The 81,963-nt window shown below is 64.6% G+C and carries 68 protein-coding genes and 3 pseudogenes; 30 read left to right on the plus strand and 41 right to left on the minus strand.

Features of this window, described 5'->3' with window-relative positions:
- Nucleotides 1–48: 48 nt before the first annotated feature.
- The 12 genes from GA0116996_RS13505 to GA0116996_RS13560 form a co-directional block, all read right to left on the minus strand.
- Complete coding sequence (locus tag GA0116996_RS13505; RefSeq protein WP_092312070.1) at nucleotides 49–777, minus strand: hypothetical protein; 729 nt, start codon at nucleotides 775–777, stop codon at nucleotides 49–51.
- A gap of 14 nt (nucleotides 778–791) precedes the next feature.
- Complete coding sequence (locus GA0116996_RS13510) at nucleotides 792–1,412, minus strand: c-type cytochrome (RefSeq protein WP_167355505.1); 621 nt, start codon at nucleotides 1,410–1,412, stop codon at nucleotides 792–794.
- A gap of 59 nt (nucleotides 1,413–1,471) precedes the next feature.
- Nucleotides 1,472–2,968 carry a flavin monoamine oxidase family protein gene (locus tag GA0116996_RS13515; RefSeq protein WP_092312076.1) on the minus strand — a complete coding sequence of 499 codons (1,497 nt, stop codon included), beginning with the start codon at nucleotides 2,966–2,968 and terminating at the stop codon, nucleotides 1,472–1,474.
- Nucleotides 2,969–3,002: 34 nt separating this feature from the next.
- Nucleotides 3,003–3,683: a c-type cytochrome gene (locus GA0116996_RS13520; RefSeq protein ID WP_092312079.1), complete on the minus strand. Its 681-nt coding sequence runs from the start codon at nucleotides 3,681–3,683 to the stop codon at nucleotides 3,003–3,005.
- A complete protein-coding gene (locus GA0116996_RS13525) occupies nucleotides 3,680–5,176 on the minus strand; it encodes an NAD(P)/FAD-dependent oxidoreductase (protein ID WP_092312082.1) in 1,497 nt (498 codons plus the stop codon). Before GA0116996_RS13525 ends, GA0116996_RS13520 begins: the two co-directional genes overlap by 4 nt.
- A gap of 86 nt (nucleotides 5,177–5,262) precedes the next feature.
- A complete protein-coding gene (locus GA0116996_RS13530; RefSeq protein ID WP_092312085.1) occupies nucleotides 5,263–6,141 on the minus strand; it encodes a phytanoyl-CoA dioxygenase family protein in 879 nt (292 codons plus the stop codon).
- Between the two features lie 72 nt (nucleotides 6,142–6,213).
- Nucleotides 6,214–6,990, minus strand: a complete 777-nt coding sequence (locus GA0116996_RS13535; protein WP_092312088.1) for an SDR family NAD(P)-dependent oxidoreductase — start codon at nucleotides 6,988–6,990, stop codon at nucleotides 6,214–6,216.
- A gap of 81 nt (nucleotides 6,991–7,071) precedes the next feature.
- Nucleotides 7,072–8,361 carry an acyl-CoA dehydrogenase family protein gene (locus tag GA0116996_RS13540; RefSeq protein ID WP_092312091.1) on the minus strand — a complete coding sequence of 430 codons (1,290 nt, stop codon included), beginning with the start codon at nucleotides 8,359–8,361 and terminating at the stop codon, nucleotides 7,072–7,074.
- A gap of 37 nt (nucleotides 8,362–8,398) precedes the next feature.
- Nucleotides 8,399–9,757: an NAD(P)/FAD-dependent oxidoreductase gene (locus tag GA0116996_RS13545; protein WP_244159857.1), complete on the minus strand. Its 1,359-nt coding sequence runs from the start codon at nucleotides 9,755–9,757 to the stop codon at nucleotides 8,399–8,401.
- Nucleotides 9,758–9,900: 143 nt separating this feature from the next.
- Nucleotides 9,901–11,142: a thiolase family protein gene (locus tag GA0116996_RS13550; RefSeq protein ID WP_092312097.1), complete on the minus strand. Its 1,242-nt coding sequence runs from the start codon at nucleotides 11,140–11,142 to the stop codon at nucleotides 9,901–9,903.
- A 14-nt stretch (nucleotides 11,143–11,156) separates the two neighbouring features.
- Nucleotides 11,157–12,710 (minus strand): class I adenylate-forming enzyme family protein, encoded by a 1,554-nt coding sequence (locus GA0116996_RS13555; protein ID WP_092312100.1) that lies wholly within the window; start codon nucleotides 12,708–12,710, stop codon nucleotides 11,157–11,159.
- Between the two features lie 147 nt (nucleotides 12,711–12,857).
- On the minus strand, nucleotides 12,858–13,991 hold the full coding sequence (locus tag GA0116996_RS13560; RefSeq protein WP_092312103.1) for a saccharopine dehydrogenase family protein: 1,134 nt from the start codon (nucleotides 13,989–13,991) through the stop codon (nucleotides 12,858–12,860).
- A 548-nt stretch (nucleotides 13,992–14,539) separates the two neighbouring features.
- Between GA0116996_RS13560 and GA0116996_RS13565 the strand changes: the two genes are divergently transcribed.
- Nucleotides 14,540–15,973, plus strand: coding sequence for a TetR/AcrR family transcriptional regulator (locus GA0116996_RS13565; protein ID WP_092312106.1), 1,434 nt, complete (start codon nucleotides 14,540–14,542; stop codon nucleotides 15,971–15,973).
- Between the two features lie 208 nt (nucleotides 15,974–16,181).
- Here GA0116996_RS13565 and GA0116996_RS13570 read toward each other — a convergent pair whose 3' ends face one another.
- The 6 genes from GA0116996_RS13570 to GA0116996_RS13595 form a co-directional block, all read right to left on the minus strand.
- Entirely contained in the window at nucleotides 16,182–17,012 is an 831-nt protein-coding gene (locus tag GA0116996_RS13570; RefSeq protein WP_092312109.1) for a phytanoyl-CoA dioxygenase family protein, read from the minus strand.
- Nucleotides 17,013–17,125: 113 nt separating this feature from the next.
- Complete coding sequence (locus GA0116996_RS13575; RefSeq protein WP_092312112.1) at nucleotides 17,126–18,097, minus strand: WD40/YVTN/BNR-like repeat-containing protein; 972 nt, start codon at nucleotides 18,095–18,097, stop codon at nucleotides 17,126–17,128.
- A gap of 15 nt (nucleotides 18,098–18,112) precedes the next feature.
- Nucleotides 18,113–20,473, minus strand: a complete 2,361-nt coding sequence (locus GA0116996_RS13580; protein WP_092312116.1) for an efflux RND transporter permease subunit — start codon at nucleotides 20,471–20,473, stop codon at nucleotides 18,113–18,115.
- Between the two features lie 60 nt (nucleotides 20,474–20,533).
- Nucleotides 20,534–22,366 (minus strand): DUF1302 domain-containing protein, encoded by a 1,833-nt coding sequence (locus GA0116996_RS13585; protein ID WP_092312119.1) that lies wholly within the window; start codon nucleotides 22,364–22,366, stop codon nucleotides 20,534–20,536.
- A gap of 73 nt (nucleotides 22,367–22,439) precedes the next feature.
- Complete coding sequence (locus tag GA0116996_RS13590; RefSeq protein ID WP_208601248.1) at nucleotides 22,440–23,807, minus strand: DUF1329 domain-containing protein; 1,368 nt, start codon at nucleotides 23,805–23,807, stop codon at nucleotides 22,440–22,442.
- Nucleotides 23,808–23,913: 106 nt separating this feature from the next.
- Nucleotides 23,914–24,327 carry a RidA family protein gene (locus GA0116996_RS13595; RefSeq protein ID WP_092312323.1) on the minus strand — a complete coding sequence of 138 codons (414 nt, stop codon included), beginning with the start codon at nucleotides 24,325–24,327 and terminating at the stop codon, nucleotides 23,914–23,916.
- A 713-nt stretch (nucleotides 24,328–25,040) separates the two neighbouring features.
- Between GA0116996_RS13595 and GA0116996_RS28270 the strand changes: the two are divergent.
- A pseudogene (locus GA0116996_RS28270) lies at nucleotides 25,041–25,281 on the plus strand (chromate resistance protein ChrB domain-containing protein); the annotation flags it as partial.
- Nucleotides 25,282–25,326: 45 nt separating this feature from the next.
- Nucleotides 25,327–26,520 (plus strand): chromate transporter, encoded by a 1,194-nt coding sequence (locus tag GA0116996_RS13605; RefSeq protein WP_092312125.1) that lies wholly within the window; start codon nucleotides 25,327–25,329, stop codon nucleotides 26,518–26,520.
- A gap of 234 nt (nucleotides 26,521–26,754) precedes the next feature.
- Here the strand turns inward: GA0116996_RS13605 and GA0116996_RS13610 are convergent, their stop codons facing one another.
- Both GA0116996_RS13610 and GA0116996_RS13620 read right to left on the minus strand, forming a co-directional pair.
- Complete coding sequence (locus GA0116996_RS13610) at nucleotides 26,755–28,296, minus strand: MltF family protein (protein WP_092312128.1); 1,542 nt, start codon at nucleotides 28,294–28,296, stop codon at nucleotides 26,755–26,757.
- 754 nt (nucleotides 28,297–29,050) lie between these two features.
- Nucleotides 29,051–29,485 carry a GNAT family N-acetyltransferase gene (locus GA0116996_RS13620; protein ID WP_092312134.1) on the minus strand — a complete coding sequence of 145 codons (435 nt, stop codon included), beginning with the start codon at nucleotides 29,483–29,485 and terminating at the stop codon, nucleotides 29,051–29,053.
- Nucleotides 29,486–29,715: 230 nt separating this feature from the next.
- Here GA0116996_RS13620 and GA0116996_RS28010 point away from each other — a divergent pair, with 230 nt between their 5' ends.
- Nucleotides 29,716–30,144 carry a hypothetical protein gene (locus GA0116996_RS28010; protein WP_141693735.1) on the plus strand — a complete coding sequence of 143 codons (429 nt, stop codon included), beginning with the start codon at nucleotides 29,716–29,718 and terminating at the stop codon, nucleotides 30,142–30,144.
- A gap of 453 nt (nucleotides 30,145–30,597) precedes the next feature.
- Here GA0116996_RS28010 and pdxR read toward each other — a convergent pair whose 3' ends face one another.
- On the minus strand, nucleotides 30,598–32,124 hold the full coding sequence (gene pdxR / locus GA0116996_RS13625; protein ID WP_092312137.1) for a MocR-like pyridoxine biosynthesis transcription factor PdxR: 1,527 nt from the start codon (nucleotides 32,122–32,124) through the stop codon (nucleotides 30,598–30,600).
- Nucleotides 32,125–32,315: 191 nt separating this feature from the next.
- Between pdxR and GA0116996_RS13630 the strand changes: the two genes are divergently transcribed.
- The 3 genes from GA0116996_RS13630 to GA0116996_RS13640 all read left to right on the plus strand — a co-directional run bounded on the left by GA0116996_RS13630 (nucleotide 32,316) and on the right by GA0116996_RS13640 (nucleotide 34,357).
- Nucleotides 32,316–33,068 (plus strand): SDR family oxidoreductase, encoded by a 753-nt coding sequence (locus tag GA0116996_RS13630; RefSeq protein ID WP_092312140.1) that lies wholly within the window; start codon nucleotides 32,316–32,318, stop codon nucleotides 33,066–33,068.
- A gap of 103 nt (nucleotides 33,069–33,171) precedes the next feature.
- Nucleotides 33,172–33,630, plus strand: coding sequence for a cupin domain-containing protein (locus GA0116996_RS13635; RefSeq protein WP_092312143.1), 459 nt, complete (start codon nucleotides 33,172–33,174; stop codon nucleotides 33,628–33,630).
- Between the two features lie 277 nt (nucleotides 33,631–33,907).
- A complete protein-coding gene (locus GA0116996_RS13640; RefSeq protein ID WP_167355506.1) occupies nucleotides 33,908–34,357 on the plus strand; it encodes an SUKH-4 family immunity protein in 450 nt (149 codons plus the stop codon).
- A 135-nt stretch (nucleotides 34,358–34,492) separates the two neighbouring features.
- Here the strand turns inward: GA0116996_RS13640 and GA0116996_RS13645 are convergent, their stop codons facing one another.
- On the minus strand, nucleotides 34,493–34,798 hold the full coding sequence (locus tag GA0116996_RS13645; RefSeq protein WP_092312149.1) for a DUF1330 domain-containing protein: 306 nt from the start codon (nucleotides 34,796–34,798) through the stop codon (nucleotides 34,493–34,495).
- Nucleotides 34,799–35,044: 246 nt separating this feature from the next.
- Complete coding sequence (locus GA0116996_RS13650; RefSeq protein WP_244159848.1) at nucleotides 35,045–35,947, minus strand: LysR family transcriptional regulator; 903 nt, start codon at nucleotides 35,945–35,947, stop codon at nucleotides 35,045–35,047.
- Nucleotides 35,948–36,106: 159 nt separating this feature from the next.
- On the opposite strand from GA0116996_RS13650, the gene GA0116996_RS13655 reads away from it, so the two are divergent.
- A complete protein-coding gene (locus GA0116996_RS13655) occupies nucleotides 36,107–37,537 on the plus strand; it encodes an aldehyde dehydrogenase family protein (RefSeq protein ID WP_092312154.1) in 1,431 nt (476 codons plus the stop codon).
- Between the two features lie 118 nt (nucleotides 37,538–37,655).
- Here the strand turns inward: GA0116996_RS13655 and GA0116996_RS13660 are convergent.
- A pseudogene (locus tag GA0116996_RS13660) lies at nucleotides 37,656–38,041 on the minus strand (transposase); the annotation flags it as partial.
- A 279-nt stretch (nucleotides 38,042–38,320) separates the two neighbouring features.
- A complete protein-coding gene (locus GA0116996_RS13665) occupies nucleotides 38,321–39,094 on the minus strand; it encodes an alpha/beta fold hydrolase (RefSeq protein WP_092312157.1) in 774 nt (257 codons plus the stop codon).
- Between the two features lie 153 nt (nucleotides 39,095–39,247).
- Here GA0116996_RS13665 and GA0116996_RS13670 point away from each other — a divergent pair, with 153 nt between their 5' ends.
- On the plus strand, nucleotides 39,248–40,696 hold the full coding sequence (locus GA0116996_RS13670) for an HD domain-containing phosphohydrolase (protein WP_092312160.1): 1,449 nt from the start codon (nucleotides 39,248–39,250) through the stop codon (nucleotides 40,694–40,696).
- Between the two features lie 464 nt (nucleotides 40,697–41,160).
- Here the strand turns inward: GA0116996_RS13670 and GA0116996_RS13675 are convergent, their stop codons facing one another.
- The 3 genes from GA0116996_RS13675 to GA0116996_RS13685 all read right to left on the minus strand — a co-directional run bounded on the left by GA0116996_RS13675 (nucleotide 41,161) and on the right by GA0116996_RS13685 (nucleotide 43,645).
- Nucleotides 41,161–41,730 carry a YdeI/OmpD-associated family protein gene (locus tag GA0116996_RS13675; protein WP_092312163.1) on the minus strand — a complete coding sequence of 190 codons (570 nt, stop codon included), beginning with the start codon at nucleotides 41,728–41,730 and terminating at the stop codon, nucleotides 41,161–41,163.
- A gap of 157 nt (nucleotides 41,731–41,887) precedes the next feature.
- Nucleotides 41,888–42,316, minus strand: a complete 429-nt coding sequence (locus GA0116996_RS13680) for a PaaI family thioesterase (RefSeq protein ID WP_092312166.1) — start codon at nucleotides 42,314–42,316, stop codon at nucleotides 41,888–41,890.
- Between the two features lie 93 nt (nucleotides 42,317–42,409).
- Entirely contained in the window at nucleotides 42,410–43,645 is a 1,236-nt protein-coding gene (locus GA0116996_RS13685) for a CaiB/BaiF CoA transferase family protein (protein ID WP_092312169.1), read from the minus strand.
- A gap of 124 nt (nucleotides 43,646–43,769) precedes the next feature.
- Here GA0116996_RS13685 and GA0116996_RS13690 point away from each other — a divergent pair, with 124 nt between their 5' ends.
- From GA0116996_RS13690 to GA0116996_RS13710, 5 genes are all read left to right on the plus strand, one after another.
- Nucleotides 43,770–44,615 (plus strand): IclR family transcriptional regulator, encoded by an 846-nt coding sequence (locus GA0116996_RS13690; RefSeq protein ID WP_243419621.1) that lies wholly within the window; start codon nucleotides 43,770–43,772, stop codon nucleotides 44,613–44,615.
- Nucleotides 44,616–44,753: 138 nt separating this feature from the next.
- On the plus strand, nucleotides 44,754–45,752 hold the full coding sequence (locus tag GA0116996_RS13695) for a tripartite tricarboxylate transporter substrate binding protein (RefSeq protein WP_092312175.1): 999 nt from the start codon (nucleotides 44,754–44,756) through the stop codon (nucleotides 45,750–45,752).
- Nucleotides 45,753–45,793: 41 nt separating this feature from the next.
- The gene (locus GA0116996_RS13700) at nucleotides 45,794–46,972 is read left to right on the plus strand and encodes an acyl-CoA dehydrogenase family protein (RefSeq protein WP_092312178.1); all 1,179 of its coding nucleotides are present in this window, start codon (nucleotides 45,794–45,796) and stop codon (nucleotides 46,970–46,972) included.
- A gap of 472 nt (nucleotides 46,973–47,444) precedes the next feature.
- Nucleotides 47,445–48,695 (plus strand): alpha-hydroxyketone-type quorum-sensing autoinducer synthase, encoded by a 1,251-nt coding sequence (cqsA, locus tag GA0116996_RS13705; protein ID WP_092312181.1) that lies wholly within the window; start codon nucleotides 47,445–47,447, stop codon nucleotides 48,693–48,695.
- A gap of 51 nt (nucleotides 48,696–48,746) precedes the next feature.
- Nucleotides 48,747–50,084, plus strand: a complete 1,338-nt coding sequence (locus GA0116996_RS13710) for a sensor histidine kinase (protein ID WP_092312184.1) — start codon at nucleotides 48,747–48,749, stop codon at nucleotides 50,082–50,084.
- 39 nt (nucleotides 50,085–50,123) lie between these two features.
- Here GA0116996_RS13710 and GA0116996_RS13715 read toward each other — a convergent pair whose 3' ends face one another.
- Nucleotides 50,124–51,338, minus strand: coding sequence for a CaiB/BaiF CoA transferase family protein (locus tag GA0116996_RS13715; protein ID WP_092312187.1), 1,215 nt, complete (start codon nucleotides 51,336–51,338; stop codon nucleotides 50,124–50,126).
- Nucleotides 51,339–51,769: 431 nt separating this feature from the next.
- Here GA0116996_RS13715 and GA0116996_RS13720 point away from each other — a divergent pair, with 431 nt between their 5' ends.
- The 5 genes from GA0116996_RS13720 to GA0116996_RS13740 all read left to right on the plus strand — a co-directional run bounded on the left by GA0116996_RS13720 (nucleotide 51,770) and on the right by GA0116996_RS13740 (nucleotide 56,284).
- Nucleotides 51,770–52,795: an acetamidase/formamidase family protein gene (locus tag GA0116996_RS13720; protein WP_092312190.1), complete on the plus strand. Its 1,026-nt coding sequence runs from the start codon at nucleotides 51,770–51,772 to the stop codon at nucleotides 52,793–52,795.
- A gap of 25 nt (nucleotides 52,796–52,820) precedes the next feature.
- Complete coding sequence (locus tag GA0116996_RS13725; RefSeq protein ID WP_092312193.1) at nucleotides 52,821–53,030, plus strand: XapX domain-containing protein; 210 nt, start codon at nucleotides 52,821–52,823, stop codon at nucleotides 53,028–53,030.
- A gap of 31 nt (nucleotides 53,031–53,061) precedes the next feature.
- Nucleotides 53,062–53,253 carry a DUF1427 family protein gene (locus tag GA0116996_RS13730; protein ID WP_012355164.1) on the plus strand — a complete coding sequence of 64 codons (192 nt, stop codon included), beginning with the start codon at nucleotides 53,062–53,064 and terminating at the stop codon, nucleotides 53,251–53,253.
- A gap of 98 nt (nucleotides 53,254–53,351) precedes the next feature.
- Nucleotides 53,352–55,715, plus strand: coding sequence for an acetamidase/formamidase family protein (locus tag GA0116996_RS13735; RefSeq protein WP_425248313.1), 2,364 nt, complete (start codon nucleotides 53,352–53,354; stop codon nucleotides 55,713–55,715).
- Between the two features lie 71 nt (nucleotides 55,716–55,786).
- The gene (locus tag GA0116996_RS13740) at nucleotides 55,787–56,284 is read left to right on the plus strand and encodes a hypothetical protein (protein WP_092312199.1); all 498 of its coding nucleotides are present in this window, start codon (nucleotides 55,787–55,789) and stop codon (nucleotides 56,282–56,284) included.
- 9 nt (nucleotides 56,285–56,293) lie between these two features.
- On the opposite strand, the gene GA0116996_RS13745 is transcribed toward GA0116996_RS13740, so the two are convergent.
- On the minus strand, nucleotides 56,294–56,725 hold the full coding sequence (locus tag GA0116996_RS13745) for a hypothetical protein (RefSeq protein ID WP_092312202.1): 432 nt from the start codon (nucleotides 56,723–56,725) through the stop codon (nucleotides 56,294–56,296).
- 133 nt (nucleotides 56,726–56,858) lie between these two features.
- Here GA0116996_RS13745 and GA0116996_RS13750 point away from each other — a divergent pair, with 133 nt between their 5' ends.
- The 7 genes from GA0116996_RS13750 to GA0116996_RS13780 all read left to right on the plus strand — a co-directional run bounded on the left by GA0116996_RS13750 (nucleotide 56,859) and on the right by GA0116996_RS13780 (nucleotide 64,519).
- Nucleotides 56,859–57,188, plus strand: coding sequence for an ArsR/SmtB family transcription factor (locus GA0116996_RS13750; RefSeq protein ID WP_092312205.1), 330 nt, complete (start codon nucleotides 56,859–56,861; stop codon nucleotides 57,186–57,188).
- A gap of 20 nt (nucleotides 57,189–57,208) precedes the next feature.
- Nucleotides 57,209–57,703, plus strand: a complete 495-nt coding sequence (locus GA0116996_RS13755) for an arsenate reductase ArsC (RefSeq protein WP_092312208.1) — start codon at nucleotides 57,209–57,211, stop codon at nucleotides 57,701–57,703.
- Nucleotides 57,704–57,706: 3 nt separating this feature from the next.
- A complete protein-coding gene (gene arsB, locus GA0116996_RS13760) occupies nucleotides 57,707–58,783 on the plus strand; it encodes an ACR3 family arsenite efflux transporter (protein ID WP_092312211.1) in 1,077 nt (358 codons plus the stop codon).
- Nucleotides 58,784–58,836: 53 nt separating this feature from the next.
- Nucleotides 58,837–59,601, plus strand: a complete 765-nt coding sequence (gene arsH / locus GA0116996_RS13765; protein ID WP_092312326.1) for an arsenical resistance protein ArsH — start codon at nucleotides 58,837–58,839, stop codon at nucleotides 59,599–59,601.
- A 275-nt stretch (nucleotides 59,602–59,876) separates the two neighbouring features.
- Nucleotides 59,877–62,972: an acetoacetate--CoA ligase gene (locus GA0116996_RS13770; RefSeq protein ID WP_092312214.1), complete on the plus strand. Its 3,096-nt coding sequence runs from the start codon at nucleotides 59,877–59,879 to the stop codon at nucleotides 62,970–62,972.
- Between the two features lie 20 nt (nucleotides 62,973–62,992).
- Nucleotides 62,993–63,775 carry a 4'-phosphopantetheinyl transferase family protein gene (locus tag GA0116996_RS13775; RefSeq protein WP_092312217.1) on the plus strand — a complete coding sequence of 261 codons (783 nt, stop codon included), beginning with the start codon at nucleotides 62,993–62,995 and terminating at the stop codon, nucleotides 63,773–63,775.
- Between the two features lie 249 nt (nucleotides 63,776–64,024).
- Complete coding sequence (locus GA0116996_RS13780) at nucleotides 64,025–64,519, plus strand: helix-turn-helix domain-containing protein (protein ID WP_092312220.1); 495 nt, start codon at nucleotides 64,025–64,027, stop codon at nucleotides 64,517–64,519.
- Nucleotides 64,520–64,536: 17 nt separating this feature from the next.
- On the opposite strand, the gene GA0116996_RS13785 is transcribed toward GA0116996_RS13780, so the two are convergent.
- On the minus strand, nucleotides 64,537–65,604 hold the full coding sequence (locus GA0116996_RS13785; protein WP_092312223.1) for a CBASS cGAMP-activated phospholipase: 1,068 nt from the start codon (nucleotides 65,602–65,604) through the stop codon (nucleotides 64,537–64,539).
- Between the two features lie 313 nt (nucleotides 65,605–65,917).
- Here GA0116996_RS13785 and GA0116996_RS13790 point away from each other — a divergent pair, with 313 nt between their 5' ends.
- Nucleotides 65,918–66,688, plus strand: coding sequence for an IclR family transcriptional regulator (locus GA0116996_RS13790; RefSeq protein WP_092312226.1), 771 nt, complete (start codon nucleotides 65,918–65,920; stop codon nucleotides 66,686–66,688).
- A gap of 4 nt (nucleotides 66,689–66,692) precedes the next feature.
- Here the strand turns inward: GA0116996_RS13790 and GA0116996_RS13795 are convergent, their stop codons facing one another.
- From GA0116996_RS13795 to GA0116996_RS13805, 3 genes are read right to left on the minus strand one after another with little or no spacing between them, the layout of a single operon-like run.
- Nucleotides 66,693–67,043 carry an AtuA-related protein gene (locus tag GA0116996_RS13795; protein ID WP_092312229.1) on the minus strand — a complete coding sequence of 117 codons (351 nt, stop codon included), beginning with the start codon at nucleotides 67,041–67,043 and terminating at the stop codon, nucleotides 66,693–66,695.
- Nucleotides 67,044–67,052: 9 nt separating this feature from the next.
- A complete protein-coding gene (locus GA0116996_RS13800; protein WP_092312232.1) occupies nucleotides 67,053–68,408 on the minus strand; it encodes an acyclic terpene utilization AtuA family protein in 1,356 nt (451 codons plus the stop codon).
- Between the two features lie 28 nt (nucleotides 68,409–68,436).
- Complete coding sequence (locus GA0116996_RS13805) at nucleotides 68,437–69,417, minus strand: Bug family tripartite tricarboxylate transporter substrate binding protein (protein ID WP_092312234.1); 981 nt, start codon at nucleotides 69,415–69,417, stop codon at nucleotides 68,437–68,439.
- 373 nt (nucleotides 69,418–69,790) lie between these two features.
- On the opposite strand from GA0116996_RS13805, the gene GA0116996_RS13810 reads away from it, so the two are divergent.
- From GA0116996_RS13810 to GA0116996_RS13820, 3 genes and pseudogenes are all read left to right on the plus strand, one after another.
- Nucleotides 69,791–71,443, plus strand: coding sequence for a mechanosensitive ion channel family protein (locus tag GA0116996_RS13810; RefSeq protein WP_244159851.1), 1,653 nt, complete (start codon nucleotides 69,791–69,793; stop codon nucleotides 71,441–71,443).
- 33 nt (nucleotides 71,444–71,476) lie between these two features.
- On the plus strand, nucleotides 71,477–73,156 hold the full coding sequence (locus GA0116996_RS13815; RefSeq protein ID WP_092312332.1) for a diguanylate cyclase: 1,680 nt from the start codon (nucleotides 71,477–71,479) through the stop codon (nucleotides 73,154–73,156).
- Nucleotides 73,157–73,316: 160 nt separating this feature from the next.
- A pseudogene (locus GA0116996_RS13820) lies at nucleotides 73,317–73,583 on the plus strand (LysR substrate-binding domain-containing protein); the annotation flags it as partial.
- Between the two features lie 268 nt (nucleotides 73,584–73,851).
- Here the strand turns inward: GA0116996_RS13820 and GA0116996_RS13825 are convergent.
- The 7 genes from GA0116996_RS13825 to GA0116996_RS13855 all read right to left on the minus strand — a co-directional run.
- The gene (locus tag GA0116996_RS13825) at nucleotides 73,852–74,478 is read right to left on the minus strand and encodes a DUF3304 domain-containing protein (protein ID WP_092312237.1); all 627 of its coding nucleotides are present in this window, start codon (nucleotides 74,476–74,478) and stop codon (nucleotides 73,852–73,854) included.
- Nucleotides 74,479–74,803: 325 nt separating this feature from the next.
- On the minus strand, nucleotides 74,804–77,323 hold the full coding sequence (locus GA0116996_RS13830) for a T6SS phospholipase effector Tle1-like catalytic domain-containing protein (RefSeq protein WP_092312240.1): 2,520 nt from the start codon (nucleotides 77,321–77,323) through the stop codon (nucleotides 74,804–74,806).
- Nucleotides 77,324–77,388: 65 nt separating this feature from the next.
- Nucleotides 77,389–77,961, minus strand: a complete 573-nt coding sequence (locus tag GA0116996_RS13835) for a DUF3304 domain-containing protein (protein WP_092312243.1) — start codon at nucleotides 77,959–77,961, stop codon at nucleotides 77,389–77,391.
- 129 nt (nucleotides 77,962–78,090) lie between these two features.
- A complete protein-coding gene (locus GA0116996_RS13840; RefSeq protein WP_244159852.1) occupies nucleotides 78,091–78,663 on the minus strand; it encodes a DUF3304 domain-containing protein in 573 nt (190 codons plus the stop codon).
- Between the two features lie 303 nt (nucleotides 78,664–78,966).
- Nucleotides 78,967–79,545 carry a DUF3304 domain-containing protein gene (locus GA0116996_RS13845; protein WP_244159853.1) on the minus strand — a complete coding sequence of 193 codons (579 nt, stop codon included), beginning with the start codon at nucleotides 79,543–79,545 and terminating at the stop codon, nucleotides 78,967–78,969.
- The gene (locus GA0116996_RS13850) at nucleotides 79,542–80,342 is read right to left on the minus strand and encodes a DUF4123 domain-containing protein (protein WP_092312249.1); all 801 of its coding nucleotides are present in this window, start codon (nucleotides 80,340–80,342) and stop codon (nucleotides 79,542–79,544) included. The genes GA0116996_RS13845 and GA0116996_RS13850 overlap by 4 nt, the downstream gene beginning before the upstream one ends.
- A 16-nt stretch (nucleotides 80,343–80,358) precedes the next feature.
- Nucleotides 80,359–81,963: DUF2345 domain-containing protein (locus GA0116996_RS13855; protein ID WP_141693737.1), on the minus strand; the 1,605-nt coding region annotated here is incomplete at its 5' end.

Here is an 81,963-nt window from a genome sequence, read left to right on the forward strand (position 1 = left end):
TCGACTGGAGGTGACGCTGCCGGGATATGTGGGTTTCGCGCTTGTCTTTCAGGCGGCCTGCGCCATCCCGGGGGCCGCGAGGGCCGGCACGCGTTCGCGCAGCAAGCTGATGCCGAACATAAACAACCACAGAGGATGAATCACGAGGGTCAGCAGCACCACCCCTTCGGCAAGATCCCGCCAGCCGCCCAGGATAAAAATGAACTCGATACCGAACAGGCAAAGATCGAAGACGAGCAGACGGCCAAAGCCCCACTTCTCGGCAAGCAGGAAGCGCGCCGCCACGATTCCCCACAACAGAAGGACCGGTACTTCGGCGCTCCAGATACCTTGTGCGGCATTCTGCAGGATGGGCCAGATGGCTTCTGCCGCCATCTTGCCCGTGGCGTCGTTGCCCGCATGCAGGGCAGCCAGCGGGGCGAGCGTGAGGCTCAGCACGCCTGCGCCAACGATCCCCAGGATGGCGTACGCAACGACCCCGGTCAGGGCAATGTCGGCCAAAACCCCCACGCGCTGGCGCATCCGCCCCCAGAGATAGCCCCCCACGGCCAAAAACGGCAGATACCAGCCGAGGATGTCGGCCCACATCGACAATCGATAGAGGTTCTGCCCCTGGGGATCGAATCCAAGCATCGCGACGGGACGCTCGAGGAGCTCGAAATCGAAACTGGCCGCGGCAGCTTGCAGCGCCACCATGCCCCAGCCCAGCACCGCGCCAATTACGGCCAGCCAGCCGACAAACCGGCGCGGGTCATTTGCTGTCATATGTTGCGTCATGGTCTGATTCCTTCTTATCGGCTTGCGATGAATTGCGCGAGATCTTCGATATCCCGTTGCGACAATGGACCGGCCAACGCCGCCATCGCCCCGGTGGCATCGCGGCGCGTGCCGTTCTTGAAGTTCGTAAGCTGGTCGACCAGGTAGTCGTAGCCTTGCCCGGCCAGGCGCGGATATGCATCCTTGCCCTCCAGCTGCTGTCCGTGGCAGGCAGCGCAATTGCCGGCCTTGGCCAGCGCTTCGCCACGTGCCACACGCGCCGCATCGGCATGGAAGGTCGTGTTCGGCAACGGCGTCATCTGCGAGAAATGCGTCACCAAGGACTCGAACTCGCGCTCCGACAGGCTGAGCGCAAAGGGCGTCATGATCGGATCGCTGCGCTCGCCACTGGCAAACGCTGTGAGCTGCTTCCTGAGATAGGCCTCTTTCTGTCCCGCCAGGCGCGGATAGGCCTGGGTGCGTGCGTTGCCTTCGAAGCCATGGCAGTAGATGCAGGCATCGCTGGCGCGCGGCCAGGGACCGTTCACGCGTGCGTCGTCGCTCGCGATCTGGTCGATCTCCTTGCTCACGCGCAGCAAGCCATAGAGTTCCGGTCCGTAGACGATGCCGCCGATCAGGACCACGGCCAGCAGCACCCAGCCCGACCGGATGAATATCCGCTTGCCGCGGCTGCGGGGTTTCGTTGCGGTATTCATCATGCCCTCCCCACGGCCATGGCCTGCAGCGCCTGCAATGCCGCCTTGTGGCCGGAACGCACTGCGCCATCCATATAGCCTGCCCAGATGTCCGCCGTTTCCGTGCCCGACCAGATCAGCCGGCCGACAGACGGATGCAAGGCTTCACCGTACCGGGTGAGAAAGCCGGGTGGCATGGGCGAGACGCAGGTCAGCGTCCACTTATCCGCCTTGAGCCAGTCATGCTGGTGGAAGCCGATGGGATGCAGCGCTTCGTCGCCGAATGCCTGGGCATAGATGCGCGTGAGTTCGGCCTCGGCCGCCTTGGGGTCGGCCGGCAGCATGCTGATGTGCACGAACGCGTTGATCACGCCGAACGAGCCATCCTCCGGAGAATTGTCGTATGCCCATAACACCGGCCCCTTCGGCTGAAAGATCCAGCCGTTCAGGCCCTTGTCGCGCCAGAACGCCTTCTTGTAGACATGCGCCGTCTTGCGCCCGGGGGTGAACGCCGGCCAGCGGCGCTGCATCTCGCGGCGCTTTTCCGGCAGCGGCGGGTCGAAGGCAATCTGGTTGCACAACGGCGGCGAGAGCGCGACGATCACGTTGCGGGCACGGACCACGCCGTTCGGAGTGTGAATGGAAACCGGTCCGTTTTGCCAGTTATCGATGCGCAAGACGGGAGTCGACAGGCGTACCTTGTCGCCCAGCGCCTTGGCCATCTTGATCGACAGGATTTGCGAACCGCCCGAGATGCGGGTCTCCTGCGCACCGCCCTTGACCGCTTCGAGCCGGTCGTAGTTGCACTCGGCTGAATTGACCATCGACAACCAGTGCAGCAGCGACAGTCTCGCCGGCGTGGTCCCGCCGGTGATCCCCAAGCCAGCCGACCAACCGATCTGGTCTGCCGGTGCAATGTTCTTTTTCGCCAGCCAGTCGCCGACCGTCAGCGCGTCGAACTCGGCGGCGCGGGGCGACTTCCACGGCGCGCCCGACGGCACGCTCCTGGCCATCTCCTCGAGTTCATGTGCAATCTTCGGATCCGTGCCGAACCCACCCCCGGTATCGACCACGGCACGAGCGCCGCCGGCCAGGATCGTGGACTTGCCCTGCCAGTAGCTGGGAAACGTGCCGACCCCAAGTTCGCGAATCAGATCGGCGACCGCGGTCTGGCCGGGCCCGATCCATTGGCCACCCGCTTCCGAGAAGTAGCCCTTGCCGAGGTCGTGGTTGAGGGTGCGTCCGCCGACCCGGTCGCGCGCCTCCAGCACCACGAAGGACTCACATCCGGCACGTTTCAGGTCGCGTGCCGCGGTCAACCCTGCCAGCCCGGCGCCGATGATGGCAACCTCCAGCACGCCGCGCGCATCGCTTGCGGCACTCGCAGCGCTCGCCACTTTCGGCAGTACCGCTGCGGTGGCCGCTGCCGTCACCGACGCGGCCACACCGAGAAAGCCGCGTCGCGTGAGCGCGGCCGCCTCCGGTACCTCATCGCGCTTCTTAACCATATCGTCCATCTTGTTCCCTGCTTGACTTGAGAAATCGGATCCGCTACCGGCTTGCGACGTAATGCGCCAGGTCCTCGATGTCCTGTTGCGACATCGCGCCGATGACCGCCGGCATCGCGCCGGTGGCATCGCGTCGTGCACCGCTCTTGAAGCGCGTAAGCTGATCGATCAGATAGTCGTAGCCCTGCCCGGCCAAGCGTGGATATACGTCTTTTCCTTCCAGCTGCTGCCCGTGACAGGCGGTGCAGTTGTTGCCCTTGACCAGCGCTTCGCCACGTGCCACGCGTGCCGCATCGGCATGGAACGTCGTGTTCGGCAGCGGCGCCATCTTCGAGAAATGCGTCACCAGGGCGTCCAGCTCGCGCTGCGACATGCTCAGCGCCATCGGCGTCATGATCGGATCGCCGCGTTCGCCGCTGGCGAATGCCGCGAGCTGCTGCTTGAGATACGGCTCCGGTTGCCCCGCCAACTGCGGATAAGTCTGGCTGGCCGCATTGCCTCCGTAGCCATGACAGCCAATGCACGCTTCGCTGGGACGCGGCCACCTGCCGCCGGCAAGCGTGTCATCCTGCGAGATCCGGTTGACCTGCCTGCCCAGCTGCAGCAACCCGTAGAGTTCCGGTCCGTAGACGATGGCGGCGACCACGACCACCGTCATCACCAGCCAAACTGACAGGACGACAGTTTTTCGGGAACGGCTGCGCGTTTTTACGGTACCCATCATGCCGTCCTCCCAGCCGCGGCCCGCAGCACCTGCAATGCCGCCTTGTGGCCGGAACGCACTGCGCCGTCCATATAGCCTGCCCAGATGTCCGCCGTTTCCGTACCCGACCAGATCAGCCGGCCGACAGACGGATGCAAGGCTTCACCGTACCGGGTGAGAAAACCGGGTGGCATCGGCGAGACGCAGGTCAGCGTCCATTTGTCTGCCTTGAGCCAGTCGTGCTGGTGGAACCCGATGGGATGCAGCGCTTCATCGCCGAGCGCCTGGGCATAGATACGCGTAAGCTCGGCCTCGGCCGCCTTCGGCTCGGATGGCAGTAAACCGTTGTGCACGAACGCGTTGATCACACCGAACGAGAGATCCTCCGGCGAGTTGTCGTACGCCCATAACACCGGCCCCTGGACCTGAAAGATCCAGCCGCTCAGACCCTTGCCGCGCCAGAACGGTTTCTTGTAGACATGGGCCGTCTTGCGCATCGGCGCGTAGGCGGGCCAGCGCCGCTGCATCTCGCGGCGTTTTTCCGGCAGCGGCGGGTCGAAGGCGATCTGGTGGCACAGCGGGGGCGAAAGCGCGACGATCACATTGCGCGCACGGATCACGCCGTTCGGGGTATGAATGGCGACCGGTCCGTTTTGCCAGTTCTCGATGCGCAGCACAGGCGCCGACAGCCTCACCTTGTCGCCCAGCGCATCTGCCATCCTGACCGACAGGATCTGCGAACCGCCCGAGAGTCGGGCCTGCTGGGCGCCATCGCTGGTGCCTTCGAGCCGTTCGTAGTTGCAATCGGCCGAATTGATCATCGACAGGTAGTACAGGAGCGATAGTTTCGTCGGCGAGGTGCCGCTCGTAAGCCGCAAGCTCGCTGACCAATCGATCTGGTTCTCCGGCGCAATGTTCTTTTTCGCCAGCCAGTCGCCGACCGATAGCGCATCCAACTCGGCCGCGCGCGGCGACGCCCACGGCGCCCCCGATGGCACGCTCCTGGCCATCTCCTCAAGTTCGCGCTGGAGCTTTGGATCCGTGCCGGGTACGCCGCCGAGGTCGAGCGCGGCACGCGCGTCGCCGGCCAGCATCGTGGACTTGCCCTGCCAATACGTGGGAAACGTGCCGACGCCCAGCTCGCGGGCCAGGTCGGCGACCGCGGTCTGGCCAGGCCCGATCCATTGGCCGCCCGCTTCCGAGAAGTAGCCGTTGCCGAGGTCGTGGTTGAGGGTGCGCCCGCCAACACGGTCGCGTGCTTCCAGCACCACGAACGACTCGCACCCGGCACGCTGCAAGTCGCGTGCCGCGGTCAGGCCGGCCAGCCCCGCGCCGATGATGGCAACCTCGAGCACGTCGCGTTGATTGCTGGCACCGCTCACGGCGCTCGCCACTTTAGGCAGTGAGGATGCTGTCGCAGCTACCGTCGCCATCGCAGCCAGGCCGAGAAAATCTCGGCGGCCGAACGCAGTGCTGCCCGGCGCCAGGTCCACCGCCTCCACTTTGCTTTTCATTGTGCTTTCCTGGTCCATGAATCCTGCGGGTGCTGATTCGTGCGCGCCTTCCCACGCAGTCCGTGGGAAGGACTAACGCACTGGAGCTAATCGAAGCAACCGACCTCCACAAAGTCGTCCTGCGTCAGCAATGCATGCGGGTCAGACATCACCCCGTTGCGTTCGACAAATCCCGCATAGGTCGTGCTACACGACCATCCAAGCAGCCGCTGAAGTTCCTCAGGAAAGCGCTTGACTCGCTCGATAGGCAAAGTCAGATAGTGGTTCTCTTCCTGTCGCAGGATCGCCAGGTCGTACGACATGGTCAGTCCCGTGCGCGGGGCATCGCTACGGTTCTGACCGCCGCCGTGGTACGTCGAACCGATGAATATCAGCGCATCGCCGGCCTCCATCACGGTCGGGATCGCCTCCTCTTGCCTTGGCATGCGTTCGTCATCCCACTTGTGGCTCCCCGGGATGACCAGGGTCCCACCGTTCTCCTCGGTGAAATCGGTGAGGGCAATCATGATCTGGGCGCGAGCCTCCCGGTTGTAGCCAGGATGCCGCCAAAGCCAGACAGAATCGTCGCGGTGCAGGGGTTGCACGCCTTGACCCGGTTGGATCTGAATGGCTTGCGTAACGCCCACCTGAATATCGGGCGCCACCTCGACCTGGTTCTCGCCGCTCCAGACCTTGATGGGCGTCTGCAGAATGAGGCGTGCAGTTTCGAGATACAGCGGGTTCAGTGCGACATCGACCATATGGTCGGTTCGCGCAAACAAGCGCGACAGCCTCCGCGTTTGCGCACCTGCGAAGTACTCGTCCACCCCGTTCGGGGTAGTCTCGAGCATGGGAAGAAGATCCTTCTTCAGGTTCTCGGTCAGGCTCGCGCCGAGGAACCCCTTTACGATCGCGCCACCATCCTCTCTGATAGCGGACGCCAGCTCTGAGGGCTTAGTTGAATTGGGAAAGCGCTTAAGGGACATGACCTTACCTAACGATGGTGTTGATGACTGAAAAAAGCGGATCCGCTCTGATCGCATTGAGATCCAAAGTCCTTACATCCAGCTCAATACCTGGCCTCCATCGACAACAATCACCGAGCCGGTCATGTAGCTGCCCGCATCCGACGCCAGCAGCAGGGTCGCCCCGTCGAGCTGTCCAACCTCGCCGATCCTGCGCATCGGGATACGCTTGATCAGGTTCTCTTCCAGCCCCTTCTCTTCGAACGACGCATGCATATCCGTCCTGAAGTTTCCTGGGCAAAGTGCGTTGACCCGAACCCCCTTGCCGGCAAGTTCGAGCGCCATGGACTGCGTCAGGCTGATCAGAGCCGCTTTGGAGGCGCCATAGCTCGTCATGTAGCCGCCCGCACGCAAACCCGACGTCGACACGACATTGATGATGGTGCCGCTACGTCGCTCCGCCATTCCCCTGGCCGCCTGCTGAGCGAGCAGGAACGCGCCACGGAAGTTGATATCGAAAACCCGATCGATATCCTTTGGTTGCTGAGAAAGAAAACGCTCGGTGTGGATGACACCTGCGTTGTTGAACAGGATGTCGATTGGGCCGCCAACCTGGATCTCGGCCTGGTTCCAAGCTTCGGTAATCGAACCGGGATCACTCACGTCCAGTGGCACGCTGGATGCGGCGTGCCCTGCAGCGCGCAGGCGCTCGACATGGGCCTCGAGCAGACCGGCACGTCTGGCGGCAAGGACGACTTTTGCACCCGCCCCGGCCATCAACTCCGCAACATGCAAGCCAATGCCGCTCGAAGCCCCGCTGATAAAGGCCGCCTTACCATGCAAACTGAACAAGGATTGAATGTTGCTCATCGATGTCTCTTCGTGATTCGCTGTAACGTCAGGCTAGGCCGCTTCCTGGCGGATGCGGCAGCCTGATTCCACTCGCGACGCTTACTCCTTGGTCCAGCCGTTCTGATAGAGCTGGCTTGCCAGGCCGCCCAGACGCGCCGTGAGGATGTAGTTCTCACCATCTTCGATCAACGCAGACCGGATATCGCGGAAGATCTTTTCGATCGGATACTCGCGCGTGGTCCCGTTGCCGCCAAAGAGCTGGAACGCCTCATGCACGATCTTCATCGCCTCTTCCGTCACGCTGACCTTGGCCTGCGCACTCGCATAAGGATGAGTCTGCGGCGACATCCGTGCGAACGCGAGGCTGCGGCGAGCCACGGCACGCGCCATCTCCAGCCGGCGCAGCATCTCGCCCACACGCAACTGCGTCATCTGATGCTCGATGAGGAAGCCGCCGCCCTGCTTGCGCTCGTGGCAATAGGCCAGCGCCAGTTCAAACGCGGCCCGCGCGGCACCTGTGAACGCCTGGCACATACCCACTCCGGCGTGCGACCACATCGAAGCCAGGTTGCCGAGGAATTCGTCGTTAAGCGCAATGGCGAAGCGCTTCGGCACCTTGACGTTGTCAAAGAAGATCTCGCCCTGCGGCAGCGCGCGCTGGCCGATCTTGTCCAGAGGCTTGCCGCGCGAGATGCCTGGCAGATCGAGCGGAACGATCAGCGCGATGCCGTTGGTCTGGGTACCGTTTTCGCCGCTGCGGTAGAAGCCGTCACCGTAATCCGCCGCCATGTAGGCGAGCGCAACCTGCGCCACCGAGCCGTTCGACACCCACGACGAGTACTGCCCGTTGATGACGATCTCGTCGGCCCCCACCTTCGCGGTGATATTCCCCACCGGCTGCTTGCCGTGCGCGATGATTTCCTCACGGTAGAACGTCACGGCATCTGAGCCGCGGTCGGGCTGCGTGCTCGCCCAACAGCCGATCTTGCCCATGCACATGTCGATCAGTTCCTGGTTGCCGACCGACTGGGCCATCATCAGCGGCGCACCCGCAACGCCAATCGAGCAGGCGAGGCCAGCGTCGCCCCACCCGAGTTCCTCACCGATGATCGATTCGATACGCACACCCATTTCGGGAGGAAACTGGGCGATCAGTTGCGGGTCGAGTCCGAGCTTGGCGGCCTCGAACATGGCGGTCCAGTACGGAGACCCGGGGGCAATCACGTCCTCCGGCGTCATCCGGTCGAGCTCCCGGCCAAGCGGGCGCAATACGTCACGCGCAAAGCGGTGGACGGTACCCTGGATCGCGCGTTCCTCTTCGCTCAACGGCGTCTCGAAGCCGGTCGGCCAGATCGACGGCAGTTCCACGTTTTTCTTCAGGCGAATCATGTTGTCTCCTTTGCTTTTGCAGTTAAAGCGCTCGCCTTCAGGCGGCAGCGTCGCGCACCTTACGGTTCACCCAATCGTCCATCGTGTTGGCGCCGGCCAGCATCCCGTTGATCAGGCACCACCGGAACGGCTCAGGCGGCAGCGCGGGCGTGTCATGGCGCAACGCCGCAAGCAGCGGCGGCTCGGTACCGCCAAGCTGCTGGGCAATCATGTGCCCCACCATGGATTGACTTGCCAGGCCGTGCCCAGAGCACCCGGCGGTGTAGTAGATGTTCTGGTTCGCCCCGGTCGTGCCGACCACGGGAAGCATGTCGCCGGCGATGCTGATATAGCCGCTCCAGCAGTGCCGCAATGCGACGTCCTTCAGACTCGGCAAGCGTTCATGGAGGTTCGTCCTCAACTCGCGATACTGATCGTAGGCGGGCACGTTCGGCGTCTTCGATCCGTATGGATAGTGGATACGCTTGACGGTCGAGATGATTGTGTTGCGGGACGTCAGGCGGAAGCTTTCCATGCTCAAGTGGCTGGTCACGATACCTTCGCGCCTTGGCCAACCCAGCGACGCCAGTTGCGCATTGGACAGCGGTTCGGTCTCGATCGCCGAGATTCGCAATGGCACCACCTTGTTTGCGAGCACACCGAGCTGCGGGGTGTAGGCGTTGGTGGCAAGCATCAGCACCGGGGCGCTGACGCTACCGCGCGGGGTCTTCACCTGGATGACCGGGCCTTCGGCGTGAGACAGCATCGGCGTGTTCTCGTAAAGCTTCACGCCAGCCCGGAGCGCGGCACGCCGCAGCCCCATCACGTATTTTCCGGGGTGGAGCGTGCCGCCGGTCGGGGTGTATTCGCCAAACAGAAAGGCCGGTGGGATCCCGCGCGCGCGCATCTGCGTCTGGTCCAGGAATTCCGACTGGTGGCCGTGTTCGGCACCGATCCGCATCGCCTCGCGGATCTTCTTTTCCTGCGACGGATGGACGCCCGCGCGGATCCAACCGGACTGGACGTATTCGCAGTCGATATCGTGTTCCCTGAGCTTGCCCTCGACGAAGCCGACGGCGTCGTCGTAATAGCGGACGATCTGCGTCGCGCGCTCCTTGCTGATGCCCTTGAACATGAGGTCGTATTCGAACCCCATCGCCCCGGCCAGGTAGCCCGCATTGCGCCCGCTTGCACCAAAGCCAGGAAACTCGCGCTCGATGACAGCCACTTTCGCGCCCTGCCTGGCCAGCTCCAGCGCCGCGCAAAGGCCGGCGAAGCCGGCGCCCGCAATCACCACATCCGCGCTGACATCGCCCTCCAGGGCGGGCTGCATGTCATCAGGCTTCTCGACCCATCCGCCGAGGGCGCGGTATTTTTCCAGGTCGGCCCGCTCTTTGCCGTCCGCCACCGGTTCCATGCGCGCACTTTGCGTCGCCGCCACGGCTGGCACGGCAACGGCTGTAACTGCCGCGCCCTTCACGAAATTGCGCCGGGTCATTCCCGCACGCCCACTTTGATCTTCATGCTTTGGATCGACAACCGTGCTCATTCCAGACTCCCTCAATCACGGCTCAGTATGTGCACGGCTAGTGCCGCCTCTTCGATGCCTTGCATGCCGCCGCCGTTTTCCTGGACCGCGTGGCGGGCGCCCAGCACCTGACGCGCACCCGCCTCGCCACGCAACTGCGTGACCAGCTCGTAGAGCTGGCCGATGCCGGTGGCGCCCAACGGGTGGCCTTTCGATTCCAGGCCGCCGGAGGTATTGATGGGAATGCGCCCGCCGATGGTGAAATCACCGCGTTCGGCAGCCGGGCCGCCCTCGCCCACCGGCGCCAGGCCGAGGTTCTCGGCTTGAATGATTTCCCCCATGGCCGATGCGTCGTGCACCTCGGCAACGTCCATGTCTTCCGGGCTCAAACCGGCTTGCTCATAGGCCTGCAGCGCAGCCAGGCGGCCGATGTGCTTCTCGGGCTCGTCGACGCGCCGATGCGTGAAGCTGCGCATCACGCTTGCCGCTACGCGGATGCAACGCTTGCGATCCGCACCGATGCGCCGCAGCCCCTCTTCGGTGCAGAGGATCACCGCGGCCGCGCCGTCGGTAACCGGCGCGCACATTGGCAGCGTGATCGGATAGGTGATCGGGGGCGCCGCCAACACCTCTTCAATGGTGAACGGCTTGCGGAACTGCGAAAGCGGGTTGTGCACCGAGTGCCCGTGGTTCTTTGCCGAGACGGCTGCGATCTGGCGCTGCGTGGTGCCGTAGGTCTTCATGTGATATCGGCACATCGCGGCGTAGATCGACATGAAGCGGCTGTAGGGCCGATCGGATTCCGATCCGGGTGGCGGCTCGATGCCCTCGCCCATCCTGACCAGGTTCGCGAAGTTCTCCTCGACGCGCGACACATCCCACCCGCCCTCGAACACCGCGAAGGACTTTGCCTTGTCCGGCACGTTCATCTTCTCCGCGCCGATCGCCAATGCCACGTCGCATGCACCCGCCTTCAGGCTCTGCACCGCGAGATGCACAGCGGTACTGCCCGACGCACACGCATTCTCGACGTTGAACACCGGGATGCCTTCGAGACCGATCTTGCTGAACACCACCTGGCCCGGGATCGCTGTCTGGCCCTGCAGCGAGCCATTCGTAATGCCGGCGTAGAAAGCCGTGCCGATAGCGTCGGCGCCGCAACCGGCGTCCTGCAGCGCACCGCGCAGTGCCTCGCCTGCCAGGTCGTCGACGCTGCGTTCGAGGTGCCGGCCGAACACCGTCATGGCGATACCGGCAATGTAGATGTTGCTCATGATGGTCGCCTGCCTCAGATCCTGCGTTGCTGGCCTTGCCAGTACTGTTCGCGCAGATCCTTCTTCAGCACCTTGCCGACCGGACTGCGCGGCAACGCTGCAACAAAGTCCACACTCTTCGGCGCCTTGACCGGGCCGAGCTTATCCTTGCACAGCGCGATGAGCTGATCCTCGCTCACGCTCTGGCCGACGTTGAGTTCCACCACCGCCTTCACGGCTTCACCCCAGGTGTCGTCGGGCACGCCGATCACCGCGCAGTCCTGCACCGCAGGGTGCGCCCAGATGACCTGTTCGACCTCGCTCGGATAGACGTTGAATCCGCCGCTGATGATCATGTCCTTCTTGCGGTCGGTGATGTGGAGGTAGCCCTCGGCGTCCAGGTGACCGATGTCGCCGGTGTGCAGCCAGCCGTCGACGATGGTCTCGGCAGTCTTGTCTGGCGCCTTGAAATAGCCCTTCATGATGAGGTCGCCGCGCACGCAGATCTCGCCCGTCTCCCCTTGCGGCAGGACCTCGCCCTGATCGTTCATGATCTCGACGCGAATGAGGGGATTCGGACGGCCCACCGAAGACAGTCGTTCATCGGACGCGATCTTCCCGTCGTCGAAATGCTCGGCTGGCGTCAACGAGGAAATCGACGCTGCGGCTTCGGTCTGCCCGTACCCGCCGGCCATGACCGGGCCGAACACCTGGATCGCGCGCTTGAGCTTCTCGACCGACATCGGCGCCGCACCGTAGAGGAAGTACTTGAGCGACGAGAAATCCTGCCGCTCGATGCCCGGAATATCGAGCAGGCGGTAGATGACGGTCGGTGGCAGGAAGAATTCCGTGACGCGATGCTTGGCGATAGTGGCCAATAGCAGTGCGGGATCCGGCTTGGGCAGCACGACCACGGTGCCGCCGCGCGCGGTGCAGGGCAGAGACAACATGCCCGCTGTATGCGTCATCGGCGCCGCCGCGAGGTTAACCGGAAGCTGCGTGCCGTACGGGAACGCGATCATGAACTGAGCGAAGAACGTCTGGAACGCTCGGTGCGAATTCATCACGCCCTTCGGTGCGCCCGTCGTGCCACCGGTAGCCGACAGCATGACGATGTCGTCTATGTCGTAATCGACGCGCGGCATGGTCGTCGGTTGGCCCGCACTCCATGTCGCAAATGACGGCGCCCACGGCAGTTCGGCGTCGATGCACACCCAGAGCTTGACCTTTGGCAGGCTGGCGCGCAGCTCATCGATGATCGACGCGAAGGCCTGGGTGAAGAACAGTGCCTCGCAGTCAAAGGCGTCCAGCACGTACTGGTTTTCGGCCGGTGCATTGCGCCCGTTGACGGGGATGTACACCATGCCGGCACGCCACATGCCGAGCGCGCAGGCCCAGCCGATGACGTCGTTGTCCGCCCACACCGCTGCCTTCGCTTCCTTCTCGAACCCGGCGGCGAGCAGTCCGTTGGCAATGCGGCAAGTCAGCTCACCGATCTCCTGGAACGAGAAGCTGCGCTCATCCTGGATGTACGCCGTGCCGTGGGGGTTGATGCGCCACCCGCGGTCGAAAAAATCAATGATGGCCATTTACGTGTTCCTTTGCATCCATGCCAGGTTCCGACTTCACCTGACTGGGCGCGCCGTCCCGGAACGCAGTCCGGGGCGAGCGCTTTCATGTGCTTTGCTGCTTTGCTGCAGCCTGACCGATCCGTCAAAGCCGCACAGCACTTACCGTTACAGTTGCGAGATCGTGGCGCGTGCCAGCCCGCGCTGCTCCAGGAAGCCGAGCAGGTAGCGATGCCCGAACGCCTTCGAGCCGGAGGCGAAACCAACCTTGGAGGTCTCGCCATCGAGCAGCTTGATGGCCCCGGCTGCCTGAAGCGCCCCGGTCGAGATATACGGCGTGATGCCGTGCAGGGTTGCCCGTACTGCAGCGAGCTGGCCACGGCCGATAGCGAAGTCAACCGTTCGATGCAGAGAAGTGCGCTCGCGCGGCGGCATGGCCGGCGTGGTCGAATCGACGAACTGCTTGAGCACCATGTCCTGCTGCTCGGGCGGCAGGTGCGCGTACTCCGCCTCCCACTTATGGCCGAGCCCGTGCACCATTTGCATCACGTTGCTGTCGTAGAAGCCCACGCACGAGACGCAGCTGCGCACGCGTGGATCGTGCTCGAAGTACACCGGCAGCGACGTGCCACTCCACGGCAGCGCAAAGACGGGCTGCAGGAAGTCGGGGGAAGATACGTTGAACGAAGCGTGCTTGTCATGCGGCACCAGCTTCTTTTCCCACAGGTAGCATGCTTCCTGGCGATAGGTATCGAAGATGGTCGCCGTGGAACCCACGCTCACGCCGGCGCCTCCGCCTCGCGGCCCGCGCGCCAGCGTTGCGGTTTCGAGCGCATCGACACCCGGCGTCTCCAGCGCCAGCTCGGCTGCAATCTCTGCGAACGAGTACATGTACGCATTCGACGGCGACACGAGCAGCCCGGCCTGCCGATACAGCTCGCCGAACTGGTCGCGCACGTTGCGCACGTAGCGCTGCTCCCCGGTGGTGTCGAGGTAATGGCATCCTGCCTTGAGCGCCGCCTCCACCGCAACGAGCCCAAAATTGGAGAACGGCCCGACCGTGTTGCACACCACCCTGGCACCGCGGAACGCATTCACGAGCGAATCCACGTTGTGTTCCGCTTCGATGATCTCGTAGTCGGCCGACTCCAGACGCACAACGCGCTGCGCCATCATTTCCTTCGTGCGGCCAGCGTTGCGTGCCACCGCCGTGAACGGGATGTTCTGGTCGATCAGCCAGTCCATGATCAACATGCCGGTGTAACCGCTTGCGCCATAGACGACGACGGGGTGCTTTGCCATGGTTGTCTCCTGCTACTTCTTTTGTTGAGGGTTAGGTGAATCAAAGGTGGAACGACGCGCGAGGCCCAGGGGCACATTCATGCTCAAACCAGCCCTGAGCCACTGCAGCCGTGGCTTTGTCCGGTAGCGCCGCAGCGCCACATAATACGTATCCACGGCCTACTATTTACGTTTCGATGGCCTAATCTTAGCGTTGACATGGCCTACAATCAAGGAAGCAGAAGTTAGGGAAAACACCAACCGTGGCGCGACGCGAGCGATCTCGGCCAGGTCAGTTCCCGCATATGCGAGGTAAAGGACGGTGTGGTCGCCGCAGCGCCTCGGCGGGCAATCCAGCGTCACTACGGGGCTATTTGAAGCCCTTCTCCGTGGGGGCCTGGGAGGAGCAGCGCCCGCTGAGCGTTCGCGTTAGAGGTGGGCTGGATGCTCTGCACACTCACGCCTCCAGCCTCACGCGCAAAGGCATGGCGAGCGAAGCGGTGTTATGCCCTTCCATCGGATAGGCCTATAATTTGCATAGATCTTGTGTCAGCTATAGGAGAGCCCAGGTGCAAAACAGCGCGGTCAAGCCAAGAACCCGTGCCCGTTCCGAGGGGGCAAAGCCCGAGGTGCAGCCGTCAACGCGACGAAATCGGGAACAACGCATTCGGGAAATTCTTGATACCGCACGCCAGGTGTTTCAGGAGGATGGCTATGCCGGCTTCGCAATTCGCCGTGTAGCGGATCGCATGGGCATCACCCATGGCAATCTCCAGTACTACTTTCGAACCACCGAAGACTTGCTGCGCACGGCGCTCCCGGCTTATCTGAGCCAGGTCATGGAGGACTACACGAACATCGCCAATCGTCCTGGCACGGACGCGGCGCAACGTTGCTCCACGCTGATCAATCGTATTTTCCAGAACCTCAACGAGACCGACCTGCCGAAGTTCATGGTGGAGATCTGGGCTTTCGCCTCGCACGAAGCCTATGTCGCGGAACTGCTGCGCGACATGCAGACGCGGTTTCGAGGCATCTTCGCGAAGTTGTTGTCGGAACTCCATCCGACGTTGAGTAGCGATGAGTGCCTGGTGCGTGCCGCTGTGATCGCCGCCCAGATGGACGGCATGACGATATTCGCGTCCCACGGCGATTACCCGGGCAGAGACTATGTCGAGTTAGTTCGCGTGGCGAAGCGCGCGGTAAAGATGTTGGTGAACGCTTCGCCCCAGGTGCTGAAAAGCGAAACGCCACTGCGTCGTCCGCGTATCTTGCCCGGTAGCAGCAATGCCCCCGTCAACGTGTTTGGAGCGCATGGTGACCACCAGCCCGGGCTCCTGGATCTACGGGTGCAGCAGTCGGCTCTGGACGCCTTCCACTACCGGCCGACGGCCCAGGGCAAGCGCAGGGAAATCAAGATCAACGAGATCGTCGCCACCGCCGCCAACCTGCTGGCGACGGAAGGCTATGCAAACTTCACCCTGGCACGGGTGGCGAGAGAACTTGGCATCCTGCCATCAGCGCTCCAGAACTATTTCCCCACCCATGACGACCTGCTGCGCTCGACCCTTGACGCGGTGGGGCGGGCCTATCTGGACCGCTACTCGGAAATCGGCAAGCCGAGCAGCAAGGCGGCGCTCGAACGCCTGTCAGAAATCGCCGCCGACGTCTTCGAGGAAGTCTGTATTCCTGGGGTGCAACAACTCTGGATTGAGATGTTCGCGCTGGCTCAACATTCGGATCTCACGCGTGAAATTGTCGGAGGCGGCTACGCAGCCTACCGGGTGGTCTGTGCCAATCTCATCCGGGAGATCGATTCGTCGGCGACCGCGCGCGAATGCCTCTCGCGCGCGACACTCATCGCCGCGCTGGTTGACGGCGTAACGGTGCTGAGGTTTGGTGCCGAGCATCAACCGGTAAGCGTGGACCGCGCCTTCGAGCTGGTGATGGTGATGACAGTTCTCATCGCGCAGGGACGCATTACCACAACTGACGTGCCATAGCGCAAAGGCCAGCCTCAGGACAGGAACAGAAATCCCGCCTTTTTCAGAATGGAAAAAGATGCCGTGCTGGCACGGCATCGAAAGACCCCAGAGGGACACCACTGCCCGGGATCCTGGAGATGTGTAGCCGGCGCAAGTCGCTCAATGGCACGGAATCTCGATTCTCTGAGCTACAGAGCATTGGCGTCGCGGTAGCGCAGAGAGTGGGTCAGCGCACCAGCGTGCAGTATGGCGCCCGGAACGGCTCACCCGGCGTCAGCGATGGGTCGTTGAGCTCGCTGATGTCATAGGGGTAGTTGCACCCTCCGGTTGGCAGGGGCCGGTAGAACAGCTTGTCGCCGTAGAACCGGTAAACCAGCGTATGGCGGTCCGGACAGTCCGGGGTCACGGGAGCACCACCGTGCAGGGCGCCGGAGTGGAACAACAGCGCATCGCCCGGCTCCAGATCCCAGGAAACGACATCCCACGACGCAGGATCTTTGGCGCGGTCGGCTTCAATGTCGGGTAGTCGGGGCCAATCAGTGTTGGCCCACAACGGCCTGGTGTGGTCGTTCGGGTCGTTATAGGACGTACCGTTGTACTGGACGCCGAGATGGGAAGCGCGAACGACTTCGAGCGCGTTCTTGCGAGGGATCTTCTCGAAACAGGTCCAGATGTTGACCATCTGTGGCCCGCTCATCGGATAGTACGAGGTGTCCTGGTGCCACGGCGACCGGCCTGCCCTGCCGCCCTTCTTGATGAAAATTTCCTCGCCGATGAACCACACATGCTCGGAGCCCCAAAGCGACGCCACGAATTCATCGAGTGCCAACGCCTTGACCGTCGCGACGTGTACATCGCGGTTGTCAAAATTGCCGTAGTCGTTGAAATGCTCATCCGGCGTGCCTTCGAAGGCGTAGCCGTGCTGTGCGCTCGGATGGGCGACTCCGTAATCGAACGCTTCGCGCATCCGCTTGAGGCGTTCGGAGGAAAACAAGCCCCGGGCGACGGTGGCACCGTCACGCGCCAGTTCCAGCTTCATCTGCTCAGTCACTTGCATGTGAACCTCTTTTACCTTGTTGATAAAATCAAATATGTCGGGAGGAATGTTAAATTCCTGCCTCGGTTATGACCGGAACAACCGATGTGTTCGGACCGGCAGCGCGAACGCACTCAAAGCCCCGCCAGCACGCCATCTTTCGAAAACAAGATCGGCTTTCCACCGGCATCTATCAGCGTTGCGGTCAAGGCAGCCCGATCCGGACGCTGATCGACTTCGAACGATGCGCCGCTAGCGCGCTGCCGCATGACCAGTCCGTTCAGGCCGACCGCAATCAGCCCGCTGCCGGCGGCGACGAGACTGGTGATCGAGCTCTTCGTCCCGGTCTTCAATGGCTGCCATGATTCCCCGCCATCGCTGCTCTGGAACAGACTGCCAAGCAGGCCACCCACGACGATCCGGCCATCGGGCATTGCCACACCCGACCACAGCGAGCCCTTGCCGCCGGTGGCGAGGTAGTGCCAGCTGGCCCCGCCGTCGGTCGACTTGAGCACGGCGCCCTGTTCGGCAGAAACATAGAGCGCGCCCTTCTGATCGGCAAAGGCGTGGTACAGGTTGCGATCGGCCTTGCCGCCGTCGGGCGGCCTGGGCAGCGTGGTGCGAGCCCACGTCGTGCCGCCGTCGCGGGTCTGCAGCATCAATGACCACAGACCAACGGCAATCCCATCGCGCTCGTTCGTAAAGAGCACCGAGAACAGCGGCTGATCGACCGCCGTGTCCATCCGTTGCTTGCTCCACGTTTCGCCGCCGTCACGCGTGGCGAGAATCACGCCCCACTGGCCCACCGCCCAACCCTGCCTGTCATCGGTAAAGGTGACCGCCGACAGCGTGGCGGAGACCGGCACGCTGCGCGCCTGCCGATACGTCTTGCCTTCGTCGTCGGAAAGCAGAACGATGCCGTGCTCACCCACGGCGACGATGCGTTTGCCGGCGCGTGTCGCGTCCAGCAGCATCATGCGGGTCGGGGCGGCCCAAGCATGCGCAGGCTTGGCGCTCCAGGTGGCAACTGTCCCCGCGGATGGTGCCTGTGCAAGCGCTGTGGTGGCCGCACACAGTGCGATGCTGGTCACAAGAGTCTTGATCATGGTTGCGTCTCCGGATCAGTGGCTGAGCAGGCCCGGCACGCGCGCCGGTTTGCGGCGCGGGAACCAGCGCTCCAGCACCGAGGCAAGCGCCGGCAGTGCCGTCATCGCCATCACCAGGTTGACGATGAACATGAAGGCCAGCAGCTTGCCCATGTCGGCCTGGAACTTGAGCGCCGAAAAGCTCCACGTCGCCACACCAATGGCCAGCGTGATCGCGGTAAAGATCGTGGCCACGCACTCGAACTCGAGCGCACGCTCCATGGCCCTGAGGATCGGGTCACCTTCTGCCAGGTGCCGTTGCAGCCGGTTGTAGATGTACAGCGCGTAGTCCACACCGATGCCCACGGCCAGCACCATCACCGGCAGCGTGGCCACGGTCAGGCCAATCTCGAGTTCCTTCATGAACCAGTAGCCGATGAACGTGGCCACCGACAGCGGCACACAGCACGCCAGCATCGAGCGCCAGTCGCGGTAGGCCAGGAACACGAGGACCACGATGGCGGCGTACACATACAGCATCATCGGCAACTCGCTTTTTTCCACCTCGTCATTGGTGGCAGCCAGCACGCCTGCATTTCCCCCAGCCAGGCGAATGTTGATGCCAGGGAACGGATGCGACGCGCGGTACTGCTTGATGTCGTCGAGGATCCGGTTGATCGTCGTCGCCTTGTGATCGGCCAGGTACAAGTGGACCGCCGTCATGCCGCAATCTGCCGTCATCAAGCCTTTGAGGCGCGCCACATCGACCGACACCGCACCGTAGTTGTCGGGGTCGATCGGCACAACGTTCATTTTGGGATAGTCCTCGTTGTAGCCGGCGTTGTAGGTACGCAGCGTCCCTGAATACGACTGCGCGGACACCACGCCTGGCTTGGTGCGCATGGCGGCGGTGAATTCTTCCGCATACAAACCGACGGCGGGGTTGTCGCACGCCTTGCCAGTCGATTCGATGGCCACCGACAGCCAATCCAGGCCCATGTCGTAATGGCTTGCAATGGACGTTGCATCCCGGTTAAAACGCGCTTCCTCACGCAACTCCGGCGCGCCCGGCTGGAGCGTGCCGATCACGCGGTCGCGGCTCTGCCAGACCGAGAGCCCGAACACCATCAAGGTGATCAACAGCGTGGCGCCCGCGTACTTCGGCTGCGCCACCCGCGATAGCGGACGCAGGAGCGCCGCGCGCCAGGCACCGCGCTTGAGCGCGCGCTCCGCGTACGCCTGCGTGAAATTGAAGCACGATGCCGCCACCGGCAGCATGATCAGGTTGGTGATGATCTTGTAGGCCACGCCCAGCGACGCCGTGATCGCCAGCTCGCGCACCATCGGAATCGGGATCAGCAGCAAGGTGACGAACGACACGAAGGCGGTGACGAGGGCCAGCACGCCCGGAATCAGCAGCCCGCTGAAGCTGTGGCGTGCAGCGTCGTACGAGCTGTTGCCGCGTGCGATCTCACGCACGATAAAGTTGACCTGCTGCACACCGTGCGACACGCCGATCGCAAACACCAGGAACGGCACCAGCACGGCGAGCGGATCGAGACCGAAGCCCAGCAAGCGCAACGTGCCGAACTGCCAGACCAGCGAGGTGAGCGAGCACACGATCAGCAGCACCGTGAAGCGCACTGAATGGCAGTACCAGTACACCGCGAGCGCGGTCAGCAGCAACGCGATCGCGCAGAAGCCGAGCACAGCCGTTGCGCCGTCAGCAATGTCGCCGATCTGTTTGGCAAAGCCGATGATCTGGACTTCATAGCCGGCGTCTTCGAATGGCTTGCGGATCCTGTCTTCGAGCGTATGATTGAACGCCACGTAGTCGAGCACCTTGCCGGTGCTGTCGCGCTCGTCCAGCTCGGCAGTGATCATCGCGCTGTCTTCGCTGTGCGAGACGAGCGTGCCGACATAACCACCGAGCGTAGTGGCGCGACGGATGTCGGCCACGACCTCAGGCGTCAGTTGAGCGGGCGTGATGTTGCCCGAGATGATCGGCTCGGCACGAAACCCTTCTTCGGTGATCTCGTTGACGAAGGCGTTCGGTGTCCACAACGAACGCACGCCGATACGGTCCACGTTGGGCAAGTACGTCACCGCCTGGGTCACCTTGTACAACCGGCTCAGCCCTTCCGGTGTCCAGATCGAGCCCTGCCTCGCCCGAACCACGACGGTAATGCGGTTTGCACCCAGCAGGTCGTTCCGGTACTTCTGGAACGTCTGGATATACTCATGGCCGATCGGCATCTGCTTCTCGAACCCCGCATCCATGCGCAGTTGCACGGCAAACACGGCCATGATTGCTGTAAAGGCACCAATCAAGGCGAGCACGATCATGCGGTGGCCGAAGCAGACGCTTTCCAGACCGCTGACTAGACGATTTAGCACAACACCACCCCTATGTGTTCCGGCGGCGCGCCACGTGCGCCGCCCCTGCCGGGTTACCGGTCAGAAGTTACGCGTGACGAATGCACCGATGAAGTTTCGGTCCGCATACGGCTGTCCCACCGACTGGTGACCACCAAAGAACGTCGTGAAGTTCACTCCCGCCTGCCACTTGGTCGGGTTCTGATTGAACAGCACGTACAGATTCAGTGCCTTCGCGCCCTGGAGGTAATTTGCGGTGAAGGTCGGCGTATAGCCATAGAGCGATGTCATGAACGTCACGCCGGGCGTTACTTGCCAGCCCGGAATCAGCGTTCCGTCATAGGTCCAGTTGAAATCGATGGTTGCACCCACCGAACTTGACGTGCCCTGAGACCTGGCGATCGGATAACCCAGGCCTGAGTTCTGGTTCAACCAGGGCAGATAGCCCGCGGAGGTCCCCTGTGTCACGGCTTGCCCGTCGATCGTGCGCGTAACGCCATGCGAGCTCAGGCCCGGGTAGTAGATCCAGGTGGCCTCCCAGGTGAGCGTGGCCTGGTCCGCGCCGATCAGCTTGAGGAAGGGATACTCGCTTCGCGTCAGGGCCAGGATGCCGTTGATGTCGAATTGAAGCTTCTTCCGGTCGACCCACTGCCGGCAATGAATGCCAGGGACACCATTGGTATTCATATCGAGCGGACCGCCGGCGCCATAGCAGCCGGATAACGCCACGGCGTCGCGAGGCCGATACGACAGCTCAGTACCGATCGCCCAATCGCCAACGGGGAAATTGGCGCTGGCGCCGAAGAGCTGGCGATTGCCGAGATGCGAGAACTGCAATGTACCGTCGGGCAATGACGCCATCACCGGCGACTTGTCGATATAGTTGAGGTAATAGAGCGCAAAGTTGGCAGGCAAGGATGTCGGCGTGTAGTTCAGTTTCAGACCGAACTGCGGCCTGTACTTCGCTGGCAATGCCGACGAGACGGGAACACCGATATCAAAGAACGGGGGCCCGGCGAATTCCCCATTGACGAGGCCATTGTTGATGGCGCTGATCACGCCCGCGTTGTGGCTATCCGGCCCGGCAATGGTGCCCGCGCTGGGACCTGCCACGTTGAAGTTTCTTGTGCTGATCGTGAATGGCTCCGCGCCGCGGCCGAAGCCATTCGTGATCGACCAGTAGGATCCAACCGGTGGATAGCGGTTGCCATTCCACTGGAACTGGTAGTAGGCCTCGGTGCTGAAGCCCCCGGGAAGACCGGTGGCGAAGCTGAGCATTGGCGCAGGGCGCAGGGCCTGCTTCAGCTGCGCCCCGGGAATCAGCAGCTTCTGGATATCGAGCGAATTGGTCGCATTGATGCCGCTCTGCGCGAAGATGCTCTCGCCCCAGTTGATCACCTGGTTGCCGAGGCGCACATGCGCTCTGCGCGCGCCGATGGTGAAATCCTTCTGGCCCCAGAGATCGAGCAACTGCGCATCGTGCACAACCTGCGCCGCAGCCTCGCCGGACAACGGCGTCCTGGCCGTGTCCTTCGCCATGAAGTCATACATCCCAGTGCCGCGGGCCATGAACTTGAGCCCCTGGCCCGGCATCGTCAGCAGCAATTCACTGGTCGCGCTAAGGTAGGTGCTGAATGCATCCCCCTTGCGGTAGTTCAGGTTGCCGTTGTCGCCGAACCCCCACTGGTCGACGTTGGCTGCCGCACCGCAGCCGTTCGCGTTCGGATCGCCCGTGCGGGAACAACTGGGGTCCTTGACCCGAACCCCCGCGCCGGCGGTAATGTTGGTCACCAGCGAGCCTTTGATGGCATCGTCCGCTCCCACCGTGAAGTCATACGCATACGCGCTGGATGCTGTCGCCCCCAGCACGGCAAGCGACATCGTGCTCCGCCGAAACATCTTTGTAGTTTTCATCGTCGTCCTCCATCCCCTTCCGAGGCCGGCGCGTGCCTCCTCAAACGCGCGCCGGCCCGCCATGCAGCGACCTTCAGCGCTCGCTCACCGAGCGCAGCGTTTCCGAGGTGAAGAAGTCCGCCCTGAAGCGCGGATCATTGACCTGCTCGTACCAGCGAATGTCCTTGCCCTGGCCAATCGTCGTCTGGTCCATCACGTAACGCCCGTTGTTGAGGTCGTACATCGCGAACGGCAGGTTGTCGCACGTACCCCCCAGTTCCCACACCGGAATCGGGTAGCTCTCGCGCACCTTCCACAGCTTGCCCTGGGCGTCGTAGTCCTCGCCCACGAGTGCCAGCCAGCTGTCTTCATCCAGATAGAAGACCTTCTTCGATGCAACGTGGCGCGCACTGGGCTTGAGCGTGGCCTCGACCACCCACACGCGGTGCATTTCATAGCGACGGTTGGCCGAAGCAACACCATCTGGCGTAGCAACGTCGCGCAGCTTGTCCTTGAACTTGTACATGCCGAACGCGTTGTACGGCACGATCATTTCCTTCTTGCCGACCAGCTTCCAGTCGAACCGGTCGATGGTGCCGTAGAACATATTGGCTTCATCGATCAGATACTGGTTCTCCATGCCGATGACCGGCGCATCGTGCGTATAGGCCGGCATGCGACGCACGCGGCGCTGGCCGGGGAAGTAATAGAACGTCTCGGATGCCTTGTTGAAGTACTGGCGTTGCACAAACGCCTGGCCCGCCAGTGCCGGCGGCGATTCCATCTTGAAGAAGGCGGCACTGCTAAGCTGATCGACGTCCTGCGGCGTTGTCTTTCCCGGCTTGCCCCACGGGAAGAACGTGTGCTGCGGAGAGATGACATCGATCCATTCGTTGCTGCCCGGGCGCGGGGAAATCACGGTGACCATCTTTGGCCATTCCAGGCCCTCACCGTGGTAGCGATAGATGTAGTTCAGGATCGCCTCGGCGCCGGTCTTGGGCTGCGGGAATGCAATGCCCGGAAGGGTTGCCGTCTGCAGTTTTTCGCCGCCCGGATCGAGCTTCGCCCCGGTGAGATTTGCCTTGGAGTTCTGCGCAACGAAGTCCGGCACCTGGCATTCGCGATGCGACGGATACACGTCCATGCGATAGCCCTTCTTTTGCTTGACCAGGGCAAGCTGTCCTGGCGTCAGCCTGTCTGCGTATTTGTCGACGTTCGATGCATCGATCGAGTACAGCGGCTTCTCGTTCTTGTGCTTCCAGAAGTCGCCGCGGAACTTGCCCCACTCCCAACCAGCCTCGGGTGACTGCTTGCCTGCATACGCCGGAACAGCACCGTCTTTACCCGCTGCGCGAACACCACCTTCCGGGGTCAGGTCCTCCGCCATGGCGGCACTGCCGATCACCAGGCATACCGCAGCCGCAATGGCCGGCATGGTTTCAATTCTGTACTTCTCCATCATGGTTCTCCTCCGATCCCTCGCTTCTCTGCCCTGCATGTCGGGCGTTCCGGGTTGCGATATCAGTCAGTGGTGGTTCAACGTCCGTAGTTGTCGATTGGCGCGAGACTCAGTCCTTGCCGGAGCCGGCCACGGCCACCGCGCGAATCTCGATGACCAGTCCAGGCAGGGCCAGTTGCGTTACGCCCACTGCCGTCCAGGACGGATAGCGGCTCGGGAAGTACTGATCCTTGACAGCGACGAACGCATCGACCTCGCCGTGAAGGTCGGTGTGGAATGTTGTGAGTTCCACGACGTCGGCCAGGCTTGCGCCCGCCTCTTCGAGAACGAGCTTCAAGCACGCGAACGCGATCTGCGCTTGCGCGTGCATCCCCTCTGCCGGCTTCATGTCCGCGTCGATCCCGACCTGGCCGGACACCCATATCAGGTCGCCCACTCTCGTAGCCGGCGATAAATGGTGCTCGTCGTAGTACGCCCGGAACGGGGCCGGGACGATCGATTGACGTTGGTTGTTCGCTGCCATGACTTCAGCCTCTTTGCTTAGATGCGTTGACGGAAACAGGGGTGCGCGGAATGGATCGCCCGCCTGCAAATGTGAAATCTCGTCGGGGAACGGAACGCCCGCTGCGCTGCGGTTCGCGCAGATGTGTTGGGGCCGCGGTCTGAAGATCGCGTCGTCGCCAAAGCACAGCGGCACGAGCGTTGGCGGTCGTTTGCGGCGCCACCCACCCATGGTGTTCGCCTCCAAGAACCACCTCATTGATACGTATAAGCGGCCTACAAATAGCGTTTCATTGGCCAAATATTAGCGTTGCATTGGCCTAGATTCAAGGTCGCGGGCGCTAGGGAAAACACCAACTGAAGCAGACCAAGACGATGGGAAGCCGAGTTAGTGCAGCGTGACCGCCGAAGTGCTGGTGCTGGTACGCTCAGCGCCCGGCCATCGTGGCTGACGCCTCGTTACCTGGGAGTGCCAGCGAAGCAAGGACTTGAACGACTGAAGAAGGCGAGAGCCTTGCCCAGTTCCCATTTCGGTGGACAAACGGTCCGCAGTTCGCCGGCAAGGTTGCCAGGCGCATGGGCGACACAAGCATGCACGCGTCGGCGCCAGATAGGACCCAAGAGGTTTATGGAGTTAAACGTGCCTGATGATGCATTTTGGTCTCCAAGGTCCTCCGACGATGTAGACATCTCTACATCATTGAAATACCCGTTATGGGCCCCTAACATGCGCCCATGACGCTTTCCACTGATGCCTGGGTCCTGCTGATTGTCAGCTGCCGTGGGCCGGTGCCACCGCGCGCATGCGAATCTGGCGCACAACCAAGACGCTGGGCTGCGCCGCGCTGCGCGATGGGGCCAATCTGCTGCCGGCCGGCGATCAGCAGATCGCCGGTCTGCGCGAGTTGGTGGATACCATCCGGCGGGAGAAATCGGATGGTGCTGGATTCCCTCTACGCGCATTTCTCCACCAGCAAGAAACCCTGACTTCCACTTTCACCCAGGACCTGTCATGAGTCGCATGCAACAAGCCGGCATGGCACCGGCGGAAATCCCGGAACGGCCTGCCTATACGCTCTGGCAGCTCGTGCTCTATTTCCTGCGCCTGGGCAGCTTCGGCTTTGGCGGGCCGGTCGCGTTGGCCGGCTATATGCATCGCGACCTGGTCGAGCGGCGGGGATGGATCAGCGAGGGCGACTACAAGGAAGGCATCGCGCTGGCGCAACTGGCGCCCGGGCCGATGGCGGCACAACTGGCGATCTACCTGGGCTTCGTGCACTACCGCGTCCTGGGTGCCACGCTGATCGGCGTGGCCTTCGTACTGCCCTCGTTCCTGATGGTGCTGGCGCTGGGCTGGGCCTATGTCCGGTTTGGTGGGCTGACCTGGATGCAGTCGGTGTTCTATGGCGTGGGCGCCGCCGTCATCGGCATCATTGCCATCAGCGCGTACAAGCTGACCACAAAGAGCGTAGGCAAGGACAAGCTGCTATGGGTGATTTACCTGGTGCTGGCAGCGGTGACCATCGTCACGGAGTCCGAAATTGCCTGGCTGTTCCTGGCGGCCGGCGTGCTGGCCTGGTTCTGGCGCGCCCCGCCCAAATGGCTGCGCCAGAGCGGCGCCAATGCGCTCGCGGCCACGCAGGTGCCGGCCGCCAGCGGTCTGCTCAGCACGCTGGACTGGCCGCTGCTGACCCAGATTGGCGTCTTCTTTGCCAAGGCAGGTGCCTTCGTCTTTGGCTCGGGTCTCGCCATCGTGCCCTTCCTCTACGGTGGTGTGGTGACGGAATATCAATGGCTGAATGAAAGGCAATTCGTCGATGCGGTGGCCGTGGCCATGATCACGCCCGGCCCCGTCGTGATCACGGTCGGCTTTATCGGCTACCTGGTGGCGGGTCTGCCTGGCGCCTGCGTGGCGGCACTGGCAACCTTCCTGCCGTGCTACCTGTTCACCGTGCTGCCGGCCCCTTACTTCAAGAAGTACGGAAAGCTGCCGGGCATCCTGGCTTTCGTCGACGGCGTCACGGCCGCCGCCATCGGTGCCATCAGTGGTGCGGTGTTCGTGCTGGCCAAGCGATCGATCGTCGACCTGCCCACCATCCTGCTGGCACTGGGCACGGTCGCACTGCTGCTGAAGTTCAAGAAACTGCCTGAGCCAGTCATCATCACCGGTGCCGCGCTGATCGGCCTTGCCATTTATCCGGCGCTGCACCACTGAGCCCAACGATCCAAGGGGCACCATGATCCATGGGCGGGCCGGGTCAACGTCCCATGCCGGGCCAGCAAAGGCCGGTCATCTGCCGGTGCCTGGTGTCCGGGATGGAGATCCGGAAGCGGGAAATGCAGCCGAATTCGGCGGATTGAGTCAACAATGCGGCCGGGATGTCGCCCGCGCTCCGCGAAGACTTTCCTGCACAGGCCAACGGCAGCTGCCGGCCACTGGTGCCGGCAGCTATTTCTGTATTTGCCTGATCGCGCGCTCGCGCGACGCCTGCATGTCCTGCATCAGCCGGTACGCCGCGTAGTACTTGAAGATGTTGCGCACATAGGTGGTGGTCTCGATGCCGATCTTCTCCGCCACCACGATCTCGACGTTGTTGAACCACTTGTCGGGATCCAGTCCGCGCGCCGCCGCTTCCTTGCGCATCTTGGCGATATTGCCCGGCCCGGCGTTATAGCTGGCAAAGGCGAACAACGGTCGGTCCGCTTCCGAGAAGTGGGCGTCGGGAAAATACTTCGTCATCAGCCGGTCCATGTACTTGGCGCCGGCATGGACGTTGGCTTCGGCCATCCGGATATTGCCGACATTCAGTTCCTTGCCGGTGGCCGGCATGATCTGCATGATGCCGACCGCGCCGACATGGCTGCGCGCCTCCTGGTTCAGCTGTGATTCCTGGAAACCTTGCGCGGCCAGCATCAGCGGGTCGAAGCCATAGTCCTTGCCGTACTTTTCGAAGAAGGCGATGGTCTGCTGGAAGCGCTTGTACTCGGCATCCTCGGTATTGTTCTTGATCTGCTTGATGCGCAGCATGGTCTGCTTGAGCCGGTACTCCGCTCCGCCCTGCTTCTTGACGAAATTGAAGTAGTAGTCTTCGATCGCCTGCCGCAGTTGCGGGCTGTTCTTGCGGTAGGCCCAGCCGGGGTAGCCGCCTTCGCGCACGGCCAGGTCTTCACGCACCTTGATGTTTGGCAGGATCTGCGCCCACATCGCGGCCTTCCAGTCATCGACCACCAGGATTTGCAGCACGCCCGCGTTGAGCATCTCGAGCGCGTCTTCGTCTTCGAGCGCGTCGGGCAGCATGACCAGCTTGATCGGCGCCTTGCCGGCGTGGCGCAGGCCGTCATTCAGCACGGTCAGGCTTTCGAAATAGCTGCTGGCGCGCCGTACATGCACGGTCTTTCCGGCGAGATCGTCGAGGCGCTGCAACGGCGGCGCCTTTGGCCCCGTGACAACCAGCTCGCGCACCGGCTTGCGGTCGCGCGGCGCGGTGAAGTCCACCTGCTTCAGCCTGCTTTCGGTCTCGGTGAGGTTGCCGGCGGCGATATCTCCAAGCCCCGCCATCAGGTCGGGCAGCAGCCGGTCGCGCGTGGTCGGGATGATGATGATGGTCAGCGGGCGCTTGCCGAGCTGGTCGGCGTATTTCTTGTTCAGGTAGCGCTCGAAGTCACGCACCAGCTCCGCGGTCAGTCCGCGCTCGCGGCCCTTGTCGCTGAAGTAGAGCGTGCGGCTGTACGGCACCAGCACGCGGATGACGCGGCTCTTGAACATCACGTCGAAGTCGCCGGTACGGGGCTTGTTGGCAAGGTTCAGGCCGCGCGGCTTGGCGGGAGTGGCCTGGCCTGTCGCGGCGGTAGCGGCAGGGGCCGACGCTGGCGGATTTGGCGATGGCGGCGTTTGCTGGGCTGCGGCAGAGGGTCCGCAAAGGCTGAGCGCGCCCATCAGGCCGGACACAAGGAGGCCTGCCAGCCAACGAGAAGGGCGGACAGCGGACATGGCGGGGATCGCAAGCCGCGCAAGCAAGCGCACGGTTTGCCCATATGGAGTCTAGGCGTGAAATGGGACGTTGCAAGCCGGGGACGTGCAAGGGGGAGGAAGTACGCGGCTGCCTGCAGGAAACGCGGACGAGGGCAACGCAGCAGGGGCGCGTGGAGAGGGGGAAAGAAATGGCCGGCTGCTGCCGGCGATGCGTCACAGTGCATTGATCCGGGGAGTGATAGTTTGCACCCTCAGAACGCCAGGCGAGCCTTTCACGCGCTCCAAGTGCGGGTCAATCGGCGCACTGTCAGTATCCGTAGCAGAGCTCCGCAGCGATGTGGTGAGCTGAAAGTATGCGAGGGGATTCAAGGCGAAAGTCAGCGCGACTCCGTCCGGGCCCGGAATTGGCTTTCTGAATGTCGCACCCCGCGCAGGCTTTTTCCGCTGCGTGTGTCGGGTCAAGTTCAAGAAACTACCTGAGCCAGTCATCATCACCGGTACCGCACTGATCGGCCTTGCCATTCATCCGGGGCTGCACCACTGAGCCCCACGATCCAAGGGTCACCATGATCCATGGGCGGGCCGGGTCAATGTCCCATGCCGGGCCTCCAACGGCCGGTCGTCTGCCGGCGCCTGGTGCCCGAGATGGACTGGCTACAGCCTGCGGCCGCCCTTCGTCTTCGGCCGTCTCCTGCCGGCCACGAACAGTCACTCGGCTCATCACCTCGAAACCGGTCCTTCGTCCTTAGAATCGGCGGAGATTGCCACCGATTCAGGCATTCTCGGAATCCCCTCTAATGATCGAATAGCGATCAATGTCCGTGCGAAGCTTCCAACCTTTGCGTGCCCAGAACTTCGACGCGACTGAGTTTGTCTTCAGCACATCGATGTGGCTTTTCTTAATGCCGAGACCTTCGAGTTCCAACAGACACCGTTCAACAAGCGCGTTGGCAACCCCCTTGCGCCTGTGCTTTGGGAGTACGAGAAGATGCTGCAGATACCCACGTCTGCCGTCATGTCCGGCCATGATGCATCCCACGATTGCTCCACCGAGCTCGGCAATGAAGCTAAGGCCGGGGTTACGCTCGAGATAACGGAGCGTCGATTCCCGGGAGTCGGCATCCCGTATTGAAACGCCGTCCGTTCCCTTCATGAGCTGTATCACGCGGTCATAATCATCTATGGTCATGAGACGAACTTGGAACATGCAATGCGCTCTTCGGTTTGGCAAAAGTCGATGGTAGCGCATCTGCACCGAGCGTCTGCTTTGACTTCTCGGAGATAGCCTTTGCGGGTCGGAAGCGGAAATCCGTGGGTTGCTGCCGGCCTGTTGACAGACGATCGCCCGCCTTCGGCCAGAAGCGGTCGGTCTACATTCACCCCTATTTTGTGGACAATTCCAGCCGGATCCTTCCGAACCCTCAATTTCGATTCCATATGAGTGAACTTCAGCAGGAAGTGCAGCGCCTCGCCGCAAAAGCTCTGGCCGATTTCAATGATCGGGCTGACGGAAGGCTAGATTTTTCGGAAGGAAGTCTGCAGATTGTCGAAGAATTGCTTGCAGAGGCTTCGATGTACCGAGAGGACCTCTTGTCTGAAGCGGTTGAGGGCCTCGTGACACGATTCGGTTGCTACATTCTGGAAGTCGGTCGCCAGCAGTTTGGAGGCACGTATTCATGGCTCGAAGAACGAAATCAGCCCGTGCTTGTAGTTGGTGATCCGCAAAGCCACACAGCTCTTGGAACTTGGGATAAGGTCCGTGGCCGCTTATCCGGGGATACCGGCGACAACATTCCGTTTTTCTTTGAAGGCTTCGCAGAACGAGTGCGAACGTCATCCGGTGGAGGCCGGACCCTTTACATTTGAAACCAACGCGGGAATGTCTGCTTTGGAGTGAAGCCAAGGACAGCTTTGGGTCGGTTGCCGCCACTACGCCACGCGGCACGCAGCAAGGGCCGCTGACGACCGGGATCGGCCACAAGCTGCCGGTCGACATGCATGGCTAGATTGCACGCAATAGATAGAAGTGTCCTCAGATATCCAGTGCGCGGCGCAACGACACACCCTGCATGCAGACGTACTGGTTTAGACCCCGACGAAGACGGCGCGGGCATCGAGAAGGAACTCGTCGCGCTTGCTGCGTCACCGGGCAGGGCCTTTTATCCGCCGAACGTCGTAGTCCTGACAATAAGAGGATCAACGGCGAATCGGGCGATGTCGGAATTGCCCGCCACCTAGTGGCCTTTTTCGCTCGCTAGCGAGCGGGTGGATGCGATGCTCCTGTGCGGAGACATGCCTGGAGCAGCTACATGGCCAAAGTCAGCCATCAAGGCATGACCGTAGCGTACGCACGAGACGGTCCGCTTCCGTTGTATCCGTGATGTTCGCGAAGCCCATCACCAGGCCACGCGGGGTGTCACGCATACGGCCATGGGCATACCAGTTGGAGAGCGGCAGTACCGCCAGTCCGGCTTGGCGGGCACGCGCGGCGACGGCGACATCGTCGACCGGACCGTCGGCAGCTTCGGCGAATTGCACCGCGAACTGGATTCCGCCGGGTGGCAATTTAACGGTCAACCGTTCTCCGAACGCCTGCTTGAGCGCGTGCGCGATCAACAGGCGCCGCTGTCCATATAGCGTGCGCATCCGTTTTACATGCCGCGCAAAATGCCCCTGTTCAATGAAATCTGCCAACGCCGCCTGAAACAGCGTTGGCGCGCCGGTATTCATGCTGCACGCCACCCGTTCAACACGCTCGATGGCACGCTCCGGCACCACCGTGTATGCCAGCCGAAGACCGGGAAACATCACCTTGCTGAACGTGCCGCAATACAGCACGCGATCATGCCGGTCGAGGCTCTTCAGGGCCGGCAAGGGGCGGCCCAGGTAGCGGAACTCGCTGTCGTAGTCGTCTTCGATAATCCAGCGAGACGCCGCCTCTGCCCAGGTCAGCAACGCCATGCGCCTTGCGAGCGAAAGCGTGTTTCCCAAAGGGCTCTGATGCGATGGCGTGACGAGCGCGAAGCGGGCCGCCGGTTCCCGTTCGATGCCACGTTCGACATCGATGCCTTCTGCATCGACTGGCACTGGTACCAGCTGCACGCCGGTCTCGGCCAGGAAGTTGCGCGCGAGCAGATAACCGGGGTCTTCGAACCACATGCGGTCGCCAGGGCTCGCGAGACTGCGCAATACCAGTTCGAGCGTCGCGCGATAGCCACCGGTAATGAAGACCTGATTAGGCAGGCAGGTGACGCCACGCGACAGGCCAAGATAGGTCGCGATGTGTTCACGCAGCGGCAAATACCCCACCGGGTCGGGGTAGGCGAGCATCGCTTGTCCACCACCGCGCGCACGCCGCGAAACGATGCGGCTCCACAGCTTGCGTGGAAACGCGTCAAGCGCCGGCAGGCCTGGCTGCAGGGGGCGCGGCTCGCCGCTCAATGCGGCCGCGATCGGTCGCTGGCGTGCCGTCGCGTGGCTGGGTGATGCGTAAGGCGCCTTTTCCCCGCCGACCAAGTCGGTAGTCAACACATCAGCGGCATCATCTCGGCCACCCGCAGCTACCGCCTGCATCTGCGCCGCCGACAGGGAAGGGGATACAAAGGTGCCGGCAGCGCCCCGCATCTGCAGGTAGCCCTCGTCGACGAGGATCGTATACGCCAGCTCGACCGTGCCACGCGCCGTATTCAACTGCGTAGCGAGGCCGCGTAACGGCGGCACGCGATCGCCGGGGCGAAGATGCCCTGCCGCTATCGCTGTTCTGAAACGCTCGCAGATCTGCTGATAGATCGGCAATGCCTTCTTGCGGTCAATCTCGATGGCCAACATGGGGTTGCGTACCGTCATGGCAGTCTCACCGGCAAAAAAAGGGGCAACAAAATCTTGGACTAGTCGACTTGTCAATTCTTGGCCCTTATTCATAGGGCATGATTGTCCCACAATGGCTTCCATGCGATGCGACGGGGACAGGCACAGTCAGTGATGCCGCAGCGCCTGGCGAGCAGAGCGTTCCTTTACCTCATATTTGGAGATCTGCCATGAAGATCGTTGTAATGGGTGGTTCCGGCCTGATCGGCTCACGCCTTGTCAAACTGCTCAACCAGGCCGGCCATACGGCAGTCGCCGCATCGCCGCGCACCGGTGTCAATACCCTGACCAGCGAGGGGCTCAGCCATGCACTGGTGAACGCAGATGTCGTCGTGGATGTGACGAACGCACCATCCTGGGAGCCGCAGGCGGTGCTCGACTTCTTTCGCACCTCGGCACGGAACCTGGGCAAGGCCGAGGTCGCCGCGGGCGTGCGCCATCACGTCGCGCTGTCGATCGTCGGTACTGACCGCATGCCGGATAACGGGTACTTCCAGGCCAAGGTTGCACAGGAAGCGGTGATCGACGCGGCCGGTGTGCCCTACACCATCGTGCGCGCCACACAGTTCATGGAATTCATCGGCGGCATAGCGGACTACGGCACCGATGGTGACACGGTGCGAATCGGCGACGGACTGTTCCAGCCGATCGCTGCGGATGATGTCGCGGCAGCGCTTGCGCAGGTGGCGACCGCGGCGCCGCTGAACGGCACCATCGATATCGCGGGACCAGACCGCGCGCCGTTCGCGGAGATCGTTTCACGCTATTTGAAGTCGGTGGGCGACGCGCGCACCGTCGTGACCGATCGCGACGCGCGATATTACGGCGGCCAAATCGAAAAACTGTCGCTCGTTCCGCTGGCCGACGCTCGCATCGGCAGCACCAGTCTCGATGAGTGGCTGGCGCGCGCTCATGTTGATTAAGCCGTAGATTCGGAAAATTGGACGTTCGTCCTCATCAACCATGCAATGGCCGCCGGCGAGATGTGGTTCGTGCCGCCCGCCGACGGCGCACCGGAGATACAACATGAAGCGTTTGATTGCGTCGATACTGCTGGCCTCCCTGCCGATGCATGCAGCCCTGGCTCAAGACCATTCCGGCCATCAGGCAACGGTGCCAGTGCAAGGATTGGCAACTACCTCCACGGGTGTGAAAGCCACACTCGTGTACCAGCAGGAAATCCCGAACTTGCCGGGCAAGAGTGTCAAGGGCGTACTGGTGGAGTATGAGCCAGGGGGCGTCAACGCCGCGCATACCCACGCCAGGTCGGCGCTGATCTACGCAACAGTGCTGGAAGGCGCCGTATTGAACCAACTCAACGGCGGACCGCTTCGCACGTTCACCAAGGGCCAGAACTTCCCCGAAATGCCTGGCGACCGGCACGACGTCAGCGCCAACGCGAGCAAGACTGAGCCCGCCAAGCTGCTTGCGGTGTTCGTCGTGGATACGAACGAGACCGTGCTAACCACACCCTTGAAGCGTTGAGGCAGCCCGCGTAGCCAGGCAAGCGTAAGCAGTCATTCATCTACTACACGGTCGCCAAGGAATACCGCCGGACATCTACGGCGTGATGGTAGCTGCCGGCTTGGCGACCGACGATCGACCGCATTCGGCCAGTAGCGGTCGTCCGAGGACCGGCTTCCAAAGCGGACATCCAGATTTCGGATACACTCGGAAGATCCCAACCGCCGCAGAAATGGTTGTTATGCCCGTGTCATTTAAGCAAAGGTTTCTCTCTGGCCTTCCGCAGACACCGCCAGAGATGAATCTGCAACTCGACGAGTTTGTTGTTTTCGACGAAGCCTCCCTGCCGGGCCTTAACGACAGTGCTATGTGCCAGCTTATAGAGGATGGGCTGCCCCGCCACGCACCGCCATTTCTTAGCTTCTCGAGCTATCGCGCTGCGGAGATCGAGAATCTCCGAGCAAGTGGTGTCGTCCCAGAGCAGTTTGTCCCGTTCGGGCAGAATGGCTCTGGTGATCTTCTTGGAATTGACGCCGCAACAAATGAGGTAATCTACTTTAACCACGACGATCATAATCGGCGGGTCTTCATTAATTCCACACTGGGCCAGTTTCTCGAGTGTCTGTGCATCTATCAGGAGCACTTGCACTCCGGGAAGACACAGTCTTCGCTGGGCGCCATCGCAAAAGTAGATCCCCCCGCTGCAAAACAAGGGACGATGTGGCACGCGGAGGCACTCTCCGACTAGTAACGGAGGGCCGTCCCGCTGACTATAGGTCGCTCAGAGGTTTCCGTGTTCGGGGCATTGGCAGCCGGCAGAGTCCGACCGTCACGAAGGAATAACCGCCTGTCGACGGGCGAACCGGCAACTCTTCCGCCAAACTTACTGCGAGGTTACGGCCGCAACCCCTTCCAGCGCGACAATCCTCGTCGTCGCACATCTTTCTCGGATCGCCTTGAGACGGGCGTACTCTGGCGAGTCATACCAAGCCATTAAGGAATCCATGTCCGGGAACTCGACGATGACGAGCCGATGCGGCTGCCAGTCGCCTTCGAGAACTTTGGTTAGACCACCACGGCCCAAATACTTTCCGCCGTAGCGCACCTCAGTAGCTGGTACTTCTCGTTTGTACTCTTCAAAAAGGACGGGGTCTGTTACATCGACATCGGCGATCAGGTATGCAGTCATGGCGCGATCCTTTCCGCAGTAGTCCCACTGCTCACTGTCATTGCTCGATTGTAGGCGGCGATGCCGTGAAGTCGAGGATGGCCGTAACTACTGAAAAGCTGCCTTTTGCGTGTGACGCCTTCAACGGCAGAGAAGGGTCGGCAAGCGCCTTTCCCGGAAATTGGCGCAGCTCTAGAAAGCAAGCTGCGCCGCGGATAGCGTGCGGATGGGTGCATCGGTACCAGAATTGAACTCTCACTATCCCGCTTATTTTCCTGCCAAGCGACCTTCACCAAGACGTAGTTCATGGATCAGTTCGACCAAAGCGCGTAGCCGCACCGTCACGAACCTGTGGCCAGAGTAGTAAAGCCTGAGGCCGCCAAACGGCTGGCACCAGGGAACGAGCACGGGGACCAGGGCGCCGGATTTCAATTCTTCATCGATGAACCATTCCGAGATGAAGCCGATGCCGAGTCCGAGCAGCACCGCCTGTTTGATGGCCGGCGTCTCGGAGAGGGCCATGCGCACTGGCAGATCCATCTGCAGCTTCTGGCTCTTGTGCTTCAGTTCCCATTGATAGATGCCGCCGTGGGACATGCGCATGCCGATGGTCTGGTGCTTGAGCAGATCGCGCGGATGCCTGGGCGTACCGTTGCGCTTCAGGTACTCGGGCGTTGCCACGACGAGCATGCGGAGGTTGCGGGACAGCGGCACGGCGATCATATCTTGCGGCACGGATTCGGCAAGACGGATGCCCGCATCGAAGCCTTCGGCGACAACGTCGATCAGGCGCGACTCGCTCACGATGTCGATGCATACCTGGGGATAGCGCTGCGCGTACGGATGGAAAAGCGGTTCCAGCAGCAAGAGGGCTACCCCCTGCGGTGCATTGATGCGCAAGGTACCGCTGGGCGCGTCCGACTCGGTTTCCGCCTCTTCGTTGGCCCGTTGGATTTCGGCGAGCGCTGGCGCTATGCGCGCCACGTAGCGCTGACCCGCATCGGTTAGGGCCACGCTGCGCGTCGAGCGGTTGAACAAGCGCACTTTCAGCCGCGCCTCGAGGCCGGAAACGGCGCTGCTCACCGCCGTGGTCGACATGCCAAGCTCTAGCGCCGCGCCACGAAAACTGCTGCGGCGTGCGACGGCCAGAACCACCTCAAGCTCGGTCATTCCTGTGCGGTGCATAGATTGTCCTGATTTTCGGGATGCGTCATCTGTCATAGGACGGCTTATCAAAACAATAACGTATTCCTAGACTTCAATGCACGCCGGACGTGGGGAGCTCTCCCCCTCCTCCCCTACGCCGCCAGTCATTCCAAAGGAAACGAAATGCAACGCATTGATCATATGTACATTAATGGCGAGTTCGTGACGCCGCACGGCCAGGAATGGTTCGATCTGCACAACCCCAGCACGGAAGAGATCATTGGCCAGGTTCGGCTGGGCGACGAGAAGGACGCGCAACGCGCAATTGCTGCGGCGCGGGCAGCATTCCCCGCCTGGTCACGCACCACGCGCGAGGAACGCATTGCAGCGCTGCGGCGCATGCACCGGGCCATCGCTGAACGCGAGGAGGAACTGCTGCAGGCCATCGTGACCGAATATGGTGCGCCGTCCGTGCGCTCGCGCTGGATGGCGGAGTATCCCGCCCAGACCGTTGCACAAGCAATCGACGCGCTGGAATCGTTTGAGTTTGAGGAGCGCGCTGGCGCCGCACGTGTTGTGATGACGCCGGTTGGCGTCGCGGGCCTGATCACGCCCTGGAACAGCAACGCCGGGTTTATCTCCAACAAGCTGGCGACGGCGCTGGCCGCTGGATGCACAGCCGTCATCAAGCCCAGTGAGATGAGCGCAATGCAGACGCAGATCGTGGCCGAGGCGCTGCACGAGGCCGGCCTCCCGCCCGGCGTGTTCAACATCGTCAATGGCCGCGGCGACGTGGTTGGCGAAGAGATCGTGCGCAACCCTGGCATAGCCAAGATCTCGTTCACCGGCTCTTCCGCCGTCGGTCAGCGGCTGTTGAGCGCGGGGGCCGTCACCATGAAGCGTGTGACGCTGGAGCTGGGCGGCAAGTCGCCGACGGTGGTGCTCGATGACGCAGACTTCGCCGAGATCATGCCGCTCGTGCTCCAGGCTGGCTTCCTCAACAGCGGCCAGGCCTGCATTGCCGGCACCCGCATTCTGGTGCCGCGCCATCGGCTTGCGGAGTTCGAGCAAATCGCAAGGGAAGCGGTTTCACACGTCAAATCCGGCGATCCGCGTCAAGCTGACACCGACATCGGCCCAATGGTAAGCGCCAGGCAATGGGAACGGGTGCAGAACTACATCCGCATTGGGATGGATGAAGGCGCAGCGTTGCTGGCCGGTGGCGAAGGACGACCCGACGGATTGCACAGGGGCTGGTTCGTCAAGCCCACACTCTTCACGAACGCGAGCAACCAGATGCGCATTGCGCGCGAGGAGATCTTTGGGCCTGTCCTCACCATCATCCCTTACACCGACGATGCCGAAGCTGTCTCCATCGCCAATGACACTGCCTACGGCCTGAGCGCGATCGTGCTTGGCAAGGACATCGAGCGCTGCGAACGCATCGCCCGGCTGATCGACGCGGGCCGCGTGCTCGTCAACACGCTCGTCCATGAGCCGCGCGCGCCGTTTGGCGGCTTCAAACATTCAGGACTTGGTCGCGAGATGGGGAAATGGGGCATCAGTGCGTACCTGGAGCCCAAGACCTTGATGATGGAGTCGGCGCAGGCTTAATAACTGTTGGCAACGGCTGGTGAAGCGGCTCGATGTGTAGCCATCGATGCAACGCCAGCCTCGCCGCACATAACGGACCTGTCCGCATTTTTGTGTGCGAGGCGGTTTTTGAATTCTGTTAGCCCCGTGCCCCAGTAAATCGCTCGCCATACAGAATAGCAAACTGGTTCATGGCGGACTTCCAGTCATAGGTCGTGCGAACGGACTTGGCCAGCACTTTGCGCAGCGCCAGCCACAGCAGCTTGACAGCGGCTTCATCCGAGGGGAAGTGCCCTCGGGTTTTGATGATCTTGCGCAGCTGCATAATCAAGCTTTCGATGGCATTGGTGGTGTAGATCACGCGCCGATCTCGGGCGGGAACACGAAGAAAGGCGTGACGTGCTCCCAGGCGCGTCGCCACGACTGGGCGATCATCGGCAGTTTTTCACCCCACGGGCCGTCGGCGAAGTCCTGCAGCGCCTGCTCGGCCTCCTGCTCGCTGGCCGCGCTGTAGATTGGCCGCAAGCCAGGCAAGCGGCATGTGTCGGATTTCACGGATTTCGTATCGCCGGGTATATGGCAATGATGGAGATACATGCCGGTACAAAGCGGCGCGCCCGGAGAGTCGCTATCGTCCAGCGTCTCCTCGCCAGTGCGCCGGTTGCAGCGCTGTCAGTTCGCCTCCGGAATCTGCGTGCGTGACACACCAGCCGCGCCGGGCAATCCGCTGCGCATGCATTGCGCAGAAGCAAGGGGATGTCTGCAGGCGCAGCGGACAACCCCTACCCATCCCCAACGGTACTGTTACTTGCGCGACGCCTGCACGGCGTCGAGGATCACTTTGGCAACCTCAGCCGGCCTGGACTGCTGGGGAACATGGCTCGTCGGCAAGCTGGTCACCTTGGCGCCGATTGTCTTCGCCATGGCGCGCTCCAGCTCGGGCGGAATCATGCGATCCTTCTCGCTGACGATGTACCATGAGGGCCTGGTCGACCATGCCGCGGCGCCCACCTTCTCGCCGAACGCCTTTGCCTGGATGGGGCCCTGCGTCGCCGCCATGACTCGCGCCTGCGCGCGTGGCACGTCCTGGGCAAAGTCGTTGGCGATGGCGTCGGGGGGAAGCGTGGCGTACCCTTCGGCATCGACAACCAGCCTGGAGATGCCAGGCGCTGGCGCATAGCCTTTGCCAAGCTCCTCGGTGGATTGTCCCGCCTTGGGTGCAAAAGCGGCGACGTACACCAGGCCGACTACCTTGTCATGGTTGCCCGCCTCGGTAATCACCGTTCCCCCCCACGAATGACCGACAAGCACAACCTTGCCTGGCTGATTGTTAATGGCCCGGCGCGTGGCGGCCACATCGTCGGCCAGTGAATTCAGCCCGTTCTGCACCGCTTGTACCTGGATTCCCTTCGCTTGCAGCAAGGGAATGACCCTGGCCCAGTCTGACCCGTCAGCAAATGCGCCGTGCACGATGACAACGGATGGCTTACTGTGGCCATTGCCGGCGGCATAGACCGCATGACTGGCGGCCAGGCTCAACGCGCCCAGAGCAAGGGCGACTACGCTACGATTCAGCATCTTGGTTCTCCGTTTGCATTCACGGAAACTTTTCCGTGGCTGTCGCGAGTTTGCAGAATCCGGCCCCGGACCGGCATCGGTCGATCGACCGATGCCGCCCGCGCTCGAGCCGGTAATGCTTTCGTTGATGCTGGTCCTCACGCTTTCCTTACGATGCAAAATCCGGTCAACGTCCCACTCAATGATGCTGTCCTGGCGCTGGCCTTCGTCGGCGACCTCAGCATGGGCCAACCTACGGACCACTCGCTGCGCACGGCAAGACTGGCATCAAGCCTTGCTGCGGAAGCCGGCGGGTCCATCCCCGACCGCGTTGCAGCCAGCCAGGTTGCCTTATTACGCTGGTCTGGCTGCACCGCCAATGCCTCCGGTTTCGAGCAGTTGCTGGGCGACGATGTGGCGGGCCGCGACGCCATGCTGACGCTGACATTGCCCGCGTTCGACGGGCAGGCGCGCGCAGGCATCCTTCCCCTGGCGCAGATCCATTGCGAGGTGTCGGGCGATATCGCCTCCATGCTTGGCCTGGGCGCGGAGGTGGAGGCCGGCCTGCGCAATGTCTTTGAAGCGTACGATGGCAACGGCATGCCTGGCCGAATCGGGCATCCGCACGTGCCCCCCGTTGTCTATCATGTCGCCCTCGCCAGCGACCTTGAAATCCTCAGCCGGGCCCATGGCATCGATACTGCCCTGGCCTACATTGCAGGCTTCGCCAATGCCAGGTACCCGGCCGCCCTGGTTGCACTTGTGAGCCAGCATGCGAAGGCGTGGCTCGAGGCGCTGGAGTCAGCCCCGTTGCTGGCGGAGATCGCAGCCTTGCCGGGCCACGGCGCCACCGAGGTGGCCCTGCCGCTGGTCGGCGACGTCATCGACCTGAAGCTGCCATGGCTGGCGGGCCATTCGCGCCAGGTTGCGGAGCTGGCGAAGGTCAGCGCCGCCATGCAGGGATTCGATGCCGACTTGCAGAATTGCCTTTATCGCGCAGGCTTGATTCACGGCGTCGGCCGCGCGGCCTTGCCAAACCGTCTTTGGAACAACCCCGGGAGGCTGCAGGCTTCGGACTGGGAGCGTGTTCGGCTGATGCCGTACTGGACTTTCCGGGCTGCGCGGCACTTCCGCCAGCTTGGCGCGGAAGCCGAGCTGGCCTCGTATGCCTATGAGCGGCTGGACGGCAGCGGCTACTACCGCGGGCTTGCCGGCGACGCACTGTCTGGCGCGCAACGGACCCTCGCCGTGTCGACGGCCTGGGTGGCCCTTCGCTCCCGTCGGCCCTGGCGGGCCGCCCATTCGTACGACGATGCCGCTGTCTTGCTGCGCTCCGAAGCGGCGCAAGGGCGTTTCGATGGCCAGATCGTGGAAGCGACGCTGGCGGCTGCGCGCGGCGACAAGGTGCGCGCGCTACCGTCCAGATCGTCCGTCTCGCTTTCCGAAAGGGAGACAGAGGTACTACGCCAGATCTCGCTGGGAGAGAGCAACAAGGAGGTAGCCCGCACGCTCGCGATCAGTCCGAGCACGGTCCGCACCCATGTGGAGAACATTTTCCGCAAGCTCGAATGCTCCACCCGTGCTGCCGCGACCCTGAAAGCCTTCACGCTCGGCTTGCTTTAGCTCTTCACATATGCACCGGCTGTTCTGGAGTATCCGATCGGCTATGACGCGGGCGCAAAGCGGCGCGATGGGAATTACCCATCGCGCCGCCCAGGAAAAGCCGGAAACCCGGCCGAGTTCCGCTCGGCAAAGTTGGCGTGTTAAAGCAATGTGGCGGGAGGCGGAAGTTTGCTTGTCAGCAGTCGTTGACGGCGCCGAAGATTGAATGACGGGTTAGGGTCGGTAGTTGCCTCTGGCGCCAGCACGCCCAGATTGGATGAACCAAGGGCGGGGACTGGCCAGAATCCGACGCCCAGTCAGATATTCGTCACGGCCGGTCACGCGCGAATTCGGCCAAGGGATTCATAAACCGTAAGCCAGCACTGATCGACGCTCGCCGGCGCTGAAGCGTGGAGAGCGCTGCAGGTTGCCCGCCTTGCGCGCCGCATCATCCGGCGACTTTCGCCGGCCCTGCCCCCCCTGGTCTAGGGATGAATCGTTTCGCCGCGATCGAGCATGCCGATGAACTCCTCGATCTTGCGCACGCGCGTTGCGGGTTTTTTGGCATTCTGGATCCGAAACAGGATGGCGTAGCGGTTGCGGCTGTTCAGCGTCGCAAAGAACGCGCTGGCCTTGGGATTGGCATCCAGTGCGGCCTGCAGGTCGTCCGGCACGACCGAGTTGCTGGCCGACGTATAGGCAGCCTCCCAGCGGCCGTCCTCTTTGGCTTTCTCGATTTCTCGCATGCCCGAAGGAAGCATTCTGCCTGCAGCGATCAGCGCTTCGGCCCGGTCTTTGTTGAGTCTGGACCAGATACTTTTGGCGGAGCGTCGCGTGAAGCGTTGCAGCCAGTACCCATCACTTTCAGCCTGTTTTTGACCATCGATCCAGCCATGACACAGGGCACTTTCCAGTGCCTGCTCATAGGTCAAGGTTGCCTGCCCGGCGCCCTTTTTTGCCAGGCGCAGCCAGATCCCGGTCGAGGTACTGCCGTTCTGCGTCAACCAGCTTTCCCATTCATTCTGGTCAGGAAAGGTCAGACGAGGCTCTGTCATGAAGGATCCGCAAGTTGCATTCAGGCAGCGAGGCGTATTCGTTCACTGAAACCCGCTGGTTACCGACCTGCGCCGATTTTGGCATAGCCGGTTTGAATAGCGCCGCAGAACGACCGACTTCTGCCGGCGGGTCCCGATCGGCGTATCCCCGGGCCGATCAGGCCCTGGGCCAAAGGATCAACTGCGTATTGCGAAAGCTGGCGATCAGGGCATTGTCGGCCTCGCGACGGACCTCGGCATCCCAGACCTGGGTGGTGCGTCCCTTATGGATCGGCCGCGCGGTGCAGGTCACGATGCCATCGCGGGCCGTTCCAAGCATGTTGCTCTTGAGCTCCACGGTGGTGAAGCCGCTGGCCCCTGGCGGCAAGCTTCGTACGGTTCCGTAGCCGCAACATGTATCTGCGAGCGAGACTACCGTTCCCGCATGCAAGTACCCATTCCATGCTGCCAAGGCACGACGCACTTTAAGCGTCGCCACTACCTCGTCTAACTCTACCTTGACGAAGCGCATGCCAAGAAGACCAGGCAAATAGTCCGCACCGGCCGCATTCCATTCTTCCAGCGTAACGGGAGGAGCAATGTCCATGACTTGTCTCGGTTGAACAGGGCAGTGCACCATTCTACCGACCTGCCTGCCAGCCAGCGCCAGGGCATTGCGCGGCGGCGGGCCGAGGGTGTGTCAGATCACACCCTCGGCCCGCAACCGCGCCAGCTCTTCTTCTCCAATTCCCAACTCCCCATAAACCTCCGCATTGTGTTCTCCCACATCCGGCCCGGTACGCGGTAACGGCGGCGCATACCCCGAAAAACGGGGCACCGCGCAAGGCGCCGGCACCGTGCCCAAGTCCGCATCGGGCAGCCGCACGATGGCCTGGCGCGCCACCATCTGCGGGTCCTCGACGATATCGGCGATGCTGAACACTTTGCTGAACGGCACCTGGCATTGCTCAAGCCGCGCCGCCGCGGCGGCGTAGGGCTGTGCGGCAAACCACTCGGCGATGCAGCCGTCGAGGGCTTCGATATGCCGCACGCGGCCGGCGTTGGTTGCGTATTCCGGGGCCTGTGCCAGTTGCGGCGCGTCCATGGCCTCGGCCAAGCGGCGGAAGGTGGCGTCGGACGAGGCCACCACGGTGACCCAGGTATCGTCGGCGGTGCGGTACATGTTGGAGGGCGCGGCGTAGGTGGTGCGGTTGCCGGCGCGCTGGCGCACATGGCCGAGCTGTTCGTATTCGATGGCGAGCGGGTCCAGCAGGCGGAACAGTGCCTCGGTAGCGGCCAGGTCGATCTCGCGGCCGGGCTGGCCCGGTCTGGCGCGCTGTTCCGCCACCGCGGTGGCGATGGCAAAGGCGCCGAAGAGTCCGGCGATCATGTCGCCCACCGGATAGTTCATATGCATCGGCCCGCTCTGCGCCGTGCCCGCCAGGTTGGTAAAGCCGCTGCGGGCTTCGAAGATGCGGGCAAACCCCGGGCGCGTTGCATCGGGCCCGGTCTGGCCGAAGCCGGTCAGCCGCAGCACGATCAGCCTGGGGTTGGCCGCGTGCAGTGTTTCAAGATCGAGCCCCCATCGCGCCAGCGTGCCGGTGCGGAAATTCTCCACCAGCACGTTGAAGCGCGGCAGCAGGCGCAGGAAGATCTCGCGGCCGCGCGGCGTGCGCACGTCGAGTGAGATGCCGCGCTTGCCGCGGTTGGTCACTTTCCAGTACAGCGCGTGGTCCTTGGTGACGGGCTCGAGTCCGCGCAGCGGATCGCTGCCGTCTGGCAGTTCCAGCTTGACCACCTCGGCGCCCATGTCGGCGCACAACGTGGCGGAAAACGGTGCCGCCACCACGGTGGCCATGTCGAGGATGCGCAACCCGGCGAGCGGGCCGTTGCCCGGTGCTTGGGGCGATACAGGTTGGACGTAGGTGTCTGGCATGCGGGTCTCCAGCGGCAGGTTTGTCCGCTGCAAGGTGGCAGGCGGCCGCCTTGGACGCAAGCATGGTTTCGCTGTGCGGAACGGTCGTGCTACAACGTTGACGTCCCCTTTTCCGGATCCCAGCATGGAACCCAAGCAACCACCGCACAGCATGGACCGCACCCCGGAACCCCTGCCCCTGCCCGGCCTGGCCAGCGAGGACGCCCTCGCCACCGACCGCCAGTTCGCCACCAACCTGTCGCGCGGGCTGGAGGTGCTGCGCGCCTTTACGCCGTCCAGCCCGGTGCTGGGCAACCAGGACATCGTGGCGCGCACCGGACTGCCCAAGGCGACGGTGTCGCGGCTGACGTACACGCTGGGGCTGCTGGGCTTTCTCAGCCGCGTACCCGGCAACCAGAAGTACCGGCTCGGCGCCGGCGTGCTGGCGCTGGCTTATCCGATGCTGGCCGGCCTGGCGATCCGCCAGGTGGCCCGGCCCTATATGGAGGCCATCGCGCGCGAAACCGGCTGCACCGTGAACCTGGGCATGCGCGAGCGCCTGTCGGTGGTCTACGTCGACAGTTGCCGGCTGGACCCCGGCAACTTCTACCAGCCGGACATCGGCAGCACGCGCCCGCTGCTGGCCAGCGCGATCGGCCGTGCGGTGCTGCTGGCGTGCAGCGCGGACGAGCGCACCGCGCTGCTGAACCGGCTGCGGGTCGAAGACCCGCAGCGCTTCAGCCAGGAGCGCCAGATGTGGACGGAGGACCAGAAGCATTTCCGCGCGCACGGCTATTGCCTGAGCCGCGGCGAGTGGCGGCCCGAGATCCACGCGATCGCGGCGCCGTTGCGCCAGTCGCTGCACGAGGACCCGTTCGCGCTGAACTGCACCATCGCGGCATCGCGCAATCGCGACAACCTGCTCGAGCGCGACGTGGCGCCCCGGTTGCGCGAAGCGGTGCGGCAGATCGAACTGAGCTGCGCGCGCTGACCCGTTACGGGACAGTGGCGCGGCGCAGCCTGCCGGCAATGTCGCCGGCAGGACCATGACAGCGGCCCGACAAGAGGCCTGCATGAGACCGACCTCGCGCCTGGCAACGTCCCGGGCGCAGGCAACCAAGGAGACAAGATGGATGCCTTTTACCCATGGCGCCGGCTCGCTGCCGGCATGCTGGCCTGCGCCGCGCTGACGCCCGCGGCGACGCTGGCCGCCGCCGACGATGCGGCACGCTTCCCGGACCGCCCGGTGCGGATCATCGTGCCGTTCTCGGCGGGCGGCGTGGTCGATTCGGTCACCCGCATCACTGCCGAAAACATGGCGAAGGTGCTGCAGCAAGCGGTGATCGTCGAGAACAAGACCGGCGCCGGCGGTGCCATCGGCGCCGACCTCGTCGCCAAGGCGCCCGCCGACGGCCATACGCTGCTGGCGGTCAGCCCCAGCTTCGTGGTCGGGCCGCTGCTCAATCCGTCGATCCAGGGCAAGGGCGGCAAGGACTTCCGCGCGGTGGCCGGCATCGGCGCGGTGCCCAACGTGATCGTGGTGCCAGCCTCGTCGCCGCTGCGCACGCTGCCTCAACTGCTCGACGCCGCACGCAAGCAGCCGGGCACGCTGACCTACGCCAGCGCGGGCATCGGCACCTCGAATCATCTGTCGGCGGAATTGCTGGCGCAGATGACGCGCGTGAAGCTGACCCACGTGCCCTACAAGGGCCAGCCCGAGGCCCTGAGCGACCTGCTCGGCGCGCGGGTGTCGATGATGGCGCTGACCTCGGCCATTGCGCGCCAGCAGGTGCAAAGCGGCAAGCTGCGCGCGCTGGCCGTGACCTCGGCCAGGCGCACGGCGGTGCTGCCGGACGTGCCCACCGTGGCCGAGGCGGCGCAGCTGCCGGGCTATGAAGTGGGCGCGTGGTTCGGGCTGGTGGCGCCGCAGGGCACGCCAGACGCGGTGGTGCGCAAGCTGGCCGACGCCGCCGCGCGCGCCACCGCCGACCCGGCCACGGCGCGGCGCCTGGCCGAACTCGGCATGGACGTGGCACCGCAACCCGCGGCCGCGTTCGACCGCTTCCTCGATGCCGAAACGAAGAAATGGACCGGCGTGCTGAAGACCGCCGGCATCACGGCACAGTAGCCGCGCCCCTGCCACCCTCAACCCACCACCGGAACCCCTCCATGATCCGCGACTCCGCCCGCCAGCAAGCGCTGCTTGCCGAACTCCGCCGCTTCGTGCTGGAAACCTGCATCCCGCTCGAAGCGCAGATCGACCAGACCGATGTCATCCCCGAGCCCGTGGTCGAGCAGATGCGCCAGCTTGGCCTGTTCGGCCACAGCATCCCGGAAGCCTACGGCGGCGCCGGGCTGACCACCGAAGAGCTGGCGCAGGTGAACATCGAAGTGTCGCAGGCGGCCACGGTGTTCCGCGCCCGCTTCGGCGGCAATACCGGCATCGCCTCGGAGTCGCTGGTGGCCGACGGCACCGAAGCGCAGCGCCAGCGCTACCTGCCGCAGCTGGCCTCCGGCAAGGTCACCGGCTGCTTCGCGCTGACCGAACCGGAAGCCGGGTCCGATGCCACGGCGCTGCAGACCACGGCCAGGCAGGACGGCGACCACTACGTGCTGAACGGCAGCAAGTGCTTTATCACCAATGCGCCGATCGCCGACCTGTTTACCGTGTTCGCCCGCACCGACCCCGGCACGCCGGGCGCGCACGGCATCAGCGCCTTCCTGGTCGAGCGCGGCACGCCGGGCCTGAGCACCAGCGAGCCGGAACGCAAGATGGGCCAGCACGGCTCGCCCGTGGGCGACGTCTACCTGAAGGACTGCCGCGTGCCGGTTAGCGCCATCGTCGGCGGCAAACCCAATGTCGGCTTCAAGACCGCGATGAAAGCGCTGAACAAGCAGCGCATCAACCTGGCCGGCCTGTGCGTGGGCCCGGCGGTCCGGCTGGTCGACGAGATGGTCCGCTACGCGGCGCAGCGCCGCCAGTTCGGCAAGCCGATTGCCGACTACCAGCTGGTGCAGCAGATGATTGCCGACAGCAACACGGAACTGCACGCGGCCCGCGCGCTGGTGCTCGAGACCGCGCGCAAGCGCGATGCCGGCGAGGATGTGACCATGGAGGCGTCGATGTGCAAGCTGTTCGCCTCGGAAATGGCCGGCCGCGTGGCGGACCGCGCGGTGCAGGTGTTCGGCGGCAGCGGGTATATGGCCCGCACCGTCGCGGAGCGCTTCTATCGCGATGTGCGGCTGTTCCGGCTGTATGAAGGCACCACGCAGATCCACCAGCTCAATATTGCGCGCCGCACCCTGGAAGCGCGCGGCGCGGCGCTGGAGGGCGCCGGCGCGGGCTGATTGCCTGATCGATGCACTACGGCGGGGCGGCGGTGCGTGCGCATAGCCGCCTGCACCGCTGCGCGGCCGCCAGTGCCGCGCAGCGGCAAACCCTGACCTTCCATTTCAGCGCACCGGGCCATCCCGCGCCCGGCTTCGCGCAAGCTCAGCACAAGTGCTCAATCGAGCATATTTTAAGTAAAAATCCCCCTGAATACCCGCAGTCTTGCGCTGCCGCGTGACCGTTTAGTCTGGCCAACCTAGTCTGCAAACAGACGTTGGGATTGGTGGAAGTCCCGTCACAATCGTTGGCTAAGACTGGCACAGTGGTCGCTACATGAACCGCGTCCCCATGGCACGCCGGCATACGGCGCGCAATCGGGAGACGTTGCGCACTGAACCCCCCACGCATGGGCGGCTGGCTTTGGCGCAGGCGCCATGCAAGCCTTGCCAATTCCCTCCGATTTTCATCCGACCTGTTGAAGGACTACCGATGTTCGCCGATGCCGAGCCTGTGCAATCCCGCCACCATGCCTGCCGCAACAAAGCCCCGACCTTGCCGCCCTGGATCACCACGCGCATGGCACAGCATTTCGAGGAACGCATGGGCAAGCTCTGGGGCGGCGACCACCTGCTGCACGGGCTCACGCCCGGACCCGACGCGCTGCACCTGAGCAGCAACGACTACCTGTGCCTGCTGGGCGAGGCGTCGCTGGCGCAGGCGCAGATGCGGGCCTTTGTCGATGACGCGCCGGAGCTGCTGATGTCGTCCGTGTTCATGCACGGCGATACGCCGCAGCGGCGCGTCGAGCGCAAGATCGCCGACCTGATGCAGGCCGAGGACGGGCTGATCGCGCAGTCCGGCTGGGCCGCCAACGTGGGCCTGGTGCAGTGCATCGCCGGCCCCGGCATTCCAGTCTATATCGACATGAACGGGCATGCCTCGCTGTGGGAAGGCATCATCGCCGCGGGCGCGCAGGCGGTGCCGGTGCGCCACAACGATTGCGATCACGTGCGCCGCCAGCTGGAGCGCTTCGGCCCGGGCGTGATCATGGTGGATTCGGTCTACAGCACCACCGGCAGCGTGGCGCCGCTGCTGGACTATGTCGAACTGGCCGAAGCATCCGGCTGCGTGCTGGTGGTGGACGAATCGCACTCGCTGGGCACGCATGGCCCGCGCGGCGGCGGCCTGGTGCCGGCGCTGGGGCTGTCCGGGCGCGTGCATTTCCGCACCGCGTCGCTGGCCAAGGCCTTTGCCGGGCGCGCCGGCTATGTGGCCTGCTCGACTGCCTTCAAGGACTTCTTCGCGGTCGAATCGCGGCCGGCGATCTTCAGCTCCGGGCTGCTGCGCCACGAGATCGCGTGGTTCGACGCGGTCACGGACTTCATTGCCGCCGCGGACGAGCGCCGGGCGCGCCTGCATGCCATCACCCGCGAGACCCGGGGCGCGATCGCGGCACTGGGTTACAACATCAGCGAGGGCTCGGAGCAGATCATCGGGCTGGAGGCGGGCACCGAGCCGCAGGTAAAGGTGCTGCGCGACGCGCTGCAGCGGCGCGGCATCTTCGGCGCGGTATTCTGTGCGCCGGCCACGCCGAAGAACCGGGCATTGATGCGACTTACGCTGCATGCGAAACTTGGCGCCAACGAAATCGACCGCCTGGTCGGCGTGCTCGCCAGCATCCGCGATGAAGTCCGGCTGGAAGAGTGGTCCTCGACGCGCCGGGCCCGGCGCAAGTCCTGAAAATCCCACAAGCGGGCCGATCGCAGGCATCCGCGAGGAGTAGTCCTGGAGATGGATGCAAAGGTAGCGCAAGCGGAGGACGGCCGCCCCACCCTTGCCGGACTGGCCCGCCAGGCATGGCAGGCCGTGTTCGAGACCGCCGCGCGGGCCACGCTGCTGGACGAGGAGAGCGTCATCCGCCTGCGCCGGATCCAGATGGTGGGCGCGCTGGGCGTGGTGGGACACCCGCTGTACTACGTGATCTGGTCCTATGTGTTCCCCCAGCCCTATGAAAACCTGTGGCTGCGGCTGGCCTGCACCGCGCTGTTCGTGCCGCTGCTGTTCGCCTCGGCGTTCTCGGGCCGGCGCTGGCTGCCGCCCTATGCGCTCTTTGCCATCACGGTAGGCCTGCCGTTCGCCTTTATCTTTTTCTACCTGGAGAACGGCGGCTCGATGGTGTGGGCCGAATCGGTCATTATCGCGGTGGTGATCCTGTATCACTTCAACACCGCGTTCGCCACCATTGCCCTGTTCGCGGGCGCAGCGGCGGCGATTGCGCTGTTCGTGCTGGCGGGCAATTCCATGGGCGGCATCCCGTGGGAACCGGTGCTGCTGCAGTTGCCGGTGATCGGCTTCGTGATCGCGGTGCTGGTGGTGATCAAGATGGACCGCCAGCTGCTGGCCGAGCAGAAGCGGCGCGGCATGGCCGCCGCGCTGGCGACCGTCGCGCATGAACTGCGCACGCCGCTGACCAGCCTGGCCATGACTGCCCGGGGCCTGAAGGCCCGGCTGCCGGCGGCGCTGGACCAGGACACCCCGCAGCGCGACGGCCTGATGCAGGCCGTGGCCCGGATGGAATCAGACCTGGCCCATATCAGCAACAGTATCGAGCTGCTGGTGGCCAACTCCAAGAACCCGGAAAACGCCACGCGGGCGCTGTTCGAAGTGGGCGAAGTGATCCGCGACGCCGTCGGCCGCTTTCCGTTCGAACCGGGCGACATGGAACGCGTCACGGTCGACCTGCCCGGCCCCGCCTACGTGATGGGCAACGCGCAGCTGTTCGGCCTGGTCACGACCAACCTGCTGAAGAACGCGCTGGAAGCGATCCGGCGCGCCGGCAAGGGCACCATCCATATCCGCTGCGAGGTCCGGCCCGATGCCGTCCACGTGGTGTTCCGCGACACCGCCACGGGCGTGCCGCCGCAGGTGCTGGCGCGGATGTTCCAGCCCTTCTTCTCTTACCCCGCGCACCGCGGCACCGGCATCGGCCTGGCGTTCTGCCAGAAGGTGCTGGGCAGCTGGGGCGCGGGCATCAGCTGCCGCTCCGAAGAACACGTGTTTACCGAGTTCGACATGCGCTTTCCGCGCAAGGGAAAATGGCCCGAGCCGCAGCAGCCTGACGCGTCGTAGCCCGCGCCGGCCAGCCGCCGGCGCGGCTTGCGCCAGCCCTTACACCACCCCTGCGGCCTTCAGCGTGGCCACCTGCCCGGCGTCCATGCCGAGCAAGTCGCCCAGCACGCGCTCCGTGTCCTGCGACAGCAGCGGCGGCGCGGCGCGCACCGGCACGCGCTCGCCGTCGAGCCGGTACGGCGGCGCCAGCACCTCGACGCGGCCGGTTTCCGGATTGGGCAGCTCTGCCAGCAGGCCGGCTTCGGCCGAGCGCCGCGAGCGCAGGGCCTCGAGCAGCCCCAGCACCTCGCCGCACGGAATGCCGGCGGCGCCCAGGCGCGCCAGCAGCAGCTCGCGCGGGCGGCGCGCCAGTTCGGCGCGCAGTTCCGGCAGCAGCGCCTGGCGGTTGGCCGAGCGGCCGGTGTTGGTGGCGAAGCGCTCGTCGGCGGCCAGGTCCGGGCGCTCGATCACCTCGGTGCAGAAGCGCTGGAACTGCGCGTTGTTGCCGACCGTGATCACCAGCGGGCCATCGGCCGCGTCGAACACGCCGTAGGGGACGATCGACGGATGGGCGTTGCCGTACTTGGGCGGGTCCTCGCCCATCAGCAGCGCCTCCAGGCCGTAGTAGGCCGTGATCATCAGGCCGCAGTCGTACAGCGCCATTTCCACGTGGCGGCCCTGGCCGGTGCGCTGGCGGTCGTACAGCGCGGCCAGCACCGCCTGCGCCGAATACATGCCAGTGAACATGTCCACCACCGCGGTGCCGAACTTGAGCGGTCCCTGGCCTTCTTCGCCATTCAGCGCCATCAGGCCGGCCTCGCCCTGCACCACCAGGTCGTAGCCGGGGCGGGTCGCCTCGGGACCGTTGCTGCGGTAACCGGTGATCGAGCAATAGACCAGCCCCGGGTTGATCGCCTTCAGCGCCTCGTAGCCCAGCCCCATCTTGTCGATGCCGCCAAACTTGAAGTTCTGCACCAGCACGTCGCACTTCGCCGCCAGTTCGCGCACGATGCGCTGGCCTTCGGGCTGCTGCAGGTCGATGCCGATGGACTGCTTGTTGCGGTTGGCGCTGTTGAAGTAGGCGGTGTTGCGCGTGCCCACGCGCAGGCCCCAGTCGCGCGTATCGTCGCCGCGGCCGGGGTGCTCGACCTTGATCACCTCCGCGCCCAGGTCGCCCAGCGCCTGCGTGCACATCGGTCCGGCCAGCACGCGGGACAAGTCCAGCACGCGCACGCCGGCCAGCGGCAGGCGCGGGGAATGGTTGTTATCAGCCATGCGGCGATCTCCTTGTGTGTGTCTCTCGGGCATGCGAAGGATCGGCCCGGGCTTCGCCCGGATTTTGCACTGTCAAGGCCTGATCGACAATTCCATGGATCGTTGACACGGTGTCAATCAAAAATTAACAGTCCACCGCCTCCGCCCAGATGGCGGCGGCGGTGGCGGCCGCGCACAGCGGGTTTACCTTAGTGCGCGGCTACACAAGAGTTTGGGGGGAATCGCCCTACTGCCCGTGCCTGCGCCATCCCTAGTATTGACTCACCGCGGCGACGCAAGCCTCGCCAGCGGAAACAGGCCAGACCCGCCTGCGACGCATCGCCGGTTTCCCCGCCCCATTCGACCAGGCCAGCCGCTCACCCGCTGAACGGCTGTGGGCCCGGTCGCCGATGCGGTCGTGGATACGGCGGCAAAAAACCAAGGAGACAACCATGCTGCACGACCTGCCCGCCCGCCCCGAGACCATCCACTGGGGCTACTTCGATGCCACCCAGGCGCCCGCGCTGACCGTGAAGAGCGGCGACCTGATCCGCGCCGAAGCGGTGACCCACCATGCCGGCGACGCCCCCGACCTGATGATGGACGACGCCATCCGCGAGATCTACCGCAAGGTTCCGCACGACGACCGCCACCCGGGCGTGCACATCATGACCGGGCCGATCTATGTCGAAGGCGCAAAGCCGGGCGACGTGCTGGAGGTGCGCTACCTGCAGATGATTCCGCGCTTCCGCTTCGGCGCCAATGTCGCAGCGAACTGGGGGCAGCTGTACAAGGAGTTCGAGAAGGAACGGGTCACCATCTACGAGCTGGACCAGGCCTCCAACACCGCGCACGCGCTCTACGCCTATGACTATCCCGGCAAGCTGACCATCCCCGGCAAGGTGGTCGACGAGCGCGAATGCTGCCGCCAGCCGGCGCTGGCGGGCGTGCGTGTCCCGGTGCGGCCGCACCTTGGCACCGCCGGCGTCGCGCCCGACGCGCGCGGCCGCGTCACCACGGTCGAGCCGGGGCTGCACGGCGGCAATATCGACAACTGGCGCATCGGCGCGGGCGCCACCATGTATTACCCGGTGCAGGTCGACGGCGCGCTGTTCTCGATCGGCGACCCGCATATCTCGCAGGGCGACGGCGAAGTCAGCGGCACCGCGATCGAGGCTTCGCTCAACGTGCTGTTCCAGATCGTGCTGCGCAAGGACTTCCATTTCCCTTCGCCGCTGCTGGAAACGCCGGACTGCTGGGTGGTGCACGGCTTCCACGAAGATCTCGATGAAGCCGGCAAGAACGCGGCCCGCGACATGATCCACCTGCTGACCGAGCAACAGGGGCTGTCGCGCGACGATGCCTACTCGCTGATGAGCGTGTCGGCGGACTTCGGCGTGACCCAGGTGGTCGATGGCACCCAGGGCATCCACTGCACCATGCCGCGCACCATCTTCCCACCCAAGGCCAGGGGCTGAGCCCACCCATCCACGGAGAACGCGCATGCAATACGTCTACATAGGCCGCAACGAACTGGTGGCGCTGGTGGTCGGGCTGGTCACCGGCACCCTGTATTCCTGGCTCAACCTGCCGATTCCCGCGCCGAATGTCACCGGCGGGATCTGCGCGATCCTGTTCACGTACATCGGCTACCTGATCGTGCACGCGTGGCGCCGGACCATCGCCTTCGGGCGGCCGCCGGCCAGCCACTGAATCGTCGCAATTCATGCGTTGGGGGAATGACATGGTGGAAATCGCATTGGGCAGTACCGAACTGCAGGCCGCGGCCGTTGGCCTGGTCACGGGTCTTCTTTACACTGCGGTACGGGCGCCGATACCGGCCCCGAACGTGCTGGGCGGCATCTTCGCCATCTTCGGCACCTTCGCCGGCTTTGTCCTGGTAGCCGCGATGCGGGGGCAGCTGCTGATCGGCTAAGGCATCGCCGGGCCTTCGCCAGCAACGTTGCGCCGGGGCGGCGGACCGCCATGTCCGCCGCCCCGGCGCTGTGGCAGTCAGACGCCAGGGAGGCTCCATTGCATCTACAGCGTTTTTCCACCGAAGCGTATCCGCGCAACCGGCGCGGCGCGGCATGGCGCGACGAACTCAGGGCCGCGCGCCTGCATTGCGAAAGCCTGTGCGCCGACCACACCCTGCACGGCACGATCCAGTCGCGCACTACGCCCGCCGGCATCGGGCTGACCTGCATCGCGTCGGTGCCGCAGACGCTGGCCATCACCGCCGGCGACGGCCGCGGCCTGATGCTGCTGATGCTGACCGAGGGCGAAGCGCACCTCGCCAGCCCGGACCTGCGCGAGCCGTTGCGTCCCGGCCAGGTGGTCTGCGTACCCGAGCACGCGGCGCGCAAGGTGGCGCTGATCACCGGTTTCCGCCTGCTGATCGTGCATATCGGGCAGGCCTTGCTGCACGCGCGCATCACCGCGCCGTTGCCGCGCTCGGCGCTGGTGCTGGGCGGCGACGCGGCGGAACTGTTCGCGCGCCTGCTGCAATCCATGGCGGCCAGCATCGACACCCTGGTGTGCGCCGACGACCGGGCGGTCCAGCCCTTCGACAGCACCATCGTCGCCTGCCTGGGCGCGGCCCTGGCGGACAACCAGCCGAGCGCGCCGCCGGACATGACGCCGTCGCGCGCGGCGGTGTTCGCCCGGGTCTGCAGCCGCATCGACGCGCGCCTGGCCGAGCCCGAGCTGAGCCTCGCCGCCATCGCCGCCGACGAACACATGTCGGCGCGCTACCTGCAGAAGCTGTTCGAGAAATCCGGCAGCAGCTTTTCCGCCTACCTGCGCACCAGCCGGCTGGAGCGATGCCGCGCCGACCTGGCCAATGCGCAGTACGACAAGCTGTCGGTCTCGGACATCTGCTATCGCTGGGGCTTCAACGATGCTTCGCACTTCAGCCACGCGTTTCGCGAGCAGTTCGGGATTTCGCCGCGCACGTACCGCGAGCAGGCCGCGGGCACGCCCGCGCAGCGGCCGTCGCTGAACGTGTCGCGCGGGCTGCCGGCCGATGCCAGACGCGGTCCCGCGCAACAGCGCGCTGCGGCCCACGACGGCGTGCGCGCGCGCGTGCAGCCCGGCCCGTCCGTGGTGCCCATCACCCAGGCCCGCTCGCACGCGGCGCGTCCGGAAGGCCGGCACCACTGGCTGCAGGCCACCGACAAGACCGTGCACTGGGGCTACCTGAGCCACGAGCTGCCGCCCGTGCTGGAAGTGATGTCCGGTGACACGGTCACCATCGAAACGCTGACCCAGCACGCCTCCGACGACCGCGAGCGCATGATCGACGGCGACCCCGGCGCCGAAAGCGTGTTCCACTGGACCGCCGAGCAGAAGAACGTCGACCGCCGCGGCGCCGGCCCGATCGACGCCTCGGTCTACGGGCGCGGTGCCGGCGAGGGTTTCGGCGTGCATATCTGCACCGGCCCGGTCGCGGTGCGCGGCGCCATGCCCGGCGACGTGCTGGAAGTGCGCATCCTCGACGTGCGCCCGCGCCCGTGCGCCAACCCGCGCTTTGCCGGCCGCGCCTTCGGCAGCAACGCCGCCACCTGGTGGGGCTTCCACTACCGCGACATGCTGACCGAGCCGCGCGAGCGCGAAGTGGTGACGGTGTTCGAGATCGACTGCGAACGCGCCGACGGCCGCGCCCGCGCGGTCTACAGCTTCCGCTGGACGCCGCAGCGCGATCCGTTCGGCGTGCTGCATCCCACCATCGACTATCCCGGCGTGCCGGTCGACCACGACACCATCGTCAAGAACCACGACGTGCTGCGCGATATCGAGATCCCGATCCGTCCGCACTTCGGCGTGATCGCCGTCGCGCCCGCGCAGGACGGCCTGATCGACTCGATCCCGCCGTCCAGCTTCGCCGGCAACCTCGACAACTGGCGCGTCACGCGCGGTGCCAGCGTCTACCTGAAGGTGGCGGTGCCCGGCGCGCTGCTGTCGATCGGCGACCCGCATGCGTCGCAGGGCGATTCCGAGCTGTGCGGCACCGCCATCGAATGCTCGCTGACCGGTGAGTTCCAGCTGATCCTGCACAAGAGCACCATGATCGAACGCGGCGCGCCCTTCGCGGACCTGAGCTACCCGCTGGTGGAAACCGCCGACGAATGGATCCTGCATGGCTTCAGCTCGCCCAACCACCTGACCGAGCTGGGCCAGATGGCGCAGAGCCACATCTACCTGAAGTCCACGCTGGACGACGCCATGCGCGATGCCTTCCGCAAGACGCGCCGCTTCCTGATGACGGTCAAGGGGCTGAGCGAGGACGAGGCGGTGACGCTGATCTCGGTGGCGGTGGATTTCGGCATCACGCAGGTGGTCAACGGCAACTGGGGCGTGCACGCCATCGTCAGGAAGGCGTTGTTTACGCGGTCGTGAGGGCAACCCGGGGCCTGCTGCCGGGCCCTATAGTATTCTCGCGGGTTCCCCGAACCCGTACCACGAGATTGATGCCACACACCGACGACGCGCTGCCCGGGCACGAAGCCTCAGCCATCCATGAACCGCGCCTGTGGCGCGACAAGGGCTGGACCGCCCGCGTCATCAAGAACGAGGATGGCGAAGGCTGGGCGGTCGAGATGATCCGCGACGGCAGCGCCGAGCCGGCGCTGGTCGGCCCCTGGACCATGGGGCGCAACAAGGTCGACCCCAAGCCGCTGGATGCTACCGCGCACCAGACCCTGGTCAAGACCGCCTCGGAAGTGATCCGGCGCCATGAGCAGCAGCTGCACGCGCAGCTGAACAAGCAGGTCAGCATCGAAGCCGAATCTGGCAGCGTGACCGTGAAGCTGGCGATCACGCCCGATGAGTTCGAACCCTTCGGCACGCTGACCGCCGAGGACGCCTTCGGCGAGGTGCTGGCCACCATCAAGGTGCGGCCCGACTTCCGGCTGACGCGCGACAGCGCCGAGCGCTGGGCCGCCAGCGGCTTCGACAAGATTCGCTAGCAAGGACGGTTACTTGCGCATCCGCAACAGCTCGGCGTAGGAAACCAGCTTGGTTTTCTCCTTGGCCAGCGTTTTTGTCCTGGCAGCCGTGCGCTTCGACTGGCCGCGCTCGAATTTGGCGGCGGCGCGTTCGTCTTCGCGCGCGTAGGTGCGCGCGGACCTGGCTTCGGCCTTCAGCCGTTCCGCTTCCAGCCGCGCGGCGCTGCGTTCCTCGCGCGCAATATCCTGCGCGGCCGACATGATTTCGGCCCTCAGCAGGTTCCGCCTCTGCCTGGCGGCGGCACGGGCCGCCTGCAATTCCTCCTTGCGCTGCCGCAGCCAGTCCCTGCGATTGACCGGCGCGGGCCTGGCTTCCGCAGGCACGCTCAGGCGCAAGGCCCGGCTGAGCGAGACCTGGTCGGTCCGCCGCGCGCGCCGCGGCTCTTCCTTCCCTTTACTCACGCTGCATGACTCTCCTGACACCACACGGGTGCCGCCTGCGTCTCGTCCATGGATGTCGTTGAAACCTTCGCCAACCTTACCACAGCGACAAAAGCCGCTTGCTCGGTTTCCATGATTCGAATATAGTCGAATCATGGAAACCGATACCGCCCTCGCCGCGCTTGCCGCGCTCGCCCACTCGATCCGCCTGGCCGTGTTCAGGCTGTTGGTGCAGGCGGGCCCGTCCGGCTTGCCCGCCGGACGGATCGCCGAACTGATGGAGATCCCGGCGTCCTCGCTGTCGTTCCACCTGAAGGAACTGCACCGCGCGGGCTTGCTGACCAGCCGCCAGGACGGCCGTTCGATCATCTACATGGCGCATTTCGACACCATGAACGGACTGCTGGCTTACCTGACGCAGAACTGCTGCGGTGGCAATCCTTGCTCGCCGGTGTCGCCCTGCTCGGTCGCTTCACCGTCCTGATACTTCCTGTACCTGGCCTCATGACTACCAATGTATTGATCCTTTGTACCCACAACTCGGCGCGCAGCGTGCTGGGCGAAGGGATGCTGAACCACCTGGCGCGGCGCGCCGGCCGCGATGTCCGCGCCTATAGCGCCGGCAGCGCGCCCAGCGGCCGGATCAACCCGTTCGCCATCGAAGCGCTCGGCAACGCCGGCGTCGAGGTGGGCGACTTGCGCAGCAAGAGCTGGGACGAGTTCGCCGGCGACGACGCCCCGCCCATGCGTATCGTGATCACGGTGTGCGACAGTGCGGCGGAAGAAGCCTGTCCGTACTGGCCCGGCAGCCCGGTAAAAGTGCATTGGGGCTACCCCGACCCGTCCCGCACGGAAGGCAGTGACGACAACAAGCGCCAGGCCTTCGAGCTGACCCGGCAGGCCATCGCCTACCGCATGCTGCAGCTCTTGCAGCTGCCGCTCGACGACATGAGCAACGCCGACCTGGAACAGGCGCTGCAGCGCCTGGCGCGGAGCTGAACCATGGCCAGCCAGCACGTCGCCGCATCGACCCCGGCCGCCGCCGCGCCGGCCATCGGATTCTTCGAGCGCTACCTGACCATCTGGGTGGCGCTGTGCATCGTCGCCGGCATCGCGCTGGGGCAGATGCTGCCCGGCGTATTCCAGGCCATCGGGCGGATGGAATACGCGCAGGTCAACCTGCCGGTCGGCCTGCTGATCTGGGTGATGATCATCCCGATGCTGGTCAAGATCGATTTCGGCGCGCTGGCGCAGGTTAAATCGCACTGGCGCGGCATCGGCGTGACGCTGTTCATCAACTGGGCGGTCAAGCCGTTCTCGATGGCGCTGCTCGGCTGGATCTTCGTGCGCCACCTGTTCGCGCCGCTGCTGCCGGCCGACCAGATCGACAGCTACGTGGCCGGCCTGATCCTGCTGGCCGCGGCGCCGTGCACGGCGATGGTGTTCGTCTGGAGCCAGCTGTGCAAGGGCGACCCGTACTTCACGCTGTCGCAGGTGGCGCTGAACGATGCCATCATGGTGGTGGCCTTCGCGCCGGTGGTGGCGCTGCTGCTGGGCCTGTCCGCGATCACGGTGCCGTGGGATACGCTGCTCACCTCGGTGGCCCTGTACATCGTGGTGCCGGTGATCCTCTCGCAGGCGCTGCGCAAGATGTTGCTGCGCCGCGGCGTCGGGCATTTCCAGCGCGTGGTCCGGCGCCTGGGGCCGTACTCGATCACCGCGCTGCTGCTGACGCTGGTCCTGCTGTTCGCGTTCCAGGGCAAGGCCATCCTCGACCAGCCGCTGGTGATCGCACTGCTGGCGGTGCCGATCCTGATCCAGGTCTTCTTCAACTCGGGGCTGGCCTACCTGCTGAACCGCAAGCTCGGCGTTGCGCATTGCGTCGCCGGTCCGTCCAGCCTGATCGGCGCCAGCAACTTCTTCGAGCTGGCCGTGGCCACCGCCATCAGCCTGTTCGGCTTCCAGTCCGGCGCGGCGCTTGCCACGGTGGTGGGCGTGCTGATCGAGGTGCCGGTCATGCTGCTGGTGGTGGCCATCGTCAACCGGTCGCAGCATTGGTATGAGGCCGGGGCTCGCTGAAGCACCGGCATGTCAGTAGCGCCCTGCGATGCGCAGGGACGGAGGATGGAATGATCAGGCAGGACCTGCCCAATATCGATACGGCAGTACTGGACACGCCGGACCTGCACAAGCTGGCGCCAGCCCGCACCAGCACGCATGCCCCGCGCATCCTGCTGCTCTACGGCTCGCTGCGGCAAACGTCATACAGCCGGCTGCTGGTGCTCGAGGCCGAGCGGATCCTGCAGCACTTCGGCGCGGAAACCCGCGTATTCGACCCGCACGGCTTGCCGATGTGCGACAGTGTTCCGGCCGACCATCCCACGGTGGTGGAACTGCGCCAGCTTTCCGAGTGGTCGGAAGGCCAGGTGTGGTGCAGCCCGGAGCGCCACGGCACGCTGACGGCGGTATTCAAGAACCAGATCGACTGGCTGCCGCTGGAATTCGGCGGCATCCGCCCCACCCAGGGGCGCACGCTGGCCGTGATGCAGGTCTGCGGCGGCTCGCAATCCTTCAATGCCGTCAATGCGCTGCGGGTGCTGGGACGCTGGATGCGCATGGTGACGATCCCGAACCAGTCGTCGGTGGCCAAGGCATACCAGGAGTTCGATGCCGGCGGCCGCATGAAACCTTCCTCCTACTATGACCGCGTGGTCGACGTCATGGAGGAACTCTACAAATTCACGCTGCTCGTGCGCGACCGCAGCGACTACCTGACCGATCGCTACAGCGAGCGCAAGGAGGCCGCGCCTGCCGCGGCCACGACACTCGCGGCGGCGGCGATGCGTCAAGAGCGGGACGCGCAGGTTGGCGATACCGACAGCGGCGAAGTCGAATAGCGCCTGCGCTGGGCGGTACCGAACTCATCACACGCGCGACGCGGCTGGAATGTTCCCTGCTTGGTGGGGGCAGGGTTAGTCCTCAGGCATGGAGCGGGGGACGATCCTGAGCGCTTGCCGGCATGCATGCCGCGGCGCAAGCGAGCCGTGCCCGACGCCAGCCTGCCGGTCATGCGTGCGATGACGCACAGACCAGAATTCCCCAGCCAGTAATCTCGATGCCATGAACACGCCATCACTTCGAATGGCGTGCGCCGGTCTCTCAGGAGCATCGGATGGATCGATTTTATTTGTTGGACGCCTCGTTCTGCCCGAGCGTCAACCAGGGTCGCACTCCCATTTACTGCAGCTCGCCCGAGCGGGCCGTGGCGTCGCAGATGACCGCCTTCACCGCGGCGCTGCAGGCGTGTACCGGCCAGTCGTTCCACCGCTACGGTGCGCTGCACGATTTCTCGGTACGGGAGTACCGGACATTCTGGCGCTTTTTCCTGCAGTGGTCACAGGGGCTGGCGTGGTCGGGCAGCCCCGAGCCGGTCTGCGTCGGCGACGATTGCGAACATGCGCGCTTCTTCCCGAACCTGCTGCTGAACTATGCGGACAACCTGCTTGGGCTGGAAGTCGCCGGACCCGACGCACCGGCGTTGACCGCCTGCCACGCCGATGGGCGGCGTGAACGCCTGACGCGGGGCGAACTGCGCGAGCGCGTCGCGCGCGCCGCACATGCCTTGTCGCAACTGGGGTTGCGCGAAGGGGACCGCGTGGTCGGCGTGATGCGCAACGACGCCGAAGCCATCGTCGCCGCGCTGGCGGTGACCGCGCTCGGCGCCACGCTGTCGACGGCTGCGGCCGAGATGAGCGTCGAGACCCTGCTCGATCGCTTCGCGCCGCTGGCGCCGCGGCTGCTGCTCGCGCACACCGCGCAGCGCGCCTTCGACACCGGCATCCCGCTGGCGGACAACGTTGCCGGCCTGGCTGCCGCGCTGCCTTCGCTGCAGGGCATCGTCCAGCTCGACGACGGCGCCCTGCCGGCCACCGTCAGCCAGCCGGTCCATGCGCTGGCGGACCTGATCGGCCGTGGCGATGCGCAGCAGTTCTCCTTCCAGCGCTTTCCGTTCAATCATCCGCTCTTCATCATGTTTTCGTCGGGCACCACCGGCAAGCCCAAGTGCATCGTGCACGGCGCCGGCGGCAGCCTGCTGGAGCATCTGAAGGAACATCGGCTGCATAGCGACCTGCGGCCCGGCGACCGCATGTACTTCCACACCACCTGCGCATGGATGATGTGGAACTGGCAGCTGTCGGCGCTGGCGTCCGGGACCGAGATCGTGACCTATGACGGCCCGATCGCCACGGTCGACGCGTTGTGGCGGCTGGTCGCGGACGAGCGCGTCACGGTGTTCGGCACCAGTCCCGCCTACCTGAAGATGTGCGAGGACGCCGGCCTGGTGCCCGGCCAGCAGTTCGACCTGGGCGCACTGCGCGCGATGATGTCGACCGGTTCGGTGCTGTTCGATGCGCAGTTCGAATGGGTGCGCGATCACGTCAAGGCGCTGCCGCTGCAGTCGATCTCCGGCGGCACCGACATCCTCGGCTGCTTCGTGCTGGGCAATCCGAACCTGCCGGTCTATGCGGGCGAAGCGCAGTGCAAGAGCCTGGCGCTCGATGTGCAGGCGTGGGAACACGGCGCGCCCACCAGCGGCATCGGCGAGCTGGTGTGCGCCAACCCGTTCCCGTCGCGGCCGCTGGGCTTCTATGGCGACGTGGACGGCCAGGGCTTCCACAAGGCCTATTTTTCGGCCAACGCGGGGGTCTGGACCCACGGCGACCGGATCGAGTTTCCGCCCGAAGGCACGGCGCGGCTGCATGGCCGTTCCGACGGCGTGCTCAATGTGCGCGGCGTCAATGTCGGGCCGGGCGAGATCTATCGGGTGCTGCGCGATATCCCGGAGATCCGCGAGGCGATGGTGGTCGAGCAGCGCGCGCGCACGGCACCACCGGACCGCACCCGCACGGAGCGATACGACCAGCGCATGGTGCTGCTGCTGGTCTTGCAGGACGGCGTCGCGCTGACCGGCGCGCTGGCCGCGCGCGTGCGCCGCGACCTGGCGCGCCGCGCCTCGCCAACCCATGTGCCCGACCGCATCCTCGCCGTGCCGGCGCTGCCGGTCACCCACAACGGCAAGTTCTCCGAAGCGGCAGCGCGCAACGCGGTCAACGGCATGCCGGTGGGCAACGCCGCGGCGCTGCGCAATCCGGACTGCCTCGACGCCATCCGCAATCATCCGGCCCTGAACTTGGCGGCGCGCGAACTGCCCGCCCCCGGCACGTCGCGGGAGCAGCTCGAACGTCATCTGCAGGCCCTGTGGGAGCGCCTGTTCGACTTCGCCCCGATCGACCGCAACGACAACTTCTTCGACCTCGGCGGACATTCGCTGCTGGCCGCGCGGCTGCTGGCGGACGTGCACCAGTCGACCGGCCGCACGATTCCGCTGGCGACGCTGCTGTTCGCGCCCACCATCGCCGGCCTGGCCGCGGCGATCGACGACGCCGCGTCGCCGCGGCCTTCGCCCAACCTGGTGCCCGTGCGCAGCGGCACCGGCTCGCCGCTGTTCCTGGTGCACGGCGCGAGCGGCTCGGTGATGGAGTGCTGGGGCATGGTCAACGCGCTGCGCACTTCGCGTCCGGTCTACGGGCTGCAGGCACGCGGCCTTGACGGCGAACAGCCGACGCAGCGGCGCGTCGAGGACATGGCGGCCAGCTATATCGAACAGATCCGCAGCCTGCAGCCGAGCGGTCCCTACGCGCTGGCCGGCTACTCGTTCGGCGGGCTGGTGGTGTTCGAGATGGCGCAACAGCTGACGCGCGCCGGCGAGCAGGTCGAGCTGCTGTGCCTGCTCGACACCTATGTCTGCGAGCATTTCCTGCCGTGGCGCACGTGGCTGCGCTACTGCTGGAACTATCCCGGCTGGAAGTTGCGCAAGCTGCGCGCGGTGCCGGCGGCACAGCGCGTGCGCTACCTGAAATACGCGCTGCGCCGGGCCGCGGAAGGTGTCGGCATGCGCCGCGGCGGCATCACCTGCAAGCCCGACGCGTTTAGCGAATCGCTGCCGCCGGCACTGCGGCAGGTGCGCGAGACCATGGTGCGCGCCATGACGACCTATCGGCCGCGGCCGTACCATGCCGGCCCGGTGCTCTATCTGCGCGCCGCGGTCAGGCAGCAGCAGCGCGGCGATCCGCTGTCGCTGTGGCGGCGCGTCGCGCTGGGCGGCCTGACCATTGCCGAGGTGCCCTGCAGCCATTTCGACCTGGTCCTCGAACCCAACCTGCAGGCGGTGGCGGCGATCCTGGACGAAGGGCTGACGGGCGCGTGACGCCGCGGACATGGCACAGCATGCAGCATGATGGCCTTGCCGCACGGGGCACGGGCGCTGCCGCGCCGTTCGTGCTGCCGCAACCGGAGCGCCTCGCGTTGCCGGACGGCGCGGTACAGGTATGGAGGCTGGATGACGCGCAGGTCGATCCGGCATGCACGCTGGCCCATACGCTTGCGCCGGACGAGCGCGCACGCGCCCTGGCCTACCGGCACGCCAGGCACTGCAATGGCTATATCGCCCGGCGCGGGCTGCTGCGCTGGCTGGTCGGCGGCTACCTGCATTGCCAGCCCGAAGCGCTGCGCTTGGCTGTGTCGCCATTCGGCAAGCCGGTGCTGCAATGGCCGCAGACGGGGCTGGCCTTCAGCGTGGCGCACACCGACGGCCTGGCGCTGCTGGCCTTCGCCCGGGATTGCCGCCTCGGCGTGGACGTGGAGCGGCGTGCCGGTGGCGTTGCCGGTGGCGTAAACGCAGCGGACGTCCCGGGATTTGGACGCGGCATATTTTCCGCGCAGGAAGCGCAGGTCCTGGCGCGCGCGCGGCCCGCTTCGGCCGAGGCGCTGCTAAGCATCTGGACGCGCAAGGAAGCGCTGCTGAAAGCGCTCGGCACCGGCCTCTCGGTCGATCCCACCGCGTACACGACGGAAGACGACTGGCGGCGCGGCGCAGGCCATTGGCGGGCTTCGCGCGATGGCATCCCCATGTCCGGCTGGACCTGCCTGGACCTGGATGCCGGTGCCGGGTTCCGGGCGGCGCTGGCCGTATCGCTGCCAGACGCAAGCGTCGCGTGGCACCGCTGCTGACCGGTGCTGCCGCTGGGCAAGGGTCCGGCCCCGTAACACGTTACGTTACACGTAACGCCTGCCGCCCTGATGCCAGCCATGCGCGCGGGCCGGTCCGCATGGGCCGCCCCGGCGCAAACCCGCGGCCCGCCTGGGTCGTGGCGCTGACCGGGAGCGCAGGCCCGGGCCCTGCCGGAGTTGGCATCCCCTTTGCTGATTCCGGTGAAAAGCGTTGGCCACGAAGCCAATGCCGGATAACCGGAGCAAGCAATGAGCTGGACTAACCGTGGAGCGCCGCCCTCGGCGCAGGTGCTGGAGTGCGGCGGCGAGGCACATGCCGTGGTCATCGACGACATGCCGATGTACCGGCACGGCATCACGCGCCTGCTCGGCGAGATGCCGGGCATCGGCCGGGTGGAACCGGTGGAGACCGAGGCCCTGGCGGCGCGCAACCTGCGCTTGCCGGCGCCGGCGCTGCTGGTGTTCGGCATGCCGCCGGACCTGGCCGACGGCTGGAACCAGCTGCGGGTGGCCAGCCTGGTGCTGCGCCCGCGGCGCCTGCTGCTGATCTCGGACAATATGTGGCTGCGCCTGCCGCCCGGCCTGGATGCCCGCTTTGCCCGCACCCTGTGCCGCTCGGCATCGCTGGCAACGATCGAACGGGACGTGCGCGCGCTGCTGGACCTGCCGCTCGCCGCGCCGGCCCGGCCGGAGCCGGACGCCATGCCGACCGGCTTCCGGCGTCCCTTCCACGCGTTCGCGTAAGACGCGGCGATCCGCGCCTATCGCGCCGGCGAGATCCTGTGCACCTGCGCCGTGGCACCGCTGCTGCGGCGCGCGAACGTGCCTGCGTTCTCGTTCTCACCGTAGAAGAACGTCGGGGCGGGGGCGAGATGCCTCAGGAACGGCTGGAACTCCCGGCTGCCGATGCAGATCTTGGACCGCTCCGAGGCCGCGCCCAGCAGCACCTCCCTGGCCGCGCGGTCGGCCCTGTCCATGCCCACGGCGCGTGCGCGCTGGTCGGTCAGGTCGTCGTCGACCAGCACATAGCGCCCCGGCAGCAGGTGCGACAGCATGAAATCGCTCAGCGCTTCCTGGACCGATATCGACAGGCCGAACAAGCGCCGCGGCATGTTGGCGGGATTGATGCCGCCCCAGTCATAGGTGCCGCCCTCGCGGTTGCGGCGCGGATTCACGGTGAACTTCGACGACATCGTTCCGATCGCCATGACGTGCACCTCGGCAGGCGATCGCAGCAGGGAATACTGCGCTTCATGCACGGCCAGCAGGCCCGGCGCATTGGCGTAAAGGCCGCCGTCGACGAACTGATTATGGTTGAACGTGTAGCGCGCGAAGTATGCCGGCGCGGCACTGGTCGCCATCGCGATATCCGCGATGCGGAACTTGTGGTCGCGCTTGAAATTGACGTGGTGCGGCGTCTTGAATATCTGCGGCCGACCGGTGGAGTAATTGATCGCGGGTATGACTACCCGGTGCGCGCAGGCGCCCAGCAGGCGTTCGCCGAACAGATGCTCGGCGCACAACAGTTCCAGCAGCCGGCGCGACCCGAATGGGGCGCGCCAGATGCCGGCAAGCGACCAGCGCCGCTGGAAGATCTGCTCGCCGTGCTGCGTCAGCAGGTCCACGATGCGGCTTGCCGGCAGCTCCAGCGCCAGGGCGAGCGCAATGACGCCGCCGATCGAAGTCCCCGCGATCAGGTCGAACCGGGTCGCGATCGGGGCCCCGATTTCCTCCTCGAAGTCGGCAAGCAGCCTGGCCGTGTACAGCCCGCGAAAGCCGCCGCCCGAGAGCGCAAGGATCTGAAACCGGTCCGGAGCCGACTCGTCCAAGGATTCCCCCTGCTGCCGAATGAACTGTCGTCGCACGGCCGCAAACCCACGTCGAGGTCTCGTGCCAACGCAGCCCGCCCGCGTGCCATGCGCATCCATACTAGGCGACGGATGCGTGTTTTTACAGAAACGGCGCGGGCGATGTAGCCCGATCATGCAGGCAATTAGACGGCGTTTCATTCTGATTTGCGCGACGGCACTGTCCTGGGCCATCGGCTCCGCTCCCGCGCGTCGCACCGCGAAGCGAACGCCAGGACCGGCATGCGCGACCATCCATGCGATGATGGCCACGTCCCGGCCAGCCTCGCCTCCAATGCCCGACCGCATCCCACGCTCGTCCCCGGTGCAGCGCGCGCTCTCCATCCTGCGCGCGCTTTCCGATCCGCAGGTGCGGCGCCTTTCCGATGTCGCCCGCGCCACCGGGCTCGACCCGGCAACGACATCGCGCCTGCTGGAGATGCTGGTCGCGGAAGGATTCGCCACGCGCGATGCCCGGCGTCGCTTCGGCATCGGCGCCGAGGTTTTCCAGCTTGCCGACGTGGCCCAGCGCCGCGTCGACCTGCGCGCGCTCGCCCGGCATAGCCTGGAACGGCTGGTGGAGGAATTCGGGGACACCGCAGTACTGACCGAAGCCAGCCGCGGCGAATCGGTCTGCACGCATATCGAGCTGGGCACCTATGCGATCCGTGCCAACTATGTCGAGGTCGGCACGCGCCGGCCCTTGGGCGTGGGCGCGGGCAGCATGGCGGTGCTGGCATGGTTGCCGGCGGCTGAGCGGACCAGGCGGTTGCAGCACACCTCGCGCCGGCTCGCGGCCTATCCGCGGCTGACGCCGGAACTGATCGCCAGAGAGGCTGAAGCCGCGCGCGAGCGCGGCCATGTGATGTTCCTCGATTGGGTGGTCGAGCATATGGGCGGCATCGCGGTGCCGATTCTCGACTACGAAGGACAGCCGCTCGGCGCGCTCAGCATTGCCGCGCTGAGCGAGCGTCTGCGCGCGCGCGAAGCCCGTCTTGCCAGGCGCCTGAAGGATGAGGCGCGCCGCATCAGCAGTGCCTGGACCCGGCGCGCCGGGCCGCGCTAGCGCTTCAGGGCGGCGGCCCGCGCAGCAGGCCGGCGAGCGTATCGGGAATGTCCAGTTCGAAGCGCAGCACCGCGCTGGCCAGCGCCTTGCCGTAATTGTCGAGCGCCAGGCTGCGCGATACCCCGCCGCCCAGCGCGCCGTGCGCGACAAAGTTCAGCACCTGCAGGCCGTCGACGGCATAGCGCTCCACCTCTCCCGTGATCACGCCGCCGAACATGGCCTTGAACGCCGGCGCGGTGAGCTGCGCTTTCAGGTAAGGATAGAACGCCGGGTCATAGGCAATCACGGCCGTATTCGAGGTGTTGCCCTTGTCGCCCGACCGGGTATGCGCGACGCGCCGCAAGCAAACGATCATGGCTCGCCCTCAAAGAAAGTGGATACAGGACTCGACCTGCGCGCGCGGCACCAGTGCCGACCACACCCCGATGATTTCGCGCGTGCGGTCCTGGTGCGGCACGCGCTTGCCGGTCGACGCCAGCCCGCAAACCGCCATGCTGTCGATCTCGCGGCCGACCTTGGCGGCCTCTTCGCGCGTGCGGGTGCGCGCGGCCACGCGCACGGCAATCTCGTTCGGCTCGCATGGCGGCACCGGCGACGCGGCGCCATGGATGGCATTGACCCCGAGGAAGTCGATGCGCAGTTCTTCCGCCTGCAGGTTCGCCAGCGCAAAGCGCCGCTCCAGGATGACGCGCGCCAGCTCCGCCTTGGCCAGGCAGCCGGGCCCGGCATAGAAGAACATGTCCTCGCCGATAAAGCCTTCGGTACAGCCCAGCGACACCTTCAGCGTGCCGGTGCGCGGCGCGCCGCGCACGCCGCTGATGCGCACCTGGTCCGGCGCGACCTGCTCGAGCGCGGCGGTGGTGAAATCCACCACCACGTCCGGCGTGATATAGCGGGCGGGGTCATGCACCTCGTAGAACATCTGCTCCTTGATCGTCTGCAGGTCGATGCGGCCGCCGGTGCCAGCCACCTTGCCGATCACCGCATTGCCATCCGCATCGATCTCGGCGATGGGAAACGCCAGGTTCCACGGCTCGGGCACATCCTTGTAGCCTGGATCGCCGAAGTACCCGCCCGTTGCCTGCGCACCGCATTCGAGCAGATGGCCGATGGCGCTGCCGCGCGCCAGCAGGTCCACGTCGCGCGCATAGTCCCAGCCAAAGGCGTCGATCATCGGCGCGAGAAACAGCGATGGATCGGCCACGCGGCCCGTCACGACGATTTGCGCGCCCTGCTCCAGCGCCCTGACGATGGGCAGCGCGCCCTCGTAGGGCTCGGCGGAAATCAGCGTACCGCGCAGCGAGGCGACCGGCGCCCCGCTCTCGAGCAGCGCGAGATCCTGGTCGCAGATCGTCGGCGTGAGGTCGGTGGTGGTGATGGCGGCGATGCGGGGCATCGGCAGCCCCAGCTCCGCGCAGATCTCTGCGATGCGGCGGGCCGCGCCAAGCGGATGGATCCAGCCCTGGTTGCTGATGATGCGCGTGCCATTGGCCAGGCAATGCGGCAGCACCGCGCGCATGCGCTCGTCCAGGTAGGTGTCGTAGCCGGCGAAGGCGGGATCGCGCCGCTTGCGCACTTGCGCCGCCGAGACTGTCGCCTCGGCCATGGTCTCGAAGCACAGGTAGTCGAGCCGGCCCAGGCGCGCGCTGAGGGCGGCCGGTTCGACGCGGTCGCCCCACCAGCCGGAGCCGGAGCCGACGCGCAGCGTTGTCTTGGTCATTGGCATTGTTGGTAAGTCGGAGGCTACCTTACTGGGGCTGGATGCCGGCCTGGCGGATCACGCGCGACCACTTGTCGTGGTCCGCACGGATGATCGCCGCGAAGGCGGCGGGGGTGTCGCCGCCCGGCATGGCGCCGAGCTGCTCGATGCGCTGGCGCACCGCCGGCTCGGCCAGCACGCCGGCCGCCGCCTTCTGCAGCCGCGCGACGATCTCCGGGGGCGTGCCGGCGGGCGCGAGCAGGCCAAACCAGGAATTCACCACGTAGCCGGGCAGGCCGGATTCCTGCACCGTCGGCACGTCGGGCAAAACGGGCGAGCGTTGCGGGCTTGTCACGGCGAGGGCTTTGACCTTGCCCGCGCGGATCTGTGCCAGCGCCGAAGGCAGGTTGTCGAACATCAGTTCGACCTGCCCGGCCAGCAAGTCCGTCATCGCGGGCGCCGCGCCCTTGTACGGTACATGCTGCATCGTGACGCCGGCCATGCTGACAAGCAACTCGCCCGACAGGTGCGGCGAGCCGCCGGTGCTGGTCGACGCGTAGTTGATGCGCCCCGGCTCCCTCTTCGCCAGCGCGATCACGTCCGCCACCGATCGCACCGGCTGCGACGCATTGGTCAGCAGCACATTGGGCGAGTTGGCTACCAGCGTCACCGGCGCGAAGTCCTGCGCCGCGTCATAGGGCATGCGCGCGTACAGGTAGGCGTTGGTCACCTGCGTGCCAAGCGTGCCCATCAGCAGCGTATAGCCGTCGGGCGCGGCGCGCGCCACCGCTTCCGCGCCGAGGTTGCCGCCCGCCCCCGAACGGTTCTCCACCACGACACTCTGTCCGAGCACCTCGCCGAGCCGGGCACCGACCACGCGCGCCAGGATATCGGTGGTGCCGCCGGGCGTGAATGGCACCACCAGCCGCAGCGGCCGCGCCGGATATTCCGCCGCGCCTGCCGCCTGCGCCAACGGCAGACAACACATCGCGACCACCAGCGCCAGCCGGCGCAGTCCTTTCGTCCGCATTGCTGTCTCCTCGCACCGCGCCGTCAGGTCCAGCGCAGTTTCGCCTGATGAAGGTCTTGTGCGAGCGATGTTAGGCAGCCGCTGGAAACACAGTCAAACTTTTGCGGCGGATTTTCATTGAATGAAAATGCGTGCTCCGGAACTGAAGCGTCGAGGCTGCGCTCGTGCGCTCCGCGGAAAATCCGGCCGCCACCGGGGTGACCCACGCGCCGCAGCGCAAGGCACCGATTTTTCTAAGCTCGCCGTCCAAAAAGTTTCACTTCCGTTGTAAATCGCAAGCTGTAACCATGCACCCAACTCTGTCCCCGGCCCGCACGGATGGGGAACGCGCGCGGCGGTGGCACCGCCGTTTCCCAAATCACGCCAGCGACGGATGACCATGGTGTTCTTGCTGATGCGGCGGCTGTTTGCGGTGGCCCTGCTGCTGTGGCTCGGTATCGCCGCGGTGCGGGCCGCGCCGGATCCCGCCGCCGAAGCGAATGCCGCGCCGGTCGAACTCCGCCTGATGAACCGCCCGATCGTGGTGCTGCGCGCAACGCTGGCCGGCGTAACGCCTGAATTACGCGAGCGGCGCGCGCGCGACCGCTTCGAAGCGCTGCCCCCGTCCGCGCTGCTGCAACCCGTGCGCACCAGCCCCGGCGAGCTCGCCGGGCAGCATGGAGTCGCCATCTACATCGGCGAGCGGCTGCTGCTTGCCGTGGTCGAAGGCGACCGCGATCCCGAGGACAAGGGCTCGTTCGAGGCGCTGGTCGGGCAGACGGTCGACAACGTCAACCAGGCTGTGGCCGCCCGCCGCCAGCAGCAGCACTGGCCCACGCTGGTTCGCGGCGTCCTGCGCTCGGGTGGCGCGCTGGCAGTCGTGGTATTGCTCGGCTGGGCCCTGACCAAGACCCGGCGGTTGCTGGGGCGTCTGGTGGATGCCTCGCTGCAACGGCATCTGAAGGCGCGCACCGCCGACGGATTCGACTGGACCGCCGCACTCTACCAGCTGACCGACCGCATCGTACGCATCCTGGCGGTGGCGCTGTTCGCGCTGGTCGCCTTTGTCTGGCTGGAATTCGCGCTGCTGCAGTTTCCGCTGACGCACCCGCTCGGCGAGCGCATGGGCGCGTACCTCTGGCGGCTGCTCGAAGGGATCGGCGGCGCCATGGTCAGCGCCATCCCGGGCTTGCTGGTCGTCGCCATCATCCTGTTCATTACGCGTGGCGTGCAGGCAGTGGTCGCCAGCGTGTTCACGGCCACCGAGCGCGGCAACCTCACGGTGCCCGGCCTGCATCCCGAGACGGTGCCGGCGACGCGCCGCCTGGCCGCGGTGCTGGTGTGGGCGCTTGGCTTCACCTTTGCCTACCCGTACATTCCCGGATCACAGAGCGACGTGTTCAAGGGAGTGTCCGTGCTGCTCGGCTTCATGCTGACGCTGGGCTCGGCCAATGTCGTGAACCAGCTGATGAGCGGCATGGTGCTGGTGTACGCGCGCGCGCTGCGCGTGGGCGACATGGTCAGCATCGGCGATACCGTGGGATGGGTCGAGAGCCTGGGTCCTCTCTCGGTCAGGCTGGTCAACCTGCGGCAGGAGCAGGTCACGCTGCCGAACGCCGTGGTGGTCGGCAGCGCTGTGCACAACTATTCGCGCTCCGGGGACATCAACGGGGGCAGTGCGGCCCTGCTGTCGTCGGCGGTGACGATCGGCTATGACACGCCCTGGCGCCAGGTCCATGCGATGCTGCTCAATGCCGCGCGCCAGGTGCCCGGGCTGGACCCGGCAACCGCGCCCTTCGTGCTGCAGCGCGGGCTGTCGGACTTCTACGTCGAATACGAGCTGTTCTTCGCCATCGAAGACCCGCGCCGCCGCTTCTTCGCCCTGTCCACGCTGCATGCCGCGATCCAGGACGAGTTCAATCGCCACAACGTCCAGATCATGTCGCCGCATTTCGTGCTGCAGCCGAAGGAACCGGTGATGGTACCGGCGGAACAGTGGCATGCTCCCCCCGCCACGCCCCCCGTGCAGCAGCGCAGCGACGGCTGAGTCGCCCGCGCCATCACAACCTGACGATTGAAGATGCTCCAGCGCTTCTCTGGCCAGGCCTGGCAACTGCTTGCCAGCCGGCCGCATCGCTTCGTCGTGGTGGCGTTCTCGCTGTCTGTCGTGCTGCTGTTGCTGCTGCTGTGGCGAGGGCTGCAGCTGTCGCAGGACCGCGAAATCGAAACCCTGCGGCATATGCAGGCGGTGCGCGCACAGAGCATGGATGCGCTGCTGCAGCGCGAAGCCGAGCGTTTGCTCAGCGTGAGGAATTTTGCGCAGCACCTGCTGCAAATCCACGCCACGGCGCCGGGCGCGTCGGATGCCGACCTGCGCGCTACCCTGGCGCATCGCGACCAGCCGGCATGGCCTGTGCCCGCGCATGACGCGGCGGCGGTCTACGGCGTCAGCGCCGCGGCGCTGCGCGGCGTGGACGGCTTCGCCCGAGACGAAGCGCGGCTCGAGGCCGACGTGGTGGTGGCCCGCTCGCTCAGCCACCTGCTGAGCGCGGCGCCAGAGGGATCCGGGATACGCCGGCGCATTGCCTATGTTTCGCGCAACGGCGTGCTAACGGCCTACCCTTCGATACCGCAACAGCAGGTCGTGTCCGCCGTGCAGCGCCTGGCGGCCGCGCCCTACTTCCGTGACAGCCTTCCCTCGCGCAATCCCGGCCGGGCCGTGCAATGGCGCATCGCCCCGGCCACGGTCGAGCGCGAGCAGGTTTCACTGTTCCTGAGCGTGCCGGTCTATGCCGACGGGGATTTCCGCGGCGTGGCCATGCTCGAACTGCCCCAGCGCAGTCTCGACGACCAGCTCAGCAGCGCACCTTTCCACGAGTCCAGCAGCTACCTGGTCGATCGCGAAGGCCGGCTCATCGGCGCCAGCACGCGCAACGTGCGTGCCGGCGAAACCCTGCAGGCGGCGCTCTCCGGACCGTGGCCCGCCGCCACGCTCGATGCGGTCTTCCATGCCGACTCCGGCCTGCTGAACGGCGTAGGCGGCGCAAGTGGCGCAGGCGGCAGCGACCTGATGTTCCGCCGGCTCCGCCAGGGCGGCCTGGCACTGGTCGACGAGATTCCGGTGAATCAGCTGTGGCTGGCCAGCGCCGTACGGCTGAGCGGCGTCATTGGCGCGGGCGCCGCCGCGCTGGGCATCCTGCTTTGCGCCACGCTGGCGGTGGTGCACAGCCTGTTCCGGCACTATCTGGCGCGCGGCGAGGCGCTGCGCACGCTGGCGGAAACCGACGCCCTGACCGGGCTGGCCAACCGCCGTGTCTTCGCCGCGCGGTTCGCGGCGGAGCCGCTGCCAATCGCCGTGGTCATGCTGGACATCGACCATTTCAAGTCCATCAACGATCGCTGGGGACATGCCAGCGGCGACGTGGTGCTGCGCGCGGTGGCGGATGCGCTGCGCTCGGGCGTGCGCAAGGCCGACCTGCCCGCACGCCTTGGCGGCGAGGAGTTTGCCGTCCTGCTGCCCGGCACCGGCGTCGACGATGCCGCCGCGGTGGCCGGGCACCTGCGACAGCGACTGGAGGGCCTGCGCTGCGAGCCGGCGCCCCACGCGGGCAGTACCGAACCCATCCGCTTTACCGCCTCGTTTGGCGTGGCCGGGCTCGCGCCCGGGGATCATGGCAATCTCGATGCGCTGCTGATAGCTGCCGACCGGCGCTTGTATCAAGCCAAGGCCAACGGCCGCAACCAGGTGGTGGCGCGGTAGCGGGCAGCGTTTGCGAATCACGCAGGCTTAAAGAGCTTATAAGGTGTACTAATCAATCCGGCATTGCAATCTTGACGACAATGATGGCCTTATGACACCAGCGCGCGCGTCCGCGCGCCTGGGCATGGCACCGTGCCATGGTCTTCACAAGGAGTTCCCTTTCGAGCGACGCGGCCGCCAGGTGAACGTGCGCGTGGACGGCCCGCTGATTCTCAATACCACGCAGCCCCAGGTGGACGCGGCGCTGGCCGGGCTGGGCTTCACACTGCTGCCGGAGGATGAACTGATGCCGCATATCGAAGCCGGCCGGCTGGTGCGCGTGCTGGAGGACTGGTGTCCGAAGTTCAATGGCTACCATTTGTACTACCCCAGCAGGCGGCAGCCGTCGCCGGCGTTTGCGTTGGTGGTGCAGATGTTGCGTCGGTAGGGGAGCGATTTTCCTAACTGTCGAAAACCCTACGATAACGTCCGTGACCTTTGGGTTCGCGGCGGGTCGCTGTACCCATGCCTGCCAGTACCGCCTCTGTGCTCGTTCCATCGATAGCGCACAGATTCGCAGCATCAGCGTCCGTCATCAGCACTGCTCTCGACCAGATATTCTGCGGTCATTGTCGTCGCGGTCTTAAAGTATCCACACCGTACATCACGCGTCGTGGCATTAAAACTGAGCTCATACCAGCCGGGCTGAAAAGCGCTCATTGTCGCTCCTTCGGGTATAAGGGCATCTGCTCCGGGGGAAGGGATGGTGAATCGTCGGGACTTACCTGAAGTGCACGGTGTACCTCCCGAGAACGAGCACGAGCTTCCGCCTCGCTTGCCGCGCCCCGCCATGGTTCGAAATGAAAGTCCGGTGGCATTACCGGATAGTCGGGACCGGGATAGTCGGAATGACCTGACATGAAATTCGAGATAATTATTCGAATTTTCCCTTCAGGTAGAAAGTGAATTTGAACGGTACCCGGCTCATCGTACTTTTCTATTGAAACAATAGCCTCATGCCATTTTCCTACTGCCGCATCGCCCGTCGCATTGGGATCCGAACTCGAGGTCGTCCAGCGTACCGTTGCAGTCAGCCCCTGATGCCACTTCCTTGGGTAGGTCACGCAACAAACAAAGCCCCCACCACCGCCATAAGCGAAGGAATTTCCTCCCCACGCATCGTTGATGTAGAACTGATGAATATAGTCGGGGGTATGATTGTAGGCAGTGATACTTGAAGCAGTCATATCATCCGCCCGCCCCTCTCCCTTGCCGCAAGCCGAAGCCATAATGGTCAGTGCTGCCAAGATAACCGCTATTAGTGTTGCGCGCTTCTGCTCCATGCTATTTCTGCTTTTTACGTTCTGTCATATGCCTAGCTCGCGCGCGCATGCAAATGCTTCCCCGTATGTTCACCGTGTTTCCGGACTGATGGCAGGACTTCCAGCTTCGTGGCGCGATCGATGTGACCCCTCAGCGTAGCGCGGAAGTTCCCGCATTGTTCGACACGAACATTCATTCGCTTTGTCGAGCAGGAGGCTAAACATGGTGTCGCCCTCGGTGCCATCCAGTATGGTGGCAAACTGGCCGCCGGTAAGATGTAAGGTCCGAAGATGGACATCGCATGATCGAGCGATTGTTCCCGCCGTGAGCATAAGCGGGCCCAACCTAATACGCCTGTTCTTCCATAAACGCCGTAATCGCCGCCATCTCCGTCTCCGTTGCGGCAATGGCGCGCATCAATCCCTCGTTCTCGACATAAAGATCCTGCGGCATCGATCCACTGCTGGCGTAGCCGTTCAGCGCTTTGCCAACCACCTCGGAACGGACGCGTGCTTGCTGCAATTTTCGATCAAGCTCTTTCATCCGCCTTTTCAGTGCGGTGGCGTCAAGGCCAGCCAGTTCCGGATAGCTGGCGCGGTAGTCCATGTACTTGTCGTCATAGACTGTCCGCCATCGCAGATAGCCCCACATCTGCCAGAACTCGCGTCCACTGGCTTGCTGCGGCAGCTGGTCAGTGTAGGCCGGATCCTTCAGTGCTTCGTCGATTGACTGGCCCTTGGCTTCGCGTTGTCGCTTGAGGCGGTCCTGTGTCTCCAGCGTTGCCCGTTCCTCAGCGCTCAATGGCCGCGGCGGCGGAACGCCGACCTTGGCCATCATGGGCCCACTCATCGCCGGCACACGCTCCTTTTGTGAGGCAGCCTTTGCGGCGGCCGCATCGAGCTTGTCCTGCTGCTTGCGGTACCAGACATCGTCATCGTCACCCATGGGCTTGAACCAGGCGCGGGAGTCGTGCACATGGCGCGAGAAGAAGGCATCGATGGCAGGCGCGACGTCGGTGTTGTTCCAGGCTTGCTTGACCTCATCCCAGCTGCCGAACTTGATGCCGAGCGCCTTTTTGGCCTGGTAGAACATGGCGGCGCCTTGTACTGCGCCCGAGGCCGGCATCCACGCGATCGGCCCGCCGGGTGCTTCGGGCACCGCGGCCTGTACGGCCGGGCGCACGGCTGAGCCAGCCATTGCCGCCGTAGCGGCGCCGAGATTCGTTGCATGGGTTTCGACAACCCATTTCGCACCTTCCATCAGCCAGCCGCTGTAATGGCCGCGGGCCCAGCTCGGCACCAGATTGTCGTAACTGGCGTAGTGTTGCACCCATTTGAGTTCTTCGGCCAGCTCAGCATCGGCGTTGATCAGATCCATGCGGTCGTTCCTGGGCGCGCGCTGGACGCTGGGCATGGTTGCAACCTTGCCCAGCCAGCGATGGCGCCAGCGCAGGAAATAGCCGTAATGGTGCCGGATCAGGGTCGGAGTAGTGTCTGGCACGAGCCCTGAAGTTGCCGTGGCGTCTCGATAGGCGTTGAAGGCCGCGATGAGGTCGCGGTCGACCCGAAACTGCTTCTTTAGCTCGGCTGGCGCAGATGCCGGGCTCATCAGTGGCACACCGGCGATGACGGCCTCCCGGTACATGTGCGCCAGCGGAATTTGGGACAACTTGGCGCTGTCGTCAGGGGTCCCATCGGCGCGGCAGCCGCGTCCCTGTTCGCCTGGCTCATAGCCTCCGCCAAGGTCGGAGTGGACACCGGGATAGACGAATTCCTCCACGTTGCCGCCTTGCGCGCTGTCCAGTGGAAAGGAGCCACGCACTTCGTGGCTCGAGACCAGGTGCACGCAACGTTTGACCAGGTCCGGGCCGGGAATGCGCAGCCAGCGCTTCTGCGCCCATGCGCCGTGCCCTGAGGCCATGGTCTCCATCATGCTCTGGGCGATGCCAGCGGAAGCCACGGTGTCGAACAGCCCCAGAAAGTCGATCTGGACCGGGATGCCGCATAGGCTGAGCTTGTCCCCATTGGCGTCGCACGCGTCGCGCAGCCAGTTGCAGAATACGCGAGCCTGGGCCGCGCCGCGCGAGAAGCCGAACACGTGCAAACGAATGCGCTTGATGATCGGCTTGCGGTCCCGGGGCAGATTACCTAGAACCCTGGCCAGCGCCGCCTTGCGTTCGTTGAGCACGCGCCGGCGGCCCTTGGTATTGACCTCGCGCCAGTTGGTGCGGGCTACGGCGGTCAGGGAGGCGAGCGGGCCGACGCCTGCGCGCAGCTTGCGATCGAACTCTCCCTTGGCGCGGTATTTTCCGTTCAGCTCGCGTTCAATGGCGCTGCTGTCGCCGAGGCCGGGAATTCGAATCTCGGGTGCATTCAGGTCGGCGCTCATCTGCCTGACGAGGTCACGATCAGCGTTTCGCTCGGTCAGATTACTTTTGTGGTAGTGAAAATGCAGATGGTTATGCATCTGTAGCAGAGCCCAATTGATGCGCGCCTCACCGCCCCAGCCAGCGGCGGCGCCGGCCACTGCCTGGATGCCGATCCCCACATCTCCGACTTCCTTGTAGAACGGCGTACCCACGCCAGCGGCGTAAGTCGCAAACCTGTACCGCTTCAGTTCTGCCTGCCTGGGCTCGACTTCGAACAGATCAACGAGACGCGCGACGTTGCTATGAGCGCTGCGCGGCCGGTCGTTGTCCGCATTATTGCGGGTGCCGTCGAAGAAGAAGCCGAAGTGCAGATCCTCTTCACACGGAGGTGGTGCGTCGAGGCGAACATCCAATCCGGTGTATTGGCGATACCTTTCTTGCGGCGAGAGTTCGAACGGCTTCGCCGGGCATTGGGGCGCAAACTTCACGACGGTCATGGCTTATGCGGTCTAGCGGAATTGACGGTATGAGAGGAGCGTCTGAGGCAGGCCAGAAACATCTCCTACCGGCTTTGCTCGGGGCTTTCCGGGGGATCGCGCAATTCGGGGCGATAGCATAGACGTCGGTCCTGCGGGGCACGGCGTTTGACACAGGCTTCTTTCGGATCTTCTAAGCGGTATGGATCTGCCTCAGCCCCGGGACCCCATTTCGTCAGGTATAGCTTGACCTCCTGATTTGGATAGAAGGCCACGTAAAAAAAGGACGCATCCTCGGGCGGATATTTCTCGACTGGAACTTCTTTTGTATGGAGCGCCTTCTCGTCCTTCGCGAACAGTTCGTCGTCACTCCACTTGATCGTGACCTTAAAGTTAGGGTCCCAGTGCTTGGGCACTGAGATGCTACCGATCCACTTGGTCCCTCCGGCATTCGCGACCATGCCCCCAGCCCATTGTCCGTTGACGTACACGACGCCGATAGGCACGTCGGTGAAGTTGAGCACCCCGATCTGGCCGCCAAGCGTATCGTCCTCGATAGCTGCGGACGGCGACTCAGCTTTGCCGCACGCGGCCATGCCGAACAACGTAGCGGCCAGAAGTACAACAAACAAGCCTCGGATCATCCTTGTGGTCATCATTGGTTATCCTTTATGCGCCAGCACGATGCCATGGCGCCGAGCCCTGCCAAGGGCGATTGCCTACACGAACGCAGTCACAAGCATGCCCCTTCGAGCAAATGCTAGCGCAGTGCTTCTTTGAGAAATCTCCTACCGGCTCTGCTCGGGGCTTTCCGGAGGATCGCGCAATTCGGGGCGATAGCAGAGACGCCGGTCCTGCGGGGCACGGCGCTTCAGGCACGCTTCCTTCGGATCCTCCAGTTTGGCGGGATCATCCTTGGCGCCGGGCAGCCACTTGGTCAAGTACAGCTTCACCTCTTGATTAGGGAAAATGGCCACGTAGAAATAGGCGGCATCTTCCGTCGAGTACTTTTCGACAGGAACTTCCTTGGTATAAAGCGCCTTCTCGTCCTTCGCGAACAGTTCGTCGTCACTCCACTTGATCGTGACCTTGAAGTTCGGGTCCCAGTGTTTGGGAACCGAAATCCCGCCAATCCATTTGGTCCCACCCGCGTTAGCTACCATCCCCCCAGCCCATTGACCGTTGACGTACACGACGCCGATTGGCACATCGGTGTAGTTGAGCACCCCGATCTGACCGCCAAGCGTATCGTCCTCAATAGCTGCGGGCGGCGGCTCAGCTTTGCCGCACGCGGCCATGCTGAACAGCGTAGCGGTCAGAAGTACAACAAACGAGCCTCGGATCGTCCTTGTGGTCATCATTGGTTGGCTCACGTGAAACCCTTTAGAGTGAGTTCCGAGGCCCTCTCGAAATTTTCCGCGCCATTTCCCAGGAACCAGTATCCGGCGCAAGCGAGGCCGATCCAGGCAACGCTGATGCCCGCGATGATGCACCTATCACGGCCCATTTTTGATTATCCTTCGGAGGTCTTCCTCGCAGGGACGGAATCTTGAGGTTGAACAGCTTCGAACGTGGTATCGCTTCAACTCGGATTGTCTTGGGTGGATGTCAAACATGGCTCGGCAAATTCAAGCGGATTCATTGGCGGGATGACATGCAGGGGCCTAATCTCGGCCCTTACGCTGGAGCATTCTGTATTCTTCTCTGAACTCCGGCGCATAGCAGGTCTCCCTTTCCGTCGGTGCTTTCCTTTTCAGACATGCATCTGTTGGGTCCTCCAACTTGGCGGGGTCGTTTTCTGCACCGGGCAGCCACCTGGTCAAGTACAGCTTCACCTCTTGGTTAGGGAAAAAGGCCACGTAGAAATAGGCGGCATCTACCGTCGAGTACTTTTCGACGGGCACCTCCCTGGTATAGAGCGCCTTCTTGTCCTTCTCAAACAGTTCGTCGTCACTCCACTTGATCGTGACCTTGAAGTTAGGGTCCCAGTGCTTGGGTACGGAGATCCCTCCAGTCCAACTGGTGCCGCCAGCATTCGCGACCATCCCCCCAGCCCATTGGTCGTTGACGTACACGACGCCGATAGGCACGTCGGTGTAGTTGAGCACCCCGATCTGGCCGCCAAGCGTATCGTCCTCGATAGCTGCGGGCGGCGGCTCAGCTTTGCCGCACGCGGCCATGCCGAACAACGTAGCGGTCAGAAGTACAACAAGCGAGCCTCGGATCGTCCTCGTAGTCATCATTGGTCGGATTCTCCCGTCGACAGCGCATGCAAAGCCAGTAGCAGAATTTCATGCATAGCCTCCACCCGACGCACCTTGGCGAGCGCATAGGCTTGTGCGACGCGCCGATGCGCTTGGGCCTTTTTGGTTGCGGGCAGGATGTCGGGAGATTGGCGATAGAGAGAATCCATCAAGGCGTCCGGCATCGCCGCGTCCACCATCCGGTCAAGTTCAGCCTGCGAGATCGTCAACGGTTCGGCCCGGTGTGCCTCGGGTTCAGTCCTGGGCTCGGTTAGCGGCAGTGTGTCGAGCATCCCTTCGCGGTTCACAAGGTGCCACTGCGCGACAGGGGCCGTCAGCTGCGCCCACGCTGCCGGGCCGAGAGCCACAGGCAAGGTGGAGAGCACCCGCGTATCGGCGAAGCGCAGCAGGAAGCGCGTGTCATCGCCTTCGACAACTGGCTGAAGGCAAGGCTCCCACATCTGCGCCAGAAACGAGGGCGATTGCCATGAGGCCACAAAGCTCAGCATCGGCCTGCCTTGGCAGTGCTTGCCCAGCGCCGAGGCCAAGGCACGCCGTTCATCGCCGGCGAGACCGTCCAACGGCAACAGGTAGGGGGAGGCCGACAGGAGATCGCGCAGGGCGCCGGTCTCGCCGTACAAAGTGTGACGCGGGACAGGCGCCGCGAAGGGCTTCGCGCCGTGATCGAACGCGCCGTCAACGAGGGCAGACCAGTGGACGCCCGCGGTACTTTCGATGCATTGCAACAGGCCGTCAAGCCATGTCTCCGGATCTCGCGACTCGACTGCGAAATACATAGGCGCCTCTGAGGGTCTATACGGTTGCGAGCGGCATGCCGGCGGCCGCCGCTTTGAGAAGGCAATCGAGACACACCGTCTGCGGAAACTGCGGCAACGGATAGGGTGTGCTCTCCGCCCCCTCGAACGTTCTCTTCGCCGCTTTGTAGGTAATGGGTCCGGGGCACTCGACGGTAATGTTGCCGCCTTCCATCGTGATGGCTGCCCCGCCGGCGGTCGCAATGCGAATGCGCTTCGCCGCGGCAAAATCCACATTCATATTCGCCGAGACAATCGTCAGGCCCTCTCGCGCCGCCAGCCTCAGCAAGTCATGCTGCGCCTGCAGATCAATATCATCCTGACCCGCCGTCAATTGCAGCCCGACGTTGCCCTCGCCGGGCGCGGACAGCCCGGCCGCAATGCCGATCGCGTGACCCGCATGGATGCGAGCCTGCCCGGCGACGGCGACGTTGTTGTCCTGCCCGCTGGCCAGCACCACGCCTTCCCCATTGGCGAGCTGCAAATCCTGTCCCGCCACCACGGCGAGGCCAGCCCTGCCGTTGAGATGGACCATCGGCTCGCTTTGGTGCGGCACCTTGCCTGGCGTGCTGGTACTGCCGCCGGCCGCGTCGCCTTTGGCGGCTTCGAGGGATTGTCCGTCGACCATGCCGGCTGCGGCTTTGGCCTGTTTCGCCAGCGGCGCCTCATCGTCCTTTCCCGCTGACAGTGCCTGGGTCTGGTGCGTGGTCGCGCCATCGCTCAGTGTCCTGACCAGATCGCCCGCCTGACGCAACAGCGCAATGCCCGCAGCGTTGTCGCCGGTCGGCAGCACGCGGCCCGTGACGGCATCGCGATAGGTCGTCAGCAGCAGCCCGCCTTGGCCGCGTACCGCGACGTGGCCGTCGGTGCGTAGCTCGAACCCTTGCCCCCTGAAGCTGCCGCGGCGATTGTCCTGCTGGTGAATCACGTGGCCCAGATTGAGCTGGGTGGCTTGTTCGGTGGTAGCGAGCTGCGTACGCAGTTGCGCATCGGTGTCGTCGAGCACCAACTGGTTGTAGCCCTTGCCGCCGTGCTCCTGGCTCTTGAACCCGGTCAGCGCGGCGTCGTTGCGGTGGCCGTCCGGATCGGCACCCATGCCGTGCCACGCCGGGCTATTGCCGCCGGCAAGGTTGCCCTGTGCGCTCGGCTGGCTGTCGCTCCCCATCGCATAGAGGCCGCTGGCGTCATACGGCTGCGAGAACGTCGTGGCGGCCATCGACTTGCCGCCCGGCGTGGGCGCGATGCCCGCTTCCCCCTGGCCGTTGTACAGCGCGCCGATCACGAATGGCTGGTCGATATCGTTGTCCGCAAACTTGACCAGTACCTCCTGGCCGATGCGCGGCAGCCATTGCCAGCCCATGCCGGCGCCGGCCTGGCGCTGTGCCACGCGTACCCAGCGGCTGCTGCGGTCGTCGTCGCGCTCGCCGCGCTGCCAGGGAAAGCGCACGCGGATCTGGCCGCGCGGGCTGGCGTGGTGTTCGGCGTTGCCATCAGCTTGGCTCTGCCCGTCCGGGCCAACCACGATCGCGGTATGGACGCCCAGCGGGGTCGATTGGCTATAGAGGCGCGGGCAATCGCCCTCCAGCACGGCGGCGCGCCATGG

Source organism: Cupriavidus alkaliphilus (assembly GCF_900094595.1).
Taxonomy (GTDB): Bacteria; Pseudomonadota; Gammaproteobacteria; order Burkholderiales; family Burkholderiaceae; genus Cupriavidus; species Cupriavidus alkaliphilus.

Coding starts and splice junctions, on each gene's coding strand:
- GA0116996_RS13505 (WP_092312070.1), bottom strand. CDS start 777: ATGACGCAACATATGACAGCAAATGACCCGCGCCGGTTTGTCGGCTGG.
- GA0116996_RS13515 (WP_092312076.1), bottom strand. CDS start 2,968: ATGGACGATATGGTTAAGAAGCGCGATGAGGTACCGGAGGCGGCCGCG.
- GA0116996_RS13520 (WP_092312079.1), bottom strand. CDS start 3,683: ATGATGGGTACCGTAAAAACGCGCAGCCGTTCCCGAAAAACTGTCGTC.
- GA0116996_RS13525 (WP_092312082.1), bottom strand. CDS start 5,176: ATGAAAAGCAAAGTGGAGGCGGTGGACCTGGCGCCGGGCAGCACTGCG.
- GA0116996_RS13530 (WP_092312085.1), bottom strand. CDS start 6,141: ATGTCCCTTAAGCGCTTTCCCAATTCAACTAAGCCCTCAGAGCTGGCG.
- GA0116996_RS13535 (WP_092312088.1), bottom strand. CDS start 6,990: ATGAGCAACATTCAATCCTTGTTCAGTTTGCATGGTAAGGCGGCCTTT.
- GA0116996_RS13540 (WP_092312091.1), bottom strand. CDS start 8,361: ATGATTCGCCTGAAGAAAAACGTGGAACTGCCGTCGATCTGGCCGACC.
- GA0116996_RS13545 (WP_244159857.1), bottom strand. CDS start 9,757: ATGGAACCGGTGGCGGACGGCAAAGAGCGGGCCGACCTGGAAAAATAC.
- GA0116996_RS13550 (WP_092312097.1), bottom strand. CDS start 11,142: ATGAGCAACATCTACATTGCCGGTATCGCCATGACGGTGTTCGGCCGG.
- GA0116996_RS13555 (WP_092312100.1), bottom strand. CDS start 12,710: ATGGCCATCATTGATTTTTTCGACCGCGGGTGGCGCATCAACCCCCAC.
- GA0116996_RS13560 (WP_092312103.1), bottom strand. CDS start 13,991: ATGGCAAAGCACCCCGTCGTCGTCTATGGCGCAAGCGGTTACACCGGC.
- GA0116996_RS13570 (WP_092312109.1), bottom strand. CDS start 17,012: ATGCAAGTGACTGAGCAGATGAAGCTGGAACTGGCGCGTGACGGTGCC.
- GA0116996_RS13575 (WP_092312112.1), bottom strand. CDS start 18,097: ATGATCAAGACTCTTGTGACCAGCATCGCACTGTGTGCGGCCACCACA.
- GA0116996_RS13585 (WP_092312119.1), bottom strand. CDS start 22,366: ATGAAAACTACAAAGATGTTTCGGCGGAGCACGATGTCGCTTGCCGTG.
- GA0116996_RS13590 (WP_208601248.1), bottom strand. CDS start 23,807: ATGATGGAGAAGTACAGAATTGAAACCATGCCGGCCATTGCGGCTGCG.
- GA0116996_RS13595 (WP_092312323.1), bottom strand. CDS start 24,327: ATGGCAGCGAACAACCAACGTCAATCGATCGTCCCGGCCCCGTTCCGG.
- GA0116996_RS13605 (WP_092312125.1), top strand. CDS start 25,327: ATGCAACAAGCCGGCATGGCACCGGCGGAAATCCCGGAACGGCCTGCC.
- GA0116996_RS13610 (WP_092312128.1), bottom strand. CDS start 28,296: ATGTCCGCTGTCCGCCCTTCTCGTTGGCTGGCAGGCCTCCTTGTGTCC.
- GA0116996_RS13620 (WP_092312134.1), bottom strand. CDS start 29,485: ATGTTCCAAGTTCGTCTCATGACCATAGATGATTATGACCGCGTGATA.
- GA0116996_RS28010 (WP_141693735.1), top strand. CDS start 29,716: ATGAGTGAACTTCAGCAGGAAGTGCAGCGCCTCGCCGCAAAAGCTCTG.
- pdxR (WP_092312137.1), bottom strand. CDS start 32,124: ATGACGGTACGCAACCCCATGTTGGCCATCGAGATTGACCGCAAGAAG.
- GA0116996_RS13630 (WP_092312140.1), top strand. CDS start 32,316: ATGAAGATCGTTGTAATGGGTGGTTCCGGCCTGATCGGCTCACGCCTT.
- GA0116996_RS13635 (WP_092312143.1), top strand. CDS start 33,172: ATGAAGCGTTTGATTGCGTCGATACTGCTGGCCTCCCTGCCGATGCAT.
- GA0116996_RS13640 (WP_167355506.1), top strand. CDS start 33,908: ATGAATCTGCAACTCGACGAGTTTGTTGTTTTCGACGAAGCCTCCCTG.
- GA0116996_RS13645 (WP_092312149.1), bottom strand. CDS start 34,798: ATGACTGCATACCTGATCGCCGATGTCGATGTAACAGACCCCGTCCTT.
- GA0116996_RS13650 (WP_244159848.1), bottom strand. CDS start 35,947: ATGACCGAGCTTGAGGTGGTTCTGGCCGTCGCACGCCGCAGCAGTTTT.
- GA0116996_RS13655 (WP_092312154.1), top strand. CDS start 36,107: ATGCAACGCATTGATCATATGTACATTAATGGCGAGTTCGTGACGCCG.
- GA0116996_RS13665 (WP_092312157.1), bottom strand. CDS start 39,094: ATGCTGAATCGTAGCGTAGTCGCCCTTGCTCTGGGCGCGTTGAGCCTG.
- GA0116996_RS13670 (WP_092312160.1), top strand. CDS start 39,248: ATGCAAAATCCGGTCAACGTCCCACTCAATGATGCTGTCCTGGCGCTG.
- GA0116996_RS13675 (WP_092312163.1), bottom strand. CDS start 41,730: ATGACAGAGCCTCGTCTGACCTTTCCTGACCAGAATGAATGGGAAAGC.
- GA0116996_RS13680 (WP_092312166.1), bottom strand. CDS start 42,316: ATGGACATTGCTCCTCCCGTTACGCTGGAAGAATGGAATGCGGCCGGT.
- GA0116996_RS13685 (WP_092312169.1), bottom strand. CDS start 43,645: ATGCCAGACACCTACGTCCAACCTGTATCGCCCCAAGCACCGGGCAAC.
- GA0116996_RS13690 (WP_243419621.1), top strand. CDS start 43,770: ATGGAACCCAAGCAACCACCGCACAGCATGGACCGCACCCCGGAACCC.
- GA0116996_RS13695 (WP_092312175.1), top strand. CDS start 44,754: ATGGATGCCTTTTACCCATGGCGCCGGCTCGCTGCCGGCATGCTGGCC.
- GA0116996_RS13700 (WP_092312178.1), top strand. CDS start 45,794: ATGATCCGCGACTCCGCCCGCCAGCAAGCGCTGCTTGCCGAACTCCGC.
- cqsA (WP_092312181.1), top strand. CDS start 47,445: ATGTTCGCCGATGCCGAGCCTGTGCAATCCCGCCACCATGCCTGCCGC.
- GA0116996_RS13710 (WP_092312184.1), top strand. CDS start 48,747: ATGGATGCAAAGGTAGCGCAAGCGGAGGACGGCCGCCCCACCCTTGCC.
- GA0116996_RS13715 (WP_092312187.1), bottom strand. CDS start 51,338: ATGGCTGATAACAACCATTCCCCGCGCCTGCCGCTGGCCGGCGTGCGC.
- GA0116996_RS13720 (WP_092312190.1), top strand. CDS start 51,770: ATGCTGCACGACCTGCCCGCCCGCCCCGAGACCATCCACTGGGGCTAC.
- GA0116996_RS13725 (WP_092312193.1), top strand. CDS start 52,821: ATGCAATACGTCTACATAGGCCGCAACGAACTGGTGGCGCTGGTGGTC.
- GA0116996_RS13730 (WP_012355164.1), top strand. CDS start 53,062: ATGGTGGAAATCGCATTGGGCAGTACCGAACTGCAGGCCGCGGCCGTT.
- GA0116996_RS13740 (WP_092312199.1), top strand. CDS start 55,787: ATGCCACACACCGACGACGCGCTGCCCGGGCACGAAGCCTCAGCCATC.
- GA0116996_RS13750 (WP_092312205.1), top strand. CDS start 56,859: ATGGAAACCGATACCGCCCTCGCCGCGCTTGCCGCGCTCGCCCACTCG.
- GA0116996_RS13755 (WP_092312208.1), top strand. CDS start 57,209: ATGACTACCAATGTATTGATCCTTTGTACCCACAACTCGGCGCGCAGC.
- arsB (WP_092312211.1), top strand. CDS start 57,707: ATGGCCAGCCAGCACGTCGCCGCATCGACCCCGGCCGCCGCCGCGCCG.
- GA0116996_RS13770 (WP_092312214.1), top strand. CDS start 59,877: ATGGATCGATTTTATTTGTTGGACGCCTCGTTCTGCCCGAGCGTCAAC.
- GA0116996_RS13775 (WP_092312217.1), top strand. CDS start 62,993: ATGCAGCATGATGGCCTTGCCGCACGGGGCACGGGCGCTGCCGCGCCG.
- GA0116996_RS13780 (WP_092312220.1), top strand. CDS start 64,025: ATGAGCTGGACTAACCGTGGAGCGCCGCCCTCGGCGCAGGTGCTGGAG.
- GA0116996_RS13790 (WP_092312226.1), top strand. CDS start 65,918: ATGCCCGACCGCATCCCACGCTCGTCCCCGGTGCAGCGCGCGCTCTCC.
- GA0116996_RS13795 (WP_092312229.1), bottom strand. CDS start 67,043: ATGATCGTTTGCTTGCGGCGCGTCGCGCATACCCGGTCGGGCGACAAG.
- GA0116996_RS13800 (WP_092312232.1), bottom strand. CDS start 68,408: ATGACCAAGACAACGCTGCGCGTCGGCTCCGGCTCCGGCTGGTGGGGC.
- GA0116996_RS13805 (WP_092312234.1), bottom strand. CDS start 69,417: ATGCGGACGAAAGGACTGCGCCGGCTGGCGCTGGTGGTCGCGATGTGT.
- GA0116996_RS13810 (WP_244159851.1), top strand. CDS start 69,791: ATGACCATGGTGTTCTTGCTGATGCGGCGGCTGTTTGCGGTGGCCCTG.
- GA0116996_RS13815 (WP_092312332.1), top strand. CDS start 71,477: ATGCTCCAGCGCTTCTCTGGCCAGGCCTGGCAACTGCTTGCCAGCCGG.
- GA0116996_RS13825 (WP_092312237.1), bottom strand. CDS start 74,478: ATGGAGCAGAAGCGCGCAACACTAATAGCGGTTATCTTGGCAGCACTG.
- GA0116996_RS13830 (WP_092312240.1), bottom strand. CDS start 77,323: ATGACCGTCGTGAAGTTTGCGCCCCAATGCCCGGCGAAGCCGTTCGAA.
- GA0116996_RS13835 (WP_092312243.1), bottom strand. CDS start 77,961: ATGATGACCACAAGGATGATCCGAGGCTTGTTTGTTGTACTTCTGGCC.
- GA0116996_RS13840 (WP_244159852.1), bottom strand. CDS start 78,663: ATGATGACCACAAGGACGATCCGAGGCTCGTTTGTTGTACTTCTGACC.
- GA0116996_RS13845 (WP_244159853.1), bottom strand. CDS start 79,545: ATGATGACTACGAGGACGATCCGAGGCTCGCTTGTTGTACTTCTGACC.
- GA0116996_RS13850 (WP_092312249.1), bottom strand. CDS start 80,342: ATGTATTTCGCAGTCGAGTCGCGAGATCCGGAGACATGGCTTGACGGC.